This window comes from Nocardia sp. XZ_19_231, assembly GCF_015355705.1.
GTDB classification, from domain to species: Bacteria; Actinomycetota; Actinomycetes; order Mycobacteriales; family Mycobacteriaceae; genus Nocardia; species Nocardia salmonicida.
Map to the genome: position 1 here is coordinate 230,687 of NZ_JACUZI010000004.1, position 112,528 is coordinate 343,214.

109 protein-coding genes and 3 pseudogenes (2 of these 112 cut by a window edge) are annotated in these 112,528 nt (G+C 65.9%); 58 read left to right on the top strand and 54 right to left on the bottom strand.

Annotated features, from left to right (window positions below; translation table 11 throughout):
- Window positions 1-463: the 3' portion of a TetR/AcrR family transcriptional regulator gene (locus IBJ82_RS19605; protein ID WP_062981958.1), read on the top strand. The gene continues 155 nt to the left of window position 1, outside the view; the window shows 463 of its 618 coding nt (coding positions 156-618); its start codon lies beyond the left edge, outside the window; it ends in the stop codon at window positions 461-463.
- Window positions 464-478: 15 nt separating this feature from the next.
- On the opposite strand, the gene IBJ82_RS19610 is transcribed toward IBJ82_RS19605, so the two are convergent.
- The gene (locus IBJ82_RS19610; RefSeq protein WP_194827405.1) at window positions 479-1,627 is read right to left on the bottom strand and encodes an acyl-CoA dehydrogenase family protein; all 1,149 of its coding nucleotides are present in this window, start codon (window positions 1,625-1,627) and stop codon (window positions 479-481) included.
- A 189-nt stretch (window positions 1,628-1,816) separates the two neighbouring features.
- Between IBJ82_RS19610 and IBJ82_RS19615 the strand changes: the two genes are divergently transcribed.
- The 7 genes from IBJ82_RS19615 to IBJ82_RS19645 all read left to right on the top strand — a co-directional run bounded on the left by IBJ82_RS19615 (window position 1,817) and on the right by IBJ82_RS19645 (window position 8,399).
- Complete coding sequence (locus tag IBJ82_RS19615; protein ID WP_194827406.1) at window positions 1,817-3,316, top strand: CoA-acylating methylmalonate-semialdehyde dehydrogenase; 1,500 nt, start codon at window positions 1,817-1,819, stop codon at window positions 3,314-3,316.
- A 7-nt stretch (window positions 3,317-3,323) separates the two neighbouring features.
- Window positions 3,324-4,463 (top strand): acyl-CoA dehydrogenase family protein, encoded by a 1,140-nt coding sequence (locus tag IBJ82_RS19620; RefSeq protein ID WP_194827407.1) that lies wholly within the window; start codon window positions 3,324-3,326, stop codon window positions 4,461-4,463.
- Entirely contained in the window at window positions 4,460-5,530 is a 1,071-nt protein-coding gene (locus IBJ82_RS19625; protein WP_194827408.1) for an enoyl-CoA hydratase/isomerase family protein, read from the top strand. Before IBJ82_RS19620 ends, IBJ82_RS19625 begins: the two co-directional genes overlap by 4 nt.
- Complete coding sequence (gene mmsB / locus IBJ82_RS19630; protein WP_194827409.1) at window positions 5,527-6,423, top strand: 3-hydroxyisobutyrate dehydrogenase; 897 nt, start codon at window positions 5,527-5,529, stop codon at window positions 6,421-6,423. The genes IBJ82_RS19625 and mmsB overlap by 4 nt, the downstream gene beginning before the upstream one ends.
- Complete coding sequence (locus IBJ82_RS19635) at window positions 6,420-7,196, top strand: enoyl-CoA hydratase (protein WP_194827410.1); 777 nt, start codon at window positions 6,420-6,422, stop codon at window positions 7,194-7,196. The genes mmsB and IBJ82_RS19635 overlap by 4 nt, the downstream gene beginning before the upstream one ends.
- 124 nt (window positions 7,197-7,320) lie before the next feature.
- The gene (locus IBJ82_RS19640) at window positions 7,321-7,887 is read left to right on the top strand and encodes a TetR/AcrR family transcriptional regulator (protein ID WP_228537415.1); all 567 of its coding nucleotides are present in this window, start codon (window positions 7,321-7,323) and stop codon (window positions 7,885-7,887) included.
- 2 nt (window positions 7,888-7,889) lie between these two features.
- Window positions 7,890-8,399 carry an SRPBCC family protein gene (locus tag IBJ82_RS19645; protein ID WP_194827411.1) on the top strand — a complete coding sequence of 170 codons (510 nt, stop codon included), beginning with the start codon at window positions 7,890-7,892 and terminating at the stop codon, window positions 8,397-8,399.
- A 27-nt stretch (window positions 8,400-8,426) separates the two neighbouring features.
- Here the strand turns inward: IBJ82_RS19645 and IBJ82_RS19650 are convergent, their stop codons facing one another.
- Together IBJ82_RS19650 and IBJ82_RS19655 are read right to left on the bottom strand one after the other, a co-directional pair.
- Complete coding sequence (locus IBJ82_RS19650) at window positions 8,427-9,068, bottom strand: response regulator transcription factor (RefSeq protein ID WP_194827826.1); 642 nt, start codon at window positions 9,066-9,068, stop codon at window positions 8,427-8,429.
- Window positions 9,069-9,094: 26 nt separating this feature from the next.
- A complete protein-coding gene (locus tag IBJ82_RS19655) occupies window positions 9,095-10,492 on the bottom strand; it encodes a sensor domain-containing protein (protein WP_228537416.1) in 1,398 nt (465 codons plus the stop codon).
- 310 nt (window positions 10,493-10,802) lie between these two features.
- Here IBJ82_RS19655 and IBJ82_RS19660 point away from each other — a divergent pair, with 310 nt between their 5' ends.
- Complete coding sequence (locus tag IBJ82_RS19660; RefSeq protein WP_194827413.1) at window positions 10,803-11,432, top strand: hypothetical protein; 630 nt, start codon at window positions 10,803-10,805, stop codon at window positions 11,430-11,432.
- Between the two features lie 4 nt (window positions 11,433-11,436).
- On the opposite strand, the gene IBJ82_RS19665 is transcribed toward IBJ82_RS19660, so the two are convergent.
- Window positions 11,437-11,688 (bottom strand): hypothetical protein, encoded by a 252-nt coding sequence (locus IBJ82_RS19665; protein WP_194827414.1) that lies wholly within the window; start codon window positions 11,686-11,688, stop codon window positions 11,437-11,439.
- Between the two features lie 236 nt (window positions 11,689-11,924).
- On the opposite strand from IBJ82_RS19665, the gene IBJ82_RS19670 reads away from it, so the two are divergent.
- Window positions 11,925-12,998 carry an acyl-CoA desaturase gene (locus tag IBJ82_RS19670; protein WP_194827415.1) on the top strand — a complete coding sequence of 358 codons (1,074 nt, stop codon included), beginning with the start codon at window positions 11,925-11,927 and terminating at the stop codon, window positions 12,996-12,998.
- Window positions 12,999-13,001: 3 nt separating this feature from the next.
- Here the strand turns inward: IBJ82_RS19670 and IBJ82_RS19675 are convergent, their stop codons facing one another.
- On the bottom strand, window positions 13,002-15,242 hold the full coding sequence (locus IBJ82_RS19675; protein WP_370585390.1) for a molybdopterin-dependent oxidoreductase: 2,241 nt from the start codon (window positions 15,240-15,242) through the stop codon (window positions 13,002-13,004).
- Window positions 15,243-15,275: 33 nt separating this feature from the next.
- Window positions 15,276-15,737, bottom strand: a complete 462-nt coding sequence (locus IBJ82_RS19680; protein ID WP_194827417.1) for a PaaI family thioesterase — start codon at window positions 15,735-15,737, stop codon at window positions 15,276-15,278.
- Window positions 15,738-15,824: 87 nt separating this feature from the next.
- On the opposite strand from IBJ82_RS19680, the gene IBJ82_RS19685 reads away from it, so the two are divergent.
- Together IBJ82_RS19685 and IBJ82_RS19690 are read left to right on the top strand one after the other, a co-directional pair.
- Entirely contained in the window at window positions 15,825-16,391 is a 567-nt protein-coding gene (locus IBJ82_RS19685) for a TetR/AcrR family transcriptional regulator (protein WP_194827418.1), read from the top strand.
- 51 nt (window positions 16,392-16,442) lie between these two features.
- Window positions 16,443-16,886, top strand: a pseudogene (locus IBJ82_RS19690) (nitroreductase family deazaflavin-dependent oxidoreductase); the annotation flags it as partial.
- 27 nt (window positions 16,887-16,913) lie between these two features.
- Here IBJ82_RS19690 and IBJ82_RS19695 read toward each other — a convergent pair.
- Window positions 16,914-17,609, bottom strand: a complete 696-nt coding sequence (locus tag IBJ82_RS19695; protein ID WP_194827420.1) for a DUF2993 domain-containing protein — start codon at window positions 17,607-17,609, stop codon at window positions 16,914-16,916.
- Window positions 17,610-17,616: 7 nt separating this feature from the next.
- Entirely contained in the window at window positions 17,617-18,342 is a 726-nt protein-coding gene (locus tag IBJ82_RS19700) for a hypothetical protein (protein ID WP_194827421.1), read from the bottom strand.
- Between the two features lie 200 nt (window positions 18,343-18,542).
- On the opposite strand from IBJ82_RS19700, the gene IBJ82_RS19705 reads away from it, so the two are divergent.
- A complete protein-coding gene (locus IBJ82_RS19705) occupies window positions 18,543-19,673 on the top strand; it encodes a metallophosphoesterase (RefSeq protein ID WP_370585391.1) in 1,131 nt (376 codons plus the stop codon).
- On the opposite strand, the gene IBJ82_RS19710 is transcribed toward IBJ82_RS19705, so the two are convergent.
- Together IBJ82_RS19710 and IBJ82_RS19715 are read right to left on the bottom strand one after the other, a co-directional pair.
- Window positions 19,642-20,736 (bottom strand): sorbosone dehydrogenase family protein, encoded by a 1,095-nt coding sequence (locus IBJ82_RS19710; protein WP_194827422.1) that lies wholly within the window; start codon window positions 20,734-20,736, stop codon window positions 19,642-19,644. The two genes, IBJ82_RS19705 and IBJ82_RS19710, sit on opposite strands and share 32 nt — an antisense overlap.
- A gap of 32 nt (window positions 20,737-20,768) precedes the next feature.
- Window positions 20,769-21,200 (bottom strand): PaaI family thioesterase, encoded by a 432-nt coding sequence (locus tag IBJ82_RS19715; protein WP_194827423.1) that lies wholly within the window; start codon window positions 21,198-21,200, stop codon window positions 20,769-20,771.
- A 55-nt stretch (window positions 21,201-21,255) separates the two neighbouring features.
- On the opposite strand from IBJ82_RS19715, the gene IBJ82_RS19720 reads away from it, so the two are divergent.
- On the top strand, window positions 21,256-21,873 hold the full coding sequence (locus IBJ82_RS19720; protein ID WP_194827424.1) for a TetR/AcrR family transcriptional regulator: 618 nt from the start codon (window positions 21,256-21,258) through the stop codon (window positions 21,871-21,873).
- Window positions 21,857-22,579 (top strand): HD domain-containing protein, encoded by a 723-nt coding sequence (locus tag IBJ82_RS19725; RefSeq protein WP_194827425.1) that lies wholly within the window; start codon window positions 21,857-21,859, stop codon window positions 22,577-22,579. Before IBJ82_RS19720 ends, IBJ82_RS19725 begins: the two co-directional genes overlap by 17 nt.
- A gap of 29 nt (window positions 22,580-22,608) precedes the next feature.
- On the opposite strand, the gene IBJ82_RS19730 is transcribed toward IBJ82_RS19725, so the two are convergent.
- Window positions 22,609-23,202: a TetR family transcriptional regulator gene (locus IBJ82_RS19730; protein WP_194827426.1), complete on the bottom strand. Its 594-nt coding sequence runs from the start codon at window positions 23,200-23,202 to the stop codon at window positions 22,609-22,611.
- A 144-nt stretch (window positions 23,203-23,346) separates the two neighbouring features.
- On the opposite strand from IBJ82_RS19730, the gene IBJ82_RS19735 reads away from it, so the two are divergent.
- The 7 genes from IBJ82_RS19735 to IBJ82_RS19765 are packed head-to-tail and all read left to right on the top strand — an operon-like array spanning window position 23,347 to window position 29,911.
- Entirely contained in the window at window positions 23,347-24,564 is a 1,218-nt protein-coding gene (locus IBJ82_RS19735; RefSeq protein WP_194827427.1) for an acetyl-CoA C-acetyltransferase, read from the top strand.
- The gene (locus IBJ82_RS19740; protein WP_194827428.1) at window positions 24,561-25,316 is read left to right on the top strand and encodes an SDR family oxidoreductase; all 756 of its coding nucleotides are present in this window, start codon (window positions 24,561-24,563) and stop codon (window positions 25,314-25,316) included. Before IBJ82_RS19735 ends, IBJ82_RS19740 begins: the two co-directional genes overlap by 4 nt.
- Before the next feature lie 51 nt (window positions 25,317-25,367).
- Window positions 25,368-26,123 (top strand): 3-oxoacyl-ACP reductase FabG, encoded by a 756-nt coding sequence (gene fabG, locus IBJ82_RS19745; RefSeq protein WP_194827429.1) that lies wholly within the window; start codon window positions 25,368-25,370, stop codon window positions 26,121-26,123.
- Window positions 26,120-26,572, top strand: a complete 453-nt coding sequence (locus IBJ82_RS19750; RefSeq protein ID WP_194827430.1) for a MaoC family dehydratase — start codon at window positions 26,120-26,122, stop codon at window positions 26,570-26,572. Before fabG ends, IBJ82_RS19750 begins: the two co-directional genes overlap by 4 nt.
- Window positions 26,572-27,645, top strand: coding sequence for a phosphotransferase family protein (locus IBJ82_RS19755; protein ID WP_194827431.1), 1,074 nt, complete (start codon window positions 26,572-26,574; stop codon window positions 27,643-27,645). The genes IBJ82_RS19750 and IBJ82_RS19755 overlap by 1 nt, the downstream gene beginning before the upstream one ends.
- The gene (locus IBJ82_RS19760; protein WP_194827432.1) at window positions 27,642-28,820 is read left to right on the top strand and encodes an acyl-CoA dehydrogenase family protein; all 1,179 of its coding nucleotides are present in this window, start codon (window positions 27,642-27,644) and stop codon (window positions 28,818-28,820) included. Before IBJ82_RS19755 ends, IBJ82_RS19760 begins: the two co-directional genes overlap by 4 nt.
- Window positions 28,817-29,911 carry an acyl-CoA dehydrogenase family protein gene (locus IBJ82_RS19765; RefSeq protein WP_194827433.1) on the top strand — a complete coding sequence of 365 codons (1,095 nt, stop codon included), beginning with the start codon at window positions 28,817-28,819 and terminating at the stop codon, window positions 29,909-29,911. The genes IBJ82_RS19760 and IBJ82_RS19765 overlap by 4 nt, the downstream gene beginning before the upstream one ends.
- 26 nt (window positions 29,912-29,937) lie before the next feature.
- On the opposite strand, the gene ald is transcribed toward IBJ82_RS19765, so the two are convergent.
- Window positions 29,938-31,038, bottom strand: a complete 1,101-nt coding sequence (gene ald, locus IBJ82_RS19770; RefSeq protein ID WP_194827434.1) for an alanine dehydrogenase — start codon at window positions 31,036-31,038, stop codon at window positions 29,938-29,940.
- Window positions 31,039-31,158: 120 nt separating this feature from the next.
- Between ald and IBJ82_RS19775 the strand changes: the two genes are divergently transcribed.
- From IBJ82_RS19775 to IBJ82_RS19785, 3 genes are all read left to right on the top strand, one after another.
- Complete coding sequence (locus IBJ82_RS19775; RefSeq protein WP_063003771.1) at window positions 31,159-31,671, top strand: Lrp/AsnC family transcriptional regulator; 513 nt, start codon at window positions 31,159-31,161, stop codon at window positions 31,669-31,671.
- A gap of 60 nt (window positions 31,672-31,731) precedes the next feature.
- Window positions 31,732-33,021 carry an MFS transporter gene (locus IBJ82_RS19780; protein WP_194827435.1) on the top strand — a complete coding sequence of 430 codons (1,290 nt, stop codon included), beginning with the start codon at window positions 31,732-31,734 and terminating at the stop codon, window positions 33,019-33,021.
- Between the two features lie 105 nt (window positions 33,022-33,126).
- On the top strand, window positions 33,127-33,942 hold the full coding sequence (locus tag IBJ82_RS19785; RefSeq protein ID WP_194827436.1) for a cyclase family protein: 816 nt from the start codon (window positions 33,127-33,129) through the stop codon (window positions 33,940-33,942).
- Between the two features lie 6 nt (window positions 33,943-33,948).
- Here IBJ82_RS19785 and IBJ82_RS19790 read toward each other — a convergent pair whose 3' ends face one another.
- The 3 genes from IBJ82_RS19790 to IBJ82_RS19800 form a co-directional block, all read right to left on the bottom strand.
- Complete coding sequence (locus IBJ82_RS19790) at window positions 33,949-35,505, bottom strand: FAD-binding protein (protein ID WP_194827437.1); 1,557 nt, start codon at window positions 35,503-35,505, stop codon at window positions 33,949-33,951.
- Between the two features lie 133 nt (window positions 35,506-35,638).
- Window positions 35,639-36,205, bottom strand: coding sequence for a type 1 glutamine amidotransferase domain-containing protein (locus tag IBJ82_RS19795; protein ID WP_194827438.1), 567 nt, complete (start codon window positions 36,203-36,205; stop codon window positions 35,639-35,641).
- Window positions 36,206-36,334: 129 nt separating this feature from the next.
- Entirely contained in the window at window positions 36,335-37,126 is a 792-nt protein-coding gene (locus tag IBJ82_RS19800; protein ID WP_228537417.1) for a GTP pyrophosphokinase family protein, read from the bottom strand.
- A 252-nt stretch (window positions 37,127-37,378) separates the two neighbouring features.
- Here IBJ82_RS19800 and IBJ82_RS19805 point away from each other — a divergent pair, with 252 nt between their 5' ends.
- A complete protein-coding gene (locus IBJ82_RS19805; RefSeq protein WP_194827440.1) occupies window positions 37,379-39,439 on the top strand; it encodes an AMP-binding protein in 2,061 nt (686 codons plus the stop codon).
- Between the two features lie 37 nt (window positions 39,440-39,476).
- Here IBJ82_RS19805 and IBJ82_RS19810 read toward each other — a convergent pair whose 3' ends face one another.
- The 5 genes from IBJ82_RS19810 to IBJ82_RS19830 all read right to left on the bottom strand — a co-directional run bounded on the left by IBJ82_RS19810 (window position 39,477) and on the right by IBJ82_RS19830 (window position 45,197).
- Entirely contained in the window at window positions 39,477-40,361 is an 885-nt protein-coding gene (locus IBJ82_RS19810; RefSeq protein ID WP_194827441.1) for an alpha/beta fold hydrolase, read from the bottom strand.
- Between the two features lie 110 nt (window positions 40,362-40,471).
- A complete protein-coding gene (locus tag IBJ82_RS19815; protein ID WP_194827442.1) occupies window positions 40,472-41,578 on the bottom strand; it encodes a PDR/VanB family oxidoreductase in 1,107 nt (368 codons plus the stop codon).
- Complete coding sequence (locus IBJ82_RS19820; RefSeq protein WP_194827443.1) at window positions 41,575-42,474, bottom strand: metal-dependent hydrolase; 900 nt, start codon at window positions 42,472-42,474, stop codon at window positions 41,575-41,577. The genes IBJ82_RS19815 and IBJ82_RS19820 overlap by 4 nt, the downstream gene beginning before the upstream one ends.
- Window positions 42,471-44,249, bottom strand: a complete 1,779-nt coding sequence (locus tag IBJ82_RS19825) for an amidohydrolase family protein (RefSeq protein ID WP_194827828.1) — start codon at window positions 44,247-44,249, stop codon at window positions 42,471-42,473. Before IBJ82_RS19825 ends, IBJ82_RS19820 begins: the two co-directional genes overlap by 4 nt.
- A 21-nt stretch (window positions 44,250-44,270) precedes the next feature.
- A complete protein-coding gene (locus IBJ82_RS19830; protein ID WP_194827444.1) occupies window positions 44,271-45,197 on the bottom strand; it encodes an alpha/beta fold hydrolase in 927 nt (308 codons plus the stop codon).
- Window positions 45,198-45,408: 211 nt separating this feature from the next.
- On the opposite strand from IBJ82_RS19830, the gene IBJ82_RS19835 reads away from it, so the two are divergent.
- Window positions 45,409-46,116, top strand: a complete 708-nt coding sequence (locus tag IBJ82_RS19835) for a TetR/AcrR family transcriptional regulator (protein WP_194827445.1) — start codon at window positions 45,409-45,411, stop codon at window positions 46,114-46,116.
- A 14-nt stretch (window positions 46,117-46,130) separates the two neighbouring features.
- On the opposite strand, the gene IBJ82_RS19840 is transcribed toward IBJ82_RS19835, so the two are convergent.
- The gene (locus IBJ82_RS19840) at window positions 46,131-48,053 is read right to left on the bottom strand and encodes an acyl-CoA dehydrogenase family protein (protein WP_194827446.1); all 1,923 of its coding nucleotides are present in this window, start codon (window positions 48,051-48,053) and stop codon (window positions 46,131-46,133) included.
- Window positions 48,054-48,160: 107 nt separating this feature from the next.
- On the opposite strand from IBJ82_RS19840, the gene IBJ82_RS19845 reads away from it, so the two are divergent.
- Window positions 48,161-48,787: a TetR/AcrR family transcriptional regulator gene (locus IBJ82_RS19845; RefSeq protein WP_194827447.1), complete on the top strand. Its 627-nt coding sequence runs from the start codon at window positions 48,161-48,163 to the stop codon at window positions 48,785-48,787.
- A gap of 76 nt (window positions 48,788-48,863) precedes the next feature.
- Here IBJ82_RS19845 and IBJ82_RS19850 read toward each other — a convergent pair whose 3' ends face one another.
- Both IBJ82_RS19850 and IBJ82_RS19855 read right to left on the bottom strand, forming a co-directional pair.
- Window positions 48,864-49,931, bottom strand: coding sequence for an alpha/beta fold hydrolase (locus IBJ82_RS19850; RefSeq protein WP_194827448.1), 1,068 nt, complete (start codon window positions 49,929-49,931; stop codon window positions 48,864-48,866).
- Window positions 49,932-50,132: 201 nt separating this feature from the next.
- On the bottom strand, window positions 50,133-50,930 hold the full coding sequence (locus IBJ82_RS19855; RefSeq protein ID WP_194827449.1) for an SAM-dependent methyltransferase: 798 nt from the start codon (window positions 50,928-50,930) through the stop codon (window positions 50,133-50,135).
- Between the two features lie 171 nt (window positions 50,931-51,101).
- Here IBJ82_RS19855 and IBJ82_RS19860 point away from each other — a divergent pair, with 171 nt between their 5' ends.
- Window positions 51,102-51,425: a hypothetical protein gene (locus IBJ82_RS19860; RefSeq protein WP_194827450.1), complete on the top strand. Its 324-nt coding sequence runs from the start codon at window positions 51,102-51,104 to the stop codon at window positions 51,423-51,425.
- A 234-nt stretch (window positions 51,426-51,659) separates the two neighbouring features.
- Complete coding sequence (locus IBJ82_RS19865; RefSeq protein ID WP_194827451.1) at window positions 51,660-52,862, top strand: cytochrome P450; 1,203 nt, start codon at window positions 51,660-51,662, stop codon at window positions 52,860-52,862.
- A gap of 46 nt (window positions 52,863-52,908) precedes the next feature.
- Here the strand turns inward: IBJ82_RS19865 and IBJ82_RS19870 are convergent, their stop codons facing one another.
- Genes IBJ82_RS19870 through IBJ82_RS19880 form a run of 3 tightly spaced genes read right to left on the bottom strand, consistent with a single transcriptional unit; the run spans window position 52,909 to window position 55,813 of the window.
- Entirely contained in the window at window positions 52,909-54,132 is a 1,224-nt protein-coding gene (locus tag IBJ82_RS19870) for a cytochrome P450 (protein ID WP_194827829.1), read from the bottom strand.
- 2 nt (window positions 54,133-54,134) lie between these two features.
- Window positions 54,135-54,563, bottom strand: coding sequence for a roadblock/LC7 domain-containing protein (locus IBJ82_RS19875; RefSeq protein ID WP_194827452.1), 429 nt, complete (start codon window positions 54,561-54,563; stop codon window positions 54,135-54,137).
- Window positions 54,563-55,813, bottom strand: a complete 1,251-nt coding sequence (locus IBJ82_RS19880) for a sensor histidine kinase (protein WP_194827453.1) — start codon at window positions 55,811-55,813, stop codon at window positions 54,563-54,565. The genes IBJ82_RS19875 and IBJ82_RS19880 overlap by 1 nt, the downstream gene beginning before the upstream one ends.
- A gap of 432 nt (window positions 55,814-56,245) precedes the next feature.
- On the opposite strand from IBJ82_RS19880, the gene IBJ82_RS19885 reads away from it, so the two are divergent.
- From IBJ82_RS19885 to IBJ82_RS19940, 12 genes are all read left to right on the top strand, one after another.
- Entirely contained in the window at window positions 56,246-56,404 is a 159-nt protein-coding gene (locus tag IBJ82_RS19885) for a hypothetical protein (protein ID WP_194827454.1), read from the top strand.
- 162 nt (window positions 56,405-56,566) lie between these two features.
- Window positions 56,567-57,757: a lipid-transfer protein gene (locus tag IBJ82_RS19890; RefSeq protein ID WP_194827455.1), complete on the top strand. Its 1,191-nt coding sequence runs from the start codon at window positions 56,567-56,569 to the stop codon at window positions 57,755-57,757.
- Window positions 57,758-57,791: 34 nt separating this feature from the next.
- A complete protein-coding gene (locus tag IBJ82_RS19895; RefSeq protein ID WP_056820628.1) occupies window positions 57,792-58,232 on the top strand; it encodes an SRPBCC family protein in 441 nt (146 codons plus the stop codon).
- A complete protein-coding gene (locus IBJ82_RS19900; RefSeq protein ID WP_194827456.1) occupies window positions 58,229-59,101 on the top strand; it encodes a MaoC/PaaZ C-terminal domain-containing protein in 873 nt (290 codons plus the stop codon). The genes IBJ82_RS19895 and IBJ82_RS19900 overlap by 4 nt, the downstream gene beginning before the upstream one ends.
- Before the next feature lie 12 nt (window positions 59,102-59,113).
- Complete coding sequence (locus IBJ82_RS19905; protein WP_194827457.1) at window positions 59,114-59,992, top strand: SDR family oxidoreductase; 879 nt, start codon at window positions 59,114-59,116, stop codon at window positions 59,990-59,992.
- Between the two features lie 2 nt (window positions 59,993-59,994).
- On the top strand, window positions 59,995-62,229 hold the full coding sequence (locus IBJ82_RS19910; RefSeq protein WP_194827458.1) for an acyl-CoA dehydrogenase: 2,235 nt from the start codon (window positions 59,995-59,997) through the stop codon (window positions 62,227-62,229).
- A complete protein-coding gene (locus IBJ82_RS19915) occupies window positions 62,226-63,383 on the top strand; it encodes a CaiB/BaiF CoA-transferase family protein (RefSeq protein ID WP_194827459.1) in 1,158 nt (385 codons plus the stop codon). The genes IBJ82_RS19910 and IBJ82_RS19915 overlap by 4 nt, the downstream gene beginning before the upstream one ends.
- Before the next feature lie 235 nt (window positions 63,384-63,618).
- A complete protein-coding gene (locus IBJ82_RS19920; protein WP_194827460.1) occupies window positions 63,619-64,302 on the top strand; it encodes a TetR/AcrR family transcriptional regulator in 684 nt (227 codons plus the stop codon).
- Between the two features lie 84 nt (window positions 64,303-64,386).
- Window positions 64,387-65,346, top strand: a complete 960-nt coding sequence (locus IBJ82_RS19925) for a diiron oxygenase (protein WP_194827461.1) — start codon at window positions 64,387-64,389, stop codon at window positions 65,344-65,346.
- Window positions 65,343-66,671 (top strand): lipase family protein, encoded by a 1,329-nt coding sequence (locus IBJ82_RS19930; protein ID WP_194827462.1) that lies wholly within the window; start codon window positions 65,343-65,345, stop codon window positions 66,669-66,671. The genes IBJ82_RS19925 and IBJ82_RS19930 overlap by 4 nt, the downstream gene beginning before the upstream one ends.
- An 81-nt stretch (window positions 66,672-66,752) precedes the next feature.
- On the top strand, window positions 66,753-67,787 hold the full coding sequence (locus IBJ82_RS19935) for an alpha/beta fold hydrolase (RefSeq protein WP_194827463.1): 1,035 nt from the start codon (window positions 66,753-66,755) through the stop codon (window positions 67,785-67,787).
- A 147-nt stretch (window positions 67,788-67,934) separates the two neighbouring features.
- Window positions 67,935-68,969, top strand: coding sequence for an alpha/beta hydrolase (locus IBJ82_RS19940; protein WP_370585392.1), 1,035 nt, complete (start codon window positions 67,935-67,937; stop codon window positions 68,967-68,969).
- A 51-nt stretch (window positions 68,970-69,020) separates the two neighbouring features.
- Here IBJ82_RS19940 and IBJ82_RS19945 read toward each other — a convergent pair whose 3' ends face one another.
- The 3 genes from IBJ82_RS19945 to IBJ82_RS19955 form a co-directional block, all read right to left on the bottom strand.
- Entirely contained in the window at window positions 69,021-69,674 is a 654-nt protein-coding gene (locus IBJ82_RS19945; protein ID WP_194827465.1) for a bifunctional 2-polyprenyl-6-hydroxyphenol methylase/3-demethylubiquinol 3-O-methyltransferase UbiG, read from the bottom strand.
- A 626-nt stretch (window positions 69,675-70,300) separates the two neighbouring features.
- On the bottom strand, window positions 70,301-70,579 hold the full coding sequence (locus tag IBJ82_RS19950) for a hypothetical protein (protein WP_194827466.1): 279 nt from the start codon (window positions 70,577-70,579) through the stop codon (window positions 70,301-70,303).
- 68 nt (window positions 70,580-70,647) lie between these two features.
- On the bottom strand, window positions 70,648-71,889 hold the full coding sequence (locus tag IBJ82_RS19955) for an oxygenase MpaB family protein (RefSeq protein ID WP_194827467.1): 1,242 nt from the start codon (window positions 71,887-71,889) through the stop codon (window positions 70,648-70,650).
- A 739-nt stretch (window positions 71,890-72,628) separates the two neighbouring features.
- Here IBJ82_RS19955 and IBJ82_RS19960 point away from each other — a divergent pair.
- The 3 genes from IBJ82_RS19960 (at window position 72,629) to IBJ82_RS19975 (ending at window position 76,320) form a co-directional block, all read left to right on the top strand.
- A complete protein-coding gene (locus tag IBJ82_RS19960; RefSeq protein WP_194827468.1) occupies window positions 72,629-73,372 on the top strand; it encodes an SDR family oxidoreductase in 744 nt (247 codons plus the stop codon).
- 46 nt (window positions 73,373-73,418) lie between these two features.
- Window positions 73,419-74,051 (top strand): TetR/AcrR family transcriptional regulator, encoded by a 633-nt coding sequence (locus IBJ82_RS19965; protein ID WP_194827469.1) that lies wholly within the window; start codon window positions 73,419-73,421, stop codon window positions 74,049-74,051.
- Window positions 74,052-74,982: 931 nt separating this feature from the next.
- Entirely contained in the window at window positions 74,983-76,320 is a 1,338-nt protein-coding gene (locus IBJ82_RS19975; protein ID WP_194827470.1) for an oxygenase MpaB family protein, read from the top strand.
- Here IBJ82_RS19975 and IBJ82_RS19980 read toward each other — a convergent pair.
- Window positions 76,317-77,132 (bottom strand): TetR/AcrR family transcriptional regulator, encoded by an 816-nt coding sequence (locus IBJ82_RS19980; RefSeq protein ID WP_370585393.1) that lies wholly within the window; start codon window positions 77,130-77,132, stop codon window positions 76,317-76,319. The genes IBJ82_RS19975 and IBJ82_RS19980 overlap by 4 nt on opposite strands.
- A 369-nt stretch (window positions 77,133-77,501) precedes the next feature.
- Here IBJ82_RS19980 and tatA (IBJ82_RS19985) point away from each other — a divergent pair, with 369 nt between their 5' ends.
- The 3 genes and pseudogenes from tatA (IBJ82_RS19985) to IBJ82_RS35400 all read left to right on the top strand — a co-directional run.
- A complete protein-coding gene (gene tatA / locus IBJ82_RS19985) occupies window positions 77,502-77,762 on the top strand; it encodes a Sec-independent protein translocase subunit TatA (protein WP_194827471.1) in 261 nt (86 codons plus the stop codon).
- Window positions 77,763-77,867: 105 nt separating this feature from the next.
- A pseudogene (locus tag IBJ82_RS34720) lies at window positions 77,868-78,129 on the top strand (twin-arginine translocase subunit TatC); the annotation flags it as partial.
- A pseudogene (locus tag IBJ82_RS35400) lies at window positions 78,127-78,240 on the top strand (transposase); the annotation flags it as partial. The pseudogenes IBJ82_RS34720 and IBJ82_RS35400, both read left to right, overlap by 3 nt.
- 23 nt (window positions 78,241-78,263) lie before the next feature.
- On the opposite strand, the gene IBJ82_RS19990 reads toward IBJ82_RS35400, so the two are convergent.
- From IBJ82_RS19990 to IBJ82_RS20010, 5 genes are all read right to left on the bottom strand, one after another.
- A complete protein-coding gene (locus IBJ82_RS19990) occupies window positions 78,264-79,499 on the bottom strand; it encodes an IS110 family transposase (protein ID WP_194827472.1) in 1,236 nt (411 codons plus the stop codon).
- Between the two features lie 248 nt (window positions 79,500-79,747).
- On the bottom strand, window positions 79,748-80,176 hold the full coding sequence (locus IBJ82_RS19995; protein ID WP_370585394.1) for a WhiB family transcriptional regulator: 429 nt from the start codon (window positions 80,174-80,176) through the stop codon (window positions 79,748-79,750).
- A gap of 674 nt (window positions 80,177-80,850) precedes the next feature.
- The gene (gene hemC, locus IBJ82_RS20000) at window positions 80,851-81,780 is read right to left on the bottom strand and encodes a hydroxymethylbilane synthase (RefSeq protein ID WP_194827473.1); all 930 of its coding nucleotides are present in this window, start codon (window positions 81,778-81,780) and stop codon (window positions 80,851-80,853) included.
- A gap of 92 nt (window positions 81,781-81,872) precedes the next feature.
- Window positions 81,873-83,798 (bottom strand): long-chain fatty acid--CoA ligase, encoded by a 1,926-nt coding sequence (locus IBJ82_RS20005; protein ID WP_370585395.1) that lies wholly within the window; start codon window positions 83,796-83,798, stop codon window positions 81,873-81,875.
- Between the two features lie 11 nt (window positions 83,799-83,809).
- Window positions 83,810-84,667 (bottom strand): oxygenase MpaB family protein, encoded by an 858-nt coding sequence (locus IBJ82_RS20010; protein ID WP_194827475.1) that lies wholly within the window; start codon window positions 84,665-84,667, stop codon window positions 83,810-83,812.
- Window positions 84,668-84,905: 238 nt separating this feature from the next.
- On the opposite strand from IBJ82_RS20010, the gene IBJ82_RS20015 reads away from it, so the two are divergent.
- The 5 genes from IBJ82_RS20015 to tatC all read left to right on the top strand — a co-directional run bounded on the left by IBJ82_RS20015 (window position 84,906) and on the right by tatC (window position 90,434).
- Window positions 84,906-86,510 carry an acyl-CoA synthetase gene (locus IBJ82_RS20015; protein WP_228537419.1) on the top strand — a complete coding sequence of 535 codons (1,605 nt, stop codon included), beginning with the start codon at window positions 84,906-84,908 and terminating at the stop codon, window positions 86,508-86,510.
- Window positions 86,511-86,870: 360 nt separating this feature from the next.
- Window positions 86,871-88,103, top strand: coding sequence for a CdaR family transcriptional regulator (locus tag IBJ82_RS20020; RefSeq protein ID WP_194827477.1), 1,233 nt, complete (start codon window positions 86,871-86,873; stop codon window positions 88,101-88,103).
- Between the two features lie 220 nt (window positions 88,104-88,323).
- Complete coding sequence (locus IBJ82_RS20025) at window positions 88,324-88,827, top strand: YdcF family protein (RefSeq protein WP_194827478.1); 504 nt, start codon at window positions 88,324-88,326, stop codon at window positions 88,825-88,827.
- A gap of 338 nt (window positions 88,828-89,165) precedes the next feature.
- Window positions 89,166-89,426: a Sec-independent protein translocase subunit TatA gene (gene tatA / locus IBJ82_RS20030; RefSeq protein WP_194827479.1), complete on the top strand. Its 261-nt coding sequence runs from the start codon at window positions 89,166-89,168 to the stop codon at window positions 89,424-89,426.
- Between the two features lie 87 nt (window positions 89,427-89,513).
- Window positions 89,514-90,434 (top strand): twin-arginine translocase subunit TatC, encoded by a 921-nt coding sequence (gene tatC, locus IBJ82_RS20035; protein WP_194827480.1) that lies wholly within the window; start codon window positions 89,514-89,516, stop codon window positions 90,432-90,434.
- Between the two features lie 22 nt (window positions 90,435-90,456).
- On the opposite strand, the gene tatB is transcribed toward tatC, so the two are convergent.
- Together tatB and IBJ82_RS35405 are read right to left on the bottom strand one after the other, a co-directional pair.
- Entirely contained in the window at window positions 90,457-90,867 is a 411-nt protein-coding gene (gene tatB / locus IBJ82_RS20040) for a Sec-independent protein translocase protein TatB (RefSeq protein WP_194827481.1), read from the bottom strand.
- A 14-nt stretch (window positions 90,868-90,881) separates the two neighbouring features.
- Window positions 90,882-91,628: a helix-turn-helix domain-containing protein gene (locus tag IBJ82_RS35405; RefSeq protein ID WP_194827482.1), complete on the bottom strand. Its 747-nt coding sequence runs from the start codon at window positions 91,626-91,628 to the stop codon at window positions 90,882-90,884.
- 1 nt (window position 91,629) lies between these two features.
- On the opposite strand from IBJ82_RS35405, the gene IBJ82_RS20050 reads away from it, so the two are divergent.
- Entirely contained in the window at window positions 91,630-92,172 is a 543-nt protein-coding gene (locus IBJ82_RS20050; RefSeq protein WP_194827483.1) for a hypothetical protein, read from the top strand.
- A 228-nt stretch (window positions 92,173-92,400) separates the two neighbouring features.
- A complete protein-coding gene (locus IBJ82_RS20055; protein WP_194827484.1) occupies window positions 92,401-93,507 on the top strand; it encodes an acyl-CoA dehydrogenase family protein in 1,107 nt (368 codons plus the stop codon).
- A gap of 127 nt (window positions 93,508-93,634) precedes the next feature.
- Here the strand turns inward: IBJ82_RS20055 and IBJ82_RS20060 are convergent, their stop codons facing one another.
- Both IBJ82_RS20060 and IBJ82_RS20065 read right to left on the bottom strand, forming a co-directional pair.
- Window positions 93,635-93,856: an enoyl-CoA hydratase-related protein gene (locus IBJ82_RS20060; protein ID WP_370585415.1), complete on the bottom strand. Its 222-nt coding sequence runs from the start codon at window positions 93,854-93,856 to the stop codon at window positions 93,635-93,637.
- 34 nt (window positions 93,857-93,890) lie between these two features.
- The gene (locus tag IBJ82_RS20065) at window positions 93,891-94,877 is read right to left on the bottom strand and encodes a nitronate monooxygenase family protein (RefSeq protein WP_194827486.1); all 987 of its coding nucleotides are present in this window, start codon (window positions 94,875-94,877) and stop codon (window positions 93,891-93,893) included.
- Between the two features lie 307 nt (window positions 94,878-95,184).
- Here IBJ82_RS20065 and IBJ82_RS20070 point away from each other — a divergent pair, with 307 nt between their 5' ends.
- A complete protein-coding gene (locus IBJ82_RS20070) occupies window positions 95,185-96,330 on the top strand; it encodes an acyl-CoA dehydrogenase family protein (RefSeq protein ID WP_194827487.1) in 1,146 nt (381 codons plus the stop codon).
- A gap of 69 nt (window positions 96,331-96,399) precedes the next feature.
- On the opposite strand, the gene IBJ82_RS20075 is transcribed toward IBJ82_RS20070, so the two are convergent.
- From IBJ82_RS20075 to IBJ82_RS20130, 12 genes are all read right to left on the bottom strand, one after another.
- A complete protein-coding gene (locus IBJ82_RS20075; protein ID WP_194827488.1) occupies window positions 96,400-97,689 on the bottom strand; it encodes a TetR/AcrR family transcriptional regulator in 1,290 nt (429 codons plus the stop codon).
- 40 nt (window positions 97,690-97,729) lie between these two features.
- Window positions 97,730-98,332, bottom strand: a complete 603-nt coding sequence (locus tag IBJ82_RS20080) for a hypothetical protein (RefSeq protein ID WP_194827489.1) — start codon at window positions 98,330-98,332, stop codon at window positions 97,730-97,732.
- Between the two features lie 15 nt (window positions 98,333-98,347).
- A complete protein-coding gene (locus IBJ82_RS20085; protein WP_194827490.1) occupies window positions 98,348-99,532 on the bottom strand; it encodes an MCE family protein in 1,185 nt (394 codons plus the stop codon).
- Window positions 99,529-100,641, bottom strand: coding sequence for an MCE family protein (locus IBJ82_RS20090; RefSeq protein WP_194827491.1), 1,113 nt, complete (start codon window positions 100,639-100,641; stop codon window positions 99,529-99,531). The genes IBJ82_RS20085 and IBJ82_RS20090 overlap by 4 nt, the downstream gene beginning before the upstream one ends.
- Window positions 100,638-101,738: an MCE family protein gene (locus tag IBJ82_RS20095; protein WP_194827492.1), complete on the bottom strand. Its 1,101-nt coding sequence runs from the start codon at window positions 101,736-101,738 to the stop codon at window positions 100,638-100,640. The genes IBJ82_RS20090 and IBJ82_RS20095 overlap by 4 nt, the downstream gene beginning before the upstream one ends.
- Complete coding sequence (locus tag IBJ82_RS20100) at window positions 101,738-102,751, bottom strand: MlaD family protein (RefSeq protein ID WP_194827493.1); 1,014 nt, start codon at window positions 102,749-102,751, stop codon at window positions 101,738-101,740. Before IBJ82_RS20100 ends, IBJ82_RS20095 begins: the two co-directional genes overlap by 1 nt.
- The gene (locus IBJ82_RS20105) at window positions 102,748-103,770 is read right to left on the bottom strand and encodes an MlaD family protein (RefSeq protein WP_194827494.1); all 1,023 of its coding nucleotides are present in this window, start codon (window positions 103,768-103,770) and stop codon (window positions 102,748-102,750) included. Before IBJ82_RS20105 ends, IBJ82_RS20100 begins: the two co-directional genes overlap by 4 nt.
- Entirely contained in the window at window positions 103,767-105,209 is a 1,443-nt protein-coding gene (locus IBJ82_RS20110; protein ID WP_194827495.1) for an MCE family protein, read from the bottom strand. The genes IBJ82_RS20105 and IBJ82_RS20110 overlap by 4 nt, the downstream gene beginning before the upstream one ends.
- Window positions 105,210-105,218: 9 nt before the next feature.
- Window positions 105,219-106,082 carry an ABC transporter permease gene (locus IBJ82_RS20115; RefSeq protein ID WP_194827496.1) on the bottom strand — a complete coding sequence of 288 codons (864 nt, stop codon included), beginning with the start codon at window positions 106,080-106,082 and terminating at the stop codon, window positions 105,219-105,221.
- Between the two features lies 1 nt (window position 106,083).
- Window positions 106,084-106,902 carry an MlaE family ABC transporter permease gene (locus tag IBJ82_RS20120; RefSeq protein WP_370585416.1) on the bottom strand — a complete coding sequence of 273 codons (819 nt, stop codon included), beginning with the start codon at window positions 106,900-106,902 and terminating at the stop codon, window positions 106,084-106,086.
- A gap of 79 nt (window positions 106,903-106,981) precedes the next feature.
- Window positions 106,982-107,167 carry a hypothetical protein gene (locus IBJ82_RS20125; protein ID WP_056817253.1) on the bottom strand — a complete coding sequence of 62 codons (186 nt, stop codon included), beginning with the start codon at window positions 107,165-107,167 and terminating at the stop codon, window positions 106,982-106,984.
- The gene (locus IBJ82_RS20130) at window positions 107,167-107,391 is read right to left on the bottom strand and encodes a hypothetical protein (protein WP_194827498.1); all 225 of its coding nucleotides are present in this window, start codon (window positions 107,389-107,391) and stop codon (window positions 107,167-107,169) included. Before IBJ82_RS20130 ends, IBJ82_RS20125 begins: the two co-directional genes overlap by 1 nt.
- 542 nt (window positions 107,392-107,933) lie before the next feature.
- Between IBJ82_RS20130 and IBJ82_RS20135 the strand changes: the two genes are divergently transcribed.
- Window positions 107,934-109,100, top strand: a complete 1,167-nt coding sequence (locus IBJ82_RS20135) for a thiolase family protein (RefSeq protein WP_194827499.1) — start codon at window positions 107,934-107,936, stop codon at window positions 109,098-109,100.
- 404 nt (window positions 109,101-109,504) lie between these two features.
- A complete protein-coding gene (locus IBJ82_RS20140) occupies window positions 109,505-110,503 on the top strand; it encodes an oxygenase MpaB family protein (protein WP_194827500.1) in 999 nt (332 codons plus the stop codon).
- A 60-nt stretch (window positions 110,504-110,563) separates the two neighbouring features.
- Here IBJ82_RS20140 and IBJ82_RS20145 read toward each other — a convergent pair whose 3' ends face one another.
- The 3 genes in view from IBJ82_RS20145 to IBJ82_RS20155 are tightly spaced (at most 42 nt apart) and all read right to left on the bottom strand, a layout consistent with a single transcriptional unit that may run on beyond the window.
- On the bottom strand, window positions 110,564-111,238 hold the full coding sequence (locus IBJ82_RS20145) for a TetR/AcrR family transcriptional regulator (RefSeq protein ID WP_194827501.1): 675 nt from the start codon (window positions 111,236-111,238) through the stop codon (window positions 110,564-110,566).
- Between the two features lie 42 nt (window positions 111,239-111,280).
- Window positions 111,281-112,012 (bottom strand): ABC transporter ATP-binding protein, encoded by a 732-nt coding sequence (locus IBJ82_RS20150; protein ID WP_370585417.1) that lies wholly within the window; start codon window positions 112,010-112,012, stop codon window positions 111,281-111,283.
- 11 nt (window positions 112,013-112,023) lie between these two features.
- Window positions 112,024-112,528 carry the 3' portion of an ABC transporter ATP-binding protein gene (locus IBJ82_RS20155; protein WP_194827503.1) on the bottom strand. 293 nt of this gene lie beyond the right edge of the window, so 505 of the gene's 798 nt are visible here — the last part of the coding sequence; its start codon lies beyond the right edge, outside the window; the stop codon is at window positions 112,024-112,026.

A 112,528-nucleotide genomic window follows, 5' to 3' on the forward strand; every position in this document is an offset into this window, starting at 1 on the left:
CGTCTACCGGCGCATCGGGTCGCGCGACGATGTCGTGAGCGCGGCCTTCGAACGGGAGGTGCGCAGGCTGCTCGTCGACCTGGGGGAGATCCCGGCGCGCCACGACACCTTCGACGACATCGTCGTCGACGTCTTCACCACCGTGATCACGCGCTGGCGGGCGCACCCGCTGGTCGAGCGGCTGCTGACGCTCGAGGCCGACCGCCTGCTGCCCCAACTCACCGTCGACGGCGCGTCGTTCTTCCTGCTCTCGGTCGCCGCGTCCACCGAGATCATCCGAAAGGTGCTCGCGGACAATCGATTCCCCGACATTCCCGATCTCGGCGCCCGGGTGGAAGTGGTCTGCCGGGTGGTGCACTCGCTGATCCTGCAGCCGGTCGGCACCATCGATACCGGCTCGGAGCAGGCCCTCGCGTCGTTCGCCCGCACCTACGTGCTCCCGATTCTGGTACCCGGGTCGTAGGCGCGGGTCGACGCGTCAGAGGAAGCGGGCGATCAGGTCCTTCATGACCTCGTTGGCGCCCGCGTAGATGCGCGAGATGCGCCCGTCGACCCACATGCGCGCGATCGGGTACTCCTCCATGTAGCCGTAGCCGCCGTGCAGCTGGACGCACCGATCGATCACCTGGGACTGCTGATCGGTGGTCCAGTACTTGATCATCGCGGCGGTCTTCACATCCAGCGCGCCGCGCAGGTGCTTGGCCACCGCGTCGTCGACGAAGGTGCGCACGACGGTCGCGATCGTCGCGCAGTCGGCCAGCTCGAAACGGGTGTTCTGCATGGCGAACAGCGGCTTGCCGAAGGCGTTGCGCTGCTTGACATAGGCCAGCGTCTCGTCCACCGCGGCCTCGATCGCGGCCGCGGCCGCGACCCCGCAGATCAGTCGTTCCTGCGGCAGCTGCTGCATGAGCTGGATGAAGCCCTGGCCCTCGGCGGTGCCGAGCAGGTTCGCCTGCGGCACCCGTAGCCCGTCGAAGAACAATTCGGTGGTGTCCTGGCCCTTCTGGCCGATCTTCTTCAGCAGTCTGCCGCGCTCGAATCCGGGGGTGTCGTCGGAGACTTCGGCGACCACCAGGGACACGCCCTTGGCGCCCAGGCTGGGGTCGGTCTTGACGGCGATGATCAGCAGGTCGCAGTTGCGGCCGTTGGAGATGAAGGTCTTGGCGCCGCTGATCACGTAGTCGTCGCCGTCCTTCACCGCCTTGGTCGCGATGTTCTGCAGGTCCGAGCCGGTCCCGGGCTCGGTCATGGCGATGGCGCCGATCCATTCGCCGGAGGCCAGCTTGGGCAGCCAGCGCAGCTTGTTCTCCTGCGAGGCGTACGACAGCAGGTAGTGCGGCACGATGCCGGTGTGCACCCCCAGCTGCATCGAGGAGTCGCCGCCTTTGACCTGCTCGGTGAACAGCACCGCCTCGTGCGCGAAAGTGCCGCCGCCGCCGCCGTATTCCTCGGGGATCGACATGCACAGCAGGCCGAGATCGCCGGCCTGGCGGTAGACCTCGCGGCTCGGAAATCCCTGCTCGGCGAACTCCTCGCGGTGGGGCGCGACGGTGTTGACGAAGAAGCTGCGGGCCAGCTCGGCCAGGCCCTGTAGCTCGGAGTCGGTATCGGTGTCGACGGTGCTCATCGGGTTCCTCTTCTCGTTTCGATGGACTGTGCACCAGAGTGAACACCTTGTTGGCGTTATGTCAATAGTGGGATCTGCTGTTGACAAAGGGGCAACGGTCCTGCGATCGTACCAATTGCTTGGACGTCCAACTATTGGACAACCTTCCACTGTGCGCGGCGCGCACCGACATCAACGACTAGGACTGGCATGGCTCGCGAACTCACGCACTTCATCGGCGGTAAGCACGTCACCGGCACCTCCGGCGCCTTCGGCGACGTCTTCGATCCGAATCTCGGGCAGGTGCAGGCCAGGGTTCCGCTGGCCGACACCGCCGAGGTGAGCGCGGTGATCGACAACGCGGCCGCGGCTCAGCTGGTGTGGGCGGCGTTCAACCCGCAGAAGCGCGCCAGGGTGCTGATGAAGTTCGTGACCCTGGTCAACGACGAGATCGACAGCCTGGCCGCGCTGCTCTCGTCCGAGCACGGCAAGACCATCGCCGACGCCAAGGGCGACATCCAGCGTGGCCTCGAGGTCATCGAGTTCGCCATCGGCATCCCGCACCTGCTCAAGGGCGAGTACAGCGACAGCGCCGGCACCGGCATCGACGTGTACTCGATGCGGCAGCCGCTGGGTGTCGTCGCGGGCATCACGCCGTTCAACTTCCCGGCGATGATCCCGCTGTGGAAGGCCGGACCGGCGCTGGCCTGCGGCAACGCCTTCGTGCTCAAGCCGTCGGAGCGTGATCCCTCGGTACCGCTGCGTCTGGCCGAGCTGTTCCTCGAGGCCGGTCTGCCGCCGGGTGTGTTCAACGTGGTCAACGGCGGCAAGGAAGCCGTCGACGCGATCCTGCACGATCGTCGGATCAAGGCGGTCGGCTTCGTCGGTTCGACCCCGATCGCCCAGTACATCTACGAGACCGCCACTGCCAACGGCAAGCGCGCGCAGTGCTTCGGCGGGGCCAAGAACCACGCGGTGGTCATGCCCGATGCCGACCTCGACGACGTCGCCGATCAACTCATCGGCGCGGCGTACGGGTCGGCGGGCGAGCGCTGCATGGCGCTGTCGGTGGCCGTGCCGGTGGGGCAGGAGACCGCGGATCGGCTGGTCGCCAAGCTCACCGAGCGGGTGCACAAGCTCAATGTCGGCCGCTCCGACGACCCGGGCGCCGATTTCGGTCCGCTGGTCGGTCTCGATGGCGTCAACCGGGTCAACGACTACGTCCAGATCGGTGTCGACGAGGGCGCGCAGCTGCTGGTCGACGGCCGCGGACTGTCCGTGGACGGCGCCGAGGACGGGTTCTTCGTGGGCGCGAGCCTGTTCGACAACGTCACCGCCGATATGCGGATCTACAAGGAAGAGATCTTCGGCCCGGTGCTCACCGTGGTGCGCGCGGGCGACTATGAGGAGGCGCTGCGGTTGGTCGACGAGCACGAATACGGCAACGGCGTCGCGATCTTCACCCGCGACGGTGACACCGCCCGCGATTTCTCTTCCCGCGTGCAGGTCGGCATGGTCGGGGTCAATGTGCCGATCCCGGTGCCGATCGCGTACTTCACCTTCGGTGGCTGGAAGGGTTCGGGCTTCGGCGATCTCAACCAGCACGGCCCGGATTCGATCCGGTTCTACACCAAGACCAAGACGGTGACCCAGCGTTGGCCTGCCGGGCTCAAGGAGTCCAACGCGTTCGTGATCCCGACGATGGACTGAGGCGGCGATGTTCACTCTCGATGCGGACGAGCGCGCGATCGGTGAAACCGCGCGCCAATTCGCCGACGAGTTCTTGGCGCCCGACGCGCTGGATTGGGATGAGCGCAAACACTTTCCGGTCGATGTGCTGCGCAAGGCAGGCCCGCTCGGACTCGGCGGCATCTCGGTACGCGCCGATGTGGGCGGCTCCGAACTGCGCAGGCTCGACGCGGTGCGGATCTTCGAACAGCTCGCCACCGGGTGTCCCTCGGTGTCGGCGTACATCTCGATCCACAACATGGCGACCTGGATGATCGATGCCTACGGCACCGAGCAGCAGCGTCACCGGTGGGTGCCGGGGATGGCGTCGTTGGAGCTGCTCGGCAGCTATGCCCTCACCGAGCCGGGCATCGGCTCCGACGCGGCGGCCTTGGGCACCAAGGCCGTTCGCGACGGCGAGGACTACATCCTCACCGGCGCCAAGCAATTCATCTCCGGCGCGGGCGCCAACGACGTGTACGTGATGATGGTGCGCACCGGTGGGGAAGGCCCGCGCGGCATCTCGGCGCTGATCGTCCCGGCTGACACACCGGGTCTGACGGTGGGACCGAACGAACGGAAGATGGGCTGGAACGCCCAGCCCACCCGGCAGGTCCTACTCGACGGTGCCAGGGTGCCGGTCGCCAATCGCCTCGGTGAGGAGGGTGAGGGCTTCTCGATCGCGATGAACGGCCTCAACGGCGGCCGACTCAATATCGCCGCGTGCTCGCTCGGCGGTGCCCAGGCCGCGCTCGACAAGACGGTCCGCTACCTCACCGAACGCCACGCCTTCGGTAAACCCCTGGTGCGCAACGAGGCACTGCAGTTCCAGCTCGCCGATATGGCCACCGAACTGGAGGCGGCGCGGACCCTGCTGTGGCGGGCCGCGGCCGCGCTCGACGCGGACGCGCCCGACAAGGTCACCCTGTGCGCGATGGCGAAGCGATTTGCCACCGACACCGGTTTCGAGGTGGCCAACAAGGCGCTGCAGTTACACGGCGGCTACGGCTACCTGCACGAATACGGCCTGGAGAAGATCGTGCGCGACCTGCGCGTGCACCAGATCCTCGAGGGCACCAACGAAATCATGCGGGTGGTCGTCGCCCGCTCGCTGATCGGAGCAGCATGACCGACGAACCCGAAATATTGATCGCTGTTCGTGACGGCCTCGGCCTGATCACCCTGAACCGGCCCAAGGCCATCAACGCACTTAATCACGCGATGACACTGGCCATCACCGACGCGCTGCGGTCCTGGGCCGACGACGACGCGGTGCGCACCGTCGTGGTCACCGGCGCGGGCGAGCGCGGACTCTGCGCGGGCGGCGACATCGTCGCCATCCACGCCGACGCGAAAGGTGGTACGGCGGGCGCCGATTCGCCGACCGGACGGTTCTGGCGCGACGAGTACCTGCTCAACGCGCTGATCGGCAGCTATCCCAAGCCGTACGTGGTGATCATGGACGGCATCGTGATGGGCGGCGGCGTCGGCCTGGCCGGGCACGGCAGCCACCGCGTCGTCACCGAACGATCCAAGATCGGGATGCCCGAGGTCGGCATCGGTTTCGTCCCCGACGTCGGCGGCACCTACCTGCTCTCGCGGGCGCCGGGCGAGATCGGCACCCACGTGGCGCTGACCACGGCGCGGATGAACGCGGGCGACGCGATCGCGACCGGATTCGCCGACTACTACGTGCCTTCCAGTGACATCGACGCCCTGCTCGACGCACTGCGCACGGTCGGCGCCGACGAGGCGATCGCACAGTTCACCGCGGCCGCACCTGCGTCGGAGTTGCTCGCGCAGCAGAGCTGGATCGATGCCTGCTACCGCGCGGACACCGTGGAGGAGATCGTGGCCGGGTTGCGCGCCGACGAATCACCCGATGCCGCCAAGGCCGCCGAGGACCTGCTGGCCAAATCGCCGGTGGCGCTGAAGGTCACGCTTCGTTCGCTGCGGGCGGCACGGGAACTGACGAGCCTCGAGGCGGTGCTCGACCAGGAATACCGGGTCTCGGTCGCCGCGCTCAGCTCCAACGACCTGGTCGAGGGCATCCGCGCCCAGGTGATCGACAAGGACCGCAATCCCCAGTGGCGGCCGGCAACTCTCGCCGAGGTGACCGACGATCAGGTGGCGGCCTACTTCGCTGATCTCGGTGCGGCGGAACTGGATTCGACGACAGCGAAGGCACAGCGATGACGAAGAAGATCGGTTTCCTCGGGCTCGGGCACATGGGCGGCCCGATGGCGGCGAACCTGGTGCGCGCGGGGTACGAGGTGCTCGCCTTCGACCCGGTGCCCGCCGCACAGGAGCAGGCGCGCACCGACGGCGCGAGGGTGGTGGCCACCGGCGCCGAGGCCGCCGTCGACCGTGACGTGGTGATCACCATGCTGCCCAACGGCAAGCTCGTGCTCGACGTCTATGCCGAGCTGCTGCCCGCCGCCACGGCGGGCACGCTGTTCATCGACTGTTCGACCATCGATGTGGCCGACGCGAAAGCGGTTGCGGCACTGGCCGTCACGGCCGGTCACCGCCCGCTTGACGCGCCGGTCTCCGGTGGCGTAGCCGGCGCCACCGCGGGCACCCTCACCTTCATGGTGGGCGGCGCGGCAGCCGACTTCGCCGACGCGGGTGATGTGCTCGCGGTGATGGGCGGCAAGGTGGTGCACTGCGGTGGCGCCGGTGTGGGTCAGGCCGCCAAGATCTGCAACAACATGCTGCTCGGGATCTCCATGATCGGGCTGTCGGAGGCGCTGGTGCTCGGTGAGCGGCTCGGCCTGAGCCATCAGTCGTTCTTCGACGTGGTGTCCACCGCGTCGGGCCAGAGCTGGGCGCTGACCAGCTACTGCCCCGTGCCGGGGCCGGTGCCCGCCAGCCCGGCCAACAACGACTACCAGCCCGGCTTCGCCACCGCGCTGATGTCGAAAGACCTCAGCCTGGCCGCGAACGCGTTGCAGGCCAACGGGATCGACGGTCAGCTCGGCGAACTCGCCGCCGCGATCTACGCGCGGTTCAACCAGACCGACGCCGGGCGGGACTTCTCCGCCATCGTCACCGACATCCGCGACCGCTCCGGCGAGGTTTCCGAATGACCGACTACGAGACCATCCTGGTCGAGACCAAGAACCGCGTCGGCTGGATCACGCTGAACCGGCCGAAGGCGCTCAACGCGCTCAACAGCGGGGTGCTCGACGACATCGTCGCCGCGCTCGACGCATTGGGTCGTGACGACGAGGTCGGCGCGGTCGTGATCACCGGTTCCGCCAAGGCTTTCGCGGCGGGCGCCGACATCAAGGAGATGGCGCCCAAGTCGTACATGGACATGTTCATGGACGACTACTTCGCTCGCTGGGACCGGCTCGCGCAGTTCCGCAAGCCGACCATCGCCGCGGTCGCGGGATACGCGCTGGGCGGTGGCTGTGAGCTGGCCATGCTCTGCGACATCCTGATCGCCGCCGACACCGCGCAATTCGGCCAGCCCGAGATCAAGCTGGGCGTGATCCCCGGCATCGGCGGCTCGCAGCGGCTCACCCGCGCGGTGGGCAAGGCCAAGGCGATGGACATGGTGCTGACCGGCCGCACGATCGGCGCCGAGGAAGCCGAACGCGCCGGACTCGTCTCGCGCATCGTGGCCGCCGACGACCTGCTCGATGTCGCGGCGGAGGTGGCCGAGACCATCGCGGCCAAGTCGCTGCCGGTCGCGATGATCGCCAAGGAAGCGGTGAATCGGTCCTTCGAGACCACTCTCGCCGAGGGAATCCGGTTCGAGCGCCGCGTCTTCCACTCGCTGTTCGCGATCGAGGACCAGACCGAGGGCATGAACGCCTTCGTCGACAAACGGCCACCGAACTTCACCCATCGCTAGTGATCGGTCTGCGATGACGACGATGCGCGGCGAGACCCGGCACCCGGTGACCCCGGGTGCCGGGGGAGCGGCCGCGTCTGTGGCAGGGGTTCGGGGGCCGGCGGCCCGGGCCCACCGGCGCCAGATGGTGTTGGACGCGGCGCAAGAGGTGTTCGTCGCCCACGGATATCACGGCGCCAAGATGGACGAGATCAGCGCACGGTCCGGGATCAGCAAGCCGGTGCTCTACGATTATTTCGCGAGCAAGCTGGACCTGTATCTCGTTGTGCTGCAACTGAATCTGGACCGGATGGTCGACGGTGTCCGGGTGGCCGTCACGGCGGACACCGAGCCCCGCAGCCGGGTACGCGGGGCGGTGCAGGCCTATTTCGACTTCGTCGAATACGACCTCGGCGGGTATGTGCTGGTGTTCGAATCGCCGGTACCCAGCGAACCGTGCGTCGAATGGCGGGTGCGCAACGCGATGCGTGACTGTGCCGTCCTGGTGAGCGCCGAACTGCGGGCGGTGGGCGTGGATGCGACCAGGGCCGACATCCACGCCTGGGGACTGGTCGGTCTCAGCCGCCTCGCGGCCAGCCACTGGCTGGAAGCGGGGCGGCCCATCTCGAAAAAGGACGCGGTCGACACCGCGTCCGCCCTGTGCTGGAACGGACTATCGACAGTCGATCGACAACAGGAAGAACACCGATAGCTATGGCTCAGGCATTCGCATTGACCGAATCCGACGACGAATTCCTCGCGAGCGCGTCGAACCGCTTCGTCCACGTCCTCGACATTCCCGCGCCGCCGTCTCAGGTCTGGGCGGCCCTGATCGCCGACGACGCACTGGTGTCGTGGTCCGGGCTGGTTACCGGGATGCAGTGGACCACGCCGCGCCCGTTCGGCGTCGGCACGCGCCGCGTCGTCACCCTCGGGCGCATCGCCGCGCTGACCGAACGGTTCTACCGCTGGGAAGACCAGCGGCGCATGACCTTTACCGTCGACTTCGCCTCGATCCCGGGACTGCGTCGCTTCGCCGAGGACATCGAGTTGGCGTCGACCGCCACCGGAACCAGACTGACGTGGACCTTCGCCGTGGAGGGCAAGCCCGTCCTGCAACTGCTGTTGCGCTCGACGAGCGCGGTGACCGAGCGGATCACCGGCTCCATCGCCAAGGGCATCGTGGGCCGTGTCGCCGCGACGGTACCGACCGCAGGCGAGTGACGGCCGAGGTGCGTGGGGTTGCGCGGTTCACCCTTTGAGCCGCAGAACCGCCAGCACCCTGCGGTGGCGGGTATCCGACGGCGGCAGATCGAGTTTGGTGAAGATATTGCCGATGTGCTTCTCGACGGCCCGCTCGGTGACGGTGAGCGAGGCGGCGATGGCGTTGTTGGTGAGTCCCTGTGCCATCAGCTCGAGCACCTCGCGCTCGCGCGGGGTGAGCCGGGCCAGTGAATCCTGTTGCCGGGACGCGCCCATCAGCTGACTCACCACCTCGGGGTCGAGGGCGGTGCCGCCGGTGGCGACCCGATGCAGGGCGTCGACGAAATCACCCACGTCGGCGACGCGGTCCTTGAGGAGATAGCCGACGCCGCTGGCTCCGGCGGCGAGAAGTTCTGTCGCGTACCGGGTTTCGATCCACTGTGAGAATACGAGCACGCCGGTGCTCGGATATTTCCTGCGCAGTTCGATGGCCGCCAGCAGGCCCTCGTCGGTGAAGGTGGGCGGCATCCGCACATCCACCACCGCGACGTCGAGCCGGTGGGTCTCGACGATCTCGCTCAGCGACGTCGCGTCGCCGACCATCGCCACCACCTCGTGTCCGCGTTCGGTGAGCAGCCCGGCCAACCCGTCGCGCAGGATGGCGCTGTCCTCGGCGATCACCACCCGCAGGGGTCCGTGCGATGCGCCGCCCGCGGTCACTGCGGGCCCTCGTTCGGCAGGATCATGGTCACCACGGTAGGCCCGCCGACCGGACTGTCGACGGTGAGCGTGCCGTCGACGGCGAGCGCACGCGCGACGAGTCCGGCCAACCCGCTGCCGGTCACGGTCGGCGTGCCGGGCTGGGGCGCACCACCGATTCCGTTGTCGCGCACGGTGACCGCGATGCAGCGCTGGCCCTCGGGCAGCACCGACACGGTGGCCCCGTCCGCGTGCGCGTGTTTGACGACATTGGTGAGTAGCTCGGCGACGGAGAAGTAGGCGATCGCCTCGATGGCCGGGCTCGGCCGGTGGGGGATCTGCACCCGCAGGTCGACCGGCACCGCGCAGCGGGCGGTGAGCGTCTCCAACGCCGGGCCGAGGCCGAGCTCGAGCGCGGGGGGATGGATGCCACGGACCAGTTCGCGCAGTTCGGTCAACGCCTCCTTGGAGTTGGCACGTGCCTCGGCGATGAGGTCGCGGGCGTCGCCGCCCGCGGCCAGGCGTTCTTCGGCCCTGCCCAGCGCCATGGCGATGGTGACCAGCCGAGCCTGCGTGCCGTCGTGCAGGTCGCGTTCGACCCGGCGCAGAGTGGCGGTCGCATCGTCCACCGCGGCCCGTCTGCTGGCCCGCAGTTCTGCCAGTTGCCGGTCGCGCGGTGTCGCCGCCAACAGGCCGACGATCAGCATCCGATGCAACCAGCAGACGCTACGGATCAGCCACGGCAGTGCGAAACACAGCAGGATGCCGATACCGGACAGGGCGAGCGCGCGCGGCCAGGTGTCGATGTAGAACGTGCCGAATTGCGCGAGACTGTGGTGCTCGACGCCGTTGTCGTCCACCTGGACCGGATCCAGCAGTGCCCACGGGATGGGCGAGAGCGCCGTGAACCCGACCATCATGATCACCATGAGCACGACGTAGCCGACCGCGACGCCGAGCACCGACTGCGCGATCAGGAACACCACGACCCGCCAGCTCGGCCGATCGGTGAACGCGCTCTTCAGGAAGCCGAACAGGCCGCTCGCCCTGGTGAAATCCGGTGGCGGGTCGACCCGGGTCCCGAGCAGTGCGCCGCCGAGGAACCGATAGATCCTGCCCCATACCCGCCCGCCGAGCAGCACGGTCGCCAGCAACGGAATGCCGATGAGCAGGATCGACGCGTACAGTCCGCCGCCGAACCCGAAGAACAGGTAGCACACGGCCACACAGCCGAGCACGAACGACAGGACCAGATAGGCGAGCTCCTTCCAGGTCCTGGCTTCGATCGGCGCGCGCAGTACCGCGATCAACGATCCGGTCCGGCGTCGCGGTTCATCCGGTGGCGCGTCGAGCGCGACGGTCGGCTCGTCGGCGAGGTCGACCACGAGAGTCGACTCGGCTGGTTTCTCGGTCATGACCCCATGGTTGTCGTCGCGTCGCGGAAATTCGATCGAGCTGTCCACCGAGTCCATGGTGGGGCGAGCTACACCATGCGGGGGCCTGGCCGGATCCTGCGCGCCCAGCTATGAATGCGGCGCAACCACTGGCGCAAGGTCTTGGCGCCGCTGACCGGCCCTACCCGATGCCGGTCACTGGGTCCGACAAGAGCAGCCACTGCCCGACATCGGACGAGCTGATTCCATTTTCGACGCAAGTGCGTAGCCGGGCCGGGGCGGGGTAAGCGCTGAATAATGCTCAATACTTCTGTTCTCCGATGGAGGCGTCATGACGGATGTCGACGAGAAAGTCTCGACCGGGAACGGCGGACGGGTGCGTATTCCGCGTAGCCGCGGCGCGCTGGGTGGGCTGGTGGTGCTGCTTCTCGGCATCTGGGGCGCACTCATCCCGTTTGTGGGCCCCTATTTCGATTTCGCGTACACCCCTGACGAGGCGTGGGTCTGGACGTCGGCTCGCGGCTGGCTCGAGGTTCTGCCGGGCGCCGTCGCGATCGTCGGTGGGCTGCTCATGCTGATGAGCCGGAACCGGCTGGTCGCCAGTTTCGGTGGCTGGCTGGCGGTGGCTGCCGGTGTGTGGTTCGTGATCGGGCCGTTCCTGGCTGCGCCGCTACGACTCGGGGACATCGGCGTGCCGGTCGCCACCTCGGATCTGAAGCGTGCGGTGCTCCAGCTGACGTTCTTCTACGGCCTCGGCGCGCTGATCCTGTTCTTCGCCGCGAGCTCACTGGGTCGCCTGTCGGTGCGCAGTGCGCGGGATATCGCTTTCGCCGAACGCTCGCGTGGCGTCGATCAGCGCCGTGTGGTCGAGGAAGAAAAAGTGGTGGTTCCCGCCGACGGGAAGCAATCGACTACCCGCCGCTTTCCTCCGCCCACCGACGTCGGGCACCGGCCGGTCTGACGGACTACGCCGCTTTGACGGTGACCATCGTGTCGGCGCTGGGGAAGTCGAGCACGCGCAGACGGCCGGTGACCAAGTCGACCGTGTCGGCGACCACCCGGCCGGCGCGACGCGCGTCGTCGGCGAAGCTCGTGCTGACCACCCGGTAGCTGCGCTTGGCGGTGAGTACGACATCGCCTGCCCGCAGCGACCCGGCCGCGGTGGGGGGCTCGGTCGAGATCGTCGACTGCGCCGGTCTGCGTATGAGCTCGATCAATTTCAGCAACCTGGTCTCCACACTGTGAAACGCCTGCTTAGACGTCCCGTTCGCCCGATTCGCGAACAGTATCGACACCTTTTTACCCAGGAACGTCTGGTTTGAACCCTCGGTTTCGAGCACGGACTCGACTGCCGGTGCTGTGGAGTTGCCCCGCGGTATCACCCCGCAGTCCGATTCCGTCTCATACCAAGGGATTACGGCCGACGAGAATCTGAGCGATAACTTCGGGATCTATGACGACACCTGCTCTGGTCCCCGAATCATCTCCACGGTCACCGCGGCGCGGCGCCGACGGTGACTACGCCCGCCTGTTGCGCCGAATCTCCGAGGCGGGGCTGATGGGCCGACGTCCTGTCTACTACGCCGTGCGGCTCAGCCTCGTCGGGATCGCGTTCGCCGGCGGGTGGGCGGCGTTCGTCCTCGTCGGCGATTCGTGGTGGACGCTGCTGGTCGCGGCGTTCATGGCCGTGACGTTCGCGCAAGTCGCACTCGTGATGCACGACGTCGCGCACCGTCAAGTCTTCCGGCTACGACAGCCGACCGAGCTCGTGGGAAGACTCGTCGGCAACGCGGGCATCGGCCTTGGCTACGGCTGGTGGCAGGACAAGCACACCCGTCATCACGCCAACCCGAACCACGAGGAACTCGACCCCGATGTCGCGCCCGACATTCTGGTCTGGTCACAGCAGCAGGCCCGGTCCAGCCGCGGTCTGCCCCGGCTCATCGGACGGGCCCAGGCGTTCCTGTTCTTTCCCCTGCTGCTGCTGGAGGGCCTGAACCTCCATATGGCCGGCGTCCGCGCGCTGCGAAATCGGTCGGTCAAACACCGCGGATGGGAGGGTGCGCTGCTGTTCGGCCACTTCGCCCTCTACCTGACCGCACTGTTCGCGGTGCTGCCCGCCGACAAAGCTCTCGTGTTCCTCGCCGTCCACCAGGGCCTTTTCGGCCTGTACATGGGCTGCATCTTCGCCCCGAACCACAAGGGCATGCCGACCTTGACCGGCGACGACCGTCCCGACTACCTCCGTCGCCAGGTCCTGACCTCCCGCAATGTGCGCGGTGGCGCGGTGACCGATCTCGCCCTCGGCGGACTCAACTATCAGATCGAACACCACCTGTTCCCGAGTATGCCGACGCCGAACCTGCGTCACGCCCAGGTGATCGTCCGCGACTACTGCGCCGAGATCGGCGTGCCGTACCACGAAACCGGACTCGTCTCCTCCTACCGCGAGGCACTGACGCACCTGCACCACGTCGGCGCACCGCTGCGCCACTCGGATACCGAAGCGCCACAACATAATCAGTGAGGGTCAGGCTTTCGGGAGGGGTTCGACCCGGGCGGGTACGTGTTTGTGCCAGGGGGTGGCGGAGTACTCGTCGCGCCGTCGCAGATCGGTGAGATCGTTGGGCGCCACGCCGGTGCGCTGGTCACTTCCGGGGAGGTCGAGCCCGAGGCCGTTGGGGAGGGAGATATGGCCGTTTTGCATTCGGTCGTTGAGTTCGACAGTCGCGGTCGCGGAGCCGCGGTTGGTGGTGATCAGTGCTCGACCGCCGTCGGCCAATCCGAGGCGCTCGGCATCGGCAGGGCTGATACGCAGTGCGCCGGTGGTGTCGCGGCGCCGCCAACTGTCGTCACGGAAGATCGTGTTCGCGGTGAACGCGCGGCGCTCGCCGGCGGAGAGCACGAAGGGGTATTCGTCGCTGGTGTGGGCCCATTCCCTGTGGTCGAGACCTCGCAGGGATTGGAGCAGGGGCGTGATGGTCAGGTTGATCGGCAGATTGCGTGCGGGCACGTAGGTCCAGCAGCCGCCGTCGAGTTCGTCGGCGGTCACCGCGACGCCGGATCGTTCGGTGAGCATCGCGGTGAACAGTGCCTCGGCGTTCCGGTGGCCGGCGCGGCGCATGGATTTCGGATGCAGATGCGCGACGCGCTGGGCCAGCGCCCACAGCACTGCTGCTGACCGTGCGCCGCCGGGCAGGGTCGGGCCGAGCGTTTCGTACAGCAGGAAGGGGGCCGAGCCAGCGGCCTTCCTGTCGAGTGCGAGCAGCGCGAGAAACGTCAGACCATAGACTTTGCGGCCCAGGCGCAACGCGCGTTTCAGCACCGACAATGCCAGCGGGCGGGCGACGCCGAGCTCGCGGACGAGGCGGGCATAGATTTCCGGCTCGGCCAACGTACCGGGCAGCGGCTCGAGCAGCGGGGCACGGAGCTGAAAGGTGTTGATCGGGAATTCGAGGTTGAAGAAGGTCGCTTCCCACTTCTCGAACTGACTCGCCGCCGGAAGAACATAGTGGGCGCGACGAGCGGTCTCGGTCATCGCGACATCGATCACGACGCTGAGTTCGAGGGACTCGAATGCCTCGCGGAAGCGCTGCGAATCCGCCAGCGAATGCGCCGGGTTCGAGGATTCGACGATCATCGCGCGGAACCGCTTCGGATGATCGGTGAGAATCTCCTCGGCGATGACATTGCCGGGCACGAGACCGCCGGGCATCGGCACCCCGGTCACCGGTGTGGACTTCGTCTTCACCGAGTAGTTGATCAGCGGTACCACCCAGGAGTGCATCTGCATGGCGCCGCGGGCGGCGAAGTTCCCGGTGAGCAACCAGATCAGCTTGTTCAGATACGACACCAGGGTGCTGTTCGGGCTCTGCTGCACACCCAGATCCTCGTAGGTCGACACACTCTCCGCGGTCCCGATCAACTGCGCGGCTCTGCGGACCGATGCGGGATCGACGCCGCTCAGGTGGGCATACGCGTCGACATCGATGGTGCGAAGGGCGGCGAGCACCGGCTCGGCCTCGGTCGTGTGTGCGGCCAGGAACTCGTGGTCGACCAGGTCCTGCTGAACGATCACACCCAGAATCGCGGCCAGGCACCAAGCGTCGGTGCCCGGTCTGATCTGCAGGTGGATGTCGGCCATATCGGCGGTCTCGGTGCGCACCGGGTCGAGCACGATCATGGTGCGTGCGGGGTCCTTGGCGATGTTCTGGAGCACGGTGCGGGCGCGCGAAACGCCGTGCGACTGCCACGGATTCTTACCGATGAACACGCTGACCTGCGCGTGTTCGAAGTCGCCGTGTGTATGTCCGCCGGTCAGATGGGCGTCGACCCAGGCCTCGCCGAGTTTTTCCTGAGCGAGCGCGTTGGAGCGATAACGTCCGCCGACGGCGCGCAGCAACGCGCCGCTGTACGCGCCGCCCAGGTGGTTGCCCTGTCCGCCGCCACCGTAGAAGAAGATCGATTCGCCACCGTGGGTGTCGCGCACCGCGCGCAGTCGGGCGGCGATCTCGGTGATCGCGACATCCCAGCTGATCTCGGTGTAGGTGCCGTCGTTCTCGCGGCGCAGCGGTGAGGTGATCCGGGTGCCGCCGTTCTGATAATGGTCCAGCCGCAACGCTTTGTTGCAGGTGTACCCGGCGGACCCGGGATGGTCCTTGTCGCCGCGGATTTTCGCGAACCGCCGTCCTTCGACCTTGACGGTTATTCCGCAGTTGTTCTCACACAGAATGCACGCACTGGCCTGCCAGTCCCCGCTGTCGTTCGTCACGTGAGCCTCCTCGACCGGCATGGACTTCCCCCGTCAGCGATGGATGATGCAGGTGGTGGTGGCGTGGGCGACGAGTTTGCCCGCTTCGTCGAGCACCTTGCCCTCCGCTGTCGCGGTGGTGCGGCCGACGTGCAGCGTCGAGCCGGTGGCGATGAGGCGTCGGCCGTCGATCGGAACGGACCGGATGTAGTTGACCTTCAGCTCCAACGTGCCGTACCCGACCCCCGCATCCAGCGCGGAATGAATCGCGCAACCCATCGCCGAGTCCAGCAAGGTCGCACAGATACCGCCGTGGGTGGTGCCGAGCGGGTTCGCGAAATCGGGTCGTGTGACGAGGCTGAACGACACCCGGCCGAACTCGAGTTCCTCGACCGTCATTCCGAGCAGCGTGCCGATTCCGGTTCGATCGGGCATCGCGGTTGCCGCGCGCAGCAGTTCGAGGCCGCTCAGGGTGGCGAAATCCGGCGTTTCGGGGTGGTGCGTTGCGGTGGTCATGAGGCCCTCTCCTGATAGACCGATCGTTCTATCATCGGTGACGATACCGTACGATGAACTGATCGGTCTATGGCGAAAGGGGTGCCGATGAACCCGGTGGCGGGACCACGAGAACGCCTCCTCCGCAGCGCGATTCTCATGATGCGCGAACACGGCGTCGCGGCGACCGGGCTGACGGACCTACTCGCCCACAGCAAGGCCGCCCGAGGTTCGATATATCTGCACTTCCCCGGCGGTAAGAGCGAGCTCATGGAGCAGGCGACTCTGCATGCCGGACAGCAGATCACCACGATGATCGAGGCGCTGATCGCCGCGTCGTCGTCACCGGCGGAGGTTGTCGTCGGACTCGTGGAAGTCTGGAAGCAGATACTCGAGACTTCGTCGTTCACCGCGGGATGTCCGATCGTGGCCGCCGCGCAGAGCGGCAGCGACTCGCCGACCGTGCAGGCGGCGTCGGCCACTGTGTTCGGCGACTGGACCGGTCGGCTGGCCGATTTCCTGATCTCGGCGGGGATGGACTCTGCTGCGGCCGCCTCGATCGGCAGCGTCATCATCAGCACGATCGAAGGCGCGATCATCCAATGCCGAAGCACGAAATCCCTGCAGCCGCTCGATGACGCGGGTACCAACCTCGTCAAACTTCTCGAACTCTGACAGCTCACCTCACCTGGAACAGAGAGGCCGACAACGATGACCGAGCAGATCGACCAGCGCGCCCGGCGCAAGTTTCTCTTCGAGCGTGGCGTGGGTCGCTACGTCGCCAACCCCACCGTGCGCGCGCTGCGCCGCCTGGGAATAGACACCGCGCTCGCCACCGAATTGGAAACGATCGGACGAAAGAGCGGCGCACTGCGGCTGGTTCCGATCGCGGCGGCCTTCGACGAGTCCGGCGCGTGGGTGATCTCCCAGCACGGCACCCGCTCGGGGTGGACCGCCAACATCACCGCCGACCCGCAGGTGCGAATTCGGCACGGGGGCGCTTGGCGCACCGGTACCGCGCGGTTGGTTCCCGACGACGATGTCGACGCTCGGGCGCGCACCTTCGCGTCGCATCCCGCTTTCGCCGGCTTGACCGCCGCGACCTTCCGGGCGCTGCAGAGTGCGCCGATCTCCGTCCGGATCACCTTCACCGATACCGATCGGCACTGACCCGGCGATGCGGGCACTACGAGATTCTCACGGCAGGCTGTCGAGCCGAACATTGTGAGCTACGGCGCTGACGTGAAGGCCGTCCGCGCCCGGTTGGATGGCGGTCAGGCGCGCACCGAGTGGCAATTCCTGAAGCGGCACGACGAAGGTCAGGGACTGGCGAATCAGGGCAAGGGAGATCGTCGGTCCGCCTGCCGCGGACTGGACCGAGACCGGGGTGACCTCGATGCCCGCCTCGGTCGGTGCGACGGTGACGAACACTGTTGCCGGCACCGAGATACCCGCCACCGAGAACCTTCCGGTCACGCGCAGTCCGTCCGGGCTGTTGGAGATCGATTCCACTTGCGACGGCGCGAAGCCTTGCACGATGTCGTAGGGAACCACGGCGGTCGCGGTCGCCGTGGCCGCGACAAGGTTCGAGGTGCGGTTGTTGAGCACGTCGGTCAGTGGTGCGGAGACGTCGGCCAGTGCGACATCGAGGTTGTGGACGGAGATGTTGTGCCCACTCCAGTCGCCGATCCGTATATCGATGTCGCGATAGGTGCCGTCCACGGCCTGGGTCAGGAACGGAAAGCCGCCGATTTCGACATCGGGCTGGTGCGCGAGGTCGTACTCGGCGGCGATCTGGCGTCCGATCTCGTTCTGTGCCATGACGACCCCGACTCGATCGCCGACGACCAGTGCGATCATCAGCACGACGATCAGTATCAGCAGTGCGCGCATGCATTCATCATCTCGGCCATCCCACCATCATGCTGCGGATCGTGGCCGGTGGGTAGTTTCGACCCGCTCGGTGGGGGGTGCGGTCCCGCACCATCTCGGCGGCGAGCCACATGGCCGCGACCGCCACCATTGCGCCCCAGGCGATTCGGCCGGTGTGGGGCAGGAAGTACTGCGGCAGCATCGTGGCCAGTAGTGCCGCGAGCGGAACGGCACTCCAGCGGCGCAGAGTGCCCGAACGCCACACCGCCACCGCGGCCAGTACCGCCGCGACCGCGATCAGGATGAGGCCGATCGCGAAGACGCTCATCGCGGTCGGGTCGTACCGGAAGGCGTTGCCGACCTCGGTCAGCGTGGCGTCCCCGTCGGCAACGGCGCGCTGTCCGATTGCTTTGAGGCCGTAGGCCTCTGCGCCGTAGTACGAGATCGTCAGCGCTGATCCGATGTAGCCGATCGTCGCGGCCGCGGCGGCCGTGCCCTCGTGGGGAGTGCCTCGAAGCCGGCCGCGCAACGCGCTGTATCCGAGCGGGATGAGGATGAGCCCGGCGATCGCGGCGAGATGTGCCAGGGACCAGCCCAGGCTTGTCCACGACTCGGCGCTGTCGAGCGTGGTCTGGTCGGAAACGCGCGGGGCGGCAGCCTCATAGATCACGAACAGGATGCCCGCAAGTGCGAAGGCGAAGGCGCCCCAGCGGGCGCGGTTGTCGGGACGCGATGCGAGCGAGGGAAGGGACATGACACTCCTTTGGGGTGCACCACCCAGTTTCGAGAGCGGTGCTCTTTCTCGAGAACGATGGTCACACAGTCGCGTCGACAAAGCAAGAGCGGTGCTCTTGTTTGAGTGGGGGCATGGGTGGCGTCCGTACCGAAAGTGACCTGAGATGATCTGATGTGACGCGGCCCGACCGAGGGCGGCCTTGTTCAGGACGGGATCTCGTGACCGCGGTGGTGCTGGTGATAGTGGTCCTGCTGGTTCCAGCGGTGATGTTCGCGGTCCCGTGGTGGACCCTCGTCGCCGCGCCGACGGGGCGTAGCGGGACTCTGTTTCGGGTCGGCACCGCGGCCTGTGTGGTCGGGTATCTGTGTTTGCTCGTCGCTCTGTTCCTCGGGCACGGGCCGCCGCAGTTCGATCCGGCGGCGATCGTCGGTGACGTTCTGCTCGGGGTCTTGTGGGTGGTGTTCGTCTGGTCGGTGATCGGTTCGATCGTCCGGGGCGCGCTGCGCATCGCCGGGGTCGATCGGATGCGCGCCGGTCAGGGCGTGGCGCTCGCTGTGGTGATGGTCTCGACGGTTCTCACCGGGTACGGGGTGTACGAGGCGCGGCGGGTGCCGCAGGTACGTACCGTCGACGTCGCGATCCCGGGCCTGGCCGACGGGCTCGACGGGCTGCGCGTCGTGGTGCTCACCGACACCCACTTCGCCGCGATCGACCGGGAGGAATGGTCGCGAAACGTTGTCGACGTGGTCAATGCGCAGAAGCCCGACATCGTGGGTCTCGCCGGGGATCTCGTCGACGGTTCGGTGGCGAAACGGGCAGATCAGGTCGCCCCGCTCGCCGGCGTCGAAGCGCCACTCGGCCGGTTCTACATCACCGGCAATCACGAGTACCTCGACGATGCCCAGAGCTGGATCGACTACATGGCCTCGATCGGCTGGCAGCCGCTGCACAACGCGCACCGGACCGTCGAGCGCGACGGTGGCCGGCTGGTTGTCGCCGGAATCGACGACCCCACCGCCGATGTGCCCGGCCACGGTCCCGACCTGTCCGCCGCGCTCGCCGGCACCGACCCCGAGCTGCCGGTCGTCCTGCTGGCCCACCAGCCCAAACAGGTCGCCGACAGCTCCGCGGCCGGGGTGGAACTACAGCTCTCCGGGCACACGCACGGCGGTCAGATCTGGCCGTTCCACTACCTGGTTCGGCTCGATCAGCCGGTGGTCGCGGGACTGAGCAGACACGCGAACAACACCCAGCTCTACACCAGCCGCGGCACCGGCTATTGGGGTCCGCCGATGCGGGTGTTCGCGCCCAGTGAGATCACCGTGTTGGTGTTGCATCCGGAGCGGTGAACGCGGTCGGCTCGAGGCGGACGATGCGATCGTCACCGGCGGCAGGTTCGCCGCGACCGTCGGTGTTGTTGGTCAGAACCCAGAGCGATCCGTCAGGGGCGACGGCGATGTCGCGGAGGCGCCCGTACTCGCCGACCAGATACTCGGTCGACTGGGTGAGGTTGTCGAGCGGGATTCGACGTAGTCGCTCACCGCGCAGATTCGCGATGTAGAGGGACCCACCGACATTCGTCATCCCGCTCGGGCTGGCCTCGGACGGTTTCCACTGTTGCAGGGGGTCGATGAAACCGGCTCGGCCTGCCATGCCTTCGACCTCGGGCCAGCCGTAATTGCCGCCGGGTTCGATGAGATTGAGTTCGTCCCAGGTGTTCTGGCCGAATTCACTGGCGAACATCCTGCCGTCTGCCGCCCAGGTGATGCCCTGCGGGTTCCGGTGGCCGTAGCTGTAGACGAGCGAGCCCGGGACGGGGTTGTCGGCGGGTGCCTGCCCGTCCGGTGTCATGCGCAGGATCTTTCCGGCGAGGGCCGCGCGATCCTGGGCGGCGGGCCGGTTGCCCGCGTCGCCGACGGTGGCATACAGCATCCCGTCGGGACCGAAGGCGATCCGGCCGCCGTTGTGGTTGGCCGCGGAAGGCAGCCCGGTGAGGATTGTGGTGCCGCCGCCGAGCGTGAGGTTGCCCGGCCCTCCGATGAGGTCGAATCGTTCGATGCGGTTGTCGTCGGCGGCGGTGTAGTAGGCGAACAACTGCGCCCCGCGCACGGCGATGCCGAGGAGGCCGCCTTCGCCCGAGGGCTCGACATCGTCGACGGTGCCCACCTCGTGTTGTGTTCCGTCGGTACCGATTTCGAGGATGCGACCGCTGTCCCGCTCGCTCACCAGTGCGGTGGTGCCGTGGAAGGCGATCGACCACGGCGCGTCGAGGTCATCGGTGACGGGGGAATCATGCGCGGACGAGCGGGAGGTGGTGCTCGACTGTTCGGAACTCTCGCCCGGAGAGCACGCGCACAGCAGGGCGAGAGCGAAGGCGGGCGCGACGAGAGACGCTGTCTTGCGGAACTCCATGCTGTCGAGGTTAGGCGCGCCGGCCGGTGGTTTCAGCCCACTTTGTACGTGCCCGCGCCCGCGGCGATGAGGCGACCGCCGTCGGTGGCGACGATGTCGACCCGGCAGGTGCTGAGGTGGCGTCCGGCTCGCAGGCGGGTGCCGATGATGTCGATGCTCTCGGCGTTGGCCGGCTGGATGAAATCGATGGACATCGAGACGGTCACCCCGCGCAACTGCTCGGGGAGCTGGGCTCCGGCCCAGGCCGCGGCCATGATGCCGATGTCGATACAGCCCGCGAGGGCGCCGCCGTGGACCATGTCGCCGACCGTGACGAGTTCTTCGCGGAAGGGCATCCGGAGGCGGGCCGAGCCCTCCTCGATGTCGACGAGTTCGATGCCCATGTGCCGGACGAAGGGGGATTGGGGCAGGAACAAGGCCATGGCTTCGCTGCCGGTGCGGGGGAGCTGCGGGGAGAGGGTCATCGAAATTCCTATCGGAAGTTGACTACGATATCGGAACGAGACTACGTTATTTCGTATGACGTTGGAACCCCCTGCCGACCGACGCAAACGGCGAACCCACACCGCGGTGCTCGATGCCGCGCAGGTCTTGTTCCTGCGAGAGGGCTACCGCGGCACCACCATCGACATGCTCGCCGCCGAGGCCGACGTGGCGGTGAGCTCGATCTACGCCAATTTTCGCGAGGGCAAGGCCGACGTGTACGCCGCGCTGGCCTGGCGGATCGCCACCCTGCACGCGGCAGCGATGTCCGCACCGATCGGCGCTGATTCGACCCCGCGCGGCGAGGTCGCCGCCGTGTGCGACCGCTACGTCGCCTTCCATCGAGAGAACCCGCTCGCGTTGCGAATTCTCGCGCTGACCGACATCGACGTCAGCGAATCCGAACTGGCGACCGAAGCGAAGGTGCGCATCGACGCCGTGCTCGGCGGCTTGATCGAATCCTTCGCCGTCGCAGTGCGACTGGCGGGCTGTGATGTCGAACCCCATGCGTTGGTGATGGTTTCGTGGGCCACGGTGAACGGGGCGTACTCGCTGTTCCAGCGCGGGATCGTCGACGAATCAACCCTGGCGACAATGCTCGCCATCGCCCGAGCCGATCTGCTTTCCCATGTAGGAGATGACCACGATGCGTGACGGCGAATTGAGTCTGATGCAGCAGATCCGCACTGCGGGTTCGGCATTGGGCATACAGGCCACGTCCTTGCCCCATCTGATCCGAGGGCTGAGTCGCGAGGGGGACGGCTCGGGGTGGGCGGCGCCGGTACCGCCGGATTCGCGACTGTGCCGGTCCGCTCTGGACGAGGCCACCCAGGTGCTCACGCCCGCGCTGCTCGCCCACAGCCTGCGATGCTGGGAATTCGGCATGGCCTTGGCGCAGGTGGACAACCTACGGCCCGACCCCGAGGCGCTCTATGTCGCCTGTGTACTGCACGATATCGCGGTGGGGGAGCCGGCCGATCCCACGGTCGGGTGTTTCGCCCTGCTCGGCGCACGGCACGCTCGCACGTTCGTTCTCGACCGTGGTGCCACACCCGAGCTGGGTGAGTGCGTCCATACCGCCATCGCGCGCCACATGGACCCGGCCACACCGCGTGATCGTGGGGCGGAAGCGGCGTTGCTGCACGACGCCGCCCATCTGGACGTCACGGGTTTACGCGCCTACCAACTGGATTCGCGTCAACTCGCCGCCATCGATGCCCGCCACGGCAGGGCCGGATTCGCCGCCGAGTTCACCGCGACCATGCGCAACGAGGCGCGCATCCGGTCGCGCTCGACAGCGGCGACGCTCTGGCGCTCGGGAATGCGGGTCGCCATCACGCTGAACCCGCTGGATCGCTGATTCGCGACAGCTCACCGGGGTTTGCCGGGTCAGTGCGCCCCGACGATGCGTAGCGCCATATCGGCGTAGGCGGCGGCGATGTCTTCGGGGCTCCATTCGCCCTCGTCGCGGTACCAGCGGGCGATATCGATGCCCAGTGAGAGCAGGGCGACCGCCGCCATCCGCGGGCTGGCGGTGTCGAAGACGCCCGCCGCGACGCCGCGCTCGACGAGTCCGCGAATCTCCCGGTCGATCCGGTGGCGGATGTCGAGGATCTCGGCGTAGTGCTCGGGGGTGAGCGCGGACAGCTCGTAGTTCACGATCCTGGCGCCAGTATGCCCTCTGGCATGGTGAACAGCGAAGGCGTGCACCACATTTCGCAGCGCGGTGGCCGGCTCGCCGGACGACTCGACCCCAGTCAGTACGAGGTCGAGTGTTTCCTCGTGCCCGGTCCGCGAAATCAGATAGAGCAGCTCTTCCTTCGATTTGTGATGCACGTACACCGCGGCGGGACTCAGGCCCGCGGCTGCGGCGATGTCGCGCGTGGTGGTGCCGTTGAAGCCCTTCTCGGCGAACGCGGCGATGGCCGCGTCGAGTAGACGCGCGCGGGTCGCATCGGAGCGAGCTTCTGTCATGTCGGTCATCGCCGGGTCATTATCTCGCCCCGGAATCGCATGCCTCGGACCAGGTGGTGTGACGTGGATTACAAGGACCCGCGTATTGACGGCCGCGGTCGGGCTGTTGCACCATGCTGACTAAGCAAGCGCTTACTTAATTGAGGAGATTCGATGCCGGAAGCCGTGATCGTCGCCGCCGCCCGTTCCCCGATCGGCCGGGCAGGCAAGGGGTCGCTCAAAGACATGCGCCCCGATGATCTGACCGTTCAGATGGTCCAGGCCGCCTTGGCGCAGGTACCGGCGCTGGATCCCGCCGAGATCGAGGACCTGGTTCTCGGCTGCGGGCAGCCCGCGGGGGAGTCGGGCTTCAACATGGCCCGGGTGGTCTCGGTACTGGCCGGGCTCGACGGCGTCCCGGGGACGACGGTCAACCGCTACTGTTCGTCGAGCTTGCAGACCACCCGGATGGCGCTGCACGCGATCAAGGCCGGTGAGGGTGATGTCTTCATCTCGGCCGGTGTCGAGACAGTGAGCCGCTACTTCAAGGGCAATGCCGACGGTCTGCCCGACACGCAGAATCCGTCCTTCGCCGACGCGGTGGCGCGCACCGAGAAGCGGGCCGCGGGCGGTTCGACCTGGGGTGATCCGCGCATCGACGGACTGGCTCCCGATGTGTACATCGCGATGGGGCAGACCGCGGAGAACGTCGCCCAGTTCACCGGCATCACCCGCGCGGAACAGGACGCCTTCGGTGTGCGATCGCAGAACCTGGCGGAGAAGGCGATCGCCAACGGCTTCTGGGCCACCGACATCACGCCGGTGACATTGCCCGACGGCACGGTCGTCAGCACCGACGACGGTCCGCGCGCGGGGGTCACCCTGGAAGCGGTCTCGGCACTGAAGCCGGTGTTCCGTCCCGATGGCACCGTCACCGCGGGCAACTGCTGTGCCCTCAACGACGGCGCGGCCGCCCTGGTGATCATGTCCGACACCCGAGCCAAGGAGCTCGGGCTCACTCCGTTGGCCCGGGTCGTCAGCACCGGGGTCTCGGCGCTGTCGCCCGAGGTCATGGGCCTGGGACCGATCGAAGCGTCGAAGAAGGCGCTGTTGCGCGCCGGTCTCACTGTCGACGACATCGACCTGGTGGAGATCAACGAGGCCTTCGCGGTGCAGGTGATCGACTCGGCCCGCGAGCTCGGCATCCCCGAGGACAAGGTCAATATCAACGGCGGCGCGATCGCGGTGGGACACCCGTTCGGCATGACCGGCGCGCGGATCACCAGCACCTTGATCAACTCACTTCGCTACCACGACAAGCAGTTCGGCCTCGAGACCATGTGCGTCGGCGGCGGCCAGGGTATGGCGATGGTCCTGGAGCGTCTGTCGTGACCGGCCGATTCGCGGGCAAGACCGCGATCGTGACCGGGGCCAGCCGGGGAATCGGCTTCGGCATCGCCGAGCGACTGGTGTCTGAAGGGGCGAAGGTCGTGATCACCGCACGCACACAGGACGCGCTCGACGACGCGGTCGAGCAGTTGGGCGGCGCCGAGCATGCGCTCGGTGTAGCCGGCCGAGCCGACGACATCGAGCACCAGGCGGATGCGGTCGGTCGGGCGATCGCGGCGTTCGGCAGCGTCGATCTGCTGGTGAACAACACCGGAATCAATCCGGTGTACGGGCCGATGATCGAGATGGATCTCCAGGCCGCCCGCAAGATCATCGAGGTCAACTGCCTCGCGGCGTTGTCGTGGGCTCAGCAGGTACACAAGGCGTGGATGGACGAGCACGGCGGCGCGGTCGTCAACGTCTCCTCGGTCGCCGGGGTGCGGCCCTCGCCGGGCATCGGCTTCTACGGCGCCAGCAAGGCGATGCTGACCTACATCACCCAGGAATTGGCTGTCGAGCTCGGCCCGAACATCCGGGTCAACGCGGTGGCGCCCGCCGTGGTGAAGACGAAGTTCGCCACCGCGCTCTACGAGGGTCGCGAGCAGGAACTCGCCGAGACCTACCCGCTCAAGCGGCTCGGAGTGCCCGAGGACATCGCGGGCGCGGTGGCGTTCCTGCTCTCCGCCGATGCCGCCTGGATCACCGGCCAGTTGCTGGTCGTCGACGGCGGCATGACCTTGACCGGCGGCGTCTGAAATATCCGCTCGCACAGACGAACACACATCGAACACACAGGAGTGACTCCCATGAGTACCACCAACACCGCGATCGTCACCGGTGCCGCCCGAGGAATCGGCGCGGCCGTGGCCCGCCGTCTGGCCGCGGACGGATTCGCCGTCGCCGTCATCGATCTCGACGAGGCCGCGGGCAAGCCCGTGGTCGCCCAGATCGAGGCCGCCGGTGGCCGGGCGATCGCGATCGGCGCCGACGTCGCCGACGAGGCCGCCGTCGACGCCGCAGTCGAACGGGTCACCGCCGAACTCGGCGCGCCCACCGTCCTGGTCAACAACGCGGGCGTCCTGCGCGACAACCTGATCTTCCGGATGACCGCCGACGACTGGGACACCGTCATGAACGTGCACCTGCGCGGGTCGTTCCTGATGACCCGGGCGGTCCAGAAGCACATGACCAAGGCCGGTTTCGGACGCATCGTCAACCTGTCGAGCACCTCGGCGCTCGGCAACCGAGGCCAGGCCAACTACGCCGCCGCCAAGGCCGGGCTGCAGGGGTTCACCAAGACCCTCGCCTTCGAGCTCGGCAAGTTCGGCGTCACCGCGAACGCGATCGCGCCCGGTTTCATCGAGACCGAGATGACCGCGGCAACGGCGGCGCGCGTCGGTGTTCCGTTCGAGGACTTCAAGGCCGGGGCCGCGGCCGAGATCCCCGTGGCGCGCACCGGCGTGCCCGACGATATCGCGCACGCGGTGTCGTTCTTCGTCAGCGAGGGCGCCGGTTTCGTCTCCGGACAGGTGCTCTACGTCGCGGGCGGGCCGAAGGCGTGAGGACCTTCCACGGCATCGACGAACTCACCGAGGCTGTCGGCACCCATCTCGGCTACTCCGAATGGCACACCGTGGCCCAGCCCCAGATCGACACCTTCGCGGACGCGACCGGCGATCACCAATGGATCCATGTCGATCCGGCGAAGGCGGCCGACGGCCCGTTCGGAACCACCATCGCGCACGGCTATCTGACGCTGTCGCTGGTTCCGGATCTGGTCGGAAAGGTCTATCGGATCGAGGGCGTCCGCATGGGTGTCAACTACGGCGCCAACAAGCTTCGGTTCCCGGCGCCGGTGCCGGTCGACTCGAAGGTTCGCGCCGGTGTCGAGTTGCTCTCGGTCAAGCCCGGCGGTGGCGGACACCTGGTCACCGCGCAGGTCACCGTCGAGCGTGCGGGCGGCGACAAGCCGGTGTGCGTGGTCGAGACCGTGTCGCTCGTGGTGGTGTGATGGAGCTCCGGACCGAACTTCCCGGGCTCGATCTCGGTCGCTTCTCGGCGTGGTTGCGGACCGAGATCCCCGGTGCCGACTCGCCGATCAATGGTCGGCTGATCGCGGGTGGGAAGTCGAACCTGACCTACGAGGTCACCGATGGCACCCGGCGGTGGATCGTTCGTCGTCCGCCGCTGGGCCATGTCCTGGCGACCGCGCACGACATGGCGCGCGAATACCGGGTGATGGCGGCGCTACAGCCGACCGCCGTCCCGGTGCCCGAGATGTACGCGCTGTGCGGTGACGCCGATGTTCTCGGCGCGCCGTTCTATGTGATGGAGCGCGTCGACGGCACGCCGTATCGAAACGCCGCGGAGCTGGCGGCGCTGGGACCCGAACGGACCAGGGCGATCTCGGCCGGTCTGATCGACACCCTCGCCGCGCTGCACGCTGTCGATCCGGCAGCGGTCGGGCTGTCGGACTTCGGTCGGCCGACGGGTTTTCTCGCGCGCCAGGTGAACCGGTGGCGCAAGCAGCTCGACGCCTCGCACACCCGCGACCTGCCCGCGGCCGTCGAGCTCCACGCGCGCCTCGCCGCCGACGTGCCCGCCGACTCAGCGGTCGGGATCGTGCACGGCGACTTCCGCCTCGACAATGTGTTGACCGACGCCGACGACCGACTCGCTGCCGTCATCGATTGGGAAATGGCCACTCTCGGCGACCCACTCACCGATCTGGCGTTGATGGTCGTCTACGGCCGCCTCGCCGCTGCAACTTCGAGCAACACGAATGTGGCCGACGCCTCCCTCGCGCCGGGGTTCCTGTCCGAAGCCGAGATCATCGCGCGCTACACCGCGCGCAGCGACCGCGACATGTCGCGCTTCGGCTTCTACCTGGGTCTGGCGGCCTTCAAGCTCGCCGCGATCCTCGAGGGCGTGCACTACCGCTACCTGCACGGTCAGACCGTGGGCGAGGGCTTCGAGACCATCGGCGCCTCGGTCGAACCGCTGCTCGAAACCGGCCTCGCCGCACTACGTTTCGAGAACGCTCCAGCCGGCCGCGAGCCGCACAGTCAACGGGAGACACGATGACAGTCGACGAACTGGCCAGGGCGATCGAGGAGTTCCTCGCCGCCCATGATCCGGCCACGACCGAGCGCCTGGAGTTCCTGCGCGCCCGCTACGACGCGGGACTGGCCTGGGTGTATTTCCCGCACGGCCACGGTGGGCTGGGTCTGGCGCCTGCCCGGCAACTCGAGGTGGACCGTGCCTTCGCGGAGGCGGGCGCACCCGACAACAACCCCGAGGGCAACGGCATCGGGCTCGGCATGGCAGCGCCGACGATCCTGGCCTACGGGACCGACGAGCAGAAGCGGCGCTTCCTGCGGCCGCTGTGGACCGGCGAGGAAATCTGGTGCCAGCTCTTCAGCGAGCCGGGCGCGGGCTCGGACCTGGCCAACGTCAACACCCGTGCGGTCCGCGACGGCGAGGACTGGGTCGTGGACGGGCAGAAGGTGTGGACCTCGGGGGCGCACCTCGCGCAGTTCGCGATCCTGCTGGCCCGCACCGACACCGGGTTGCCCAAACACCGTGGCATGACGTACTTCCTGTGCGACATGACCGATCCCGGCGTGGAGGTCAGGCCGCTGCGTCAGATCACCGGTGAGGCCGAGTTCAACGAGGTCTTCCTCACCGGTGTCCGCATTCCCGATGCCCAGCGTCTCGGTGGCGAAGGTGACGGGTGGCGGGTGGCCAACGCGACGCTCAATACCGAGCGGGTCGCGATCGGCGGCAGGGCCAGTGACCGCGAGTCCGGGATCGTCGGCGTGGTCACCGAGACCTGGCGCGCGCATCCCGACCGGCGCACATCCGAGTTGCACGACCGGCTGCTGCGGCTGTGGGTCGATGCCGAGGTCGGCCGGATCACCGGTATGCGGCTGCGGCAGAAGCTGGCTCAGGGCAGGCCGGGTCCGGAAGGGGCGGCGATGAAGCTGACCTTCGCCCGGGTCGCCCAGCAGCTGTCCGGCCTGGAACTGGAGATCCTCGGCGAAGAAGGCCTGCGCTACTCGGACTGGACCATGGTGCGGCCCGACCGGGTCGATTTCAACGCCCGCGACGCGGGCTACCGCTACCTGCGGGCCAAGGGCAACTCGATCGAGGGCGGCACCTCCGAGATTTTGCGCAACATCGTGTCCGAGCGGATTCTCGGCCTGCCACCCGAGTCGCGAACCGACAAGGACCGACCATGGAACGAGGTTGCCCGATGACCGAGCTGGATCTGCTCTACACCGAAGTCGAGGACGACCTGCGCAATGTCGTGCGCGCTGTGCTCGCCGCGCAGTGCGCTCCGGGCGCGGTGACGGCGCTCTACGACGGTGACCGGTCGCTGGTCGAAAGCCTGTGGAAGAGCATCGCTGTCGACCTCGGTCTGGCCGGGCTGCTGGTTCCCGAGGATCGCGGCGGTGCGGGAGCGTCGGCACGGGAGGCCGCGGTCGTGCTCGAGGAACTCGGCCGCTTCGTCGCGCCGGTGCCGTTCCTGACCAGCGCGGTAGTGGCGACCACCCTGCTGCTCGACACCGACGGTCCGCTGCTCGGTCAGCTGGCGGCGGGGGAGCTCACCGCCGCGCTCGTGACGCCGTTGTCCACGTCGACCCACGGGGCGTTTCCCACGGTGTCCCTGGGGCCGGACGGCCTGACCGGCACCGTCACCAGCGTGGCCGGTGCGCTCGAGGCCGACGTCCTGTTGGTTCCGGTCAACGGGCCCGATGGCATCGCGGTGTATGCCGTTGCGGCCGACCGTGCCGACATCAGCCCGGTGATCTCGCTCGACATGACTCGGCAGCTGGCCGACATCACCTTCGACGCCGTCGCGGGCGAGCAGGTCCTCGCCGACGGAGAGGTCGCGGTGCGTCGCGCGCTCGAGGCGGGCACCGCCCTGCTGGCTTCGGAGCAATACGGCATTGCCCGTTGGTGTCTCGAAGAGACCGTGGCCTATTTGAAGGAGCGCCGCCAGTTCGGTCGGGTGGTCGGCGGCTTCCAGGCGATCAAGCACCGGCTGGCCGATCTCTACACCGCGGTCGAGTCCGCCAACGCGGCCGCTCGATACGCCGCGGCCACCCTCGCCGCGCACGACGCCGACGCCGCCGTGGCGGCCGGTGTGGCTCAGGCGTTCTGCGGCGATCTCGCGGTATTCGCGGGCGAGGAAGCCGTGCAGCTACACGGCGGTATGGGTATGACCTGGGAACATCCGGCGCACCTGTATCTCAAGCGGGCCAAAGCCGACCAAATCGCCTTCGGCACAGGTGGTATTCATCGGTCCCGTCTGGCCGAGCTGGTCGACATACCCGGCCCGCGATAGGACTGATTCGCTGCCGCCTGTGCCCCTCACCGGACCTGTGTTACGAGGTCATGGGCGGCAGCGACCGGGGCGTTGGTGACGTTGCCCGCGTGGGTGTTCAGGCCCAGTGCCAGGCTCGGGTCCTGCGCGCAGGCGCGTTCCCAGCCCTTGTCGGCCAGGGCCACCACATAGGGCAGGGTCGCGTTGGTCAGTGCGTAGGTCGAGGTATGCGGCACGGAGCCCGGCATGTTCGCCACGCAATAGAACGTCGAGGCGTGGACCGGATAGGTCGGATCCGCGTGGGTGGTCGGGTGGGTGTCTTCGAAGCAGCCGCCCTGGTCGACCGCGATATCGACCAGCACCGATCCCGGTTTCATCTGCGCGACCAGTTCGTTGCTCACCAACTTGGGTGCCGCGGCGCCGGGGACCAGGACGGCGCCGATCACCATGTCCGCCGCGCGGACCTGCTCGGCGATCGCCAGCTTCGACGAGGCCAAGCCGCGCACGCGATTGTTGTAGCGCCAGAACGACATGCGCAGTTTGTCGAGGTCGGTGTCGAGCAGTGTCACGTGCGCGCCCATGCCCAAGGCGATATTGGCCGCGTTCTGGCCGGCGACACCGGCCCCGATGATGACCACCTCGGCCTGGTCGACGCCGCCGACGCCGCCGAGCAATACCCCGCGACCGCCATAGGGCTTCATCAGCGCGTGGGCGCCCACCTGCGGCGCCAGGCAGCCCGCGACCTCCGACATCGGATACAGCAACGGCAGCGCGCCGGACGGCAATTGCACGGTCTCGTAGGCGATGGCCGTAACCCGCTGCGCCAGTAGCTGTTCGGTCAACGGCCGGTCTGCCGCCAGATGCAGGTAGGTGAACAGGACCAGCCCTTCGCGCAAGCGGTGATACTCCTGCGCGACAGGTTCTTTCACCTTCAACACCAGGTCCGCCTCGGCCCAGACGTCGTCGGCTTCGGCGAGGATCTGCGCTCCTGCCGCGAGGTATTCCGAATCGGGAATCGACGATCCCAGCCCGGCACCCGCTTCGATGACCACGTGATGACCGTTCGACACGAGTTCGTGCACACCGATCGGTGTGATCGCGACGCGGAATTCGTTGTTCTTGACTTCTTTGGGGACACCGATGCGCATGGGAGCTGCTCCTTCAGGATGATCGGGTTCTGCTACGAGCATCGAGAATTAGTGCGGCAATCGGCGATGACACCTGCACAATCGACGGAATTGAGTGTTGAAGCTGAGTATCCTGCGGTGATGGCGTCGCGAGAGCAACACCGACCGCAACCCGTGCAACCGTTCCGCGGGTCGCCGGCGAACCTGGACGACATCGACCGCCGGCTCCTCGCCGAACTCGCCGAGGACGCGCGCGTACCCAACAATGTCCTGGCGGCGCGGGTGGGCATCGCCGCCTCGACATGTTCGCTGCGGCTACGCAGGCTCCGCGAACTCGGTGCGATCCGTGGTTTCTACACCGACATCGCCCCGGAGGCGCTGGGGCTGCCGATCCAGGCGATGATCTCGGTCCAGGTCCAACCGGCGGCTCGGGCCCGCATCGGTGAGCTCAGTGCCAAGCTCGCCGCACTGCCGGGTGTGGTGAACGTGTACTTCCTCGCCGGAACGGTCGACTTCTTGATCCAGGTCTCGGCGGCCTCGCCGGACGCGCTGCGCGAGTTCGTGACGCAGGAGCTCAGCGCGACCCGCGAATTCGCCTCGACCGAGACCAGCTTGGTCTTCGAGCACATCCGCAGTCCGCAGCCCACGCTCTGACATCGGATCACGCCGAGTCCGTGCGCTGTGCTCGGGCGAACTCTCTGCGACGATGTGCCCATGAGCACCACCACCCGACCGGGTGTGATCACGGCAGGCACGCTGGTTCTGTTGTCGTCGCTGTACTTCGCGCAAGGGTTGCCGTTCGGCTTCTTCACCCAGGCGCTGCCGGTGGTACTGCGCGAATCGGGCTATTCGCTGGTGGCGATCAGCGCCTCGGGTGTGCTGTTCCTGCCCTGGGCGCTGAAGTTCCTCTGGGCGCCCTACGTCGATCGATACGGCACCCGGCGCACGTGGCTGCTGGTGTTGCAACTGCTGTCGGCCGCGGTCGCGACGGTGTTGGCCTGCCTGGATCTGTCGTCCTCGCTGCGCTGGTTGTTCGTCGGCATCGTGGTGGTGAACCTGCTCTCGGCGACCCAGGACGTGGCCACCGACGGTTCGGCCGTGCGGTTGTTGGGTCCGCGTCAGCGTGGGCTGGGCAACGGCATCCAGGTCGGGGCCTACCGGGTCGGGATGATCGTCGGCGGTGGCGCCCTGTTGTGGTTGTACGCGCTGGCGGGGTGGCGGGCGCTGTTTCTGGCGATGGCGGCCCTGATCGTGCTCACCACGGTGCCGGTGTGGCTGATGCGCGAGCCGGTCGCGGACCGGCTGCCGAGTCCGAAGCCCGCACAGCTGCTCGGTGCCTGGTGGACCAGATTGCGTCGACCCGGCGTTCTCGCCTTCATCGCATTGATCGGCGCGTTCAAATTCGGTGACTCGATGGCCGCGGCGCTCACCGGCCCCTTCCTGTCCGACGCCGGACTAGACCTCAGCGAGATCGCCCTGATGAAGGGTGTGCTCTCCTCGGCGGGTGCGCTGGCGGGCGCGGCCCTCGGCGGTTGGCTCGCCTACCGCTACGGTCGCCGCAAGGCCCTGCTGATCGGCGGTGTCACTCAGACCGCGAGCATCGCGCTGTACCTGTTCGCCGCCCTCGGCCTCGGTGGTTTCGAACTTCTCGTCACCGCGAGCCTGGCCGAGCACGTCTTCGGTGGTGCGGCTACCGTCGCCGTCTTCGCGCTGATGATGGACGCGTCCGAACCCGATTACCCGGGCAGCGACTACACCCTGCTCGCGTGCGCGATCGTCGTCGTCCAAGGCGTGGCCGGGATGGCCGCGGGCGTCGTCGGCGAACTGGCCGGTTATCCCACGCTCTTCGCCACCGGGCTCGTCCTGTCCGGACTCGGATGCGCCGCAATGATTCTCGGCCTGTCCCGAGGGCTCGGCCCCTCGAACCTGCACCGAGCCCTTGCTCCGACGGACAATCGGCTGCATGACACCGCCGATGGCGGCGATCGCCGCGTCGACAGGTAGTCGCGCGTCGTCGTCGGCGGTCCGCCCGGGCGGCCGGAAAAACCGGAGCGCGGCATCGGCCCCGATCAGACGCCGGACCCGGTTCGCTCGGCTATCTTGAGTCCGATGTGTTCGCCCGAGATCGTTCGTCTCGCCCACGAGAGCGCGCCGCAGCCGAGTCGGCGGGCGCTGCTCGGCCTCGCCGGGCTCACCGCCCTGGCCGCGGTGGTGCCCGCGCCCGCCGTCGCCGCGCCGCGCTCCGGCGTTGTCGACCTCACCCACACACTGACGCCGCACCTGCCGGTGTGGCCGGGTAATCCGCCGCTGGTCATGGTCCCGGTGGCCACGCACGCGTCGGGTGGGTTCGGGCAGTTCGCGCTCGGGTACTGGGAGCACACCGGAACCCATCTCGACGCCCCCGCGCATCGGATTCCCGGCGCCACCACGACCGATGCCCTCGCCGTCGACGACCTCGTCGCGCCGCTCGTCGTCATCGATATCAGCGCCAAAGCCGCTGTCGACGCCGACGCGGTGGTGACCGTCGCCGATATCGACAACTGGCGCTCACAGCACGGCGACCTCCCGGAGCGGGCATTCGTCGCGATGTATTCCGGGTGGGAACATCGCATCGACCGACCGTCGACCTTCCTCAATCTCGACGAACGCGGAACGCCCCACGCGCCGGGGTTCTCCGCCGACGCCGCGGAATACCTTGTCGTGCACTGCGGAATCGTCGGCGCCGGTGTCGATACGCTCAGCCTGGATTGCGGTGCCGATCCCGAATACGGCGCGCACACAGCCTTTCTCGGTGCTGGTCGCTACGGCGTGGAGATGCTCGCCAACCTCGCCGCGGTACCGGCGAAGGGCGCGACCGTCGTGATCGGCGCACCGAAACACGCGGGCGGCACCGGCGGACCGTGTCGGGTGCTCGCGCTCACCTGAACGTCATCACCAGTCCGGTCGGCCGATCGAAAGCCGGTGCTGGAAAACATTTCTCGGATCCACTGCCGCTTTGACTCGCAGTAGTCGCCGATAGTTGTCACCGTAATAGAAGGCGTGCCACGGCAGGCCGGAGGTGTTCCACGCGGCATCGGCCAGATCCGGGTCCGGGTAGTTGATGTAACTACCGCCGTAGGCCGCGTTCGGGACCGGAACACCGCCGGTGTCGGCATGCACGTCGCGATACATCTCGCGCGCCCAGCGCAGATACCGTTCGTCGTCGAAGGGCAGTCGCCACGACGCGTGGATCAGCATCTTCATGAACGAATCCCGCGCGGGCATCGCCGTCGCGTCGGCGGCGACGGCGTTGATCGCGCCGCCGAACGGCAGGAATTCGAGCTGGGATTCGCCGAGGAAGCCGAGATCAGTGATGTAGCGGTAGAAGATTCGGAGTTGTTCGGGGGAGTACGCCTTACGCAGATAGGCGGCTTTCACTTTGACCCGTGTGGTGTTCGCGCCCTTGGCGTAATACACCTGGTTCACAGTGTCCGGGTAGGACAGCTGGGTGACCGGAGTCTGTATGGGCGGCGGGAAAACCCCGTCGCTCACCGTGGCGACGAATTCGTCGAAACGGTGTCGCGCGTCGGGTGTTTCGGCATCGAACAGGATCAGCATCTCGGCCGTGCCGGTGCCGGTCGTTCTGATCATCAGCGGCGCGTAGAGGCCGGAGAATTCATTACCCGGTGCACTGTGGCGTTCGAAGAACCCGAGGTAGTTTCCGAGCAACCGGACGAACGAATCCTCGGTCGTGATCGGCAGGATCAGTCGCGCGTTCAGCATGCTGCCCGGCGGTTTCGGCAGTGCGCGCGTGGGGCCCGCGCCGTCGGAATCGGGAGATCGCAGCAGATACCGGGTCACCACACCGAAATTGCCGCCGCCGCCACCGGTGTGCGCCCACCACAGGTCGCGGTCGGGGCCGTCTTCGGTCGCGACAACCACTTTCGCGGTGCCGTCGGCATCCACGGTGACGACTTCGACCCCGGCCAGGTGATCGGCCACGAGCCCGAATCGCCGTGACAACGGACCGTAGCCGCCACCGCAGACATGACCACCCATCCCGACGCCGAGGCAGATCCCACCCGGCACCGTCACGCCCCAGCGGTGCAGTGCGTTGTAGACGGTGCCGATGTCGGCGCCCGCGTCGACCGAGAACGCGCGGTGATGTTCGTCCCAGGACACCGCGTCGAGTCGGCCGAGGTCGATGATCGAACGGGTCCGCGCGTTGTCGACGAAATCGTCGAAGCAGTGCCCGCCCGAGCGGGCCGCGATCCCACCGTCTCTGCCCACCGCCTCGGCGACCGCGCTGCGAACCTCCTCGGCACTGGTCGGCACATAGATCTTCGCCGGTTGCGCCTGGAACCTCCGGTTGTACCCGCGCGAGGCCAGCGACTCGAAATCGCCCGCACCGAGCACACGCTCCTCGGCGCGGCCCGCGGGCATTCCGAGCGCGGCCATGGTGCCGCCCGCCGCGACCGCGGTGATCAACTTCCGACGTGAGAGCGCCACCGGATTCCTTTCGCGCCACGCTGTTCGAGATGAACCTGCTCGGACAGTAGCGGAATTGCCGATGCGCGGATGGCGGAAATACCCACAGGTCGCAGTGGTTGTGAGTTCGATATCGAGGCAGTTCGGCTGAGGACTAGGTGGCGGCCGGGTGGCGTCCCTCGGCGAACTCCTCGACGATCTTGGCGCAGAACGCGGGCAGATCGTCGGGGTTGCGGCTCGAGACCAAGCCCCGGTCGACGACGACCTCCTCGTCGACAACGGTGCCACCGGCATTGCGGATATCGGTGCGCACGCTGGGGTAGGAGGTGAGGGTGCGGCCGCGCACGGCGTCGGCCTCGACCAGCGTCCACGGTCCGTGACAGATCACGCCGACCGGTTTACCGGTGCCGACGAATTCTTTGACGAAGCGGACCGCCGCGGGATCTTGGCGGAGTTTGTCGGGGTTGGTGGTGCCGCCCGGCAGCAGTAGCGCGTCGAAGTCGGCCGGGCTCACGTCGGCGACCAGCTCGTCGACGGAGAAGGTGTCACCCTTCTCGACGTCGTGATTCATCGCCTGGATGGTGCCGGAAGCGAGGGACACCAGCGTGGTGACGGCGCCCGCGTCTTCCACCGCCGCCCGGGGTCGGACGAGTTCGACCTGCTCCACCCCGTCGGTGGCGAGGATCGCGACGCGCTTTCCTGTCAGCGTCCGGTCAGTCATCTTCGGCTCCTTCCTGGCTCTGGCGCCCAGCAGGCGATGTCAGTGTGGCGGTACCGCGGAAACCGGGCCCTAAACAGGATCGGGCGGGTGAGCGGGGCGTGGATCCGCGTTCGTTCACACCTGTCAGCGTCAGGCCGGCGGATCGGTGGGGCGGAGGTAGACGGGGTGGCCGCCGGTGAGGCTGTTGTACAGCACGCTGAGGTCCAGTGAGTCCGTGCTCGGCTTCGGCTTCGGGTGTGCGCCGCGGTCGACCTGGCGGTGGAGGGCTTCCATCTTCTCGTCGAGCTGGGTGGCGACCTCGGCGGCCTGGGCGAGGTCGGTGCGCAGGTTCGGGGGGACCTCACCGCGGTACTTGTAGTAGATCTTGTGCTCGAGGCTGGCCCAGAAGTCCATCGCGATCGTGCGGATCTGGATCTCGACCGGAATCCGCTCGGTGCGGTCGGAGCGGAACACCGGGATCGACACGATCAGGTGCATGCTCTGGTAGCCGTTCGGCTTGCGGTGGGTGATGTAGTCGCGCTCCTCGATGACCGTGATGTCTTCCTGACCGGCCAGCATGTCCCTGATCGTGCCTATATCGGAGATGAAGCTGCACACCACCCTGACCCCGGCGATATCGAGCACGTTGTCCCGGATCGCGGCCAGATTCATCGCGTAATTCTTGCGACGGACCTTCTCGAGGACGCTTTCGGGCGACTTGAGCCGCGACCCCACGTGCTCGATGGGGTTGTACTCGTGGGTGTTGTTGAAGTCCTCACGCAAGATATTGATCTTGGTCGTCACCTCGTCGATCGCGAACTTGTAGCCGAGCATGAAGTCGACGAACTGCTCGCGCAGGGCCCGCAGGTCATCGATGCCGACGCCTTCGCCGTTGCCGAGGGTGCTGTCATCAGTGCTGGGATCGCGCTGCCAAGGTTTCATCGATTCCATTGTGCCGTTTTCATTGCGAATGCCTCGTCCGGCCGCTGACGGGAGATATTGGCATGTGTCACAGACACCGGGGGTTGTGTTCGTTCGGTCACCAGAATCCGTAGATATTTCGTTCGCCCACGCGCGGGTAGGCCGATGATGACTTCTGGTGCAGTGCCTGACGACGGGCACCGTCACGGCACGGGGGCCGAGGCGAGCAGGTACTACCCGGCAGTGTGGCCGGGCCGAGGAAGGCGCGCAGCAATGCCGAGTGATGTCGTCGATGTGTCCGTGGAGTTCTCCGTCTCGCGCCGGGCGCTGTGGGATGTGTTACTCGAGCCGCAGAGTTACCCGCGGTTGTGGGCCGGGATCGGGGGTTGTGATCGGCTGTCGAACCCCGACGGGACCACCCTGTGGGAGGTCAGGATCGGGGACAGGGCGGTCGGCGTGCGGCGTACCGGGTTGGTGCTGACCATCGGGCGCTGGTACGAGAGTTTCGAACTTCACAATCCCGAATCCGGCAGTTTCGCCATGATCCGGCTCACCGGGGACGAGCAGCGCACGAGGGTGAGCGTCACCGTCTTCGCCGCGCCGCGGCTGCACCCGACGCTGGCCGGCGTCACGAACTCGGTGATCACCGGTTGGGTCAAGGACGGTCTGCGTCGCGCGGCCGATGTCGTGGGTGGAGCCCGCACCTCGGTGGTGGCCAATGGCAACCGGGCGCCGATCCGGCGAAAATCCGAACTCGTGCGCTGGTGGGTGAACTCGGGTCAGGTGTCGCCGCCGCTGACCTCGGCCAGGCAGTTGCGGTCGCTGTACCGATGGGGATTCAATCTGGCGGGCGGCTACGCCGCCGGCGCCGCGCACAGCCCGGACCAGGTCGCGCTGATCGACGACAGCAGCACCGCCAGCTTCGCCGAAACCGACAAGCGGACCACCGCGTTGGCGGGCGCCATGTACGAGGTGGGGTTGCGTGCGGGTGACGCGGTGGGCCTGCTGGCCGGAAACCATTGCGGCATGGTCGAATCCATGGTCGCGGCGGGCAAGCTCGGTGTCGACGTCGCACTGCTGAACTCGGGACTCTCGGGGCGGCGGATCGAGGACATCGTGCAGCGGCACCGGCTTTCGGCGTTGTTCGTCGACACCGATCTGGCTCACCTCGTGCAATACCTGCACGCCGACCTGCCGCGCTTCTTCACCGACGATGCCCCCGCCGACCCGACGCGGATCACGATCGAAGACCTCATCGCGACCCGCCAATCGAAGTTTCCCGTCCCGACGGTGCCAGGACGTCAGATCGTGCTCACCTCGGGCACCAGCGGCACCCCGAAGGGTGCGCGGCGCCCGCACCCGAAGGGCTTCGACACACTGGTCGCGCTGCTGTCGCTGATCCCGATCCACGCGGGCAGCACCATGATGATCCCCGCGCCGCTGTTTCACACCTGGGGGTTGTCGGCGCTGCAATTGAGCACCGCGGTACGGGCCACAGTGGTGCTGACGCAGGGTTTCGACGCCGAGGAATGCCTGCGCCGGATCACCGAACACGGAGTGAACACGCTCATCGCGGTGCCAACGATGGTGCAGCGACTGGTCGACCTGCCCGCCGAGGTGCGCGAGCGCTACGACCTGAGCAGCCTGCGGCATGTGATCAGTTGCGGCGCACCACTGGCGGCGGTCACCGTCGACCGATTCCTCGACGACTACGGCGATGTCCTCTACAACCTCTACGGTTCCACGGAGGTCTCCTGGGCCAGCGTGGCCGGGCCCGACGACCTGCGCGCCGCGCCGACTACCGCGGGACGCCCGCCACTGGGTACCAAGATCGCGATCCTCGATCCCGAGCACAAAGCAGTGCCGATCGGCGTGGTCGGGCGGATCTTCGTCGGCAACCACATGCTCTTCGACGGCTACGTCAGCGACTCACCGCCCGAGGAATCCGACGGCATGATGGACACCGGCGATCTCGGCTACCTCGACGCCGAAGGCAGGCTGTTCGTGGCGGGGCGCGACGACGAGATGATCATCTCCGGCGGCGAGAACGTCTTCCCGCGACCGGTCGAGGAGGCGTTGGCATATCTGCCGCAGGTCACCGATGTCGCGGTGGTCGGCGTGCCGGATCGCGAATTCGGCCAGCGACTGGCCGCGTTCCTGGTCAAGAACGAGGGCTCGGGGCTCGACTCGGACATGGTGCGCACCTACGTGCGAAACCGCCTCAGCCGCTTCTCCGTTCCGCGCGATGTCACCTTCCTCAACGCGCTGCCGCGCGGCGAGACCGGCAAGGTGCTCAAGCGGTTGCTGGTGGACCCGGAAGGGCTGGTCGGCTGAGCCGGAGCGCGGCGACCAGCCCTTGCGTCCGGGGGCGTTACGGGCGCGGGTTGGCCTGGAACAACTGCCACATCCGGTTCATCATCTCGGTGCGCCGCGCTCCCGTCGGCCAGTAATGGCTGCCGCCGTTGTAGACCCGCCACAGCACCTCGGTGCCGGACGCGCAGTCCCAGTGCCTGGAGTCCTTGATGTCGGTGCCGCCGCCGGGCTGCTCGTTCTGGCACGGGCGATTTTCCCAGCTCCAGTACATGACGTGGCCGTAGGCGACGGGCTCGATGACAGTGGCGTCATTCGCCGAGGCGAACACACCCCACGAGACCGCCCGCGAGGGATCGCACCCCGTCGGCGGGGGCGCTGGTGCGTAGACAGCGCCCGAGGCGAAGAGATTCGGGTTGGTGCAGGCCGCGCGTGACGCCATCTGGCCGCCGTTGGAGTGTCCGGTGAGATGGATACGCTTGGGCGCCACACAATATTTGGCGCTGACCGCGGCCACGACGCTCTCGATGTGAGCGACGTCGTCTGCGTCGGCGTTCCAGCCCCAACCCGGGGTGCCGTCCGGCTTGTTCTCGGGTTTGAAGCCACGCGGATAGGCCACGATGAACTTGTTCTGATCAGCGAGGGCGTTCCAGCCCGACACCGCCTCGAAGCCTTCGGGCCGGTCGTAGCCACCGTGGATGGCGACCACGAGCGGTGCGCCCGCGGCGGATATTCCGGCGGGTACGTGAATGCGGTAATACCGCGGATCGTCGGGTGCGCCGATGTTGACCTTCTCGGTGACCGGCGTCGTCGAACAACCGGCGGCCGGACTTTCGAGAACTGCTCGGTCGGCATGGCCGGGCGCGGCCGCCGGTACCGCGAGTAGTAGGGCTGTGCAGGACGCGCCGAACAGCGCGGCCAAGCGTTTGATCAGTGAGGACGCCACGGAAACTCCTTGTGTGCGAACGGTATTGCACGTCGCACACTACGCGTACAGCGGTGTTCTTCGATGCCGATTGACCAGTGGGGGTGAGACGGGAAAACCCGCGCTCGAGCTCAGAGGTCGAGAACCAGGCGCTTTCCCGCGCAGCGGGAGACGCATGCCAGCGTCACCCCGGCGGCGTGTTCCTCGGGGGTCAGTGCGCCGTCGCGGTGATCGGGGATGCCGTCGGTGACGCGGACGACGCAGGTGCGACAAAAGCCCTGGCGACACGAGTAGGGCTGGTCGGGGCGCACCGCCAGTAGTGCGTCGAGCATGGTCTGGTCAGCGCCGACTGCGATGACCTCGCCGGTGCTCGTCAACTCCACCTCGAACGCGACGCCGTCGACAACCGGTGTGGGAGAAAACCTTTCGGAGTGGAACTCGATGCCCGGCATCGTGCGCACAGCGGCAACCAGGGCGGCCGCCATCGGGGTGGGTCCACAGCAGTAGATCGCCGTGTCGTGGTCGACACCGTCGAGAAGATCGGCGGCACTGGGCGTTCCGTGCTCGTCATCGGTGCGCACCACCACCTGTCCGCGGAGTTCGGCGAGCTCGTCGAGGAAGGGCAGGGTGTCGCGGCTTCGCCCGCAATAGACCAGGGTCCAGGCGATGCCGAGCCGGTCGGCGGCCCGCGCCATCGCCAGGATCGGGGTGATGCCGATGCCGCCCGCGACGAAATGCAGGCGTTTAGCCGACGAGCCACGCCCAGGGGGCGCGAACGGGAACGCGTTGCGCGGCCCGCGGATCACCACCGCGGTGCCGACCGGCAGCGCGTCGTGGATCTCGATCGACCCGCCGCCACCGTGCGGAATGCGGCGCACCGCGATGCGGTACTCCCCGGTTTCGGCCGGGTCGCCACACAGCGAGTACTGCCGCAGGCGCCCGGACGGGAGCTCGATGTCGATGTGCGCGCCCGGCGCCCACCGGGGCAGCTGAGCGCCATCGGGTGCGCGCAGCCCCAGATTGATCACGGCCTGGTCCTCGGCCACCAGCGCCCGGTCGGTGACGACCACCGGGAAGCGGGCGTCGTCGGCCCTGGTGAGGAGGGGGCGGCGGTTGATCAATGTCGACCAGCGCACACGCAGACCGGCGACCGTGTCGAGCACTCTGGTCGTCGGGTCGTGCTGGTGTTTGCCGTACAGATCCGGCGGGATCACCGTGGGTGCGGGGTAGACGGTCACTGGGCCGCCGCCCTGGCTGCCGGTGACTTGGCCAGATAGGCGATCGCCTGTTCGGTGGAGCCGACATTCGCCGGGTCATAGCGTGGGTTGAACGTGGACCCGGCACTGATCAGCAGGGCCGGAATGCCTGGCAGCGCACCCCGCCACATCGCTCCCAGAATCTTCCAGATCAGCCGGGGATAGCCGATATTCGGCAGCTCCGGATCCTGATTGACCAGGTACTTCGTGCCGCGCACGATCAAGCTGAGCAGGATCGGGATGACGAGCAGCATGATTCCCGCCCGCCGGATGTAGCCGGCCCCGAAGTAGATCGCGACATCGTGGGCGACGCTGCGATGTTCGACCTCCTCGGCGCCGTGCCAGCGGAACAGGTCGAGCACGCGTGGCTCGGCGCCGTGGGATTCCAAGTCGGCGTTGAGAATCCAGTCACCGAGCCAGGCGAAGAAGTGCTCGAGGCTGGCGATGAACGTCAACCGTTCGACCAGGCGGGTCTGGGCCGCTTGCGGGCTGCCCTCGCGCGCGCCGAGCGAGTTACGGAAGACGTACTCCATCTGGCGGGTGTAGGGCGCGGTGTCGATGTGGTGGGCGGCGAAGACCTGATCGAGCACCTTGGCGTGGGTTTCGGCGTGCATCGACTCCTGGCCGATGAACCCGAGCATCGCCTCGCGCACCTTCGCGTCCCGCACGTAGGGGAGTGCGTCGCGGTAGGTGGCGCAGAACATCCGCTCGCCCTCGGGCAGTAGCAGGTTCAGCGAGTTCACCACGTGCGAGGCGATCGGCTCGGACGGCATCCAGTGCAGTGGTGCCGAGGTCCAGTCGAACTTCACATTGCGTGCCTGCAGGGCGACATCAGGTGTGCGCAGGGTCCTGGCCGCGCGCCGGTTCGGGAGTTTCATCGGGTCTCCTGTGCGAGGGGAGCGGAGTTGTGATGTCCTGCGCGCAGGAACCTCCCGGCTCCCCAGTCCGCGCCGATACCGGGCGCAACTTCGCCCGCGCCGAAAACTCGGCGGCCGTTGACGACGGTCGCGACGACGGCGCGGTCGTTGCGGTTGACCATCCGGTCGAGGCCGAATTCGGGCAGCGGCGCTTCGTGGAGCTGGTGGACCTGCTCGTCGAGTCCGGTCGGGTCGATGACGACCAGGTCGGCTCGAGCGCCTTCGCGCAGGTGACCGGCGTCGATCTGGTACCAGTCGGCGAGCTCGCCGGTGAGGCGGTGGACGGCACGTTCCAGGCTCAGGAACGGCTTGCCGGATTCCTGGGCGCGCAGCACCCTTTCGAGCAGACGCAGCGGAAAGTTGTAGAACGACATGTTGCGTAGGTGCGCGCCCGCGTCGCCGAATCCCATCTGCACGCCCGGGCTCGCGGCGAGCTTGTTCAGGTAGTCGGGGCGATCGTTGGCGATCGTCGTGCGCCACCGCAGCGCCGGGCCGTATTCGACGACCATGTCGAGGTAGGCGTCGACCGGGTGCAGGCCGCGATCCTTGCCGACCTGGCCGATCGACTTGCCGACCACCGACTCGTCGGGGCAGGCGATGATCTCGGCGTCGAAGAAGTTGCGGTGCCAGATGCGGGGAGTGAACTTGTTGTCGTACTGCTTGCGGAACCAACGACGGTACGGCTCACTCTGGAGCAGCTCGTTGCGTTCGACCTGATCCTTGAGGTGCAGGGCCGCGGCTCCGGCGCCGAACTCCTCGAACACCACCAGGTCGATACCGTCGGCGTAGACGGTGAACGGCACGGGCAGATGCTGCCACCGGAAGTCGGTGCGGGCGAAGCGATTCAGCAGCGGCGCGGCGTAGAGCATGAACCACACCAGCGGCGGGTAGGCCTTGGAGTCGGCCGCCGACAGCAGCGAGGTGCGCAGCCGGGGTCGGCCGATGCCGGCGCTGGCGAGGAAGAACTTGGCGATGTTGGGGTTCAGGCTGACCGTCGGGGCGCTCTGCAGCACCCGGCCCCGCTTGCGCAACACCTTGTTGAGCGCGCGCACCTCTTTGCCGCGGGTGTAGGTCGACGGCAGCGACCGCGACCGGTATTCGTCGCCGTCGATCTTGTCGAGCTTGTTCGTCATCGACGACAGCCCGAGAAAGCCCGCGTCGACCGCCGCGTCGAGCAGGGTGGTCATCTGCGCGATCTCGGCGGCGGTCGGTTTGGTGTCGCGGGTGACCGCGCGGCCGAGCCCGAGCACATGCGTGCGCAGATCGGAGTGTCCGAGGAACGCGGCGACGTTGGGGCCCAACGGCAGCGCGTCGAGCGCCTTGGCGTACTCGCCCGGATCCGACCAGGTGCGGTGCTTGTCGAGGGCGCCGTGCACGGCGTCGCGGGGCACGGCCTCGACGCGACTGAACAGGTCCGCGCAGTCGGCGTTGGAGGCCAGGACCGTCGACAGCGAGCAGTTGCCGACGACCACGGTGGTGACGCCGTGGCGCAGCGACTCCGACAATTCGGGCTTGATCAGCATTTCGGCGTCGTAGTGGGTGTGGACGTCGACGAAGCCGGGCAGCACCCACTTGCCCGCGGCGTCGATCACCTCGGTGTCGGCGCCGATCGGCAGCGGGTCCACCGAGACGGACTCGACGATGCCGTCGCGGATGCCGATATTGCGCTGTGCGGACGCGGCTCCGGTGCCGTCGAACCAGCGACCGTCGGTAATGACGATGTCGAAGTCGAGCATTGGCTTTTCTCTCATTCGTCGTTACTTGGGTTGAGCCTGGATGAACGCGTCGGCGTATCCGGCGATCGCGGCGGGATCGGAGTAGGGCAGCCAGTGCCCGCGCGACAGGTCGTGGCGCACGACCTGATCGGCCCACTCGGCGGTGTCGTCGTAGCCCGCGGGGCGCACGGCGATGTCACGGGTGTTCACCAGCAACTGCACCGGAACGGTGGTGCGTCGTTCCCGTGGCCCGAACATGCGGGCGATGATGTTGGCCTTGTAGAAGCGCAGCCCCGAGATCATGTCCTGTTTCAGGGTCGGCGCCAGCGAGATCTGCTCGGCGGGCGTGCCCTCGACCATGCGAAGGAACAACTTCCAGCTCTTCTCGGTGCCCACGAGCCGGAAGAACAGGCCCGGCAGGATCGGCAGCATGAAGAAGGTGGTGTAGGCCGAGGACAGGCACTGGCTGAGCGTGCCCCAGATGCCGCGCGGGGTACCCGACAGCACGCCACGACGCATCCAGGTGGCCAGGTGGTCGAGATTCGGGCCCGAGATCGAAGTGAACGACGCCACGTACTGGTCCGCGCCCGGCTCACACACCGCTTCCCAGACCTGGACCGAGCCCCAGTCGTGGGCCACGACGTGCACGGGTTCGGTGGGGCTGACGGCCTCCACCACGGCGAAGAAGTCGGTCGCGAGTCGGTTCAGCTCGTAGGCCGATACCTGGGTCGGCGCGCTGGATTGTCCGTACCCGCGGGTGTCGTAGGCGATCACGCGATATTTGTCCGACAGCAGCGGCACGACGCCGTCCCACAGGTGATGGGTATCGGGCCAGCCATGGACGAGGACCACCGGAATGCCGTCTTCGGGGCCGTATTCGTGGACAGCGAGCGATATGTCGCCGTTGCGCACCAGATGCGATCTGGATGACGCTGCCCCAGTCGAGTGGGTGCCGGTTTCGCGCGTCATACGAGACTCCTTCCGCACGGGGCTTCGTTGCTCCGTGCACAATCGATAGTACCGACGGTACCGATATCCGGTACGCTGGGTATCGGGAATATCTTGAGCACCCCGGAGCCCGCTGTCAACAAGACCGGCGAGTCCGCCCGCGATACGGCAGCCGAGGCGCCGCCACTCGCCGCTATCCTGGCCGTACGCGAAGGGCGGATCAGGGAGAACAGTGACTACATCGTCCAGGCCGGTTCGCCGGTCGCCAGTACGGTTGCTCACCCGCGAACAAGTCATCGCGGGTGCGGTGCGGTGCATCGACCGCGACGGACCCCAGGTGAGCATGGAAACGCTGGCCCGGGAGATGGGCGTGGCCAAACCGCGTCTGTACCGGATGTTCGCCGATAAATCCGAACTCGACGGCGCGGTGTCGGATTGGCTCGTCGCGCAGGTCTACGCCGCCGTCGCGCCGGATCTTTCGCTGATCATGCAGCCGCCGCGGGCGACGATCCATCGGTTCCTCACCGCCTATGCCGGGGTCATCGCCGAGCATCCCGATGTGTTCCGTTTCCTCGTGCTCACCCAGAGCGTGTCGAGCGCCGATCCGGCTGCTCGGCCGTTGGACGTCGGTCGGCGCCTCTCGCACGATCTCGCCGAGCGCAGCCGCAGTGTGCTGTCCTCGGTCGCGCTCGATACCGACGGTATCGATCATCTGCTGCGCGGCATCGTCGGTTTCGTCATGGCCGTCACCGACCTCTGGCTCGACACCGATCCTGTCCCGCTTCCGGAACCGACGGCATTGTTCGTCGATCGGACGACCAATGCCGTCGTCCAGCTGTTCGACGGCTTTCTCCGGGAGAAGGGCGTTGTCATCAAGCCCGATATGTCGGTGGCGGCGACCCTGGCCACCATCACCGAAAACGCGCCGCCGCTCGACTGACCCCGGTTGCTGGGTCAGGCCTTCATCTCGTACGTCCCGGCCAACGCGCGCGCCTTACCGAGCACGCGCTCGAAACGAGCTCGGTCGAAGACCGGCCGTCGAACCAGGTCGAGGGCCCGGCGCTGCTGAGTGGGGGTAGCAGTCGGCTTGTTGTGCAGGGTGAGCGCGTTGGCGGAGAAGGCACGCACGAAGCCGTCGAAGATCTGATCGATCACCGCCGGATCGGTGCCGTCGATGACCGCCTGCTCCAACACCAACTGCGCGTAGGGCACTGCGGTGAACAGCTCACCGAACGCGAACAGGAAGTCCACGTCCTGCTGCTGCGACGACGTCGGTGCAGCCACCGCCAGCAGAGCCTGCAGCGCCAGCACCTGTTCGAGGAACACCGCCACGTTCGGAACGTCGCCGAAGCTCTCGAAGACCGGGCGCCAGTCGGCGAAGCGGATGCGACCCAAGCCGCTGCTGGGGCCCTGTCGGAACAGGAACTCGTCGTCGGCGGTGTCGTGGCGCGACGGCACCGGAGCGTATGCGGCACTGGCGAATTCGGCCCGCAGCGGCTTCACGACCGCGCCCAGGCGGGGGGCGATCTTGCGACTGGACCAGGTCAGCGCACCGGCGACCGCGCGGGTGGCCCCCTTGGGTGCCACCGAGGCGCCCGGCAGCGACTGCATCGCGGCCAGGCCGGCATCGGCGGGGTGGAACATGTAGTTGGCCATGAACTTCAGTGACAGCGCCATGTTGACGTGGACGGTGCCCTCGAGTCGCGGGAGGCCGAACATGGCTGTCATCGCGACCGGGAAGTACATGTCGTTCTCGAACCCGCGCGCGGCGATCACATCGGCGAGGTCTTCGATGACGCGCTGGCCCTGCCGGGTCACCGACATCTTCTCGATGGCGTTGAACAGCAGGTAGCGACGATCGTCCGGCGATGCCGAACGCATGTAGTCCACCGCGCGTGCGCTGTAGAGCTTCATCGCGGCGATGCGCGCGTAGGAATCGGTGATCAGCGCCCGGACCTGCGGGAACTCGGTGACCCTGTGCCCGAACAGGATCCGGTTCTCGGCGTGGTCGATCGCCTCGTAGAAGGAATGCTCACACGCGCCGACCGCGCCGAAGCCGAGGTTGAACTTGCCCACGTTGACCGTGTTCATCGCCGCGTGGAACGCGTCCTCGCCGCGGTGGAGGATGTCCTCCTCGGCGACGGGGTAGTTCTCGAGATCGAAAGCCGCGACATAGATCTGGCTGTTGACGACATTCTTGTGCAGCTTGTACGCGTCGTGCTGGGAGTCGGCGACAAAGAAGAGATACCCCTCGTAATCCTCCTGAGTCGGCTTGCCCCGCAATGCCGCGGCGCTGTCGATGATCGGCTTGTCGGACCGACGGCCGAAGACCGAGACCATCGAGGCCAGGTTGCCGTTGCCGATGTAGTACTTGCCGCCGGTCGCGGTGTAGCCACCGTCGGGCTGCGGGTCGACGATCATGTCGGTGGAGTACACGTCGGCGCCGTGTTCTTTCTCCGACAGCCCGAACGCGAAGATCTCGCCGGATTCGAGCTGGGCCGCCGCCTTCTTCTTGGCCGCGCTGTTGCTGCTCTGCCAGATCGGGCCGAGGCCGAGGATGGTGACCTGCCAGATGTACCAGTAGGTCATGCCGTAGAAGCCGAAGATCTGGCTCAGCATGGCGTTGCGCGAGGTGTCCCAGCGCTTGTTCGGGTCACCGCCCGCCTCGGCCGCCGGGGTGAGGAAGGTGGCGAACAAGCGCTCCTTCTTCGCGAACTCGAGGAACTCCGCAGGCCAGACGCGGGACCGATCGTCCTCGAGCAGCTGGGTCTTGCCGCGCGTCTCGAACCAGTCGACCATCGCGCGCAACAGCCTGCGCGTGTCCGGATCGAACTGCGCGAAGTCGGCGGTGTTCGGGTTGAAGAAATCCTGGGGCATCGTCGCTCCTCCTGCGGGCGTCCTGCACGGTCGGACGCTTCATTCGCCACTGTAGCATTTTCGTACATCGGTGTAGGAATGCCGGGTGGGTTGCTATTGTGGGCCGCATGGGTAGCGAGACGGCAGTGCAGCGGCGAGGGCGGGCCGCGCACCTCGGCCCCGAGCGGCGCAGACCACAGGTACTCGACGCGGCGCTGGCCATCGCGGCCGACGACGGCGTCGCCGCGGTCACGATGGGCGCGGTCGCCGACTACATGAAGGTCACCCGCCCGGTGATCTATGCCTGCTTCCCCGATCGGGTCGAGCTGATCGACGCGCTGATCCAGCGCGAGGAGAGCTTTCTGATCTCCGGGGTCCTCGATGTGCTGCCACCGCGCGCGACCAACGCCGACGAGACAGTGTTCGTCGAGGGTTTCCGTACTCTGCTCAACAAGGCTGCCGAGCGGCCCGACGCCTGGCGGCTGATCTACGGCAACCCCGACCCCGCGGTCGCCGGTTCCTTCGGCCGCGGTCGACAACTGGCGGTCGAGCGCTGCACGGCGTTGCTACGACCGACCTTGCAGGCCTGGGGAATCGACGACGCCGAGCGTAAATTGCCCGCGCTGGTGGAGTTGTGGGTCTCGGCCGCCGAAAGCGCGGTCCGAACCCTGTTCGCCAACCAGGACGAGTGGAATCCCGATGACCTCGGTGCCTTCGTCGGCTCGGCCGTCTACCGGGCCATGCGCAGCGCGTGACGTCCGCGCCGTAGGTGATGCGTCCCGGTGAACGGCGGCGCGGCTGCTCGCCGACCCCGGTTCGTCGGTCGTTCGGTCAGTGGGTGGGCGAGGGTGTCCGGGCGGACAGCCGTGCGCTGTCGAGGAATTCCGCGATCGTCGCCCAGGTGGTGTCGCGGGCGGTCGGGCCCGCGATGATGCCGAGATGACTTCCCGGGACCTCGGTGAAGCGAACCTCCGACGCGCCGGTGAGCACCCTGGTGCCCGCCGCGACGGACGCCGACGAGGCCAGCGCGTCCTTGGTGCCGCCGATCAGCTGCGTCGGCGCGGTGAGTCCCGTCAGATCGATCGCGCGATTCGGGCCCAGATGCACGGTGCCCTTGAACATTTCGTTGCGGATGATCAGTTGGCGGTAGGCCTGGCGATAGAACCGGCCCGGGTAGCCGGGCATGGTGTCCATGAACCGATCCACCGATTGCATGCGGGCCAGCGCTTCGGTGTCGGCGATATTGCGGGCGATGTACCAGGGCTTGGTGAGCTCGCGGTCGATCGACTGGATGCGGAAACCGGCCCGCACCCCGTACTTCGGTACGCCACCGGCCACGCGCACAGGCAGGGTGACCTCGCGGCCGCCGGTGAGCTGCCCGAACCTGCGGGCCAACGAGATCTGACCGTTGCGGCGCTGATCGAACGGGGTTCCCACCGCGGTGACCGACCCGATCGGCAGGTCGGCGTGCCCGGCGGCGGTGAGCACGCTGATGGTGCCGCCGAACGACCAGCCGATCAGCTCGACGGGGGAGTGCTCGTTGTCCGCGCTGACCGCCTCGATCGCCGTCGGCACGATGTCGTCGACCCACTCCTCGAAGCCGAGATCGCGGTCCGCGTAGGTGATCTCGCCGTAGTCGAGTACATAGACCTCGCGCCCCAGATCGAGTAGGAATCGGACCAGGCTCTGGCTGGGCCGCATGTCGTAGCAGGAAATCGTCACCGCCAGCGGTGGCACGAGCAGCACGGGATCGCCGGTGGCTGGGGTGGAGCGGCGGTAGCGCAGCAGCCTGCGGTGCGGTTGGTCGTAGACGATGTCCGACGGCGTCGGCGCGTACGGCTCGACACCGTCACCGAAGAGCGCGACTACGTTGCTCAGTGCAACCGACAGGGGGCCCATATAAATCTCCGGATACGTCGCGACGACGGGAGAAAACTAGCTGTAACTCCCTGTAGCACCTTATCTGCTCCTGTGGAGTCGTCCGAATCCGCTGCTCAGTGGTACCCCGAACAACGTCGACGCCCCGTTCGAGCACCTGTCGAACGGGGCGTAGTGCTGTGCTTGCGCGGCAGCGGTGACCGCTGCCGTCCACGGCGTGGGTCAGGGTTTGCGGGCGACCGCACCGTAGGCCGAGATCGGCAGGACCTGGCCTACCTCGGTGGTCTCCGGGCGCCACTGGGTGATCGAGACGACGCCCGGTTCGGCTACTTCCATACCGTCGAAGACGCCGCGGATCTGGGCCTGCGGGCGGGGGACGTACGGTGTGCCGCCGGTGCCGGTGTAGTTCTCGCACAGGGTGACGTAGGCCTTGCTGTCGTCGGTGCCGTCCCAATAGATCAGGTGGCTGCCCGACGGCACCGCGTCGATGACGGTGTGCACGATACGCAGCAGGTCGTCGTAGGTTTTGGCGTGTCCGAGAACTCCCATGAACATCACGGCGATCGGCTCGTTGAAGTTCAGCACGTTACGCGCGTCGGCGACGATCTGTTCGGGATTGTGGAAGTCGGCGTCGATGTAGGTGGTGACGCCTTCGTCGGTGGTGCTGGTGAGCAGTGCGCGCGCGTGGGTGAGCACCAGCGGGTCGTTGTCCACGTAGACCACCTTGGCCTCCGGGGTGACGCCCTGAGCGACCTCGTGGGTGTTCTGCATCGTTGGCAGGCCGGTGCCGATGTCGAGGAACTGCTTGATCCCGCGTTCCTTCGCCAGAAAGCGGACGGCCCTGATCAGGAACTGTCGGGACTGCACGGCCATGGTCGAGATGTCCGGGTCGACCGCCAGTCCCGCGTCGCCGGCGATCTTGTCGATCTCGTAGTGGTCCTTACCGCCCATCCAGTAGTTCCAGATCCGCGCGGAGTGGGGAATGTCGGTCCTGATCACGGGTGTCTGCACGTCGGCCATAACCTTGCTCCTCTGCAACTTTGACAGTGGCGCGCCCCACCCAGGGGAGAACCACCAGCGACATAGCATCTGATCTGTTTGCGACAGTACAAGATTCATGCCGAAACGGTCGGTCCAATCCGTGAACCGTTTCGGCTGCGTTCATCGGCCGAAATCGGGTAAAGCCGCAACATGACGACACTGCGCAGAAATGCTGTGGCCACCGTGCTCACCGCGGCCGCGATCACCGTGCTCGGCACCGGTTGCGACCAGGTGGAGAAGGCGGTCAACAAGGGCGGCGATACCCCCTGTAGCGAGTACACCACCCAGAACACGGACGACAGACGGACGACGGTGACCAAGTTCCTCGAACAGGAGCGTGGTGACGACGCGAAGCCGGATGCGAGCCAGATCGACCTGTCCGTCGCCGCCATCGATCTCATGTGTGGGGCGCAGGCCAACCCGGACACCCCCATCCGCGAAGCCGATCTGACGGGGGTGCTCGTGCCCAAGTGACGCCACTGCAGGTCGCTGGGTATCCCCTCCTGCAGCGACGATAGCCTCGATCTCACCGCGTGCCCGGCATTTCAAATGTTCACTGCGACGGACACGTTCGGCCGGTAGCATCGCTAACGGACCGTAAGGTCTAGTCCAGCAAGATGTTTCGTTGCGATCGCGGAGAGCCGGGGTCCGCGGGGCACCGGGTGATCGAGAGGTTTCGCAGTGGAAACGGTGACGAATCGGGTCGTAATGGATCCGACTGGGCAAGACATTCAGGGCGAGATCGTCGAGATCAGGGCACACGGGCCCGCCACCAGGGTCGAGTTGCCGGGCGGGGTGCAGGCATGGTCGATCACCGATGCCGCGCTGCTGGAGAAGCTGCTCGTCGACCCCCGGGTGTCCAAGGACGCGGGCCAGCACTGGCCCGCGTTCGTCGCCGGCGAGATCCCCCCGGATTGGCCTCTGTACCTGTGGGTTTCGGCGCCGAACATGTTCACCGCCTACGGCACCGAGCACCGCAGGCTGCGCAAGCTGGTGGCGCCCGCCTTCACCGCGCGGCGTACCGAGGCCATGCGCGCACAGGTCGAGCGCATCACCAACGAACTGCTCGACGAGTTGGCACGGACCCCGGCCGGTCAGACAGTGGACCTGCGCGAGCAGTTCGCCTACCCGCTGCCGATCCAGGTGATCTCGGAACTGATGGGCGTGCCCGAGTCACTGAACCCCGGCCTGCGCACCTGCGTCGACGGCATCTTCGACACCACGCTCACCCCGGAGCAGTCACAGGCCAACTACATGGAGATGTACCGGATCCTCGGTGAACTGGTGGCGCTGCGGCGCGAGCAGCCCGGTGACGACATCACCAGCCTGCTGATCGTCCAGCGCGACGAGGACGAGGGCCAGCTCACCGAGGAAGAGCTCGTCGCCACGCTGCTGCTGGTGATCTCGGCGGGTCACGAGACCACCGTGAACCTGCTCGACCAGGCCATCACCGCGCTGCTCACACGGCCCGATGTGCTCGATGGCCTGCGCGCGGGCACGATCACCTGGCCCGATCTGGTCGAGGAGACGCTGCGATTCGAGTCGCCGGTCGCCCATCTGCCGTTGCGTTTCGCGGTGGACGATATCGACATCGACGGTGTACGGATCGCCAAGGGCGACCCGATTCTGGCGAGCTACGCCGCTGCCGCGCGCGATCCGAAGCTGCACGGTGAGACCGCCGACCAATTCGACCCCAACCGGGAAAAGCAGTCGCACATGGCATTCGGCTACGGGGCGCATCACTGCCTCGGTGCGCCGCTGGCCCGCATGGAGGCGCTGGTATCGCTGCCCGCCCTGTTCGAACGGTTCACCGACCTCAGGTTGGCCGCTCCCGTGGCCGACCTCGGCACGGTGCCCAGCTTCATCTCCAACGGTCACCGCCACCTGCCTGCCTACGTCCACGGCGGATAGCGTCGAATGTGCTCGGCCGACCCGTTCGGTCGGCCGAGCACGGCGATCAGAGGCCGGGTACCACCAGGGGGGCGGTGCTCGGGAACACCACCGGCAGGCCCGCCAACGCCCGGTGGAAAGGCCCTGGCCGCCAGACCAATTCCTCCGCCGGGACCGCCAGCTCGAGTTCCGGCAACGCGTCGAGGAGCTGGTCGATGGCCTCCTGGGCGATCAGGTAGGCCGGGGACTTCGCCGGGCAGCCGTGCGGGCCGGTGCTCCACGCCAGATGCGCGCGGTTGTCGAGGAAATCGCCGGTCCCGATCGCGGGATCGTTGTTGCACGCGGCCATGCTGATGACGACCGGCTGATGCGCGGGCAGCCACACATCGTCGACCAGGATCGGCTGACGCGGATACGTGGTGCAGAAATTGGCCATCGGCGGGTCGGTGTAGAGCACCTCGTCGAGAGCGTCGCGCGTGGACAGACTGCCGCCGAGCAGGCTGCCCGCGAAACGCTGATCGGTGAGCATCAGCCGCACCGTATTGAGAATCAGATTGAGCATCGGCTCGATCCCCGCGCCGTAGAGCGTGAGTACCTGGTTCATCAACTCTTCGTCGGTGAGCCGCTGCGGATGCTGCACCAACCGGGTCGTCACATCGTCACCGGGTTCACTCTGCTTGAGTCGCACCAGGTCGTAGAGCGCGTCTTCCATCATCTGCGTGCCGGTGGCCGCGGTGTCGCCGCCCTCGAACATCTGCGCCATTCCGGTCGCCACCCGCCCGCCGATGTCGGCCGGCACGCCGAGCATCGCGTTGATGGTGGCGAAGATGACGGGAAAGGCGTACTGGCTCAACAGATCAGCGCTGCCGTCGGCGCAGAAGGAGTTGATCACCGGCATCGCGATCTGCTCGACGGTGCGATGCAGCTGGTACAGGTCGACACCCGCCAGACCCGCGACGGTGACCTGCCGGTGGCGTGTGTGCTCCGCGCCCGCGGTGCGAATCGCGTTGGGGCGGTAGCGCATCATCGGAAGCACCGGGCAGTCGGCGGGGATATCGCGCTGCCACATCTTCGGGTCGGCGGGAAAATGGTCGGGATCGTTGAGAATCTGCACCGCGGTGCGGTAGCCGATCACCAGGGTGGCCGGGACCCCGGGCACCAGGTCGACCGGAACCAGCGAACCGAAACGCTGTCGCATGTCGCGGTAGGTGCTCTGCGGGTCGGCCGCGAATTCCGGCGAGTACAGCGGCACCCGATCCTGGCCGCTGCGCGAGTCCGGCGAAACGTCCAGTGTCACAGCGTGTACTCCTGAGTCGAGGATCGGTGCCTCGGCGACGCGCCGAGTTCGTGGCCGACCCTGGCGGCCAGCTCGTTCATGCGATGGGCGATGAGCGCGAGGTCGACATCGCCGGTCGTGGCGACGCCGAGCAGGGTGCCCGCGCCCGCGGCCGTGATCAGGACCATGCCCTCGTCGTACTCGGTCATGTTCTGGCGCACTGTGTTCGCGAGTCCACCGCAGAACTCGCCGAGCACCTTGCCCAGCGAGCGCAGCCCGCACGCGGCGGCCGCGAAACGTTCCGCGTCATCGGTGGAGATATCGCCGGAGTGCGCCACGCGTAGGCCGTCCTCGGATAACAACACCGCGAAGCGGACGCCGTCGAGAGTCAGGTCGTCCAGCAGCCACGCGAGGCGGTTGGTGCTGTTCGCGATCGGAGTACTCATCAGCTGTCGTGCCCTTTCGTCGAGCGTGCGGCCGCGGCGCGACCGTGTCTGGAACCGCTGTGCCAGGCCGCCGCGAGCTCGGGACGGGCCAGCACCTCGCCGGTGTCGACGCGCTCGTCGGCCGGGGCGACGGTGCGGCGCGTGCGTTTGGGCAGCCCGCCGGTGGTGCGGTCGAGCTCGGCCACGTCCAGCTCGGGCGCCGACGCGCTGATCTCGGAAACGGGTTGTGGCGGTGCTACCGGTTCGGGCGCCTCGGCATGCTTGGGGCGGTGCACCTCGCTGGCCGTGACGAGGAGGGCGGCGGGAACGAACACCATCGCCCTGGTGCCGCCGTAGATATTGGGCCCGTCGACATAGGCGGCGAAGCCGTAGCGGCGCGCGAGCGCGGCGACACCGGGGAACCCCACCCGCGGGGACGGGCCGAGCGCGTTGATGTCGACGACGCGCTCACCCGAGAGCACCTGGCGGGCCTCCTCCATCTGTTCGCGGCTCATCCGCACCCCCGCGTCGTCGATGATCACGGTGACGCCGTGGTGGCCCTGCTGGTAGGAGATGTCGACGAACGACGACGGCGGCGAATAGCGCAGCGCGTTGTCGAGCAGGGTCGCGACCGTGTGCACCAGCGGTTCTACCGCCCGGCTCATGACCACGAGATCGCAGTTGCCCGTGCGCACGCGCAGATAGTCGCGCACGCGGCCGGTGGCGCCGCCCACCACGTCGCCGACGGTCTGCTGCGGCCAGCGTCTGCCGGGCAGCCCGCCGGAGACGATCACGTAGGCCTGCGCCTGGCGAATCATCTGCTGGACCGTGTGATCGATGCGGGTCAGCGTCGCGTAGACCTCGTCGTTGCGGTTCTCCCGCAGCGCGTTGCTCACGACCTGGCCGACGTCGGCGCCGAGACTGACCACGGTGGTGCCGAAGGCGCGGACCGCGTTGCTGGTGGCCGACCGCGCGTCGGCGGAGACCTGGGCGCGCGTCTGCTCCTGTGCCGCCTCGACCTGCGCCGCGGTGCGTTCTTCGGCGGCCCGCTCGGCCAGTGCTGTCTCGTGTTCTCGCGCACGCAGTTCCTCGGCGTGGGCGAGCGACATCTGTTTCATCGCCGCGTCTTTGGCGTGGAGATCGCGCTCGGCCACCACCAGGCGGCCGCGGATCTGACGTTCGTTGCGCAGGGCCTGTAACGCGACAGCGACCGCGCCGAGCAGGACCAGTGTTGCTAGGGAGAACAAGAAGACCGCGAGCGTCGGAGTCATCGGTTCCTTTGTCGTTTGTACCGACCGAAGAGCCGTGGTGGCCGGGTCCTCGCCGGTCTCTCCGACGAGACTTCTCGCCGACGTCCTGCCCTCACGAGAGCTGCGCCGCACCACAATTCGGTACCGCGCGCGTGAGTTCGGTCGATTCCGGGCTCGCTGCCCGGCGTTTCGGCGATGCCGGACACGTTAGCAGTGCGAATTGCCGAGTGCTCCAAAGGGGTTGCCGCAGAACGTAACTCGCACTGTGGTGTAGGGGTCGTGAATTGATACCGGCGGTTTACCCTCGCCGTGTACGGTTGAACGCATACAGGTCGGCCGTGACCAGCGGCGACCAACGCGTCGTCGCCGCACTCGGCCCCGAGTCACCGGCTCTCATTCCTTACCCTCGTCTGCCGCAGCGGCGCCGTCGATCGATCCGAGGAAGAGCCCTGCATGACCAGCGATCTCGACGACGACCCGTCCGACATGACACCCGCCGACCCCGAGGAAGAAGACCCGACCGTCCATTGGCCCGAACCGAGCCCGCTGCAATCGTGGTGGACCGACATCATGGGCGCCAAGAAACCGCGCCGTTTCGGCCAGCAGAGCTGACTCGGCCGATATGACCCACAAGGGCCGCACCGTCACCGGTGCGGCCCTTGTCATGTTCGAGCTGTATTCCCCAGGGTATTGACCTGGACGCCGTGTCCAACATAAATTACATGGACACCGTGTCTCAGGTATCCGGGACACACGGCACACGGGAGCGCGTACATGACACAGAAGGTGTTCGTCGTCGGCGTCGGCATGACGAAGTTCGAGAAGCCGGGTTCGCTGGAGTGGGACTATCCGGAGATGGCCCGCGAGGCCGGGACCAAGGCGCTCGCCGATGCCGGTATCGACTACGACCAGGTCGAGCAGGCCTACGTCGGCTATGTGTACGGCGAGTCCACCTCGGGACAGCGCGCGGTCTACGAGCTGGGCCTGACCGGCATTCCGGTGATCAACGTCAACAACAACTGTTCCACCGGATCGACCGCGCTCTACCTCGCGGCGCAGGCGATTCGCGGTGGCCTCGCCGAGTGCACGCTCGCACTGGGCTTCGAGAAGATGCAGAAGGGCTCGCTCGGTTCGACCTACGACGACCGTGAGCAGCCGATGATGAAGCACCTGCTGGCGCTGGCCGAATTGCAGGAGTTCGCCATGCCGCCCGCGCCGTACATGTTCGGCGCCGCGGGCAAGGAGCACATGGAGCTCTACGGCACCACCGCCGAGCAGTTCGCCAAGATCGGCGTCAAGAACCACAAGCACTCGGTGAACAACCCGTACGCGCAGTTCCAGAAGGAATACAGCCTGGAAGAAGTGCTGGGCGCCAAGCAGATCTACGGTCCGCTCACCAAGCTGCAGTGCTCGCCGACCTCCGACGGCTCCGGTGCCGTGATCCTGGCCAACGAGGACTTCGTCGACCGGCACAATCTGGCCGACCGCGCGGTCGAGATCGTCGGGCAGGCCATGGTCACCGACCTGCAGACCACCTTCTCCACCAACAGCGCGATCAACCTGGTCGGCGCCGACATGTCGCGCACCGCGGCGCGCAAGGTCTACGAGCAGGCCGGGATCGGCCCCGCCGACATCGACGTCATCGAACTGCACGACTGCTTCTCCACCAACGAACTGCTGACCTACGAGGCTCTCGGCCTGTGCGCACCGGGCGAGGGCGGTCGGCTCGTCGACGACAACGCCACCACCTACGGCGGCCAGTGGGTCGTCAACCCGTCGGGCGGTCTGATCTCCAAGGGCCATCCCCTCGGGGCGACCGGGCTGGCCCAGTGCAGCGAACTCACCTGGCAGCTGCGCGGCGACGCCGATGCCCGTCAGGTCGCGGACGCGCGCATCGCCCTGCAACACAACATCGGTCTCGGTGGCGCGGTCGTAGTGACCGCCTACCGTCCCGCCGTTCGCTGACCTTCCCCCACCGAATCACACCAGGAGAAACCCCATGGCATCTGTATCCGTTTCCACCGCACTTCCCGTCGCCCCCGAGCTGGCGTGGGCCCGTCTGAGCGATCTCGCCAACTGGGAGGAATGGCTGACCATCCACCAGGGCTGGCGCGGCGATCTGCCCGCCGAGCTCGCCGCGGGCTCGCGTTTCACCGAGGTCGTGTCGGTGATGAACATGGCCAACAAGATCGAGTGGACCGTCGCCGAGGTCGTCCCGAACTCGTTCCTGCGCATCACCGGCGCCGGAATGGCCGGTGTCACCATCGAATTCGCGCTGAAGGTGGAGGCCACCGAGACGGGCTCGGAGGCCGCGTTCGACGCGAGCTTCAAGGGCGCGATGATCGTGGGCCCGATCGGCAAGGCTGTGGCCAAGCACGCCGAAGCCGATCTGAAGGAGTCGATGGAGAAGTTCACCGCGCTCGTCGGCTCGGCCGCATGACCACCTCGGAATCGGCCGGAGTCGTCTTCGACGGCTCCGGCCTGGGGGAGTGGACCGACGAGGAGCGGTTCTCGGTCACCGCCGAGCGGATCGCGGAATACGCCGCGGCGACCAATGATCCGATCGCCGCGCACCTATCGGGCGAGATCGCGCCGCCGGTGTTCGCGGTGGTGCCGGTCTTCACCTCGATGGCACCGGCCGCGCTGTCGGTCGCGCCGGTGGAACTGCTGATGAAGCTGGTCCACGGCGAGCAGGACTTCCTCTTCCATCGGCCGATCCGGGCCGGTGACGAGCTGGTGGTACGGGCCAAGCCGATCGGCTACGTGGGCCGACCCAACGGGTCGACGGTGGTCGTCTATGCCGAAACCCGCGACGCGGCGGGTGAACTCGTCAACGAGCAGTGGATGACCGCGTTCTTCCGCAAGGTCGACGCGGGCCCCGGTGAAGGCGAGCTCGCGCCCGCACACCGGATCACCGACGCGGACCGGGCCGCTGACCCGGTCGCGACGGTCACCGCCCACATCGACGAGGACCAGACCTTCCGCTATTCCCCGGCCTCGGGCGACCCGATGCCGATCCACCTCGACGACGAGATCGCCCGCATGGCAGGCCTTCCCGGCATCATCAACCACGGTCTGTGCACCATGGCGTTCACCTCGTGGGCCGCGCTGACCGAACTCGCCGACGGCGACACCGCGCGCCTGCGCAGGCTCGCCGTGCGGTTCGCCAAGCCGGTGCTGCCCGGCCAGGACATCACCAGCACCTTCTGGCCCACCGAATCCGATGATCCGGGCGTGCGGGCCTACGCCTTCGAGACCGAAGCCGTGGGCCAGATCGCGATCACCGACGGCCGCGTCGAAATCAACTAGGAGACAGAACTCATGGGAAAACTCGACGGTCGCGTCGCGGTCATCACCGGTGCCGGTCGCGGCATCGGCCGCGAACACGCGCTGCTGTTCGCCCGCGAAGGCGCCAAGGTCGTGGTCAATGACCTCGGCGGCGCCAACGACGGCACCGGCACCGACGCAGGCCCGGCCCAGCAGGTGGTCGACGAGATCGTCGCCGCCGGCGGAACCGCGGTCGCCAACACCGACAACATCGCCACCTGGGACGGCGCGAAAGCGCTGGTCGACCAGGCGGTCAGCGAGTACGGCACCCTCGACATCGTCGTGAACAACGCGGGCATCCTGCGCGACGCGTTCATCGCGGGCATGGACGAGTCGCAGTGGGACTCGGTCATCGCGGTGCACCTCAAGGGCCACGCCGCCACCCTGCATCACGCCGCGGCGTACTGGAAGGCACAGTCCAAGGCCGGTACCCCGGTGTCGGCCTCGGTGATCAATACCGCGTCGGCCTCCGGCACGTTCATGCCCAATGCCGGTCAGGGCAACTACGGTGCGGCCAAGGCCGGCATCGCCGCGCTGACACTGGTCGCCGCCGACGAGCTCGAACGCTACGGCGTGCGCGTCAACGCGATCGCCCCGATCGCGCGCACCCGACTGACCCTCGCGACCCCCGGTATGGGCGCGCTGTTCGCCGCCGAGGTGCCCGAGGGCGAGTTCGACGCGTTCGCCCCGGCCAATATCTCCCCGCTGGTCGCACACCTCGCCGCGGCCGACTGCGCGCTCACCGGCAAGGTGTTCGCCGTGCAGGGCGGTGCGATCGTCGAACTGGCCGGTTGGCACGACGTGCGCACCGTGGAAACCGACGGACCGTGGACCATCGACGAGGTGGCCGCCCAGCTGAAAGAGACCAACTAGCCATGGCGCGCAACAGTTATGAGCTCGGGGTCGGCGTCAGTGAGGACCATCTGGCCCTCGCCGACGCGGTCGCCGGATTCGTCGAGCGGACCGTCACGGCCGATGTCGTTCGGGCCGCGGTCGAGTCCACCGACTCGGGCAAAGTCCTGCCGTACTGGGACGCGCTCGTCGCCCAGGATCTGCTGAGCCTGCACATCGCCGAGGACCTCGGCGGTCAGGGGGCCGGTCTGCTGACACTGGCCGTCGCACTCGAACCGCTCGGGCGTGGCCTGCACACCGGTCCGTTCGTCCCGACGGTTCTCGCCGGTGCGGTGCTGGCCGCCGCGCGCGGCACACGCGCCGAGGGCACGTCGGAATCGGCGTCCGCTCGGCTTGCCGGGCTGGCGGACGGATCGCGCACCGGTGCGGTGGCATTGACCTCGAACTTCACCGGCACGCTGACCGATGGCACGTTGACCGTCAGCGGAACGGCAGATGGTGTGCTCGGGGCACTGTCGGCCGATGTCGTCATCGCGCCGGTCAGCGTGGCCGGCGAACAGCGGTGGGTCGTCTTCGAGAACATCGATCTGACGATCAGCGCGCAGGACAGCGTCGACGTGCTGCGTGGTTCGGCTCGCCTGCACGCGGATTCGGTCGCGGTCTCGTTCGATTCGGTGCTCGACGTGACGTCGGCGCGCGTGCGTTCGGTGGCCGCTGTGGTACTCGGCGCCGAGGCAGTCGGCGTGATGTCGTGGTGTGTGTCGACCGCGTCGGAATACGCCAAGACCCGGGTGCAGTTCGGTCGGCCGATCGGTCAGTTCCAGGGTGTCAAACACAAGTGCGCCCAGATGGGCATCGCGCTGGAGAAGGCGCGCGCCGTGCTGTGGGACGCCGCGTACGCGCTCGATCGCGACGACGACACCGCCGATTACGCGGCCGCCGTCGCCGCGCTGATCATTCCCGACGCCGCGGTGCAGGTCGCCCAGGAGTGCATCCAGGTGCACGGCGGCATCGGCTTCACCTGGGAGCACGACGCGCACCTATACTACCGGCGGGCCCTGGCGTTGCGTGGCCTGCTCGGTGCGCGCGACGAACGTGCCGAGGCGGTGGCCGGTTACGCGCTGTCGGGGCTGACCCTGTCCAGTGAACTGGAATTGCCCGCCGAGGCCGAACAGATCCGTGCCGCGGTCCGGGCCGAACTCGCCGAGATCGCGGCGATCGACGACGAGGACGACCAGCTCGTCGCCCTCGGCGACGGCGGCTGGAACCTCCCGCACCTGCCCCGCCCCTACGGCCGCTCGGCCTCCCCGCTCGAGCAGGTGGTGATCGCCCAGGAGATCAAGGCCTCCGGCATCCAGATGCCCCAGCTGCTGATGGGCACCTGGGCGGTCGGCGCGATCGTTCCGCACGGTGACGACCGCCAGAAACAAGAACTGGTCGTGCCGACACTGCGCGGCGAACTGGTGTGGTGCCAGCTGTTCAGCGAACCGGGCGCGGGCTCGGATCTGGCGAGCCTGACCACCAAGGCCACCAAGGTCGACGGTGGCTGGCGGGTGAGCGGACAGAAGATCTGGACCACGGTCGCGCAGTTCTCGGACTGGGCGATGCTGATCGCGCGCACCAGCCCCGACAAGCCCAAACACGAAGGCATCACCTACTTCGTGCTCGACATGTCCTCGCCCGGGATCACGGTGCGCCCGCTGCGGGAGATGACCGGATCGGCACTGTTCAACGAGGTGTTCCTCGACGAGGTGTTCATTCCGGACGAGAACGTGGTCGGCGAGGTCGACGACGGCTGGCACGTGGCCCGCACGACCCTCGCCGGTGAGCGGGTGGCGCTGAGTCAGAAGATGGAGGCCTACGCCACCGACACCGACCTGCTGCATTTCGCGATCGGACGCGACCTCTCGCCGGTGGCGCGCTACCGGCTCGGCGAACTCATGGCAGAGAGCCGAGCGGTGGACGTGATCAGTTCGCGGGTGGTGCTCAAGCAGCTGTCCGGCATCGACGTGTCCACCACGTCCAGCGTCGGCAAACTGCTGGGAATGGCACTGGGACAGGCGATTTCGGAGTACGTCGTCGCCGAACTCGGCGTCGCCGGTGTGGTGTCGGTGCCCGGCGAGCGCAGCGACCACGCGATGGAACAGCTGATCGCGGGCCGTGCCACCACCATCTACGGTGGCACCACCGAGGTCCAGCTCAATGTCATCGGTGAGCGGATGCTCGGTCTGCCACGGGATGCGGCGGTGAACGGGTGAGTACTCCCGGCTCTCGGACGAGCGGACCCCTTGCCGGTCTGCGGGTGATCGAAATCGCCAGTCTCGCACCGGGTCCCTTTGCGTGCATGGTGCTGGCCGATCTCGGCGCCGAGGTGATCCGCGTGGATCGGGTCGGTGACTCGGCCGGGCTGCTCGCCCCGTCGGGTGTGCTCGACCGCGGCCGCGCCTCCATCGCGGTGGACCTGAAATCGACCGAGGGCCGGGAGGTCGTGTTGCGCCTGGCCGAAACCGCCGACATTCTCGTCGAAGGGTTCCGGCCGGGCGTGGCCGAACGCATGGGCATCGGGCCCGACGCCTGCGCCGCTCGCAATCCCGGGCTGATCTACGGCCGGATGACCGGGTGGGGCCAGGACGGACCGCTGGCCGACGCCGCCGGTCACGACATCAACTACATCGGTGTCGCCGGCGCGTTGGATCTGCTCGGCCGGGCCGGACAGAATCCGACTCCGCCGGTGAACCTGCTCGGCGACTTCGGTGGCGGCGGAATGCTACTCGTCGTCGGTGTGCTCGCCGCACTGCAGGAACGGACGCGATCGGGCCTCGGCCAGGTGGTCGACGCCGCGATGGTCGACGGCGCGGCCCTGTTGACGGCGTTCCTGCACGGCATGCACGCCGCGGGTCTGTGGGAAGGCGAACGAGGCGAGAACCTGCTCGACGGCGGTGGCGCCTATTACGACACCTATCGCTGCGCCGACGGCGGATATGTCGCGGTCGGCGCGGTCGAGCCACACTTCTACGCCGAACTGCTCGACCGGCTCGGCTTGGCGTCGGCCGAGTTGCCCGCGCAGTACGACCTAGACAGCGCCGAGGAACTACGCACGGCGCTGGCCGAGGTGTTCGCCACCAAGTCGCGCGACGAGTGGGCCGCGGTGTTCGCGGACTCGGATGCCTGCGTGTCGCCGGTGCTGTCGCCGTGGCAAGCCCACGAGCACCCGCACAACAAAGCCCGTGACACCTTCGTCGAGGTTGGTGGCATCAGGCAGCCGGCCCCCGCCCCCCGGTTCGGGCGCACACCCGCACCGGTGCCGCGCCCTGGCAGCACCACCGGCGCCGACACCGGTGCGGTATTGCGCGAGCTCGGCTACAGCGACGACGAGACCGACCGTCTGCGCCGCGCCGGGGCGATCGCCTGACGCCCGCCGCTCACCGGTGCCTTCCGAGCCCGACCCGCTGCACTACAGTTCGTCGTTGTATTCGGTAAACCGCCTCTCCGGTCTCGGCAAACCCGATGGGTCCCTTTCCGGAGGGGCCCGCCCCGATCTGGACTGAGTGGAGGGTGCGACGAAGGAGTACCCGGAGGGAGGGAAGATCGGGGGCCCGAAGGGCCCCGACTCGAGCGCGCCAGCGCTCCAAAAAAGCAGGAGGAATGTGACCGCACAGCGCACCGACGGCAGAGCCAGCCGCTGGGACCGCCACCGCGCCGACCGCCGTGAACTGATCCTCGCCGCTGCCCTCGAGGCCGTGCAGTCCCAGGGTGCCTCGGTCGGCGTCCAGGAGATCGCCGACCTCGCCGGCGTCCCTCGCTCGGTCCTGTACCGCCTGTTCAAGGACCGCCAAGACCTCGACGAGCAACTGCGCACCCGCATCATCGACGACTTGATGGCCGTACTCGCGCCCACCCTGAATCCCGAGGGCACCGTCGCCGAGGCGATCGCACGCTCCGTCGACGCCTATGTGGGCTGGATCGCGACCAACCCGCGCCTGCACTATTTCCTCGGCGCCGGATCCGGTGCTAGCAAGGATCACAACTCGCCGATCGTGTCCGGGACCAAGATCGCCATCGCGGGGACCGTGCGCGAGGTGTTCGAGAGCGCGTTGCGGGCACAGTCCGCGCCGGAGGCAGTCGCCGAACCGATGGCCTTCGGCCTGGTCAGCTTCGTCGACGGCAGCGTGAACCGGTGGCTGAGCCGGTCGATGCAGCCGATGGACGCGGCCGAGCTGTCGTCCTACCTGCAGGTCGCCATCTGGGCGATCATCGACGCCAGTCTGCGCGAGGTCGGCGTCACCCTCGATCCACAGACGTCGATCGCCGAACTGACGACGGCGAATTAGATGTAACACGCGGTTGCGTCAACCCTTGTGTGGTACCGCTGGTACCACTAAACTGGGTAGTGGAATCGTACCGAGGAGACACCGATGACGCTGTCCAGCTACCACGAGGTCCTGCAGAGCCTGTCCGAAGGCTCGGTGACCAAACACTTCGATCCCTACGTCGATATCGACTGGGACTCGCCCGAGTTCGCCGTGCACAGCGACGACCCGCGCTGGATCATGCCCGAGGCAGACCCGCTGGGCCGTCACCCCTGGTACAAGGCGCAGCCGGTCGAACGGCAGATCGCGATGGGTCTGTGGCGCCAAGCCGGGATCGCCAAGGTCGGCATCGACTTCGAGCAGTTGCTGATCCGCGGGCTGATGCAGTACCTGACCTCGGTACCCAACGGTGACCCGGAATTCCGCTACGTCACGCACGAGGCCGCCGAAGAGTGCAACCACACGATGATGTTCCAGGAGATGATCAATCGCATCGGCTATCGCGATGTGGTGGGCATGGGCTCCGTCGATCGCACGCTCGCCTTGGTCATCTCGCCCGCGGTGAAGTTTTTCCCCGGGTTCTTCTTCACGATGGTCCTCGGTGGCGAGGAGCCGATCGATCATCTGCAGAAGGCGCTGCTGCGCAGCGGCACCGACCTGCATCCGATGGTCCATCGGGTGATGGAGATCCACGTGGCCGAGGAGGCCAGGCACATCTCGTTCGCGCACGAGTATCTGCACCGCAACGTGCCTTCGATGAACCCGGTATCGAAAACTGTGCTGTCGGTGGCCTTCCCGATCACGATGCGGGTGATGCTGGCGATGATCGCGACCCCGCCCAAGCAGTTCGTCGAGAAGTTCGCGATTCCCGACGAGGTGATGCGAGACGCGTACTGGCGCAGCCCCGGATCGCGACACATCAAGCGTGACGTGTTCACCGATGTGCGCGCGCTGGCCACCGACATCGGCCTGATGAACCCGGTCGCCAAGCGGGTGTGGCGGCTGCTCGGCATCGACGGACCGGTATCGCGCTACCGCAGCGAGCCCGCGCGCAGGACCGCATGAGGCCCGAAAGCTGGCCGGCGCCCACGCGGGCCGAGCTCCCGGACAAGGATCCGTTCTTCGCGCCCCGGCCAGGATTCGAGAGCCTCGCCGAGGGCACGATCCTGCGTTCGCGACCGGTCGAACTCGCCGCGTTCGGTCTGATCGGGCTGAAGGTCAGGGCCTGGCAGCTGCTGTACCGCACGACCGATCTCAACGGCACGCCAGAGGCATCCGTCACCACCGTGGTGGCACCGGTCGGCGGTGTCGCACCCGGTGCGCCACTGCTGTCGTTCCAGTGCGCGATCGACGCCATCTCGCCGCGAGCCTTTCCGTCCTATTCGTTGCAGCGCGGCTCCCGTGCCATCGGCACCTTCGTGCACGTCGAGCTCCTGTGTTTTGTCGACGCGCTGTCCAAGGGCTGGGCGATCTCGATCCCGGATCACGAAGGCATGCTCGGCGCGTGGGGAGCGCCACGCGAACCGGGCTACCGCGCCCTCGACGGCATCCGTGCCGCGCTGGCCTTCGGACCCGGCGGGCTCGACCCGTCGGCGCAGGTCGGCCTGTGGGGTTACTCCGGCGGCGGGCTGGCCACGGCATGGGCCGCGGAAATGGCGCCGACCTACGCCCCCGAACTCGACATCGTCGGTGCGGTGCTCGGTTCCCCGGTGGGCGATCTGGTCTCGACCTTCCATCGACTCAACGGCGGCCTGCACGCCGGACTGCCGACCCTCGTCGTGGCCGCGCTGCGCCGGGTGTATCCGGCGTTCGAGGAGCTGGTCACCACCCATTTCAGCGACGAAGGTCGCGCGGTGCTCGACAAGGCCGCCCAGTCGACGACCGCCGCCGCGGTAGTGCGGCTGGCTCGCTACAACGTCGACCGGCACAGCGGTACCCCGATCGCCGAGCTCCTCGCGATGGAAGCGATGCTGGCCGTCTTCGCCGATCTCACGCTCGGCGACCGGGCGCCCGCGGTACCGCTGTTGGTCGTGCAAGCCGTGCACGACCAGATCATCTCGGTGGCCGATATCGACGCGCTCGTGCAGCGCTATCGCGAGCACGGCGCGCACGTGACCTACCTGCGTGACCGGGCCAGCGAGCACCTCACCCTGCTTCCGCTGTCGACACCGCTGAGCCTGAACTGGCTCAGCGACCGATTCACCGGAGTAGCGGTGACGCCGTCGCGAACCCGCACGGTGCGCACCGTGCTCGCGCTACCGGCGGGTCGTCGGGGTTTGGGCGCCCTCGTGCTCGCCGCGATGCGGGTCCTGTTCGGGCGGCCCATCACGGCCTCGACGGCCGTTTACGGCCCAGAACGCACGGCGAGCAGGGCTCATCGCGCAGCCTGAAGCAATAACTTACTCACTGGTAATATATGGAAATTGTGGGTCTGCCGGTAGGCAGTGACTGGTGAGGTAAGGGGTTTACCGATGGGGATCGTTGCCGAGCTGCCGCGCGCGGTGCGCAATGTGTGGTCGGTGTCGTTCGGTGGTGGACTCGAGTCCTACCGCCCCGCACCGTCGACGACGGTGTACGACGGGGCGCACCGGCACCTGAAGCGCTACGACCGCGCCATGTCGGCGAAGGGCAATCCGGTGCTGCTCGTGCCGCCGCTCGCGGTGACCACGGCGTGCTTCGACCTGCGTCCGGGGCAGAGTCTGGTGCGCTATCTGCTCGACCAGGGCAGGCAGCCCTACGTCATCGACTACGGCGAATTCGGTTATGCCGATCGCGATCTCGGCCTCGAGGACTGGACCGACGACATCCTGCCCGAGGCGATCTCGCGAGTCTCCGAAGAACACGACGGCCGCGGTGTGGACATCATCGGCTGGTCGCTGGGCGGTGTGCTGGCCCTGCTGACGGCAGCCTCCCATGCCGACCTGCCGATCGCCTCGATCACCTGCCTGGCCGCACCGATCGACCAGGCCGGCACCGCGTTCCTGATCCCGCTGCGCCTGCTCGCCAAGGTCACCGGTGGTCGGGAGATGGCCGTGGCGACCAAGGTCATGGGCGGCATCCCGCAGGAATTCGTGCGGCTGGGGTTCCGGATCCAGGCTTTCGACCGCGAGCTCGCCAAACCGATATACCTGGCCCGCAACGCCTTCGACACCGAGGCGCTGGCCAAGATGGAGGCGACCGACCGGTTCATGGCCACCATGCCCGGCTACCCCGGCCGCTCGTACTGGCAGATCTACCGCAGCCTTGTGCTGCGCAACGAACTCGCGAGCGGGTCGATCCGATTGCGGTCGGACCTGGTGATCGAGCTGTCGAAGGTCACCTGCCGGGTATTGCTGGCAGGCAGCCGCAGCGACGTGGTGGTGCCCGCCGCCTCGGTGCGCCGCGGCCTCGATGTGCTGCCGAACGCCGCCGAGGTGGAGTTCGTCGAGGTCAGCGGCGGCCACCTGGGCATGGTGTCCGCCGCCGATACGACCTGGCCCGCGATCGAGGAGTTCCTCAGCCGCTGACCACCGCGCCCGGATCGGCAGTATTGTCGCCGTCCACCAAACCGCGGGCAGGTGCAGTCCGAACCTCTCTACATGCCTCACGTCGATCGACCGTGGGGTGACCCGCACTGCCTCGACAGTGCACCCGGTAGACGAGAGGTTTTCTCAGTGAGAAGAACACGGCGATCGATCCGTACGGCGAGGGTGTACGCGGCGTTGGTGAGCGCGCTGACCTTGGCGGGTCTGGCGCTGCCTGCGAATGTCGCTGTCGCCGAACCCGACACCGCGCGTGTGGTCTCGGCGGTCGACATCGACGACAGGCGCCAATTGGTGACCGTCTTCTCGCCGGCGATGGACAAACCGATCCCGTTGCAGGTCATCCGTGCCGCCGACACCGCGAACCCGCGGCCGACGATGTACCTGCTCAACGGCTCCCAAGGCGGCCCGAATCAGAGCGGCTGGGACGCGCAGACCGACGCCGTGAGCTTCCTTCGAGACAAGGACGTCAACGTCGTGACCCCGGTCGGGGGTGCCAGCTCCTACTACACCGACTGGGTGCGCGACGACGCTGTGCTCGGGCGCAACAAATGGCAGACGTTCCTCAACGAAGAGTTGCCCTCGGTCATCGAGGGGTTCCTTCGCGCCGACGGAAACCGCACGGTGGTCGGTGTGTCGATGAGCGGCACATCGGTGCTGAATCTGGCGATCGCCAAGCCCGGCTTCTGGAACAGCGTGGCGTCCTACAGCGGTTGCGCGCAGACGTCGGACCCCATCGGCCAGGAATTCGTCCGGATCACGGTGGAGAACTGGGGCGGCGGCCAGAGCATCGAGAATATGTGGGGACCGCGCAACGGCCCGCTGTGGCGAGCCAACGATCCGCTCGTCAACGCGGAAGGACTACGAGGCACCGAGGTCTATCTGAGCACCGGCACCGGCATCCCCGGCGCACCCCACGACACACCGGCCGACCCCCGTGTCCAGGACGGCAGGATCCCGCTCCCCGTTCAGATCGCGTTCGGCGGCCCCATCGAAGCGGCAGTGCACTTCTGCACCGTGAACCTCGCCAACCGACTGCGCGAGTTGAACATTCCGGTCACGCTGGACGAGCGTCCCGTCGGCACACACTCGTGGGGCTACTGGGAAGACGACCTGCGCTCCTCGTGGCCTTTCCTGGCACAGTCGGTCGGCAGCCGGACCAACTGAGCCGACCGCGTCCACCCTCGTCGCCACTGCCGGGGCGACGAGGGTGGACGGTCAGGCCTTCGTGGCGACGACCAGGATGTTCTTTCCGAAGAACTTGCCGGTGACGACCTGAAGGAGCTTGCTGAGCGGGAACACCACCCGGTCGTAGAGCTTCAGCGCCCGCGTGTTGATCGTGCCGTCGTCGCTGCCCGCGAATTTGTACGCCAAGGTGGCGAAGAAGCCGATCGGGTCGCAGTAGCGCGACTCCACGATCTCCAGCCCGGCGTTGCGCAGCATGCGATCGAGCTGGGTCCGGCGGTAACGACGGTAGTGCCCGACCTTCGTGTCCATGGACGTGAACAGCATCTCTAGCGCCGGCACATAGATCACCAGCGTCCCTCCCGGCCGCAGCAGCGAGGTGAGGTGTTCCGACGCTTCCTGGTCGTTCTTGATGTGCTCGAAAACGTTGAAAGAATATATGAGACTGTACATTTCGGATTCGGACGGCTCGGCCTCGCAATCGACGACCTTGTAGCCCTTCGACAGCAGCAATTTCTGCAACTCGGCGTCGGGTTCGAGACAATCCGGGATGATCCCACGCTCGGCCAACATATCGGCATAGGTGCCTCTACCGGCGCCGAAGTCGAGTATGCGCAGATCTGGCGACGTGACATGTTTATCCACGCAGTCGATCAGAAACTTGTTGTAGTTGACCGCTTCGGTCATCGCCTCCAAGTTGTCGCACCCGGTGTACGCGAATTCGCTGCTGGTCACGCTTGATCCCCTCAATGCATCGATGGGCGGCAATGGCGGTCAGCGTAGTCCGACTACATTGCGGTGCCGCGACATCGGGCAACATTGCTGCGCGTCTCCGAAGGCGTGCGGCGTAACCGACGAGGCTGCCCGCAGGAGAAGGGGATCGGATCATGTTGCGAGGTAACCGATTCGGCGCATCGGGTGTGTGCTCACGCCCGATGCGCCGAACCGGTTTCCGCGGCATCACGTTGTTGGTGTGCCGTCAATCCTGCTGATCGAACCGGCGGCGATCAGTCATCGTGGTGAGGGTGACCGGTCCGGACCAACCGCAGGGTGACTCGCACATGCCAGTTACCATCGCGGTGGTCGATCCGTCGCTGTAATAGACGGTGTGCGTGCTGGCCCGCGCCGGATAACCGCAGGACGGGCACTTCCCGAAGTAGTCGAGCACCTCGCGAACTCCGGACGCAGCTACCGGTTTCGGCGTCCAAGGCATTGAATCTGTGCGTTCGACTGCACTGTCGCGCATTTCGGATATCCCCCATTGTCGCGACGACGATGGGTCCGCCGTCGCGTCAATTCGAGACAAGAGCCTTTCAGTAGTGCTTGGCTCCCGGCGTGCACGGGCTCGCCGAACCGGTCAATGTCGCCACATCACAGACGCCACCGGTCAGGATCTGAAACGGAGTGACGCCGAGCAGGACGATCAATCCGATGATGTCACCTTGCCCGGCCAGTAGAGCGGCCGAGTTGGCCGCGGCCGAGCCTGCGTCGGCTCCCGATGAGCCTGTCTCGGCTACAGCCGTGCCCGCCGCGGCTCCGACGAGGCCGGCTACCGCGACCGAGGCTGCGGCGATACGAAGGGTGTTACGCATTTCGTGCTCCTTGCTAGGGAGTAGGAACTCCCTGGAAATGGGGTTCGTGGGAGAACTTCGCCGACGTGTCAGCGCGGCGGCTTGCTCATGTCGCGGTTCATCATCGGGAGTTCGATGCTGATCGGCAGGCGCAGTTCGGCCAGATAGATCAGGGCGGCCTTGCGCAGGAATTCGTCGAGAAGCCAGTAGGGATCCTCGAGCGGCGGGACCACGGTGAGCAGGCCCTCGCGCACGGCGATGAACGGACCCCAAGCGACCTGGAGCAGAAGATCCCAGATCGGTTCCCTCGGAATCGCGAGCCCGTCGGCGATCTTGTCGCCGAGCAGGAAACGCGTGAACGCGCCGAGTACCGGCTTGCTCAGAATCGACAGGTCGATGTTGGCGCCCAGGCTGAGGAGTCGATCGGCCAGCTTGGCGCCTTCCGGCGTCGCCGCGAGGATGGGATCGAGGATTTGCGCAGCTTGGGAATTGGCATCGGGCCATGACTTGGGGATGTATTCGTCGCGGACACCCAGCAGGTGCGCGGCGACCTGCCAGGAGTGCAGGAAAGCATCCGCTTCGTGTGCCGGGATCGGCACCTTCCAAGAGTTCAGGTGCTTCATCACGGTCGTCGGCAGACTGTGCCAGGTGACCATGATGTCGTTCTGGCTGATCGGGATGTCCTCCTCCGCGGAGTGCACCCAGTGCGGGGACTGCGGCAGCAGGTGGCGCACCGCGGCATGAACGAGGCGGGTCTTGACGCAGGTGACGATCATTTCCCCGTCGGGGGTGTAGGCATTCGCGCTACCGATGTCGTAACCGAGTTTCGCGGTCTTGGTGATGCGGTCTTTGAGGTCGTGACCGCCCTTGGAGTAGTAGACCGACCGCGCCTCCTTCGGGATGACGGTGCTCATCATGCCGCTGGCGAACCCGTAGAGGACACCGAGATACAGTCCGCGCTTCTTGTTGAACGCGATCGCGGTATCCAACTTGCCCGGGTCGGTCCACTGCGGCAGTCGGCGGGCGTACTCCATGAAGTCGTGCAATTCCGTGGGCAAGCCGGCGGGCAGTGCCTGACCGTTCTTGGTCCAGGTCCGCAACAGTTCGTTGATCTTGGGGACTTCGCCGCGGTCGATGAGTCCGGCGACGAGTTGGTCGGCTTCGGGATCCCATACCGTCAACGGGTCGACACCGGATCCGGATCCGGCTACCGATCCTTCTGGCGACCAGGTCCACGGATCGGCCCGTGCGGTCGCACCCAATCCGATGGCGCCTGCCACGCCGAGCATTCCGCCGGCCTTCAGCGCGTTACGCCTATTGAGACTATCCATGACATGACTCCTCATTGAGCACAATCAGACCTCCAGACCGCCTCGTGAGCACCCGATGTACATCGTCGAGATGGACTAGAATGTGCAGTAACTTAACAGGCGTTCGGCGCGATGTCTACGTTCTGCGGACTTGCGCCGTGCAATCGCTCGGATTCGACAGGTGCGACGTGGTGACGATCTGCCAAAGAATCGCTTTGACCTGCATAGTTCTCAAATTTTCGGCTAGGGCGTGCGCACGGGAGTGGGGCCGAACCGGCGATCGGCCGCACTGATCATCAATCCAAGTATGGCCGGTAACTTAGCCGGGAAGGCGCAGGTAGTGCTGGATAACTCGCCTCGGCCGTCGCGTGCCGAATCTGGTCGTCTGTAGCCGATTTCGATTCGCAAACACTGCCGTAAGAGGCACGTGCGAGGGATGTCGGGTCGGAATCGCATCGTCGCCCAGCCGATCGATCGGAGGGCTGCGGTCCAACGAGCGGCGTCAGGGCCATGATTGGGAACAATCCGTAACATAGTGCCGTAAACTCGACGATGCGTCTCGCTTTCGGCCCCCGAGCGGCGTTCCGATTTGATGAGAATCATGATTAACTTGTGAACGCCCGTCGCCGACCGTCGGCGACGACGCGCGAGGAGAGTCAAAGATGTCCGCTGTCATCGTCGACGTGATGCCGACACCGCCCGGCGGCGGGAAGTTCGGTGGGGGACTGTCGCAGGTTCCCGGCGCGGGATCGGCGCAGCGATGACGAATCGACGATGCGCCCTGATCACCGGCGGCTCGCGCGGGATCGGCGCCGAGGTCGCGCGGCGCCTGGCCGATCTCGGTTACGACCTCACGCTCGCCGCCCGCGACAAAGCCGTGCTGGACAGCACCGCTGAAGAGCTGCGTGACGACCACGGCGTCGACGTGGTGACCGTGATCGCCAATATGAACGATTCCGAGCAGCTTCAGCGGCTCGCCGATGTCCATGCCGACCGGTTCGGTCGCCTCGACGTGTTGGTGCACTGCGCCGGCACCGGCACCGCCGGACCGGTTGCGACCATGAGCGCCTCCAGCTACCACCGCATGTTCGACATCAACGTCCGGGGTCCCCTGACCCTTGTGCAGCACTGCCTGCCGTTGCTGCGCAAGACGGCGAAGGACAACCCCGGCGCAGGCGCGAAGATCGTCGCGCTGGCCTCGATCACCGGTGTCGCCGGCGAGCCGGGCTTGGCCGCCTATGGGGCCTCGAAAGCCGCTTTGGTGTCCCTCTGCGAAACCATTTCGCTGGAGGAGTCCGCGAACGGTGTCAGCGCGACGGCCATCTCACCCGGCTATGTCGATACCGATATGACGGCCTGGAAGCGCGAGGAACTCGACCGTGCGGCGATGCTCACCACCGGCGACATCGCGGAACTGGTATCGGCCATCACTCGTCTGTCCGCCAATGCCGTCGTTCCCAATATCGTCGTATCCCGGTCGGGAAGCCAGCTGTGGCGAGCATGATCGGCTGCCCGTTACCGACCCGAGCTGACAGATCGAGCGCTGCCCGATGACCGCCATGCGCGGCGAAGTGGGGAACGTGCACATCTCTCCCCGCGCAGCTCGCACCGTGGCCCGTGCGCGTCGCCGCGAGGTCGTCATCGACGCCGCGCGTGACGTCTTCGTGAATTACGGTTTCCACGGCGCCAGCATGGAAGAGATCAGCATCAGGGCGCAGGTGAGCAAACCGGTGCTCTACGACCACTTCATGGGCAAGGTGGACCTGTATTCGACTGTGCTGCAACGCTATCTGGACCACATGACCGATGAGATCAGTCACGCGCTCCGCACAACCACGGGGTACGAGAACACGGTCCGGCGCGTGGTGTCGGCCTATTTCGACTTCGTCGACGAAGACGACGGCGCGGGATACACGCTCGTCTTCGACACCCCGGTCCCGAGTGAGCCGAGCGTCGAGGCCCGGGTGCGTGTCGCGATGACCGAATGCGCCGCACTGGTCGCCGCCGAACTCGACGCGGCGGGGATGGATCACTACCGCGCCCGGGCCTGCGCATTCGGTCTCGTCGGCGCCAGCCACCTGGCAGCCCGCTACTGGTTCGACGCCGGTCGCCCGATCCCCAAGACCGACGCAGTCGACACCACCGTTGCCCTGTTCTGGACAGGTCTGTCCGGACTCGGCTAGTGCGAACCGGTGGGGTTTTCGGATCGTCTGGGCCGTGCTCGAGAAGTGGGTTGATAAGAAGTCCGGGCACCCGCCGAAGTGGATGAAACGGCAGCTCATCGATGGGATCCGTTGGCGGACAGGGGTCGGTGCGCCATGGCGGGATGTGCCCGAGCAGTAAGGGGCCCTGGCAGTCGGTGTACGGATTGTTCCGGTCCTGGCAGCGAGCCCGGGGTACGGGCGGCGATCCTCTCGGCGTTGCAGATCTGCGCCGAGGCTGGCGACGGCATTATCTGGGAGGTCAGTGTGGACTCCACGATCGTCCGCGCGCACCAACATGCCGCTGGTGCGCGTAAAAGGGGGATCCGCAGGTCCAGGCGCCCGGCGGAGTCATCGTCGAGCCGACCGATCATGGTTTGGGCCGCTCCCGGGGTGGCTGGGGAACGAAGCTGCATTTGGCGTGCGAGCAGGGCCGTAAACCGTTGGCGTTGTTGATCACCCCGGGCCAGTGGGGTGACAGTCCCGAGTAAGCAGCGTCACGCCATCGAATGTGGCATCAAACAGCATTGTGCCGTGGCCACCCGATACGACAAACTCGCCGTCCGCTATCTGGCCACTGTTCACATCGCTTCGCATCGCTGCGATCAATATCTGGCTCGGTACTTACCGGCTAATTCTTGAACACGCCTAGTGCATGTTTCGTGCATCCAACGCAATATAAACCTCAAAGATGCTGGCGTGGGGCTATTTTCGGGAATTTCTGACGCGGCACCGGAACAGACGGGGTGGTCTCCGACGATGCACACCGGAATTGGTTGGGGGCACTGTGAATTGACCCAGAGTACTCATGACCTGGCCCTTATCCGCTCTCGCCCGATGATAAAAAGATATGGAACTTGCCTCTGCGTATCCCTGCAGCGGCTGTCACTGCAATTGCTGAGGACGTGAGTCGATGGACAACCTGAACAGACGTGACGCATTGAAGGTCGGCGGGATGCTGGCGGGGATCGGGGCGCTGTCCCTGTCGTTGTTCACCGCCCCGCCACGAGCGCAGGCGTGGAGCTGGTCGGCCAGCGGCTCGATCGCCGGCTCCGGCGACGGGGTCGATCCGATGACCGTGTGGGATCCGGCAGCCGACCAGGTCATAGCCGAGGTCCTCGAGAGCGGCCAGGTGCCCGCGATCAACAAGATTTTGGCTACCTGGACCACCAACAACCAGCCAACGCCGTCGGGCCTGCCCCCGAATCTGACCGCCTTCATCGAGCAGGCGCGCCAGCTGCCGGCCTGGATCGATCAGTCGAAACTGACTGCGGCGGACGACTTCAACTCCAAGCAGGGGCCGTTCATCGGCACCGCCTACGGGTTCGGGGCCGGCCTGTTGGCGACCGTGATCCCGCACGAGTCACGCGCCGTGTACTACTCCAACGGCGGCGGTGATCTCCAGGATCGCATCGCCAAGACCGCCAAGCTCGGCTACGACCTCATGGCCCAGCAGCCGTTCGCGCCCAACGGTCATCTGATCGTGACCTGCGTCAAGACGCGCATGGTGCACGCGGCGGTGCGGCACCTGCTGCCCAAGTCGGCGCCGTGGCTGCAGGTGGCGACCGAGTCTCCCAAGATTCCGATCAGTCAGAACGACATCCTGGTCACCTGGCACAGCCTACCGACCACCATCATGCAGAAGCTGAAGGCCTGGAAGGTACCCATAACCGACGCCCAGTCGGCCGGCCTCCTGCACTCGTGGCAGGTGACCGCGCACCTGCTCGGCGTACAGGACCAGTACATCCCCGCGACGTGGGACTCCGCGAACGCTCAGTCCAAGCAGGTGCTGGACCCGGTTCTGGGCCCCACGCCCGAGGGCACCAAGATCGCCGACCACCTCCTCACCATCGGGCCGGTACTGGCTGCTACCAGTTTTATCACCAAGCCGATGCTCGCCTCGTTCACCAAGTTCGTGCTCGGTGCCCAGGTCGCCAAATGGCTCAATCTGAAGACCGACGCGATCTGGGACGGCATCTTCGCGACGCTGTGGGGGCCGTTCGTCCAGCTCTACCAATTCGGCAGGATCGTCCCTGGTGTCGACTTTATCTACTTCCAATTGACCGAGTTCATCAAGGTAGTCGCGCTGTTGTACCTCAATAACGGCGGTCTCAAACTGGAGCTCCCGATCCCCACCACCAACAACCCGTCGATCCCCGGCACACCGCCCGTCACCACCACCCCATACGCTACGACGACTACGACACCGCCCACTACGACAGCACCCGCGACGACGACACCTCACAGCTAGCCTCGCCCAGGCACGCCAATTGAGCTGTTGTTGTCCTCGAATGGCGAAAGGCGCTCTGAACTGGAATGATTCGACTTGTCCAAGGTTGAATCAGCAGTTGGCGGAGCGCCTTTCTGGTGAGAGTCCACGTGGTGGTCCCCGGAGGTCACCGGATTCAGCATCGGAACGAGAAATTGTCGAGCGATCGTGGCAAGTTGAGCATCGTTGTCGAGGTCGACGACATGGCTGGGGATCGCCACGAAGGAGGCGCAGACCCGGACCATCAGTTCGGCTACCAGATCGGCGTCTACTCGGCTGTGAACATTGCCGACAGCTTGCTCACGACGAAGCTGGCCGGCGACGAATTTCTGGACTGCGGCGATGTTTCGACCTCCGTCACCGATCATCGAGCTCGCAAGTCGGTCTGGCTCGACGGCGATCATGCCATCGATGAGGGGGTTGTGCCGAATAGCGCGTAGCGAACTCACGAACCCTAGTACGAGCCGATCAGCGACTGTCTCCGCGTGCTCGATATCGAGAAGAAACTGGCTGAAATATCGCCTGTACTCCCGCAATAGCACCTGCTCGACCAGTACGTCCTTTGTGGCGAACCGTCGGTAAACCGTGATACGCGAGAGATGGGCCCGCCTGGCCACGTCCTCCATCGTGGAACGTTGGATACCCATCCGGCAAAACTGTTCGTAGGCAGAATCCAGGAGTCGTGCGCGGATTTCGTCCACATCGGCAACATCGTCGACCGCCTCGAGGTACGCGCGTTCGAGAAGAGACGTCTGTTCCGAGGCCCTCGGTCCGGTCGGCAGAACGGGCTTCACAATTTCCTCCTGGCACGGTTGCTCCTTCGTCACAGTGGCCTCTGTGTGGAGTCACATCCTCCTTTTGTAGCAGACTCGGGCCACCGCGTGTTCTTATTGAGATACGCGGTCACGCAATCGGTTTCAGTACATCTCGAGATGCATTTCAGTCTCGAGGAGGAACATAATATGGACAAACTCAGTAGGCGAGATGCTCTCAAGGTGGGCGTTGGGGGCTGTAGGAGCACTGGCCGTGGCGTCGCCGACTCGCGCGGAGCCTTGGACGTGGTCACCCGAGGGGTCGATTTACCTGCGCGCCGGGGGCATACGAATCTCGGGCCGGAACCAAATTGATTCCGGGCCCGAACCCTGCAAGTTTCGGAGGCAATCATGGGTCAGTTCAGCGTATGGCATTGGGCGATCGTCGCAGCGGTCTTCCTACTGTTCTTCGGTGCCAAGCGAATGCCGGACGCGGCTCGCGGCCTGGGGCGTTCGCTACGCATCTTCAAGAGCGAGGTCAGCCAGATGCAGTCCGAGACAGACAATTCCACGCACGACACCCCAGCTCAGCAAACCACGAAAGTGTTGCCGCCGACCCAGTCGTCGGCATCCGCGGGCAGCGAACGAGTGTTTCTGTCGAAATCGCACTGAGCGTCGTTTTGGTACCGAAGTGAGCCGGCGCTCACTTCGGGCACGCGATATCGCCACCTATTCCATCGCGGCCGCAACGCACGTCGGGCGAATCCAGCCGGCACCATGTCGATCGTTCAACACCTGCAGGAGTTGCGCACTCGACTGTTGATCTCGGTAGCCGCGATCCTGGTCACGACGGCGTTCGGGGTCTATTGGTATGAGTTTCGGTCCTCGGACTCCAGAGCTGGGTGGCGTGTTGCTCGGACCGTATTGCTCACTCGATCCGTCTACACGAGCAACGCTGACCCCGGACGGTTTCTGCCGGCTACTCGTGACCGGTCCGTTCGAACAATTTATGCTCCGCCTGAAAGTTGGATTCACCGCCCAATACCGGCGTTTGGCCGTCCGTTGGGAACGTCGCACCGACATCCATCAAGGATTCCTCGACCTCGCCGCTGCGCTGATCTGCCGGCGACGACTCAGCAATCGAACTTGATAGACATCCCAGGAGCGTTGATGTCAAGCAGCAACCTTCGATTTGGGTTCCGGCCAGGCTGTCGTTTCGTCGTAAGGGGTGCCGGCTTTGAGGCATCCGTGCAGAATGCCGACGAGCCGGTTGGCGAGCTGGCGCAGGGCCGTGTTGTGGCCGGATCCGCGGGCGCGTTGTTTGTCGTAGTAGTCGCGGGCGCCGGGAGAGGACAGCAGGGCGCTTTGGGCTTGTGTGAGAAGAGCATCGACAAGCCGGTCGTTGTGAACGAACCTGGCCAGGGTGACCTTCTTCTTGCCCGAAGCGCGGGTGATCGGGGAGGTGCCCGCGTAGTTCTTGCGGGCTTTTGCGGTGGCGTAGCGAGTCGGGTCATCACCGAATTCTGCGAGCACCCGGGCGCCAAGGATCGTTCCCAAACCTGGTTGGGTCAGGATGATCTCAGCGGCCGGGTGGTGCCCGAAATGGGTATCGACCTGCTCAGCGAGGGCCTTGATTTGAGTGTTGAGGACGGCGATGACCGCCAGCAGCGAGCCAACGGAAGCGGCATAGGCTTGGTTCACGACTTCAGGTTGGCCGAGGTGTTCGGCGCGCAGCGCGGCTTGGATGATCGGGGCCTTGGCGGCGATGTGTTTGCGGTGCGCGCGTTTCATCGCGGCACTGATCTGGGTGATCGTGAGCCGGGCCGCCCGGTCCGGGGTGGGTGCCTTGGCCAGGAGTTCCAGAGTGTCGGCCGCGTCGAGGTCGTCGAACGCATCCAGCGCAGCGGGAAAGTAATCGCGCAGGGCGTGGCGCAGCCGTTGGGTATGCCGGGTCCGTTCCCAGATCATCGTCTTATGGGTGCGGGCGATGACCTTGATCGCTTCGGCACGGTCGGAATCTCCGGCCACGGGCCGCAGCTCGTGCGCGTGGGTGCGGACCATATCCGCCAGAACGTGCGCGTCGGCGGCGTCACTCTTGGCGCCGGATACCCCGAGCCGGTCACGAAACCTCGCCGCCTGCAACGGGTTCACCGCCATTACCGTGTATCCGGCCGCAACCAGGGCACCCACCCACGGACCGCGATCGGTTTCGATCCCGACCAGCACCTCGACCTGGTCGGTGTCTTCGTCGGCCAGGCCCCCGATCAACGCGTGCAGTCTCGCCACCCCGGCCACACCCTCGGGCAGCCGAACCTTGGCCAGGCGGCGCCCCGAGTCATCCATCATCTCCACATCGTGATGGTCCTCGGCCCAGTCATCACCCACGAACAGCTTCAACAGTTCTCCCATACTCGATCCAGATCACCGATTTCGTCGGCAGCCTGAGGGAGAACTATCAGCGACCTAATCGAGCAGTGCTCACGGCCGCCGAAGCGACGGGCACGACATCCCAGCAGCGATCAACTCTCCCGGCCACCGGCAGGGGCACTGTCTATCAAAAGGACTCATCAGATCCAGGAGCTCCGAGTGCTCACCCGCTGGCCGGCTACCACCAAGAAGTGTGCCGGATGGCTCACTCCCCGAACCGATTAGGAGCTCTAGGTGTCCGCGGGGCGCAACGAGGTTCGACGCCGGTGCCTGGCGCGTTCCAATGCCGTCATTCCACCCCAGATCCCATGCGTCTCACCGGCTTCGATCGCGTAGGAGCGGCAATGGGTGAGCACCGGGCACGCTCGGCAGATCTTCTTGGCGTGCAGGACCTGGGTGCGGACTGATCCGAGGCGGTCTTCGGTGCTCGGAAAGAACAGCTCCTGGTCCATCTGCCTGCACCGGGCAGTCAACTGCCAGTCCCATGCTGCGGCTGTCGGCCCAGGGAGAACGACACGCGCACTGCGATCAGGTCGTCGAGTATCGGCAGCCATCGGTGTTCTCCTGGTGATCGTAAGTCGGAATTGTCGAGTGCGCCCTGACACCGGATTCGGTAGTCGACCGTATTCACGCTTCGCTATCGATGAAGGCCGCGACATGGTTCGGCATAGCCACTTCGGCTTCTCCTCGTCGGTCTAGTGGAACATGCGCTCGAGCAGGCACTTGTTCGCTCTCCGCAGTCCTAACCAGATAGAATCGACGTTAACTTAACAGTTGGAGGAGTGGATCGCCACAGGTGGCGGCAGATGGTCGAGGTGGTGCCAGGTGAACGAACCGGCAGTGCCCACCGGGGGAGTCGAAGGGGTGGTTCTCCGGCATCGGCCTCGACGCGTCCGACGTCCCGCGCGGATACGACGGCGATGTTTCGGGATTGTGGTTCGCAACAATTTTCACAGGGGGCGAATGTGTTGCAGATGAATCCGCTTCGGCACGTTATGGATGAGCTCACTGCGTGCAATTAGTACTTCGGTGCCGCGTTCATTGCTCTGGCATTAATTGAATGTCTGATCGGCGTTCTCTTTCTGATCCCGCGAGCGACACGAGCGGTGATTCCGCTGTTTTTTGCGCATTTGATGGTCGCGTGCTCCCCGTTGGTACTGGCACCCGCCTTTGTTTGGGATGCTCCCTTTGTGCCCAATATGGAGGGGCAGTATATTTTCAAGAACATTGCGCTGATGGCGATCGCGGTGGGTATCGCCGCACGCGTCACGCCTATGCAAGACCGCCGCCGAGCGAGGCCGAAGCATCGACGGTGACGCCGTGCGTGCCCGGGTCAGTGCGGGATATCGTCGATCAATCGACGTGCGCCCTGACGCAGCAGGTTCGACCCGATGAAGAATCCCAAGGCCTCCGGATCGTCATCGACGCCCCAGTCCTGGGCATCGAGCCATCGGGATCCGTCCGCGGAGAAGACGGTGCCGCGCAACACGATCCGCCCGCCGGGGGCGTCTGTCGCCAGCCCTGCGATCGGAGAGTTGCAGTGTCCCTGCAGGGCGTGCAACATCGCTCGTTCGGCCGTTGCCTGGCGGCGGGTGCCGGGATGGTCCAGCTGTGCCGCGAGCTGCTTCACCTCGCCATCATCCTCGCGACACTGCAGAACAATGATTCCCGCACCGATCGGCGGGCACATCTGCTCGACCGTGAGGGTTTCGGTGATTCGGTGCTGCTGGCCGACCCGTCGAAGGCCTGACACAGCGGCGATGATCGCATCGAAATGACCCTCGCCGAGGCGGGCCAGTCTGGTGTTGACGTTGCCGCGCAGCGGCTGGATATCGAGATGCGGGTGATGGAGTCGCAGTTGCGCTGTTCGGCGGACGGAACTTGTGCCGACGCGCGCACCGGCGGGAAGGTCCGACAGTGCGGCGCCGGTGCCGCTGATCACGGCGTCGTGGACATCTTCGCGGGCCAAATAGGCGGCGAAGGTCAAACCCGGCGGGATGGGGACATCGCCGGGAATATCCTTCAGGCAGTGCACCGCCACATCGGCCTGGTCGTCGAGCAACGCACCATCGATCTCCTTGACGAACGCGCCCTTACCGCCGAGCGCCGCCAGGTCGCCCATCCACCGGTCACCCGCCGTTGTGAGTTTGATCAGCTCGGTTTCGGCGCCGAGCCTGTTGAGGCCTGCTGCCACCTGTTCGGCCTGATGAACAGCCATCGGGCTGGAGCGGGTTGATATCCGAATTCTGCGTGAACGGTGCATAGTGACCTTTGCTTTTGTCGCCGTGTTCCGTGGCGGCGAAATGGATAGGATTTCCGGGCTCACGGCGGCGCGCGGTGCGGTGTCGCCGCGGATTACATTTCACGTGACGGCCAGCGGACCGAATGCTGTTCGGTCCACGCGTTCTTCTTGTTGCGGAGAACACGCTTCGGTGGTGCTACCGCCGCAGCTACCTCTACGGCCGTGCTCGGTAGCGAGGAATGGTAGAGCGACTCGATTTCCGCGCCGTATTTCTGCTCGATCATCCGGCGCCGCAAGCTTGATTTGGGAGTAACTTCCGCGCTACCGAGCCGCCAGGCATGGTCCAACAGTGCGAACCGCCGGACCTGCTCGGGCCCCGACACCGTGGAATTCGCCGCGCGAACGGCTTCGGACACCGCTTCGCGAACCCCGGGTCGTTTGCACAGCACATCGAGCGTCGCCGGCTCGACGTGCGCCAGTCGCGCATCGGCGGCGATGGCCTCTTCGTCCAGGGTGATCAGCGCTGTCAGGTAGGGCCGCTGCTCACCGATCACCATCACATGGCCGATCAGGAAAGACGCGGCGGCGATGGCGTTCTCGATGATCGCCGGAGAAATGTTGTCTCCCTCATCGGTGATGATCATCTCGCTCTTGCGCCCGACGATGCACAGTCCACCCTCGGCATCGATCTCTCCGAGGTCGCCCGTACGCAACCAGCCCTCGGCATCGATGGCCCGGTAGGTGGCCTCCAGGTCTTGATGGTATCCGCGCATGACGGTCGGTCCGCGCACGAATATCTCGCCGTCGAGACCGAGTCGCAGATCGAGGCCGGCTACCGGCATCCCGACCGACCTCGTCGACAGATCGGTCGGCGAGGTCGTGGTGCAGACGCCAGTGGCCTCGGTGAGCCCCCAGACCTGGGTCAGTGGGATTCCGAACGCGTGAAAGAACTGGGTGGTATCCCTGGACAACGGCGCGGCACCCGACACCGCGAAACGCACGGCATCCAGGCCCGCTGCGCGGAGGACTCGGCGCAGCACCAGTCGCTCGGCCAATCGAGCTCGAAGCAGTAATCCCGGACCGGGTCGGCCCCCTTCGAAGCGTGCGTTCGCACACCGCTGCCCGGCAGTCAGTGCCCAACGGCCGATCCTCCGGGCGGTCGCGTTCGGGTGCGTATCGATTCCACGTTCGATCGCGGATTTGGTCTTCTGCCACACTTGGGGAACCCCGAACACGATCGTCGGGCGCGTGTCCGACAACGCCTCTGCCAACTTCGTCGGTTCATGGAGAGTCGTGACCTGAACACCACGGACCATGGCGCCGTAGTGAGCGGTTACCCGGTCGGCGATATGAGCGGCGGGCAGGTACGACAGGATCCGATCCTGAGGACCAACAGGCAGATGTTCGGCGAGCCCGACCAATTGGGCCAGGATGTTGGCATGCGATAACTCCACACCCTTCGGTGAACCGGTCGTCCCGGAGGTGTAACTGATTGTCGCGAGGTCGTCAGGGCGGACATCGCGCCAGACCGAGTCGAAGATGTGTGCCTTCGTTTTCATCTCGGCGAGTCTTTCCAGCGGTAGTGTTCCGCGTTCCGCATCGTCGACGCAGACGATGACCTCGAACGTCACCCCCGCTTGCCTGAGGACGGGCAGGAACCGGCTCTCGGTGACAAGGATCCTGGTCTCGGCATTGGCGCATACTTCGGCGATCTGCTGGGGGGCCATCGTGTTGTAGATCGAGAACGGAGTCGCCCCTACGTGCAGAGCGGCAGCATCCACCAGGTGGAATTCCGGCCTGTTCGACAGCATCAGGCCGATCGTCTCCCCCTTTTCGACCGACAGTTCGAGCAGGCCGCACGCGATGTCACGCACAGCGTCTCCGTATTGACGCCAGGAGAACTGACTCGTACGGTCATGGCTCCGCAATGCCGTGGTGTCGCCTCCCATCGCGACGCTCGCTTGAAATGCTTCGGGCAAAGTGAAGACGAAATTGCCGCAGCGATGCGGGAAAGCAACCGAGGATCTGGCCCGATGCACCGTGTGCCCGCTCAGATCAAGTTCTTGCCCTGGGATCGACGCTCACGCATGTCTTCCAGGTAGCGCTCGAAGGGTTGAGCTCGCCAAGCGTCCGGCAGCACCTCGAGCAGTCGACCGATCGTGCGCATCACGATCTCGAACACTCGCTGCTTGCGAGGGCTCCACGGCAGGCCCAACTCGTCACGGAACTTCTGTGGCAGAAACCCGGTGGTGAAGAAGCGATTCGGCCGACCGAACAGCACGCGGGTGCCTCGACTCCATGCCGCCAGCTCGACAACGTAGTTGAGCAGGTAGGTGCGGACTTCGTCGTCAAAGGACAGATCGCCGAGCATCGAGTCCCAGTACCGATCGAAGGCTTCGCGGTCGGCCGGCCACAGTTCAGCGGGCATCTGCAGCGTTGTCCCGAACAGGGCGGCATCGTGATACATCTCGTCGGCATACTGCTCGTTCATCTCGCCGAAGAGCAGGTTCACCGTATCCAGGACGCCGCGGTACAGGCAGGCGGCGACCCACAGTTGGAGCCGGGGGTCGAAAGCGTTGTACCGAACAGGGCTGTGCGGGCCCGAGCGCACCTGGCGGTGCGCGGTGCCCACCGCGGCACGGTACGCCGCCCGGTCTTCGTCGGTTCCGATCATGGCCACCGCGAGATAGGTGAGCGTGGTTCGACCGCGCTTGGCCGGTCGCGTTGCGTAGCTGCCTGATTCGACGACGCTTTCCACCACACCGCGCCCCACCGGCGGCAGGCTCAGCTGCATGATCACGTTCGCCGGACCGCCCAGCACCGCGCCGACACCGTTGAGGTAGCGGTGGCGGCGCGCGATGTCGTCCGAGACATCCTGTGGCCGACCAGCCCTTGCTGAACGGGTCATGGCCGCCCTCCGGTTCGAAAGGATGAGAGATTCACGCGCTCATGTTCTCACCGGGACCGGGCTTCCACAATACTTTTCCGCACTTTCGACCGCATTAAGTTACCAATGATTCCTCCACAGGCTACGATCGCCATCGGCTGTCGGTGTGTAGATTCCGATCGCTCGTCCCGAGTACCCGAGCCCTTCGGAGGTGTCCATGTCGGCGATCCCGAGTATGCCTGCAGCCCTGGTCAGAACCATGGCTGACGGCCTGTCCGCCGTCGGTGTCCTGCGCAGGAGTGGCGCGATCGAACTCCAGAACCCGGTGGAACTGCTCCGCACTGCCAAGGATGCGACAGTGTTCGGTCCTGTCGTCACCGCGTTCGCGCACGCGGCTCGTCACAACGGCGCCGCCACTGCCATCGTCGACGAGCGGGGGCCGCTCACCTTCGAAGAGCTCGACCGCAGGTCGAACGCGGTGGCCAACGGCCTTGCCGCGCGGGGGATCACGAGTGACACCGTGCTGGCCGCACTGTGTCGCGACCATCGGGGGATGGTCTTGTCGCTTCTCGCCGCGGGCAAGCTGGGTGCGCGAATCGTGTTGCTCAATACGGGAATGGCGGGGCCGCAGCTGGTATCGGTGGCCGAGCGCGAAGGCGTCGGCGCGATCCTGCTGGATGCCGAGTTTCTCGACCGCTTCGGCAACCTGCCCGATAAGTTACCCATTATTCTGACATCGGATGACGGCTGGGCGAGCCACGGACAGCTCACTCTGGATGATGTTCGAGCGGGCCAGAGCACCCGCCCGCTGACGAGTCCCAAACAGCCCGGCGGGATCGTGGTCCTGACCAGCGGCACGACCGGAACACCGAAAGGTGCACCGCGAGGGAAAGTGTCGCCATTGCAATCGGCGCAGTTCCTCGACCGGATCCCCTTGCCGAGAGCGAGTACGACAGTGCTCGCGGCGCCGGCATTCCACGGCACCGGTCTGTCCCAGCTGATCCTGGGCTGGGCACTGGGGAGCGCGATCATCTTGCAGCAGCGGAAATTCGACCCACGCCGCACGCTCGCCGATATCGAACACCATCGCGCGGGCACACTGGTGCTGGTACCCACGATGTTGCAGCGCATCGTCGATCTGGGTGAGTCCGTACTGGCCGAATACGACACCTCCTCGCTGAAGGTGATCTTCGCGGCCGGATCCTCCATTTCGCCCGATTTGAGCAGGCGTACCGCGCTGGCGTTCGGTGAGGTGCTCTACAACCTGTATGCCTCGACAGAGGTCGCGGTGGCGGCCGTCGCCACACCCGACGACATGCGTGAGGCGCCTGGCACCGTGGGTCGTCCACCCGTGGGCTGCCGGGTCGCGATCTACGACGACGCCCGCCGTCGGGTCACCGAACCGGGCGTGGTCGGCACCATCTTCGTCGCCAGCGCACTCAGTTTCGGTGGTTACACCGACGGCACGGGTAAGGAGATCGTCGACGGAATGCAGTCCAGTGGCGATGTCGGCCATTTCGATACGGCCGGAAGGCTGTTCATCGATGGTCGAGACGACGACATGATCATCTCCGGCGGGGAGAACGTCTTTCCGCTCGAGGTCGAAAACCTGCTCGTAGATCGACCTGACGTCCTCGAGGCGGCTGTCGTCGGCGTAGACGATCGCGACTTCGGAAAACGCCTGCGCGCGTTCGTCGTGCCCGCACCGGGTGCTTCGTGCGACGCACAGCAGATCAAGGACCACGTCAAGGCGGCCCTCGCGCGACACAAGGTCCCGCGGGATGTGGTGTTCGTAGACGAGTTGCCACGCAACGCCACCGGCAAACTGCTTCGTCGCAAGCTCGAGAGCCCTGATCCATGGTGAGGGCCGAACATGCCTACCTGACAGGGCAGGTGCTTAGGTCCTCGCTGTGTATGAATGGGCAGTAACTTAACTCGAGCACGCCTGCTCGTCCCGGTTTGAGGTAAGCCCGCTCGGGCATCTCTGGTTGAGGTCGCCCGATGCTGATCCGGTGAAATTCATTGTAGTGAAACCAGTTTGAGTAGCCGTCTAGCGGTGGCAAGGGGTTGGATGCGTCAAGCGTCAGGCGATATACGGGGATTAGCACCTTCGCAGGCTGGAATGGGCAGTAACATAACCTTGTGCTGGAGTGCCCGCCGTGGGAGACTGCTTGCCAGCCATCGCTGCCGAGAGGCGACGTTGAACGCAGTGAGGAAGTCATCGATGACTACCGACTATTCACCCAGAATCGATTCTGTACGGCCCCGTGCGGCCACGGCGGAATCCTCCATCAGAGTCCGAGTGCTCGCCGACGAGTTGGTGGCCCGCATGCTCGCGAGTGTGGCCACGCGCCGCGGTGGCGTCAGCGATGGCGCTTTGGCTACCGTTGATGTTCTACCACCAGGTTCCACGCTGGCCGCAGTTCCGGTCCGTGGTCGAGGCGATGCCGTTCGACATCGCATTGCCGCGCCGCCGCCGGCGCGTACCGAGGTGCCGAGCGAGGTGATCGATCACGCGATCGATCAGGGTTTCGAAACCAGTCTGGAGCTGATCGCCTCGAGTCTGGTCGGCACCGACGAGCAGAAACTGACGGTAGTCCGTCAACTCGCGACCGAAATGCTGGACAGCGTCACGGCGGCGATATCGCTGGCGTACGCCGACCACGTCGAGGCGGAGGTCGTCGAGGATCAACGGACCAGAAACGCGTTAGCGGTCGCGTTGCTCGGCGGGCAGGACACCTCGGCGATCACGCGGTGCAGTGGCTTCGAGATCGCCGAGAGCTATTCCGTGCTGGCGGTGCACTTTCCATCCCGTAGCGACGGCAGATCCGACAATTTTGTCAGCCAGATGGACGTCCGGCGGATGATACGAAATATCCGGGCGGCCCTGGATTCACATTGGTCGGTGCGTTCACTGTCGCGACTCGATGTGCGCGGTGGTGTCGTACTCATACCGTCGGCCGAAGCCAAGAATCTCGACACCTTGTTGGCTGATCTGTCCGCTGTGGCCGGAGTCGAGATGACCGCGACCTGTGCGGAGGCCTCGCCGACGGAAATTCCGGCGACCGTTGATCAGCTGTACGAACTTTTGGATCTGACGCAAAGAATGCAGCGCCCACCTGGTCTGTTTCGTTTCGCTGATCTGGCGGTCGAATATCAGTTGACCAGGCCGTCTCCGGTGCGTCGACATCTCGATGCGATACTGAACCCGCTCGATGATCACCCTATTCTGATGGAGACCTTGTGCACGCACCTCGATAACAATCTGAATCGTCGCCGAACCGCGCGACAGCTCAGTGTTCATATGAACACTATCGACTATCGCCTGAAAGGAATCTGCAAGCTTACGGGCTTCGATCCTTCATCGGCCGATGGACTCTGGTATCTGCAGTCGGCGCTGGTCGTGCGTAAAGCGAATTATCAGGAGAATGATATCGATCGCGGTGTCATCGTATAGCCGATAGTTCTCGAAAAGCGGTACGGCATCGTCCGCAATTCGGCGGCTGATTATCAGAGTTTTGGTGGTCGAATTGATGGAACCAACGGTATGTTCCGGCGGGGAACGATCGGCTGCCGCTCCGCTGGTCTGCATGGCGACAATTATTGCGGCATTGCTCAGGATGCCGTCCAGTGCCACCGACGACGGTGCCACTGCGAGGCGACGACGGACACACGCGATGACGAGCGATGAACCTCTTGTCGTGCCGAAATTCGAATTCCACGGGCCGAATACAGCGATCGTGGTACTCGGGCACGGGTTCTTATCAGGCGGTGCCATGTGTCCGGAGTCGATCAGCCGACTGCGCACGGGATACGTGCAGGCGTTGCTGGCCCCGGCATCGCCGATCGTTGTCGCCGGTGGGCACGCTGCCCGGGGAAGCGTTGCCGGTGGGCACGCTGCCCGGGGAAGCGCGGAAGCGGCGGCCATGGCGTGCTGGCTGATCGCTGTCGGAATGGTGGCCGAGCGTGTGCACGTGGCGCCGCCGGATGTCGACAACGCCGTCGGGGCCGCCCGGTCGTCGGCCCGACTCCTGCGGGCGATCGGCATACGAGAAGCAGTGATCATCAGCTCTGCTCATCACATCGAGCGTGCTGCCGAGGTGCTCGCTGCGACAGGGATCGAGGTGGTCGGCACGGTAACGCCTGACCAGGTGCCTCCGCTCGCGTGGAAGACGATCTGAGCCGGCGGTCAGCGGTGGCAGCGCCCCGATTTCGGCGTGCTCGATGTCGATGATATGCGCGGTGGAAGTGGGATGGATTCCATAAATTTTCCTCCGAACAGTTGGATGTTTCTTACTCACAGTAGTGGCTGTGCGAAGTCACACCATCTTTTTGCGGCACGTGAAGACGTGACATGTTGTTCTTGGGGTGCGCGGAAGCGAACTACTTTTCATCGCATCATGGAGATCCCCCTGACCAACCGACCGAAATGAGCCATATCGCCTGAGCTGGGTTTCGGAAATTCTCTGGCTCGTAATCGATCGATTCCGAGTCCACCATGTCGATATAGGAGGTAACGATGGGTCAATTCAGCGTCTGGCATTGGTTGATAGTCGCCGCTGTCTTCGTGCTGTTCTTCGGCGCGAAGCGTATGCCGGATGCCGCTCGCGGCCTCGGGCGGTCGCTACGAATCTTCAAGAGCGAGGTGAGTCAGATGCAGTCCGAGGACGCAGACGCGGCGAGCGAGCGGCCGCGGGAACCTGCAGGGCTGCCTGCGTCGGCACAGCCGACAGCACCACCGTCCGGTGAACCGATGGCTTACCGATCGAAGACGCTCTGAGCGTTGTGTCGGTACCGAAGTGGGCGACTGCTCACTTCGGTACCTCACTGTCGTCGAACGAGCCGCAATCTCAAAGGGCCTACCACTATGCGCATTTCGATCGACCCGTTACGGGGCAAGCGTCGGACCAATCCTGACGGCACGATGTCGCTGGTCCAACATCTACAGGAACTGCGTGCCAGGCTGCTGATCTCGATGGCCGCTGTCGTGGTCACGACACTGCTCGGAGTCTATTGGTACGCGCATTCGGTTCTCGGAATCCAGAGCCTGGGCGATGTCTTGCTCGGGCCGTACTGCGCGCTCGACCCCTCGACGCGGGCGGCGCTCACACCCGACGGATCGTGCCGGTTGTTCGCGACCGGTCCTTTCGAACAGTTCATGCTCCGGCTGAAGGTCGGGTTCACCGCGGGGGTGGTGTTCGCCGCGCCGGTGTGGCTGTATCAACTCTGGTCGTTCATCACGCCGGGGCTGTATGCCAAGGAACGCCGGTACGCGGTGTGGTTCGTCACCGCGGGGACGATCTTGTTCTCGACAGGAGCGGTGCTCGCGTATTTCGTGGTCGCCCACGCATTGAGCTTCCTGCTCGAAATCGGCAGCGAGGCGCAGATCACCGCGTTGAGCGGTTCAGAATATTTCGGCCTGATCATCCAGTTGCTGATCATCTTCGGTGTCAGCTTCGAGACACCGGTGATCATCATCGGCTTGAACGTGATCGGAGTGCTCACCTACGTGCGGCTGCGGGCGTGGCGACGCGGAATGATCTTCGGCCTTTTCGTTTTCGCCGCGGTCGTCACGCCGCAGGACCCGATTTCGATGCTGGTTCTGGCTGTCGCGTTGACTGTGTTGTTCGAAGTGGCGGTGCAGTTCGCTCGAATCAACGACAAGCGACGCAGCCGACGCGCAGTGGCCGAGGGCGACGATCTGCTCGATGACGAGACAGCTTCGGACCTGAGTGCGCCCGATCCGTTGATCTCGGCTGACGCGATCTCGTCGCCGCCCGAGAAATAGATCCTCGTCCCCGGAGGGCCTGTCAGGTGTAGTCGGTGTCTTCCCACCCGTGCAGCACCGACGATGTCGGTGGTTCGGTCGCTGGGGGACCGGGAACCGGCTTGCCGACCACGTTGAGATCTTCCGGGGTGGGTAGCGCACCCTCGATGTCACGCAGCATCGAATCGTCGCCATCGAAGAGATGTTGGGTGAGCAGCGATCGAGGCGACATGCCGCGCATCTTGTTGAGCTCGGCGAGGGGTTTGCGGAGTTCTTCGAACTCCGGGCCGATTTCCTGCTTCAAGTGTGTTGTCGCGCCGCCGGCGAAGTCTCGCAGTTGGCGCATGCTGTCGATCGTCCAGCGCAGTGCGCCGGGCAGGCGCTCCGGGCCGATGATGACGAGGGCGGCGATGACGAGAATGATCGTCTCGCTCCACCCGACGCTGCTGAACATCTACGTGGCCTCCATCAGTTTTCCGGGCCGTCGTCGCGGCAGTCTCGGGCGACCATCGCCGACCGCAACTGCCACAGATCCGATGCCCGCGCCGGGTTGAGCCCGGTGAGCCGGGCAATGCGGCGAAGTCGGTAGTCGACGGTATTGGTGTGGATATTCATGATTCGCGCGGTCTGCGCCCGGTTCAAGTTGTTGGCGATGTGCACCCGTAGTGTTTTCCGCAATTCTGGATGCTCCTCCAGCGGCGCCAACAATTCGCCGAGCCGGGAAAGGCCTAGTCCTGGCCGCGAAAGTTGGTATTCCAGTGCCAGTTCACCGAATCGATAGAGGCCCGGAGCGCCGGCGAGTCGCTCGACGACATCGAGTATTTCGTGGGCGGTTTTCGCTGCTGAGGCGATATCGGCGGTGGGCGCCGACACCACTGCCGCGACGAGTTCGACCTGTGCCGCCTCCGCCAGCGCTGCTACCAGTGCATCGAGTTCGTGCTCGGCCACCGCCTCGGCCGGGATGAGCAGGGTCCCGCCGTCGACAGTCAGCCGTGCCAAACCCTGGCCGTCGCTCTGTCGGTTCAGGGCTTTCCGCAACCTGCGCTGGTAGTGCAAGGCGATCCCGGCGTCCGGGTTCTCTCGAATCGCGATGGCGAGCACCGAGTACGTGGCAGCGATGGTTATGCCGCGAGCGGGCCATCGAGGGTGTCCACTGTCCGGCCAGTAGAGCAGAAGTGAGAGTCCGCTCTGCGTCCGGTCCGAATGTCGCTCCACCGTGCTCGCCGAGGTATGCGTGCGCAACGGTCATGCAGAGCTGATCGCTGATCGTCATGGCGATCTGGAATCCATCGATCACCGTCTCACGGGTGCAATCCTGGTACTGGACGAACATCTGGCCGACAACGATCCGGATGCCTTCATGGAAGCCGTGCAGGACAAGGTCGATGGGTACGCCTTCGCACGCCAATCCCGCGGCGATGATCGCAAGTTCGCCGAGTTCGTGCGTGATATCGCTTCCCTCGAGCATCCCTTGCGCGACCTCGAGGGAAGTTCGGGTGATTGCTACGAGTCTTGCCGCGATCGGCGTGCCGGGCGAAATGTCATACGTCGCTACATCGTCGATGAAATGGATGACGAGTTGATCGGTCAACGATGTCACATCGTGCAGTGTTCGCCGCCATGCGGCATTGTCGGATGGGATCGTCATCGTTGGTACCCCTTTCCGCAATCCTCGACCGACTCGGCGGGTGAACCCGAAATCAGCACTCTGCGACTGATATCGGCCTCGCATGAGGATCCGTCGCTGTGCTCGAGCTGAGTCAGTCGGGCAGGCGGGGCCCGCACGGGCGAACCGGCTACGTCGGTCGGCGGTAGCTCTTGCGGTGCATCGTGTTCCGAGCTATCGATGCAGAATTAACAGTAACATGACTTCCCGTGAGGACTCTATAGTGGTAATACACAGTCGAATTGCGGCAATTGATAGCCAAAATGATTGGTAACTTAAGGTCGTTGGGTCGGCGATGGTCGGCGACCGCGCGGGAGGATCATGGTGTCCGCAGAGTCGGGGCGCACCGTTGTCGCGGACCTGGCCAGGCGCACCGAGTCGCTGGTGCGCGACGTGGTGATCGATGTCGAAGATCGATATCACGGCAATGCTCACGATGTGCCCGATGACGTCCGTGCGGCGTTGCACACGGCTGCCAGAACGGCCGGCGTGTTCGCTCCTCAGATAGGCACCGAATTCGGTGGTGCGGGCCTGAACATGCGTGATCGTCTTCCGGTTGTCGAAGCGTCCGGGTATTCGCCGTTCGGCCCGCTCGCGCTGAATTGCGCCGCGCCCGACGATGGCAACATCTTTCTGCTCGAACAGCTGGCGTCGGTGGCACAACAGGATCGATACCTGATTCCGCTGGCGGCCGGACGCATCCGTTCCTGTTACGTATCGACCGAATCGACGGTCGTAGCCAGGGCAGGGCGATCGGGGCTGCCCACCATGGCCGAGCGCACCGGTGCCGGGTGGGTGATCAACGGCAGGCCGCAGTTCGTCCGCGGCGCGGTCGGTGCCTCTGTCGCGATCGTGACCGCACATACCAGCGCTGGTGGCGGATCTCGCGGCGGTACGACGATGTTCGTGGTGGACGCCGACACTCCGGGCTACACGCTGCGTCGCGATGTCGATTCCCCTCGGGCAAGGACGTTCGGTGGCGACGGCGAGTTGGTGTTCGAGGATCTCGAGGTCGGCGAGGACGCGGTGCTCGGCGACGTGGACCGTGGCGTCGACTATGCCCTGGCCAGCGTCGGGCCGGTGACGTTGACCGCCTGCATGCGCTGGATGGGATCGGCGCGTCGCGCCGCCGACATCGCCGTCGAACGGTCGGCCGCGCGCACGTCGGTAGGAAGCGTCGCAGGTGTGGTCGAGCAGTTCATCGTCGACAACGAGATCGATATACTGGCCGCTCGGGCACTCGTGGACCGGGCCTGTCTGCTCTTCGATGTCGAGGAGCCATCGGCACAGGCGATCTCGATCGCGAAAACGTTCGTCGTCGAAGCGGTGGGTCGGGTGGTCGACCGCTCACTACAGATCTGCGGTGTGCTGGGAGTTACCGGTGACGCGGTCCTGTCGAGATTGCATCGACAGGTTCGTTGGCTCTGATCTCGGAACACGGCCGAGCAGCGCCTGCCGATCCCCGCGATCGACGCTGTTGTTCAACGAGTTCGGCGGTGGCCACCTCGGCTCAGTTGCCGAGTGGACCACCGCCGAAACCCACAGTGGGGCTTTCTCAGCCGATGACCGCGGGCGTCAAGCCAGGTGAGCCGTGCAGTGTGCGCAGTTCGTGCTTGACCACCTTGCCGCCCGCGGCCGCGGCGGCGGCCAGGTCGGCGCCCATACAGGACGCTTTACCCGCACCGGTCAGCACGATCACCCGAACAGAGGGCCGATCCGCGGCCGCGCGGATGAGATCGCCCAGTTCGGTCATCGCTACGAGATCGATCGCGTTCAGGCGTCGTTAGCGTCCTCGACCAGAATGCTTTCGCTCATCGGGCCACCGTTTCGACGATCGACCCGGACAGGCGCCCGGCGATGAGTGCCTCGGCCTCGCGCACGATCCGCGCCACCAGGTCTGCGCAGGTGGGAATGTCGTGGATCAAGCCCTGACACTGGCCCACGCTCCAGATACCCGCGTCGAGGTCGCCGTCCTCGTAGACCTTGCGACCGCGAGCACCTGCCACGAGTTCGCGGACATCGTCGAACGTGCCGCCACCGCGCTCGATCTCGACAACCTGGCGGCTGACGGCGTTGTCGGCGACTCGGGCAGTGTTGTTCAAGGTCCGGAAGATCAGCTTGGTGTCGAGCTCGGTGTTGGCGACGATCTGTTCTTTGACCACATGCGCGATCGGCGACTCGACAGTGCACAGGAACCGGGTGCCCATATTGACGCCGTCCGCGCCGAGCGCCATCGCGGCGACCAGCCCACGAGCATCGGCGATGCCGCCGGAGGCGATCATCGGGATCTCGATCTCGCGAGCAGCGGCGGGAATGAGGACCAAGCCCGGTGTGTCGTTCTCGCCGGGGTGACCGGCGCATTCGAAGCCGTCGATACTCACCGCGTCGACGCCGACCTGCTGTGCCTTGAGCGCGTGCTTGACGCTGGTGCACTTGTGGAGCACCTTGATGCCCGCGTCCTTGAGGAAGGGCAGGTGGGTCGCCGGGTTGCCACCGGCGATCTCGACGATCGGGACGCCGCCGTCGATGATCGCCTGGCGGTACTCCGCGTAGGGCGGCGGAGTGATCGAAGGCAGGATCGTCAGATTCACCCCGAACGGCTTGTCGGTGAGGTCCCTGGTCCGGGCGATTTCCTCGCGGAGCGCCTGCGGGGTCGGCTGGGTCAGCCCGGTGATGATGCCGAGCCCACCTGCCTCCGAGACCGCGGCCGCGAGTTCGGCACGGCCGACCCACATCATCCCGCCCTGCACGATGGGGTGCTCGACACCGAAGGCCTCGGTGAATCGGGTGCGCAGCATGGAGCCTCTCTCCGCTCAGGAGTTCTGTGCCGGTGGCAGGAAACCCATGGCCTCTTTGCATCCGGCTAGAATCGTGATTAACTTAGTGAGAATGGTTGTTAACTTAACCGAGCTGGAGCGCTCCTGTCAACGAACTCGGGTGACATGCGAAACCGCTGGACCCACCCTGTCGATCCGATGATCGGGTGTATGCGGACCGGCGCGATCTGACTACTTTCGAGATGCGACTCATCCGCCGCGTCACGACGTTGCGCTACCGCACCGGTAGCTGATTCTCAACTCACCGAAACAAGGGAGAACAACCACTATGGGCGTCGAATTCAGCCCGGAACAGCAGGATTTCGCGGCGGCGGTCGCCGCGTTCGCCAAACGCGAGGCAGGCACCAGAGAAAAGCGTGACGCGCTGACCGAACACGACGCCGAGCAACACAACCCGGCGCTCTACGCCAAGATGGCCGAACTCGGCTGGCTCGGCCTGACGGTGCCCGAGGAATACGGTGGCTCCGACGCCACGATGGTCGATATGTGCATCCTGCTCGAGGAAGCCATGCGTGGCATGCTCCCGATCGGTGCGATCGGGCCGACGCTGATCACCGGTGGCGCCTACGCCAAGTTCGGCACCGAAACACAGAAGGACGACGTGTTGCGTGGCATCGTTCGTGGTGCGTCGCAGTCGATCTCGATGTCAGAACCCGAAGCCGGGTCCGACGTCGGTAACATCACCACCCGCGCGGAGAAGACCAACGACGGGTGGTTGATCAACGGGCAGAAGACCTGGTGTTCCAACGCCCATATCTCCGAGAACATTCTGCTCGTGGCCCGCACCGACCGTGGTGGCGGCAAGCACGAGGGCTTGACCATGTTCCACGTGCCCGCCGGTACCCCGGGGCTGAAGGTCAACCCGATCGAGTTGATGGGTAACCAGAAAGAAACCAACGACCTCTACTTCACCGACTGCCTACTCCCGGAGGACGCGGTCGTGGGTGAGGTCGGTAACGGGTGGCGTCAGCTGATGACGGGGTTGAACTTCGAACGGCTGATCCTGGCGGCGATGAGTTTGGGTGCGGCCGAGCGTGCTTTCGAGGACACCTTGCAGTTCGTGTCCGAGCGTAAGCAGTTCGGTCGGCCGATCGGGACGTTCCAGGCGTTGCGGCACCGGGTCGCGGACCTCGCGACCGAGATCGAGTGCACCAAGCTGTTGGTCTACAGCGTCGCCGCCGCGGTGGATGCGAATCCGACCAAGACCTTCGCCCGGGAGGCGTCGATGGCCAAGCTCAAGGCCACCGAGACCTCCAAACTGGTCGCGTTGGCGGGGATGCAGATGATGGGCGGTTACGGTTACGCCCGCGAGTTCGACATGGAAAAGCACGTCCGTGGCGCCCTGGTCTCGACCATTTTCGGTGGTACGAGCGAGATCCAGCGCGACATCATCGGCAAGACCTACGGTCTCTGAGACGCAGAATCAAGGAGCGTCCGACCGGTCACGGTCGGACGCCCCCTGAATTACGGCGTGAGTCGCTGCCTACCGCGGTAGGGGCTGACCGAGCAGAATGGTCTCGAGCAAGCGGATCACAGTTTCCTGTGGACTGATTCCGTGGTCGCCGAAGGTGCGCCCGAGGTCGACCACGAGGCTGAACGCCGCGTGCACGAGGATTCGGGCCTCGCCGATGGACAGGTCCGGCCTCGCCTCTACGACCAACTTCGCCCATTCGGTGATGATCAACTGTTGAAGATGGCGCAGGGTTACCTGATCGGGTTGGTCGACATGGCTGAACTCGGCGTAATAGACGAAGGTCAGTGCGCGCTCGGCGAACGAACCGGAGACATAGAGGTCGATCAGGGTGCCGAGTGCCTCGGCAGGAGTGTCCGCAGCGGCCACCGCGGGCGCGATCGCTCCCGATACCCGGTCAGCGGCGCGCCGGAAGGCCGCTACCAACAGGTCGCTCTTGCTGCGGTAGTAGCGATACACCGCCGATGCGGCCGACAGATCCGCGGCGGCGGCGATGTCTTCCATACTGACATTGGGATAGCCGCGCTCGTGGAACAGCTCGACGGCTTTGCCCAGCAGCAGATCATGCTTGAACGGCTGCGGTTGCTCGCTCTCGAGATCGGCAGGCTTGGTGCTGTCGAGTCCGCTGAGATCAGCATCGATCAGCGTCCAGCTGGTCGTATGGAGCAGCCGGGCGAGAGCCTTCGCCGGCACGGTGGCGTGGTGATCGCCGATGCTGCTGACCACAGCGAAGATCGAGACCGCGCGAACCGCCCGGTCTCGACCGTCCAACTCGGGTCTTACCTCGCCGATCAGCTTGCGCAGCGTGGCGATGGCCACGGCGAACTGATCGGTGAACTCCTGAAGATCGGTCGGCTCGAGATAGCGGCGCTCCCAGCGGGCCAGCGCCACGGTCGGCCGATTGGCGATCGTCAAGCCGATGATGGCGTCGAGCACATGATCCACGCGCTGGCGTGGCGTCCAGTCGACGGCCTCACCGGGTAGCTCGACCGCACCGACGGCTATCCCGGACAACCGCAGAAGTTCTTCCCGGAACAACGCGTATTTGCTCGGAAAGTGCCGATACAGCGCGGTGGAACTGATATCGAGGCGCCGCGCGATGTCGTCCATGCTCACACCGTGGTACCCGTGTGCGCCGAAGGCTGCGGCCGATTCTGCCGCGATCTGGGCACGACGATTCTTCGGCCTGCGCCTGACCTGGCGAGTCGGCGCATCCGCGGGGGATTCGTCTGCCTGGTTGCTCGTCGTCCTACCCTTTGTTCCGCGCGGGGAAAGTGAGTTCCCGATGATCTTGCCTGTCATGCTATCGCCTGGGGGAGTGAGGTCGATCCGCCGGACCGAGTCATGGGGTGGGCGGCGAGGTCAACGGGGAGTTCACCTTCTCGACGAGCCAGCGGCCGTCGTCGTTGCGCAGGTCGAACACCATCGACAGTTGACTCGGCTTGGCCTTGTGTTCGGTGCCGAGGCTGGAGATGGTTGTGCCGATCACCACGATCGCCTCGGCGGAGTTCTCGTCGCCGGAGCGCAGTGCGCACTGGGTATCGGTGACCTTCGAGACGACTTCGCCCTGGGTGAGGGCATCGCGCAGCTCGGTGCTGGTGGATTCGAACTGCTTCTTCCAGTCGCCCGTCGCGCCGTCGAGGACAGCCTTGAAGTAGGTGTCGAGGCTCTTGCTGTCGTAGTCGGCCAGCGCGGGCGCGTAGTGGCACGCGGCCTCGCGGGCCTGCTGTTGGGCCTCGAGGAGATCGGTGTTGCTCTTGTTCTCCACGAACAGGAACACCGAGGTCGCCAGCGAGGCGCCGAGGACGATCGCGGCAGCGCCGCGCAGGCCGAGAGTCTTGCGGTCCATCGCCCACCACTTGGCCTCGGTGGCCGTCTTCGCATCGACCGTGGCCGCGAGCCCTTCCGATGGTGCTGTGCTGGTGGATGTTTCGTCGTTGGTCATTGCTTTTCGTGCTCCTTATCTTGGTGCGGGCACCGAGGGCTGGGACAATTCGTTGCCGGTCACACCGGGCGGCGGTCCCGCACCGTTGTCGGGTCCGGCGGGCCTTGGTGCGTTCGCCGACCCACGGACCTGCAGCGCGGGATTGTCGGTGACGCAGTAGTTGTAGAGCCGCACCCTGGTATCGGCGGTGGCCTGCGTGGGCAGAATCGGGACAGTGTCGTAGTCGCAGGTCGGTCGCGGCCACGGGTCGACGAGGGTGTAGAAGGCGTTGTCGTGAGCCGGGATGCCGACCGCCTCGGAGAAGCGGCTCAACGTCGGAAACAGCAGCTCGATCGCGGGCTGACGCAATTTCGCCGCCCTGGTGATCGCGACGAAATTCGTCACCAGGTCCGTGATCGGGTTCTGGGTGCGGGAAATGAAGCCCCCGAGCGTGGCCAGCTGCCCCGGCCCTTCCTGGAGCAGGTGCCGCAACTCGGCATCGGCGGCGGAGAACTGCTGGAACAGGGCGCTACCCGCGTTGGTGAGAGTTCCCAGGTCCGGTTGCGCGTTCGCGGTCGTCGAGGCGATGACCTCCAGATTGCGCAGCAGGTGCTCGGTCTGCGGTAGCAGATCGTTGAGCCCTGCCATCGCGCGGCTGATCCCGGAGATCATGTTGCGCAAGCCGTCCGGACCGCCCGCGAGCGCTTTGTCGAGTTCGTTGACGATGACGTTGAGGCGGTCGGGGTTCAATCCGCTGACCAGGCCTGACATGTTCGCCAGCACCGACTGCACCTGCACGGGCACTGCGGTGTCCGCCCGGGCGATGACGGAGCCGTCGCGCAGGTAAGGCCCGGTATCGGTCTCGGGGCGGAAATCCAGGTATTGCTCACCCGCGGCCGACAAGCGGGCGACGGCGACCGTGCCGCCGAGCGGAATCCGGGTGCCCTCCTCGATCTCGGCCACGGCCGCGATTCCGTCGCCGGCGACGCGCACGTCATCGACCCGGCCGACCCGAACGCCACGGAACGTCACGTCGCTGCCCTTGGTGAGTCCACCCGACATGGCCAGTTCGACGGTGACGACGTAGCGCGTACTCGTCGGGTCGATTCGCAGGACCGCGCCGCCCAGGTACCCGCTGCCCAGCAGTAGGACGACGACCAGACCGGCATTGGCGACCGCGATGCGATGGCGAACCAGCCATTCCCACAACGGTGAATTCATCGGGGCCCCTCTTGGATCGGCTGTTGCGGTGTGCTGTTGAGGCGGCCGGTCACCTTGGCGATCACGTCGGTGATGCTGCCGATGAACGCGGGCACATCGGTGCCGTCGGGCCAGCGGCTGCCGGCCGGATCGGTGATCGCACCGATATCGAGGTAGGACAGGATCGCTCCGACGGCCAGCGTCGGTCCTTGCACGCTGTCCATGACCGAGGGGTAGATCTTGTGGAGGCCATCGAGCGTGCCGGTGAGGTCATCGCCCATCTGCGCGAATCCGGACATCAGATTCTGGATGCTCTGGAACAGGCTGACGAACTGCGGCCCGTTCGTCGCGCTGAAGTCGCCGAGGGCGTCCATCGTCACTGCCACCTTGTTGATCAGGTCGACGATGGCCTGGTTGTTCTCGGCGAACAGCCCGATCAGTTGCGGGAAGTCGTCGGCCGCGGCGCCGAGTTCGGCCTTGCGCCGAGCCAATTCGCCGGTCAGCACCGACAACCCGGACAGCGTCGCGTCGAGGTCGCCGGTACGTGCGTTGAGCGCGGCGATGACCGAGGTCATTTCCCCGATCACGTGCTGCAGTTGGGGCGCTTTGCCCGCGAAGATGGAATTGAGCTCGGAGGTGACCTTGGCTGCCTGATTGAGTCCGCCGCCGTTGATCAGCATCGACACCGACATCATCAACTGCTCGACCGAGGCGGCCGATGCGGTGTGCTCGGCGCCGATGGTCGCGCCCTCGCGCAGCGGTGGTCCGGCGGCCTCGGTGCTGGGCAGGGTCATGGCGACGAAGATGTCACCGAGCGGAGTCGCCTGGCGCAGCTCCACGGTGGTGCCCTGCGGCAGTTGGATGTCGGTGCGGATCAGCATCTCGACATCGGCGAGGAACGAGGTAGTCGAAATTCCGGTGACGACACCGATGTCGGTGCCGCCGATCTTCACGTGGGCGCGATTGGGCAGATTGAGCGCGTCTCGGAAAGTGGCGTGCAAGGTGTAGCCGGGCCCGCCGATGCCCGGTTCGGGCATCGGCAGCTCGGCCACGGTCATCGAGCAGCCGCTGCTCGATGCGGCCACGGCAGCGGCGCAGAAGGCCGCGGCCAACGTGGTGCGCAAAGTCATTTCGTCAGTCCCAACAGCGCGGCGGTCAGCCCGAAGTCCGGGCCCATATCGGAGATTTTGCCGGTGCGGCAGCCGTCCAGACGCATCTGGACGCGCTCGCAGAACAGCGAGACCACCTCGCTGTCGAGCACGATCTTGTCGAGCAGACCGTGCAGACGCAGAGCCTGGTGTTCTCGGCTGATCGCGTTGTCGAAGTTCTGGAACATCAGCGGACCGACATCGATGATCTCGGTCAGATTGCGGGCATTGGCCCGCATCTGGGCTGCGATCGCGACGAACTTGGTGAGCGCGCCCGCGAGCTGATCCTGATTCTGGCCGACCACCGAGGAGGTATTGGTGATGAAGTCGTCGAGCTGGGTCAGCACCGCCTGCAGACCGGGGGACTGCTGCCCGAACAGCGCGACCAACTCGGTGATGCGCCCGCTGAAATCGCGGACGGTCTGATCGTTGTCGGCGATGATCTGGGTGATCTCACCGAGTTCGATGATGGTGTTGGCGATCTGATCCTTGTTGGCGAAAGTCAGCTCGAAAGCCGCCGACAGTTCGTCGAGCGTTTCGCGCAACCGGTCGCCGTTGCCGTCGAGCAGCGGGAAGAGCACCCGACTCGCCATTGGCCCGCTCTGGCTGTCGCCCTTGAGCGCCTCGCCCAGCTGATCGAAGTTGGCCAGGATCCGGTCCAGCTCGACGGGCGTCCTGGTGCGGGCCAGCGGCAGATGCGCACCGTCGGCGAGCTCGGGCCCTGAGCCGGTATAGGCAGGGGCGAGCTCGACGTGGCGGTTGGTGATCAGCTGCGGCGAGACCAGCGCCGCCATCGCTTCGGCGGGAATGCGAACATCGCGGTCGACCGACATCACCACCTCGACATAGCTGCCGCGCGGTGTCACCGAATCGACGACACCGACCGGCACCCCGAGCACGGAGACCTCGTTGCCCGCGTACAGTCCGGCCACATTCTCGAAGTCGGCGCTGATGCGCTTCTGCGCGCCCAGCACCTGGTTACCCAGTCCGGTCAGGCTGTCGGGCAGCAGGGCGCAGCCCGAGGCGAGCGTTGCGGCAAGGCAGACCGCCGCCAGCTTGCTCGTGCGTTTCGTCCTCATCAGTTGCACCCCTGTACGGCCTGTGCGAAGCACAGCCAGTTGTCCGGAAGGATCCACGGTGCCCAGATCTCGCCGTAGGGACCGTTGCCGAGCAGATTGTTGAACTGGCGCAACGTGATCGGGGCGTACTCGTAGATCCGGTCCAGGTTTTCCTTGTTCTTGGTCAGGCCGTCGGCCATCGTGTTGAGGTTCGCGATCAGCGGTCCGAGTTCATCGTTGTTCTCGATGCCCATGTCCTGCAGCAGCCTCGACATGTCGGCGACGTTGTCGAGCAGTTGCGTGAGCAGTGTCTGGCGCTGCTGCACGGCGGCCCCGATCGCTTCGCCCCTGGTGAGCAAAACCAACACGCTGTTGCGGTTGTCCGAGACCAGTTGGGAGACCTGGTCCATGCTCTTGAGCAGGGTGTCGACCTCGTCACGCCTGCTGTTGATCACCTGGGCGAGCGAGCCGATGCTGTCGAGGGCCTGCACCGCCATGGCGGGTGAATCGCCCAGCTGGGCACTGAACACATCGAGCGCGGTGCGCAGTTTTTGCGGGTCGAGGCGTTCGATCCGCTCGAACGAGGAGGTGTACTGCGGATCCTGGATGACCTTGCTCAGGTTGTACGGAACCTCGGTGCTGTCGAGCCGGATCCGGTCGTCGGGTAGCTCATTTCCGTCGCCGGGCCGCAGAACGATGTGCAGCCTGCCGAGGATGGTCGACATCTTGATCGCCGCGTGGGCGTTGGCGCCGAGGCGGATGTCCTTGCGGATCCGCAGCGCCACTTCTACCCGGTCGTTGACCAGCTTCACCGCCTGGACCTCACCGACCTCGATGCCGGAGACATCGACTGTCGCGCCGGGCCGAAGGCCCGCGGCCTGGGCGAACTCGGCGTGAACGGTCTTGTCTCCGAGTTGGATCTGGTTGATCAGACTCGAACCGCCGAGCAACACCAGCACCGAGAGGGCCGCGATCAGGCCGAGCCGCAGGTGCCGGTTGTGCCGCAGGAATGCTGGAACGCGTGGTTTGATCATCGGCACACTTCCGATTGTGAGGTGCCGCCGACCTGCGAGAACAAGCCCTCGGGCAGGAGAACGCCCCACAGGGAGACGTCGAGGCGGCAGATGTAGGCATTGCCGTAGGTGCCGTATTGGGTGAACCGGGCGACACCGTTGAGGAAGTCCGGGAATTCGACCGCAGCGCGATCGAGGGCGGCGCCGTTATAGAGCAACATCATCACGCCTGTCGTGGCGTTGCGTTGCGCGTCGGCCAATCCGGGTTTGACCTGATCGATGAGCGAGACAAGGCCGTTCGTCGCTCCTGCCACCCGTTCGACCGAACTCTTCAACGATTCGCCCTCGGTGTAGAGCCCGTCCATCAAACTGCGAGTCTGCGTGATCAGGGTCTCCAGCTCGTCGCTGCGGTTGGCCAGACCTGCCATCACCGAGCTGAGATTGCTCAGCACATCGCCGATGATCTGATCGCGTTCACCGAATGTGCTGGCCAACTGGGCAGCCTGGGTGATCAGCGCAGCCAACGACACCTCGTTGCCTTGCAGTGCCTGGATGAGGGTTTCCGACAGCGAATTGATCTGGTCGGGTTGCAGGACATCGAAGAGCGGCTCGAATCCGGACAACAGCGCCGAGACATCGAACGACGGCTCGGTCCGCTCGAGCGGGATCTGCGAGCCGGCGGGGACAACGGTGCCCTCGCCGGTGCCCGGCGCCAGCGCCAGGTAGCGCTGACCGATCAGATTCTGGTATCGCACCAGGGCTTTGGTGGTGTCGGTCAGGTGCTGGCGGGCCTCGATCTGGAAGTCGACCTTGGCGATGTAGTTGTCGGTGAAATCGATCTTGTCGATCCGGCCGACTCGCACACCCGCCATCCGGACGTCGTCGCCGATGCGCAATCCGAGGACGTCGGTGAAGACCGCCGAATAGCTCGTGGTGTTGCCGGGGACGCTGCGTTGCAGCGTCGACCAGATCGTGTAGGTGAGCAGCGTCGCCAGGACGGCGAAGAAGCTGAACCCGAGAAGTGCTTTGCTGGATTTCACTGTTGGACACCACCTTCGGCGTCGGGGACGATGGCAATATTGCCCAGGATCGACCCGAGCAGGAGCAGCTGACTGAACGTCGGTTTACCGCCGACCAGTGCCGACACCGCGGCGATGCCGCCCAGCCGAGACTGCGCCGCCGGGGTGGCGGCGGGCGCGGGAACGTGAGATGCGGCGGGTGCGGTGATCCCCGGGATAGCGGGCAGTCCCGGAATGGCAGGCAGACCCGGAATCGTCGGCAGGCCGGGAACCGTCGGCACGGTGATGCTCGGCAGCGCGGGCAGGCCGGGAATCGGCAGTACCGGTGCCGGTCCGGCGGACTCGAGCCGCTTCGGCAGCATCTGTGCCGGATACTCCTGCGGCGGTGCGACTTCGGGCACAGTGGGTCCGCCGCATCGGGGTCCGGCCATGTCGCCGTAGTGCGGGCAGTCCTTGGCGGTGTACTGCTGGAACGGTGTGAACGTCACATCCATACGCCAGGTCATCTGCTTGCTGGGGCCGAAGTTGAACGTTTGCTGCAGCCTGCGCAACGAGGTGTTGAGGTTGGCCGCCGTCGACTGCAGCGCGCTGGGATCCTTGGCTATGCCACCGAGCAGCTGGTCCAGGCCGGAGACCAATTCTCTGCCCGAATCGGGATTCGCGGCGAACAGGGCGTTGACCGATTCGATGGTGGAGTTGCCCTGGGTGAGCAGCTCCACCATCTGGGTGCGGTGCTCGTTGAGCGTGCGCGCGGTGGTCACCGAATCGGCCAGTACTCCGACCAGTTCCGGTGCCGACTGGCTCAGCGCTGTCGCCGCCTGACCGAAATTGTTGAGCAGATGGCCGATTTCGGGGATCTGGTGGATGGTGGTGAGCCAGGTGTCGAGACGCTCCACCGTGGAACCCGGTACGCGGCTGCTCGGATCGAGCGCTGCGGACAGGGTAGCCAGCACTCGGCCGATCTTCTCGGGCTGGATGGTGTCGAGCACATCGCGCAGGGTGTTGAGCGTGGTCTGCAGCTGGATCGTGGCCTCGCTGGTGTCCTCGCGGATGGTTGCACCCTCGCGCAGCCCCTCGCCGGTTCCCTCGTTGTCCACGAGCTGGAGCGACGAGACGCCGAAGATGTTGTCGGGGATGACGCGCACGGTGACCGTGTTCGGAATCGTCTGCGCCAGACCCGGCTTCAGTTCCAAGGTGGCGTGCTGGCGTTCGCCCTTGGCGACCATCTCCACCGAGCCGACCGAGCCGACCAGCATGCCGCGGTACTTCACGTCGGCGCGCTGGGGTAGCCCGTCACCGGTGCTGGTGAGGTCGGCACCGACCACCACCGTGTCCTCGAACTCGCCGTTGTAGCGCAGTGCGAGCAGATACAGAGCGACCGCGAACGCGGTGATCACCGCCAGTCCCGCGAGCGTGAGCTGCAGGGGTTTGGGGCCGCGGCCGCTGAGATCGAGAATCATTCGATCGACCTATCCCGAGATCCGGAATCCGGGGTCGATGCCCCAGATCGCAAGCGTGAGAAACAGATTGGTGAAGACCATGACGACGATGACCATCTTGATGGCCTGGCCCGCCGCGACGCCGACGCCTTCGGGCCCGCCGGAGGCGACGAAGCCGTAGTAGCACTGGATGAACGCCGCGATGAGGACGAACACCACCACTTTGAAGATCGAGAAGAACACGTCCCCGCCGATCAAGAACTGGAAGAAGTAGTGGTCATAGGTGCCTGCGGTCGTACCGCCCAGAAACAGCACCGACAGCTTGGTCGCTATGTAGGCGACCGCGAGGCCGAGTGTGTACAGGGGGATGATGGTGATCGTGGCCGCGATCATCCGGGTGGTCACCAGGTAGGGCAGCGGCCGGATCGCAATGGATTCCAGCGCGTCGATCTCTTCGGAGATCCGCATCGAGCCGAGCTGCGCGGTGAATCGGCAACCGGACTGGATGGCGAAGGCGAGCGTGCCCAGGATCGGCGCGATCTCACGGGTGGTGGCGAAGCCGGAGATGGCCCCGGTCAGCGGCCCCATCGTGAGCAGGTTCAACGCGGTGTAGGACTCGACTCCAACGGTGATGCCGCCGAACGCGCACAGCGCGATGACCACGCCCACTGTGCCGCCGCCGACGATGAGCGAGCCGTTGCCCCAGCCGACATCGGCGATCAAGCGGGCGACTTCCTTGCGGTAGTGACGCAGCGTGTACGGGATGGCGATCAGGGCCTGGAAGAACACGATGGCCTGGTGACCGAGGCGCTGATTGGCGTGGACGGGGATCTTGGCGGTCGCGCGAATCGCGCGGACCGGACGCAGTGCCGGTGGGATGTACTCGGCGGCCATCTCACACCACCTTCGCGGGGAAGAAGCTGTTGTACAGCTGGGTGACGATGATGTTGGTGGCGAACAGCATCAGGGCCGAGGTGACCACCGCCGAGTTCACCGAATTCGCGACACCGCCGGGACCGCCTTTGGTGTGCAGTCCGATGTCGCAGGCGATGATCGCGGTGAGCACACCGAAGATCGCCGCCTTGAACAGTGCGACCATCAGGTCGTTCGCAACCGCGAACGAGGAGAACGAGCTGATGAACGATCCCGGCGTGCCCTGCTGGGCGTAGACGTTGAACAGGTAGGCAGTGGCGAAGCCGACGAACACGATGAACCCGCACAACAGGATGCTCACCAGTACGGCGGCAACCAGTCGCGGGACGACCAGTCGGCGCACCGGATCCACGCCCATCACCTTCATCGCGTCGATCTCTTCCCTGATCGTGCGGGAGCCCAGATCGGCGCAGATGGCCGAGCCGACCGCGCCGGCGATCATCAGTGAGGTGACCAATGGTGCGCCCTGGCGGATGATGCCGAGCCCGGCGACCGCGCCGATGAAGGTGGTGGCACCGACCTGGTTGACCAGCGCGCCGACCTGGATCGAGACCACCACCGCGACCGGAATCGCGACGAACACAGTGGGCAACGCCGAGACGTTGGCCATGAACGCGCACTGTTTGATGAACTCCTGGAACGGAAAGCGCCGGTGCACGAGAGAGAGGAACAGCTGCGCGATCGTTGCCCTACCGAGCAGGACCTGCCTGCCCAGAGTCTCGATCGATTGCTGGGGATGCCGTCGCCAGAGCCCGGTGGCACTGTCGATGAGCCGTCCGATCTCGGACGGTTCGGTGGCCGGTTGCGGCGTCACGCTGCACCGATCCTTTCTTGCTGCGGGGGAATGTGTTCCCGGCTGCTCAGAGCGAGCTCAGCCAGTGTTCGAGGAGGACGACGAGTGCGCCGACGGCCGCCAGACACAGGGCGATGACGCAGAGCAGCGCGATCCACATACCGAATCGGAGAACAGGATTTACCTGTGTCCGCCCGCCCAGGATCTTGACGATGATCACGACGATGTCGATGACCCAAACCAGCGCCATCATCAGGTCATCGTCACATTCGCGAAGATGAGGACCGGCCAACAGACGATCGATCCGATGAACGAGGCGACCAGGTCGACCCCGTGAAGGTCACTCAGATGACTGGTGTGGGTGAGTGTCCAGATGGTCCCCACCAGGCCGTAGGGGATGCCGATGATGATGAGGGTGCCGATCAATTCGGACACCTTCATCTCATAACTGAGAAACCTGTCCAGTCGTCGCAACATGGTGGTACCGGTGTCCTTCCTCGGGACCTTGGACGACGTCAGGCCTGCCGGCCGCCGTCGTTGGCGGTGCGATGTTGTTGTCGAGCGTTCTTCTGGTGTGGACCGAAGAGTGATCGTTTCTGTGGCTCGGGAGGCCGACCATCGAAGATCAAGTTACTACCCATTCTCATCGCTGTGATGAGAATTACCGGTAACATATCTCATAGATTCGGGATTGCCTATAGGGCGCCGAATCGAGCGCTGTCGCAGGTCGCGCCCGCGGTGTCCTTCTTGTGGGTCACCCGACGCGCAGGTCGGCGCGGACCGATCGCGAGTGGGGGACCACCGCATCGGCACCGGACGCTGTTGAGGGGTGCGTGCCGGTGCCGATGCGGCCGCGCATCATGCCCCCAACTCATGATGCTGCGGAATCGACAGTAACATAATCTGTCAATAGGGGGCTAACAGCTGGTATTGGCCATGATTCGACGGCTAGTGATAAGAATGGATATTAACTTACTCGAGGGATGTCGTCGTATGGTCGGCGACCGTGCAGGAGGTTCATGATGTCAGCTGTCATCGTCGATGTGGTTCGTACACCGTCGGGTCGGGGTAAGTCCGGCGGCGGACTGTCGTCCGTTCATCCGGCCACTTTGCTGGCCGGTGTGTTGGCAGAGTTGGTCGCGCGCACCGGGATCGACCCAGCCCTCGTCGACGATGTGATCGCCGGCTGTGTCACCCAGAGCGGTGAACAGGCCAACAACATCGCCAGGACCGCGGTGCTGGCGGCAGGATTCCCGGAGTCGGTGCCAGGCACCACGGTTGACCGACAGTGTGGTTCGAGCCAGCAGGCCGTGCATTTCGCCGCCCAGGGTGTGCTCGCCGGCGCGTACGACGTGGCGATAGCCTGTGGCGTCGAGTCGATGAGCCGTGCCCCGATGTTCTCCAACACCCAGGGCAAAGACTCCCTGCGCGGCCCGCTCGCCGCTCGTTACCCGGCCGGCCTGATCGGACAGGGGATCGCGGCCGAGATCATCGCTGCCCGTTGGAAACTGGACCGCGCGGTTCTCGACGAGTTCGCGGCGCGCTCGCATCGGCTGGCTGCCGCCACTGCGGCATCAGGGGGCTTCGACGCCGAGCTCGTTGCCGCCGGAGACCTCGTTGCCGACGAGACGATACGCACCGGTACCACTGTCGAAGGCTTGGCGAACCTGCGCCCCGCCTTCACGGATCCCGCTCTCCTCGACCGGTTTCCGGAGATCGACTGGTCGGTGACCGCGGGCAATTCCTCGCCGCTCACCGACGGCGCGTCGGCGGCTCTCATCATGAGCGAGGCGATGGCGGCGAAACTGGGGTTGACCCCTCGCGCCCGCTTCCACTCCTTCGCCGTCGTCGGCGACGATCCCACACTCATGCTCACCGCCGTCGTCCCCGCGACCCGCAAGGCGCTCGAGCGGGTCTCGCTCACCGTCGACGACATCGATACCTTCGAGGTGAACGAGGCGTTCGCCCCGGTCCCGCTCGTCTGGCAGCACGAGCTCGGCGCCGACCCGGCCAGGGTCAATCCGCGTGGCGGCGCCATCGCGCTCGGCCACCCACTCGGTGCCTCCGGTACCCGTTTGCTCGCGACGATGGTCAACCATCTCGAACAGACCGGCGGTCGCTACGGGCTCCAGACCATGTGCGAGGCGGGCGGCCTGGCCAACGCCACCATCATCGAACGCCTCTGAGGCCACGCCGATAGACGAGTGCCCGCCGGACGCTACGAGCGATCGGCGGGCGGGTTCGTGAAGGGCGGGGACACAGGACTCGCGGCAGTGGGGACAACAGGGCCTGGACATCCCACGCCGCGAGCCTTGTGCTCCGGGAGCGAACTCCCGGTCGTGTCCACCCGGCGCCGCGGTGCATGCCCGCTTCGCGGCGTGGGTGAATGGTCATCAACTTATTGATCGCGAGCGACGCTGTCAATCACTTGCAAACCCTCTGCTGTATCTTTCTTCGGTTGCGGAATAGTCAGTAACATATTGGCATTGCCGGTGTACCCTTGGCACCGAACCGCGTTCGCGAGGTGCGTCGGGCTGCTGTGCGTCGCCTCGGCTGCTCGGTCGCGCGGCACATCTGGGAAAGGATGACGATGAGCACGGCAATCAGGCCTGGCGAACCCAATTACGTAGACCCACACAGTGATTCCTACGTCGATGAAGGCACGGCCCCGGCGTGGCGTGGGTCGGCCACCCCAGCGGTGGAATTCACGGCGCCGGAGCGTGCGCTGACTCTCGATCGGGTTCGCCTCCATATTCCCGACACCCACCGGTCCCCGCGCAAACGGCCGGCTCAGTTGGCCGATGCCTTGGACTTCTGGATGTTCGCGGGTGCGGCCGCGAACGTGGCGATGCAATTCGCGCACCAGGGAGTCGCGGCGGGTGTGATGGAGAGTCAGGTCGAATCCGGTGCGCTCATGGTGCATCCGTGGAAGCGGTTGCGGACCACCTCCGCCTACCTCGCGGTGGCGGTTCTCGGCAGCGACGAGGACAAGTCGGCCATGCGGGAGGCGGTCAATGTCGCGCACCGCCAAGTCAGGTCGCGGCCGGATTCGAAGGTGAAATACAACGCCTTCGACCGAAACTTGCAGATGTATGTGGCCGCGGCGATCTACATCGGTTTCGAGGACACCCACCAACTGCTCTGCGGCAAGATGACCGCCGACGAACTCGAGGCGTTCTACCAGGGTTCGGACACCTTCGGCACCACGCTCCAGGTACACCCCGATATGTGGCCGAAGACGCGCGCCGAGTTCGACGAGTACTGGCTGGAGGCGTGCAAGGGGGTGGTGTGCGACGACGAATTCCGCGCCTACATCGACGATCTGCTGCACCTGCGAATGGTCCACTGGTCCATCCGGGTGACGTTCGGCAGCCTGCTGCGGTTCCTGACCGCGGGCTTCTTGCCGCCGCATTTCCGCGAGCAGATGGCGGTCGAATGGAGCACCGCGGATCAGCGCCGATTCGAGCACCTTTTCCAGTTCGTCGGCTTCGTCAACCGCTTCATCCCGAAGTTCATCAGGTTCGCAGGCACCAACGCGATGATGCGCGACGTGCGCAACCGCATCAGGAAGCAGCGTGCCCTCGTCTGATCGAACGGGGCCGCTGACCGCGGCGGGTGAGGCGTTCGCCTCGCCGCCGCGCTCGAGCCGCTATGGCGTAGTCGGCACGTGGGTGTCGATCGCACGCAGTTGCTCGGGGTCGACGGCTCGCAGAACCGCGAGCGATGCTGTGATCGCCAGATCGCAGGCCGTGCCGATGTCGGCCCCTGCGAGGATGACGGCGCGATAGGCAACGTCCAAGCTGATGCCGAGAAGCATCGTGGCGAGTGTGTCCGCGCCGCCGTGGATGGGAGTTCCACGCTCGGCGTAGTTGGCTCGCAATCGTTCGGCGATACGCGGTTCGAGAGCGGCGGACAACCGACGCCCGGGGTGGCTGTCGTCGTATCGGTTGTCGAGTAGGACGCGGAATCCTTCGGGGTGCCGGCGGGCGTAATCGAAGAGCGACTCGATCGAATATCGGGCCCGCTGCCCGTAGCCCATCGTCTCGCCGTTGTCGTAGATCTCGAACATCCAGGTGGTCAACGCGGCAAGCTCTCGTTCGATAACAGCGTCGATGAGTGCGTCGCGGGAGCCGAAGTGGGCATAGAGGGTCACTCTGGAGGTATCGGCGCGTTGCGCGATGGTATCCATGGTGGCTCGATCAACGCCCACCTCGGCGATCACCGCGCATGCCGCATCCAGGAGTACGGAGTCGGTCGGGCGATTGCGGGTGCTGCGGCGCGCGGGCGCTTTCGCGCGGCGATCAGGGTGCCCGGTTCCGGCCAACCTTCCTCCTCGATGCTGTCCCACGTACCGTTCGTGGCGGTGTCATCCTTCGGTATTACCGAAGTAGGCCGCCTCGACCCTATCTCGGCGACCACGGAGCTCGGCGGCGGAGCCGGACAACACGGCTCGGCCGTGATGGAGCACGACCGCCGTATCGGCGATCGACAACGCCAGTTCGATGTGTTGTTCGACCAGCACCACGGCCATATGCTGGTCGTCGGCGATCTGACGCAGCCGGGGGAGCAGGCCCTCCACGGCGATCGGCGACAGCCCGAGGCTGAGTTCGTCGACGAGCAGGATCTTGGGTGCGCACAGCAGTGCTTTCGCCAACGCGAGCATCTGTTGTTCGCCGCCGGAGAGTGTGCCGCATCGGCGCGAACGCATCGACCGCAGCGCGGGGAAGTAGTCGAAGACGTCATCGACGGAGGGGCCGTGCTTGCGCCGGGCCAGGCGCAGATTGTCGTCGACCGACAAGCGGTGGAAGACGCCCCGGCTGTCGGGGACCAGGATGATGCCGCGGCGCGCGTTGGCTTCCACCCGTCGGTCCAGCGGTTCGCCGAGCGCTGTGATGATGCCGGACAGCGCAGGCAGCGCCCCGACCGACGCGAGCAGAGTGGTGGTCTTGCCCGCCCCGTTCGGACCCAGGAGTGCGAGGATCTCGCCCGCACGCACCTGGGCGTTCAGATCGCGCACGGCGGGCACGCCACCGTATCCGACGGTGAGCCCTTCGATGTTCAGGGCGGGCTTCGCCTCGATCAGCGGCGTCTCCGGCATCGCCGATGTGGTCATTTGCTGTCTCCTGCCGGAAGGGCCGCGTCGTCGGCGTCGGTGCGGGCGGTGCCGAGATACGCGGTGATCACCCGTGGGTCTTCCCGGATTCGGCCGGGCTCGCCGGCGGCGATGACGACACCGAAGTCCAGCACGTAGAGCCGCGAACAGGTGTCGAGTACCAGAGACATGTCGTGGTCGATGAGCAACACACCGACACCCGCGGTCGCGATGCGCCGCAGATGCCGACCGAAGTCCTGGCTCTCGTGAGTGTCGAGGCCGGCGGCGGGTTCATCGAGGAGCACCACCTTCGAACCGCCGACCAGCGCGCGCGCCACCCCGACCAATTTCTGCTGGCCCAGGGTCAATTCACCGGGACGCTGGGCCGCGACACCGGGCACACCCACCAATTCCAGGGCTGCGTCGATGGTCTCGCTCGGCGGCACCGAACCGCCGACGATGTCGGCGAACAGCATGCGCAGACCGGTCGGCTGTATCGCGACGGCGAGATTCTGCGCAACC

What these genes read in the sequence shown, in the direction of transcription:
- IBJ82_RS19950 (WP_194827466.1), bottom strand. Translation starts at nt 70,579, where the DNA reads ATGCGTAACACCCTTCGTATCGCCGCAGCCTCGGTCGCGGTAGCCGGC.
- IBJ82_RS20125 (WP_056817253.1), bottom strand. Translation starts at nt 107,167, where the DNA reads ATGATGGCGCTGGTTTGGGTCATCGACATCGTCGTGATCATCGTCAAG.
- IBJ82_RS20115 (WP_194827496.1), bottom strand. Translation starts at nt 106,082, where the DNA reads ATGGCCGCCGAGTACATCCCACCGGCACTGCGTCCGGTCCGCGCGATT.
- IBJ82_RS20080 (WP_194827489.1), bottom strand. Translation starts at nt 98,332, where the DNA reads ATGACCAACGACGAAACATCCACCAGCACAGCACCATCGGAAGGGCTC.
- IBJ82_RS19965 (WP_194827469.1), top strand. Translation starts at nt 73,419, where the DNA reads ATGACCGCCATGCGCGGCGAAGTGGGGAACGTGCACATCTCTCCCCGC.
- fabG (WP_194827429.1), top strand. Translation starts at nt 25,368, where the DNA reads ATGAGTACCACCAACACCGCGATCGTCACCGGTGCCGCCCGAGGAATC.
- IBJ82_RS20020 (WP_194827477.1), top strand. Translation starts at nt 86,871, where the DNA reads ATGACTACCGACTATTCACCCAGAATCGATTCTGTACGGCCCCGTGCG.
- IBJ82_RS19890 (WP_194827455.1), top strand. Translation starts at nt 56,567, where the DNA reads ATGACACAGAAGGTGTTCGTCGTCGGCGTCGGCATGACGAAGTTCGAG.
- IBJ82_RS19995 (WP_370585394.1), bottom strand. Translation starts at nt 80,176, where the DNA reads ATGTCGCGGCCTTCATCGATAGCGAAGCGTGAATACGGTCGACTACCG.
- IBJ82_RS20025 (WP_194827478.1), top strand. Translation starts at nt 88,324, where the DNA reads ATGACGAGCGATGAACCTCTTGTCGTGCCGAAATTCGAATTCCACGGG.
- IBJ82_RS20100 (WP_194827493.1), bottom strand. Translation starts at nt 102,751, where the DNA reads ATGATCAAACCACGCGTTCCAGCATTCCTGCGGCACAACCGGCACCTG.
- IBJ82_RS19620 (WP_194827407.1), top strand. Translation starts at nt 3,324, where the DNA reads ATGTTCACTCTCGATGCGGACGAGCGCGCGATCGGTGAAACCGCGCGC.
- IBJ82_RS19735 (WP_194827427.1), top strand. Translation starts at nt 23,347, where the DNA reads ATGCCGGAAGCCGTGATCGTCGCCGCCGCCCGTTCCCCGATCGGCCGG.
- IBJ82_RS19795 (WP_194827438.1), bottom strand. Translation starts at nt 36,205, where the DNA reads ATGACTGACCGGACGCTGACAGGAAAGCGCGTCGCGATCCTCGCCACC.
- IBJ82_RS19830 (WP_194827444.1), bottom strand. Translation starts at nt 45,197, where the DNA reads ATGACGCGCGAAACCGGCACCCACTCGACTGGGGCAGCGTCATCCAGA.
- IBJ82_RS20015 (WP_228537419.1), top strand. Translation starts at nt 84,906, where the DNA reads ATGGCTGACGGCCTGTCCGCCGTCGGTGTCCTGCGCAGGAGTGGCGCG.
- IBJ82_RS19680 (WP_194827417.1), bottom strand. Translation starts at nt 15,737, where the DNA reads ATGACCACCGCAACGCACCACCCCGAAACGCCGGATTTCGCCACCCTG.
- tatB (WP_194827481.1), bottom strand. Translation starts at nt 90,867, where the DNA reads ATGTTCAGCAGCGTCGGGTGGAGCGAGACGATCATTCTCGTCATCGCC.
- IBJ82_RS19635 (WP_194827410.1), top strand. Translation starts at nt 6,420, where the DNA reads ATGACCGACTACGAGACCATCCTGGTCGAGACCAAGAACCGCGTCGGC.
- IBJ82_RS19910 (WP_194827458.1), top strand. Translation starts at nt 59,995, where the DNA reads ATGGCGCGCAACAGTTATGAGCTCGGGGTCGGCGTCAGTGAGGACCAT.
- IBJ82_RS19855 (WP_194827449.1), bottom strand. Translation starts at nt 50,930, where the DNA reads ATGGCCGACGTGCAGACACCCGTGATCAGGACCGACATTCCCCACTCC.
- IBJ82_RS20070 (WP_194827487.1), top strand. Translation starts at nt 95,185, where the DNA reads ATGGGCGTCGAATTCAGCCCGGAACAGCAGGATTTCGCGGCGGCGGTC.
- IBJ82_RS20150 (WP_370585417.1), bottom strand. Translation starts at nt 112,012, where the DNA reads ATGCCGGAGACGCCGCTGATCGAGGCGAAGCCCGCCCTGAACATCGAA.
- IBJ82_RS19640 (WP_228537415.1), top strand. Translation starts at nt 7,321, where the DNA reads ATGGTGTTGGACGCGGCGCAAGAGGTGTTCGTCGCCCACGGATATCAC.
- tatA (WP_194827479.1), top strand. Translation starts at nt 89,166, where the DNA reads ATGGGTCAATTCAGCGTCTGGCATTGGTTGATAGTCGCCGCTGTCTTC.
- IBJ82_RS19645 (WP_194827411.1), top strand. Translation starts at nt 7,890, where the DNA reads ATGGCTCAGGCATTCGCATTGACCGAATCCGACGACGAATTCCTCGCG.
- ald (WP_194827434.1), bottom strand. Translation starts at nt 31,038, where the DNA reads ATGCGCATCGGTGTCCCCAAAGAAGTCAAGAACAACGAATTCCGCGTC.
- IBJ82_RS19720 (WP_194827424.1), top strand. Translation starts at nt 21,256, where the DNA reads ATGACGTTGGAACCCCCTGCCGACCGACGCAAACGGCGAACCCACACC.
- IBJ82_RS19655 (WP_228537416.1), bottom strand. Translation starts at nt 10,492, where the DNA reads ATGACCGAGAAACCAGCCGAGTCGACTCTCGTGGTCGACCTCGCCGAC.
- IBJ82_RS19930 (WP_194827462.1), top strand. Translation starts at nt 65,343, where the DNA reads ATGAGGCCCGAAAGCTGGCCGGCGCCCACGCGGGCCGAGCTCCCGGAC.
- IBJ82_RS20135 (WP_194827499.1), top strand. Translation starts at nt 107,934, where the DNA reads ATGATGTCAGCTGTCATCGTCGATGTGGTTCGTACACCGTCGGGTCGG.
- IBJ82_RS19960 (WP_194827468.1), top strand. Translation starts at nt 72,629, where the DNA reads ATGACGAATCGACGATGCGCCCTGATCACCGGCGGCTCGCGCGGGATC.
- IBJ82_RS20095 (WP_194827492.1), bottom strand. Translation starts at nt 101,738, where the DNA reads ATGAGGACGAAACGCACGAGCAAGCTGGCGGCGGTCTGCCTTGCCGCA.
- hemC (WP_194827473.1), bottom strand. Translation starts at nt 81,780, where the DNA reads ATGCACCGTTCACGCAGAATTCGGATATCAACCCGCTCCAGCCCGATG.
- IBJ82_RS19820 (WP_194827443.1), bottom strand. Translation starts at nt 42,474, where the DNA reads ATGAAACTCCCGAACCGGCGCGCGGCCAGGACCCTGCGCACACCTGAT.
- IBJ82_RS20090 (WP_194827491.1), bottom strand. Translation starts at nt 100,641, where the DNA reads ATGACTTTGCGCACCACGTTGGCCGCGGCCTTCTGCGCCGCTGCCGTG.
- IBJ82_RS19805 (WP_194827440.1), top strand. Translation starts at nt 37,379, where the DNA reads ATGCCGAGTGATGTCGTCGATGTGTCCGTGGAGTTCTCCGTCTCGCGC.
- IBJ82_RS19715 (WP_194827423.1), bottom strand. Translation starts at nt 21,200, where the DNA reads ATGACCCTCTCCCCGCAGCTCCCCCGCACCGGCAGCGAAGCCATGGCC.
- IBJ82_RS19925 (WP_194827461.1), top strand. Translation starts at nt 64,387, where the DNA reads ATGACGCTGTCCAGCTACCACGAGGTCCTGCAGAGCCTGTCCGAAGGC.
- IBJ82_RS19685 (WP_194827418.1), top strand. Translation starts at nt 15,825, where the DNA reads ATGAACCCGGTGGCGGGACCACGAGAACGCCTCCTCCGCAGCGCGATT.
- tatA (WP_194827471.1), top strand. Translation starts at nt 77,502, where the DNA reads ATGGGTCAGTTCAGCGTATGGCATTGGGCGATCGTCGCAGCGGTCTTC.
- IBJ82_RS19845 (WP_194827447.1), top strand. Translation starts at nt 48,161, where the DNA reads ATGGGTAGCGAGACGGCAGTGCAGCGGCGAGGGCGGGCCGCGCACCTC.
- IBJ82_RS19775 (WP_063003771.1), top strand. Translation starts at nt 31,159, where the DNA reads ATGGCGTCGCGAGAGCAACACCGACCGCAACCCGTGCAACCGTTCCGC.
- IBJ82_RS19700 (WP_194827421.1), bottom strand. Translation starts at nt 18,342, where the DNA reads ATGTCCCTTCCCTCGCTCGCATCGCGTCCCGACAACCGCGCCCGCTGG.
- IBJ82_RS19755 (WP_194827431.1), top strand. Translation starts at nt 26,572, where the DNA reads ATGGAGCTCCGGACCGAACTTCCCGGGCTCGATCTCGGTCGCTTCTCG.
- IBJ82_RS19875 (WP_194827452.1), bottom strand. Translation starts at nt 54,563, where the DNA reads ATGAGTACTCCGATCGCGAACAGCACCAACCGCCTCGCGTGGCTGCTG.
- IBJ82_RS19935 (WP_194827463.1), top strand. Translation starts at nt 66,753, where the DNA reads ATGGGGATCGTTGCCGAGCTGCCGCGCGCGGTGCGCAATGTGTGGTCG.
- IBJ82_RS19785 (WP_194827436.1), top strand. Translation starts at nt 33,127, where the DNA reads ATGTGTTCGCCCGAGATCGTTCGTCTCGCCCACGAGAGCGCGCCGCAG.
- IBJ82_RS19885 (WP_194827454.1), top strand. Translation starts at nt 56,246, where the DNA reads ATGACCAGCGATCTCGACGACGACCCGTCCGACATGACACCCGCCGAC.
- IBJ82_RS19825 (WP_194827828.1), bottom strand. Translation starts at nt 44,249, where the DNA reads ATGCTCGACTTCGACATCGTCATTACCGACGGTCGCTGGTTCGACGGC.
- IBJ82_RS19800 (WP_228537417.1), bottom strand. Translation starts at nt 37,126, where the DNA reads ATGAAACCTTGGCAGCGCGATCCCAGCACTGATGACAGCACCCTCGGC.
- IBJ82_RS19610 (WP_194827405.1), bottom strand. Translation starts at nt 1,627, where the DNA reads ATGAGCACCGTCGACACCGATACCGACTCCGAGCTACAGGGCCTGGCC.
- IBJ82_RS19975 (WP_194827470.1), top strand. Translation starts at nt 74,983, where the DNA reads ATGGACAACCTGAACAGACGTGACGCATTGAAGGTCGGCGGGATGCTG.
- IBJ82_RS19860 (WP_194827450.1), top strand. Translation starts at nt 51,102, where the DNA reads ATGACGACACTGCGCAGAAATGCTGTGGCCACCGTGCTCACCGCGGCC.
- IBJ82_RS19760 (WP_194827432.1), top strand. Translation starts at nt 27,642, where the DNA reads ATGACAGTCGACGAACTGGCCAGGGCGATCGAGGAGTTCCTCGCCGCC.
- mmsB (WP_194827409.1), top strand. Translation starts at nt 5,527, where the DNA reads ATGACGAAGAAGATCGGTTTCCTCGGGCTCGGGCACATGGGCGGCCCG.
- IBJ82_RS20130 (WP_194827498.1), bottom strand. Translation starts at nt 107,391, where the DNA reads ATGTTGCGACGACTGGACAGGTTTCTCAGTTATGAGATGAAGGTGTCC.
- IBJ82_RS19880 (WP_194827453.1), bottom strand. Translation starts at nt 55,813, where the DNA reads ATGACTCCGACGCTCGCGGTCTTCTTGTTCTCCCTAGCAACACTGGTC.
- IBJ82_RS19765 (WP_194827433.1), top strand. Translation starts at nt 28,817, where the DNA reads ATGACCGAGCTGGATCTGCTCTACACCGAAGTCGAGGACGACCTGCGC.
- IBJ82_RS19670 (WP_194827415.1), top strand. Translation starts at nt 11,925, where the DNA reads ATGACGACACCTGCTCTGGTCCCCGAATCATCTCCACGGTCACCGCGG.
- IBJ82_RS19945 (WP_194827465.1), bottom strand. Translation starts at nt 69,674, where the DNA reads ATGACCGAAGCGGTCAACTACAACAAGTTTCTGATCGACTGCGTGGAT.
- IBJ82_RS20140 (WP_194827500.1), top strand. Translation starts at nt 109,505, where the DNA reads ATGAGCACGGCAATCAGGCCTGGCGAACCCAATTACGTAGACCCACAC.
- IBJ82_RS19840 (WP_194827446.1), bottom strand. Translation starts at nt 48,053, where the DNA reads ATGCCCCAGGATTTCTTCAACCCGAACACCGCCGACTTCGCGCAGTTC.
- IBJ82_RS19780 (WP_194827435.1), top strand. Translation starts at nt 31,732, where the DNA reads ATGAGCACCACCACCCGACCGGGTGTGATCACGGCAGGCACGCTGGTT.
- IBJ82_RS20110 (WP_194827495.1), bottom strand. Translation starts at nt 105,209, where the DNA reads ATGATTCTCGATCTCAGCGGCCGCGGCCCCAAACCCCTGCAGCTCACG.
- IBJ82_RS20065 (WP_194827486.1), bottom strand. Translation starts at nt 94,877, where the DNA reads ATGCTGCGCACCCGATTCACCGAGGCCTTCGGTGTCGAGCACCCCATC.
- IBJ82_RS19625 (WP_194827408.1), top strand. Translation starts at nt 4,460, where the DNA reads ATGACCGACGAACCCGAAATATTGATCGCTGTTCGTGACGGCCTCGGC.
- IBJ82_RS19710 (WP_194827422.1), bottom strand. Translation starts at nt 20,736, where the DNA reads ATGGAGTTCCGCAAGACAGCGTCTCTCGTCGCGCCCGCCTTCGCTCTC.
- IBJ82_RS19955 (WP_194827467.1), bottom strand. Translation starts at nt 71,889, where the DNA reads ATGGATAGTCTCAATAGGCGTAACGCGCTGAAGGCCGGCGGAATGCTC.
- IBJ82_RS19905 (WP_194827457.1), top strand. Translation starts at nt 59,114, where the DNA reads ATGGGAAAACTCGACGGTCGCGTCGCGGTCATCACCGGTGCCGGTCGC.
- IBJ82_RS19865 (WP_194827451.1), top strand. Translation starts at nt 51,660, where the DNA reads ATGGATCCGACTGGGCAAGACATTCAGGGCGAGATCGTCGAGATCAGG.
- IBJ82_RS19990 (WP_194827472.1), bottom strand. Translation starts at nt 79,499, where the DNA reads ATGGGAGAACTGTTGAAGCTGTTCGTGGGTGATGACTGGGCCGAGGAC.
- IBJ82_RS19900 (WP_194827456.1), top strand. Translation starts at nt 58,229, where the DNA reads ATGACCACCTCGGAATCGGCCGGAGTCGTCTTCGACGGCTCCGGCCTG.
- IBJ82_RS19730 (WP_194827426.1), bottom strand. Translation starts at nt 23,202, where the DNA reads ATGACCGACATGACAGAAGCTCGCTCCGATGCGACCCGCGCGCGTCTA.
- IBJ82_RS20085 (WP_194827490.1), bottom strand. Translation starts at nt 99,532, where the DNA reads ATGAATTCACCGTTGTGGGAATGGCTGGTTCGCCATCGCATCGCGGTC.
- IBJ82_RS19850 (WP_194827448.1), bottom strand. Translation starts at nt 49,931, where the DNA reads ATGGGCCCCCTGTCGGTTGCACTGAGCAACGTAGTCGCGCTCTTCGGT.
- IBJ82_RS20075 (WP_194827488.1), bottom strand. Translation starts at nt 97,689, where the DNA reads ATGACAGGCAAGATCATCGGGAACTCACTTTCCCCGCGCGGAACAAAG.
- tatC (WP_194827480.1), top strand. Translation starts at nt 89,514, where the DNA reads ATGCGCATTTCGATCGACCCGTTACGGGGCAAGCGTCGGACCAATCCT.
- IBJ82_RS20055 (WP_194827484.1), top strand. Translation starts at nt 92,401, where the DNA reads ATGGTGTCCGCAGAGTCGGGGCGCACCGTTGTCGCGGACCTGGCCAGG.
- IBJ82_RS19695 (WP_194827420.1), bottom strand. Translation starts at nt 17,609, where the DNA reads ATGCGCGCACTGCTGATACTGATCGTCGTGCTGATGATCGCACTGGTC.
- IBJ82_RS19895 (WP_056820628.1), top strand. Translation starts at nt 57,792, where the DNA reads ATGGCATCTGTATCCGTTTCCACCGCACTTCCCGTCGCCCCCGAGCTG.
- IBJ82_RS19660 (WP_194827413.1), top strand. Translation starts at nt 10,803, where the DNA reads ATGACGGATGTCGACGAGAAAGTCTCGACCGGGAACGGCGGACGGGTG.
- IBJ82_RS19725 (WP_194827425.1), top strand. Translation starts at nt 21,857, where the DNA reads ATGACCACGATGCGTGACGGCGAATTGAGTCTGATGCAGCAGATCCGC.
- IBJ82_RS19615 (WP_194827406.1), top strand. Translation starts at nt 1,817, where the DNA reads ATGGCTCGCGAACTCACGCACTTCATCGGCGGTAAGCACGTCACCGGC.
- IBJ82_RS20010 (WP_194827475.1), bottom strand. Translation starts at nt 84,667, where the DNA reads ATGACCCGTTCAGCAAGGGCTGGTCGGCCACAGGATGTCTCGGACGAC.